The following is a 115,343-nucleotide window of genomic DNA, read 5'->3' on the forward strand; positions in this document are numbered from 1 at the left end:
CACCAGATCGATTCACTGGTGGTCTTGCGCAAGGCGGGAACGCCCTCGCCGATGCCCGCCGACCGCCTCGCCCGCGCGCGGCGACTGCTTGGTGCCGGCCAGGTCGAGGCGGCCCGCGCCGAAGTCGCTCGCCTCCCCGGCGCAGCCCAGGCCGGCAACTGGATCGACGCGGCACGACGCTATGTCGTCGCCCGCCAAGCGCTCGACCTGATCGAGAACACGGCATTGATTGGCCAGGCGGGACAGCCGCAACCGGCGCCGGTCGTCATGCCAACGCCACAAACGGCAACTGAAACGGACACCGCGCCGGACCCGTCGGGTATCTGAGCTGAACGCGTTTTCGCTGGTGAACAGCAATCTACGGCCAATGACTTTGCATTCGCCTTTCCGAAGATTCACCGGCAAGACCGTTCAATATCTTTCCGATTACAGGATAGCTGCGTACGGGCGGATCGTCCCGGGAACACCCACGGGGTCACGCACTGAAGTCGGCGGTGTGTTTCGCTCTACGACTGTCCGGAACGGACTTTGCGTAATCCGGTCTTATCTTCTTCAACGTGCCCAATGGGGCAGCCGTCCTGTAGAGGAGGTCGACGCTCCATAGCGCCGACCCCCTGTCTTTCCTACCACAACACGCCGCGGACCGGCTGCAACGGCTCTGGTGCCTCGTCCCCGATCGCCTGGAGTAGGTCGATCTCGATCGTTCGGCACATTGCGTTCAGCGGGACGTCGTGGATCGTGTCTGCGAACGGATCGACCAGATCGTCACCGATCTGCAGCACGGCGAGAAACATCAACCCGGCGATCGTCGAGCCGATCGGCGTCGCGAACCCAAGCGTCTCTACCAGGCCGATTGGCAATAGGATGCAGAACAGCCGCGTGAAGATGCTGGGGAAAAAGCGATACTGGTTTGGCAGCGGCGTGTTCTTGATACGCTCCATGCCACCCTGCGCGTTGGCAATATCGACGAGGATCGCCTCGAACTGCGTCTGCTGGATGGTGTCGATCCAGCCGTTGCGGCGCGCAATGTCAATCCGGCGGCCGGTGCCGTCGAGCAGGCCATTGGCGATATTGGTGCGATCGAGAGCGAACGACGCCTCTTCCTTCGACAGGAAGCGCAGCACCTCGGGCGGTGCTGGCTGTTTGCGCAACTGGCAGCGCAATGCGTTCACGTAGGCGATCTGGCGGAGGACGATCGTCCGCTTCATATCGTGGCCCTCGGGCTCTGGCAGCATGTTGCGCGCCATTCGCGCCAAATTGCGCGAGGCATTGATCATCAGGCCCCACAGCCCGCGGCTTTCCCACCAGCGCTGATACGCGGAGTTGTCGCGGAAGCCGAGGAACAGCGCCAGCGCGGTACCGAACAGCGTCAGGGGCAGTGCCGGCGCATGAAACGGCAGAACGTAATAGGTGATCGTGACGACGACGTCCCAGACGAAAAGACCCAGCAGCGGGCGCCAGACTTCGCTCAAGATTTGACTGAGGCGCGGTGTTGCAGTGACGATCAAACGAAAGCTCCCTTGTTTACTGGGCGTTTAATGCGCGAAGAGACGTTTCGCTGCAACGCAGCGACGATCAGCCGCCCCGCTTAGCCGCCAACGAGCGACTGATCGCGCAGACCTCGCCAGATCTTTACCGCCTGCACCGTCTCTGCGACGTCGTGGACGCGCAGGATCTGGACGCCGGCCTCGGCGCCCTTGAGTGCCAGCGCGAGCGAACCAGCGAGGCGCTGGTCGACCGGCGCTTCGTTCGATAGCGCGCCGATCAGACGCTTGCGGCTGGCGCCGAGCATGATCGGGCAGCCGAGCCCGTGGAAGATCGCGAGGCCGTTGAGCAGCGCGAGGTTCTCGGCGAGCGTCTTGCCGAAGCCGATGCCGGGATCGACCATAATCCGCGACCGCTCGACGCCACCCGCGACGACAGCAGCGATGCGGGCTTCGAGCCAGTCGAAGACGTCGGTCAGGACGTTGGTGTAGTCGCCGGTGCCGTGACCGCCCTTTTTCGGATCGGGCGAGTGCATCAGGACGACCGGGCAGCCGCTTTTTGCGACCACGTCCAGCGCGCGGTCATCCCATAGGAGTGCGGCGACGTCGTTGACGATGTGCGCGCCGGCAGCGAGCGTCGCCTCCATCACCGCGGCCTTGCGCGTGTCGACCGAGACGATCGCGCCGGCTCGGGCAAGGCGCTCGACGACGGGGACCAGACGCGCGATCTCGTCGCCTTCCCATACCGCGGGGGCGCCGGGGCGGGTCGATTCGCCGCCGACGTCGACCAGCGTCGCGCCGGCGGCGGCCATGTCTATACCGGCTGCTGCGGCGGCGGCGGGGTCGTCGACATGCTTGCCGCCGTCGGAGAAGCTGTCGGGGGTAACGTTGAGGATGCCTGCGACGATCGGCTGGTCGAAACGAAGCGTGCGTTCGCCGAGTTGGAGTGCGGCGCGGGGGCTGGTGATGGCGGCGTGGAGGTGCGCGGAGCGGTCGCCCAGCGTGGCGACATCGGCGACGGGGATCGTCCGGCGGGTGCGGCCTTCGATCACTTCGTAGGCGGCGAACCATTGCAGGCCGCCGGCCAGGCGCGCGACGCTGTTGTCTTCGTGGCCGATCGGGGTGTCGACGAACTGGACGGGGCGGAGGTGGATGATCGTTCTCCTGCTCCCCTCCCTGGAAGGGAGGGGGTCGGGGGTGGGTCGGCCGATTGGTTTACGTATCGCCTGCCAAGCCGCCAACCCACCCCCAGCCCCCTCCCTTCCCGGGAGGGGAGCAAAAGTCAGATCGTGTTCGCCAGCAAATATGTCTGGCGGAGGTCGTCGATCGGTTTCAGCCCCTTGTCGCTTTCGTAGTGCCAGAAGCTCCAGCCGTTGCAGGCCGGCGCGTTCTGGAGGGTCGAGCCGAGCTTGTGGATCGAGCCGATCGTACCGCAGTCGCTGAGCAGCGAACCGTCCGCGCGGATCGTCGCGCGCCAGCGGCGCTTCGAGTCGGTCAGCACCGCGCCGGGGGCGAGATACGCGTTCTCGACCAGCACGCCGAACGCGACCTTGGGCTGCGTGCGCGGACTCATCATCGTCGCGAGTGCCGATTCATCGAGCGGCAGCGCGGCCTCGATCCGTTCCTGCGCGGCTTCGATATAGTCGCCTTCGCGGTCGATGCCGATCCAGCTGCGACCGAGACGCTTAGCGACCGCGCCGGTGGTGCCCGTGCCGAAGAACGGATCGAGCACGACGTCGCCGGGCTTCGTGCACGCGAGCAAGATGCGGTAGAGCAGCGCTTCTGGCTTCTGCGTGGGATGCACCTTGGTGCCGTTCTTCTTGAGCCGCTCGGCGCCGCCGCAGGTTGGGAATTCCCAGTCGCTGCGCATCTGGAGCTCGTCGTTGAGCGTCTTCATCGCGCGGTAGTTGAAGTGGTACTTCGCCTTCTCGCCCTTCGACGCCCAGATCAGCGTCTCGTGCGCGTTGGTGAAGCGGGTGCCGCGGAAGTTCGGCATCGGGTTGGTCTTGCGCCAGACGATGTCGTTGAGGATCCAGTAACCCAGGTCCTGGACGGCGGCGCCGACGCGAAAAATGTTGTGGTAGCTGCCGATGACCCAGAGCGAGCCGTCGTCCTTGAGGATGCGGCGCGCTTCCTTGAGCCAGGCGCGGGTGAAGCGGTCGTAGGCGGCGAAGGTGTCGAACTTGTCCCAGTCGTCGGTGACCGCGTCCACGTGCGACCCGTCGGGACGGTAGAGTTCGCCGCCGAGCTGGAGGTTATACGGGGGTCGGCGAAGATCATGTCGATGGAATTCGACGGGAGCGCCTTCATCCGTTCGATGCAGTCGCCGCGCAGGATTTGGTCGAGCGGAAGGACGGCTTGAACCGCCGGCTCCACTGTCTTCTTCGCACGCGGCCGTGCGATCGTGTCGATCAAACCCATGTTTTCCGCCCCTTATCGACGCCCATAGCGGCGGAATTGTCCGACTCCGTCAAGCAAACATTCGTTAACGGCGTTTCGGTGCGATTCCGTCGCTGCGACCAATCGAGTCGCCGTTGCCCAGATGTTGAGTCGTGGGAGACTCGCGGCTCAAGCCCTTGGGGTGTGGCGCGAAAGACTCAGCTCGTCGTTTCCTGTGCGAAAAGTCCCTCGCGCGCCAGATAGGCGGCGGCGACGGGGGGCGAAACTGCGGCGGTGAATCGGCGTGGGGCCGTGATCGCGGAGTGCCTTCATGTGATGCGCGCAGCCATAGCCCTTGTTCGAATGCCAGTTATATTCGGGATGGACGTCGGCGGCGGCGATCATGATGAGGTCGCGCGTGTGCTTTGCGACGATCGAGGCGGCGGCGATCGACAGCGACTTCGCGTCGCCGCCGACGAGCGGCGTGGCGGGGTAGGTCCAGCGGGGCAAGCGGTTGCCGTCGACCAGGACGTGGCCGGGGGCCTGGCCGAGTTCGACCGCCAGCGCGTCGACTGCGAGCGTCATCGCCTTCATCGTCGCCCAGTAGATGTTGAGCGTGTCGATCTCGTCCGGCTGGACGATGCCGATGCCGACGATCGCACAGCCTTTGAGACGCGCGCAGAGCCGTTCGCGCTCCGAGGCGGAGAGCTTCTTTGAATCGTCGATACCGCGGGGGACGCCTTTTGCGGGGGAGGATCACGGCGGCGGCGACGACTGGTCCCGCGAGTGGGCCGCGGCCGGCTTCGTCGACACCCGCGACCGGGCCGACGCAGAGCTTTTCGTGTTTCATGCCGGGCATTGGTAGTCTTTCAACTGGTCGAACGGGCTGGTGCCGAGGGCGTGCCCCATTGGGCCGTGGCCTGCGCCTAGCCCCGGTGCGTTGGCAAGCGCGGCGCGGACGAACGCGATGGCGCGCTCGATTGCGGCGTCGAGTGGCAGGCCTTGGGCGAGCCCGGTCGCGATGCCGCTGGCGAGCGTGCAGCCGGTGCCGTGCGCGTGGCGGGTTTCGATGCGGGGATTGGTCCAGCGGGTTTCGCCGGAGTCGGTGACGAGGCGGTCGGTGATGTGGGGGCCTTCGGCGTGGCCGCCTTTTATGAGGACTGCTGGGCCTAGTGCGCGGATTGCTTGCTCGCCGCCGAGGGCTGCGAGTTCGGGGAGGTTGGGGGGTTACGAGCGTGGCGATCCGCATGAGGCGGGTGAAGGCGGCGATCGTGGCGGCGTCGGCGAGGACGGAGCCGGAAGTGGCGATCATTACCGGGTCGAAGATGATGGGGATGCGCGCAGGGTGATGGTGCCCTTCCCCTCGTTGTTCTCCCGCGAAGGCGGGAGTCCAGTCTGGGCTCCCGCCTTCGCGGGAGAACAAGCTAGTGAGAATATCCGCGACGGCATTCGCGGTTTCGGCCGAGCCGATCATGCCGATCTTTACGGCGTCGATGCCGATGTCCGAGACGACCGAATCTATCTGCGCGAGGACGATGTCGGTGGGGATCTGGTGAACCGCCTGCACGCCGAGCGTGTTCTGTGCGGTGATCGCGGTAACGGCCGTCATTGCGTGGCCGCCGAGCATGGTTACCGTCTTGATATCCGCCTGAATTCCAGCGCCGCCGCCCGAGTCGGAGCCGGCTATTATGAGAACCCGCGCTGTCATAAAGTGTCCCAGATCAGGGCGAAGTGCACGAAGTGCAGACGCTGGCGCGAGTCTGCACATTGCCGGAGGCGGGGTTGGAATGGGGATACCGGACTGGGTTTGGCGCGGTTGGCGGTCATGGGATCGGCTATGGCATGATCGGTCGGATGTAGGACAGGGGGGTGCCTCTCTTCACCACCCCGGCGGGGGCCGGGGCCCAATTGGGGGGAGGTTGCTGACTGAGGTTTGCGTTCCGTTACTTCGGCCTTCCCAATTGGGCCCCGGCCTTCGCCGGGGTGGTAGAAGTGGTTAGGTGGCGCTTACTCGAACCGTTCCTAGTGCCGCCGCGCGCCTGCCGGCTTTTGCGGCGGTGCCTCGCCCAGCCTCGTCGGGCGGTCGAGCAATTCGCCGCCGCAGTTCGGGCAGCGCTCGTCGAGTGCATCGGCGCATTCCGCGCAGAAGGTGCATTCGAACGAGCAGATGAATGCGCCCGGCGCGTCGGCGGGAAGGTCGGTGGTGCAGCGTTCGCAGGCGGGGCGCATCTCGAGCATCAGGCGGCTGCCTTCTGGACCGCGTCGCAGATGCGGTCGACGACGCGCTCGACCTGTGCCGGGTCGTCGCCTTCCGCCATCACGCGGATCACCGGTTCGGTGCCTGATGGACGGATGACCAGGCGTCCGTTGCCGGCCAGTTCGGCCTCGGCCTGCGCGATCACCGCCTTTACGGCATCATTGTCGAGCGGCTTGCCACCGGCGAAGCGGACGTTCTTCAGCAACTGCGGCAATGGCTCGAACCGGTGCAGCACTTCGCTCGCCAGTGCGCCCGAACGCTTGACCTCCGCCAGGATCTGAAGCGCGGCGACCAATCCGTCGCCGGTCGTCGCGTAGTCGGACAGGATGATGTGGCCCGACTGCTCGCCACCGACATTGTAGCCGCTGGAGCGCATCTTCTCGAGCACATGGCGGTCGCCGACCTTGGTCCGGACGAGGCCGAGACCTTGTGCCGCCAGGTGGCGTTCCAGACCCAGGTTCGACATCACCGTCGCGACGAGGCCACCGCCCGCAAGCCGCCCCCTGCCGCGCCCAGCTTGCCGCGATCGTCGCCATCAGCTGGTCGCCGTCGACGATCGTGCCGGTCTCATCGACGACAATCAGGCGATCCGCGTCGCCGTCGAGCGCGATGCCGATGTCCGCGCCGCTCGCGACGACCGTCTCGGCGAGCGTCTGCGGCGCGGTCGAGCCGACGCCGTCGTTGATATTGGTGCCGTTGGGCGTAACGCCGATCGCGACGACGTCCGCGCCGAGTTCCCAAAGCGCCGACGGTGCGACCTTGTACGCTGCGCCGTTCGCGCAATCGATCACGACCCGCATCCCGTCGAGGCGCAGATTCTCGGGGAAGGTAGACTTGGCGAAATGGATGTAGCGACCCTGCGCATCGTCGATGCGGCGCGCGCGACCGATCTGGCTGGACGGCACGAGCGGGATGTCGCCGTCGATCAGCGCCTCGATCGCTTCCTCCGCTTCGTCCGACAACTTGTAGCCGTCGGGGCCGAACAGCTTGATGCCGTTGTCCGCATAGGCGTTATGGCTAGCAGAGATCATGACACCGATATCGGCGCGCATCGAATGGGTGAGCATCGCGACCGCGGGTGTCGGCATCGGCCCGACCATGACGACGTCCATGCCGACACTGGTGAACCCTGCAACCAGTGCGGATTCGAGCATATAGCCAGACAACCGCGTATCCTTGCCGATCACGACGCGGTGGCGGTGATCGCCGCGCAGGAAGTAGGCGCCGGCGGCCATGCCAACCTTCATCGCCATCTCCGCCGTCATCGGCGAGACATTGGTGGCGCCACGAATGCCATCGGTGCCGAAGTATTTTCTTGCCATCGCGTCCGCTTTCCGTCCCGTATCGGTGTCCGAAGCCGTTGATAGCGCGGTCGAACACGAAGGGCGAGCATGTCGCAGACTACACGGATTCTGGCAGCCCTGATCGGTGGCATCGCGATGGGCATCGCCGCGGCCGCCTGGTCGCCGGCAAACGCGATCGCTGCGACCGCGGTAACGCAGCCAATTGGCTCCGCATGGCTGCACGGATTGCAGATGGTGATCGTGCCGCTGGTCGTCGGGCTGCTCGTGACCGGGATCGGCGCGACCACCGAGGCGGCGCGCGCCGGGCGGATCACCGTGCGGGCGATGGTGATGATCGTCGTCATCCTGTGGAGTACGACGATCATGTCCGCGCTGGTCATGCCGTTGATCTTGGATGCCTTTCCACTGCCGCGCGCGTTAGGCTCCGCGTTGCGCGCCGCATTGACGGGCGCCGCGCCGGTTGGGCCGGTGCCGGGGATCGGCGCGTTCTTCGACACGATCGTGCCGACCAACATCGTCGCGGCCGCCTCCAGCGACTCGTTCCTGCCGCTCACCGTCTTCGCGCTGACGTTCGCCTTTGCCGTGACGAAGCTGCCCGACGATCGTCGCCGTGTGCTGACCGGGTTCTTCCAGGCAGTGGTCGACGCGCTGCTGATCATCATCACATGGGTGCTGAAGCTGGCGCCGATCGGCATCTTCGCGCTCGCCTACGGCGTCGGCGCGCGCACCGGTACGGCGGCGTTCGGCGCGCTCCTGCACTATATCGTCTGCGTCTCGGCGATCGGCTTCATCGTCCTGCTGTCCGCCTATCCGATCGGGATGATCGGCGGGCGCGTCGGCTTCGGTCGGTTCGCGCGCGCGGTCGCGCCGGCGCAGGCGGTGGCGATCAGCACGCAATCGTCGCTCGCGTCGTTGCCGGCGATGTTGAAGGCGTCGACCGATCTCGGCGCGTCGCCTGCCACGGCCGGGATCGTCCTGCCACTGTCGGTCGCGGTGTTCCGCGCGACTAGCCCGGCGATGAACCTCGCGGTCGCGCTGTACGTCGCGCACTGGCTGGGGCTGCCGATCGGGCCGGGGCAGATGGCGGCAGGCGTGGCGACCGCGGCGATCACGACGATGGGGTCGATCTCGCTGCCCGGCACGATCAGCTTCGTCGCCTCGGTCGCGCCGGTGGCGCTGGCGATGGGCATCCCGCTCGAGGTGCTGGGTCTGCTCATCGCAGTCGAGACCATACCCGACCTGTTTCGGACCGTCGGGAACGTGACGATGGACACCGCCGTTACCATCTCCGTCGCGGCGCGGTCCGATCACGGGAACGGCGCTCAGGAGATTCCGCATGAAGTATCGCACGCTCGGCCCTGATTTCGAGGTTTCCGCGCTGGGTCTCGGCTGCATGCCGATGGCCGGCATCGGCAAGGGCATGTACGGCGAGGCGAACGCCGACGAGAGTATCGCCACCATCCACCGCGCGATCGAGCTGGGCGTGACGCTGTTCGACACCGCCGAGATCTATGGCCCGCTGGTCAATGAGGAACTGGTCGGCAAGGCGATCCGGGGCAAGCGCGACGGCGTCGTGATCGCGACGAAGTTCGGGTTTCGGTATGACGAGAACGGGATGACGGGGGTGGACTCGACGCCGGCCAATGTGCGGCGGGCGTGCGAGGGATCGCTGAAGCGGCTTGGGGTCGAGACGATCGATCTGCTCTACCAGCACCGCGTTGATCCGGGCGTGCCGATCGAGGATACGGTCGGCGCGATGGGCGACCTCGTACGCGAGGGCAAGGTGCGGCATCTCGGGCTGTCGGAGGCTGGGCTGGACACCATTCGCCGTGCGGCCGCGACGCATCCGATCGCGGCTTTGCAAAGCGAGTATTCGCTGTGGGAGCGTGACGTCGAGGACGAGATCCTGCCGTTGTGCCGCAAGCTGGGGATCGGGTTCGTGCCGTATTCGCCGCTCGGGCGCGGGTTTTTGACGGGGCAGATTGCTGCTCGGTCGGAGCTGCCGGAGGGCGATTATCGGCGCAACGATCCGCGCTATTCGGAGGAGAACTTCGCCAAGAACATGGAGATGGTCGCGGTGGTGAAGTCGATTGCCGATGCGCATGGCGCCTCGCCGGCGCAGATCGCGCTCGCTTGGCTGTTGGCGCAGGGGGGACGATATCGTGCCGATCCCGGGGTCGAAGCGCCGGGTTACGCTGGAGGACAGCATGAAGGCGGCGGACGTTGCGCTGTCGGCGGACGATCTGGCGAAGCTGGATGCGGCGGCGCCTCGGGGTGGGACGGCTGGGCCGCGCTACGGCGAAAAGGCGCTGTCGATGACGCGGATCTGACTTCTCCCCTCCCGCCTGCGGGAGGGGTCGGGGGAGGGGCTCCTCCAGTAGACCGGACGCCAGTACGTACGTCGCGCCCTCCCCTAACCCCCTCCCGCAAGCGGGAGGGGAATTTGCTGTCTCCCGCTCCCGCCCGCGAGCGGGAGGGAATTTGACGTTACTGAACGCCGTGCATCCACTTCTTGATCAGCGGCGAGATCAGCAGCAGCACGACGCCGATCCCGGCCGAGACCAGGCCGATCGTCCAGAACACGCCGGCATAGGTGTCCAGGCTGACCTTCAGGTTCGTCACCTGGCCACCGACCGTCTCGACGCTGGCGACCTGTGCGACGACGCCAGCGACATATTGCGCGACCGAGATCGACAGGAACCAGACGCCCATCATCAGCCCGACGACGCGCGCGATCGACAGCTTGGTGATCATGCTGAGGCCGACCGGCGAGATGCAGAGCTCGGCGAACGAGTGGATGAAATACAGCCCGGCGAGCCACCAGATCGCGACCTTGAACGAAGGCCCGACCATGCTTGCGCCCCAGACGAGGAACAGGAAGCCGACGCCCACGCCGATCAGCGCGATGCCGAACTTGACGGGGATCGACGGCTCCAGGCCCTTGGCGGCGAGCTTGGTCCACAGGATCGACATCACCGGCGCCAGCGCGACGATGAAGAACGCGTTGAAGAACTGGGTCTGGCCGGCCGAGATGCTGAACAGCCCGAACACGCTGAGATCGGTGTTGCGATCCGCGAACAACGTCAGCGACGAGCCTGCCTGCTCGAACAGCGTCCAGAACACGACGTTGAACACGATCAGGACCATCGCCGCGAGCATCATCTGGAACTCGCGACGCTCGCCGTTGACGAACGACCAGATCAGGATGCCGGGTACCGCGATCAGGAACGTGCCGAACAGCAATTTGCCCATCAGCGACAGCGAGGCGATGTAGCCGACGATCCCGGAGCCCGGCACCGGCGGCACCGCGTTCATGAGGTTGACGAACAGCAGGTAGAAGATCGGAATGCCGAGCAACGCGAGCGCATAGATGCCGAGCGCGCGATCGGGACCGGTGCGGACCGGGGGCTCGCCGTAGCCATCGAGCTTGCCGCCATCGAACTGGATCAGCGTCCACGAGGCGAGCATGCCAATCGCGGCGAGGCCGAAGCCGGCCCACCAGCCGACTGCGACCGCGAGGAACGGGCAGAGCAGCTGCGAGAACAGCGAGCCGAGGTTGATCCCCATGTAGAAGATCGTGAACCCGGCATCGCGGCGCTTGTCGCCTTGTGCGTAGAGTTCGCCGACCATCGTCGAGATGTTGGGCTTGAAGAAGCCGTTGCCGACCGAGATCATGCAGAGCGCGAGCAGCATGATCGTGACGTAGAAGCTGCTGCGTTCGGCGCCCGATTCGAAGCCGCCCTTCTCCACCGTGCGCGCGATCGAGCCGTCGGGGGGCGAGCAGCGAGACGGTACCGTCGTCGTTACCCTTGATCTTCAGCTTGTTCGCGCCGTCGACGAGGTAGCGGACCTCGCTGTCGGCCTGGTCGACGACTTCGATCGCGTAACGCTGGTTGGCGATCGTCGCGTACGGCTTGGCAGTCTCGCCGCCGAAGCAAAGCAGTAGATAGCCCAGCGCCATGATGATCGCGCCGAATTTTACGGCACGTTTGGAGCCTAGATACTGATCCGCGAGATAGCCGCCGACCAGCGGCGTGAGATACACGAGCGCAGTGTAGCCGCCGTACAGGCCGGTCGCCTCGCGGTCGCCGAACACGAAATGCTTGGTGAGGTACAGCGTGAGCAGCGCGCGCATGCCGTAATAGCCGAACCGCTCCCACGCTTCGGTGGTGAACAGCCGCGCGAGCTGGCGGGGATGCCCGAACCAGGTTTCGCCGGACGCCGGGTTGATATGGGTGATATCCGGCTCTCGCGGGGTATCCGCGGTCGGGGTGTCCACCATTCTTACGCTCCCTGATACTCGTCTTGGCCGCCGTCGAACGCGGGGCCGTTATGGCGCGCAACCTAGCGGCAAAGCTCGGCCTGTAAATATCACACATCATGGCTTATCTGCCGGGGCATGCTCAACGACCGCTCCACGCCGCTCTCGCTGCTCGCCACCCGCCGCTCGGGCAAGCCACGCGACCTGATCGCGCCCGGCCCCGATTCTTACCAGCTGGCGACGATCCTCGAGATCGCGGCACGGACGCCCGACCACGGCAAGCTCGCGCCGTGGCGGTTCGTCGTCGTGGGTGACGAACACCGCGCGGCGCTGTCGACGCTGATTACGGATGCGTACCTCGCGGAGCGGCCTTCGGCGTCGCGGACCGAACTCGAGTCGCTCGACCAGTTCGCGCATCAGGCGCCGACCCTGGTGGTCGTGCTGTCGTCGCCGAAGGAGAGCAAGATTCCGCTTTGGGAACAGGAGCTTTCGGCAGGCGCGGCGTGCATGAACCTGCTTCACGCGGTGCATGCGGAGGGGTTTGCGGGGGGTTGGCTGACCGGTTGGCCGGCCTATTCTGACCTGGTGCGCGATGCGTTCGGGTCCGCGGCGGAGCGGATCGCGGGGTTCATGTTCATCGGCACGCCGTCGCGCGCGCTCGACGAACGGCCTCGCCCGGATATGGCACGGCTCGTAAGCCATTGGGAATCCTGAGCCTCGACTTTCCGCCAGATTGCTGTATTAGAACAGCATGACAGCGCTCAGCAGCGACGATAGCCCCGTTTATATCCGCCTTCGCAGCACGATCGCCGCGGGGATTTTACGCGGTGATTACCGTGCGGGCGATCAGTTGCCGTCGGTGCGCGCGTTTGCCGCCGAGCAGGGGGCCAACCCGCTGACGGTTGCCAAGGCGTATCAGAGCTTTCAGGACGACGGCTATGTCGAGGTGCGGCGCGGGGTCGGGATGTTCGTGATGCCGGGCGCTGCGGAGGCTTTGCGGGTGGCGGAGCGCGAGAATTTCGTGACGACGCAGTGGCCGCGGATCCTGGGGCATATCGACCTGTTGGGGTTGGATGCGCATGATCTGCTGGAGCGCGAGCGGGCCTGAGCCGCTGCGAGCGATTTCCCTTCGCCTCCCCTACCCCTTGCGTTTGTCTTCACCCTGTCCCGTTCGTGCTCCCCCCCGTTCGTCCTGAGTAGTCATCGAGTAGGCGCGAAGCGGCGTATCGCGAGGACGTATCGAAGGACAGGTTGGCGCGTGGAACCCGTACTTCGATACGCACCCTCGATACGCTCCTGACGGAGCTACTCGGTCGCTACTCAGCACGAACGGAAGGGGGGTTGAACTTCAAAACAACCCCAGCGCCGCGACGTCCTCGACGCTCAGGTCGATCCCGAACAACAGGCTCATGCGGATACGGTACACGCGCGGGTCTGTGATCTCGCCAACCGTGGTGTCGGCCCCCGAGCGCCGGCGGTAGTTGCGGCCGATCAGCGACGCGAAGCCGTTCGGCAGGACGATGCTGGCGATCGGGGTGTGGGTGAAGCGGCTGGACGGCGCGGTCGAGGTCCAGTGGTTCGACATCGCGAGATCCGCATCGAACACTTGCGCGAGCGTGAAGCTGTATTGCGGCTGGAATCCTCCCGTTTCGCCGCGACCGTCGGTGGTCATCGGATCGCCGTCGCGGAGCAGCATCCAGCCTTGTTCGGTCGCTTCGAGGCGGAAGCGGGCGCCGTCGGGGGGCGGTTGCCTCGGCACCGTCGGCGAGCGGGAGGACGGGCGTGTAGCTGCCGCCGAAGCCGGTGTCGGCGATCCAGTCTTGGCCGTCGATCGTCACCAGCGCGAAGGTGTGGGTGAGCGGCGGCACGTCGCTTGCGGCGATCCAGACGCGGGCGAGCAACGGGCGGGCGGTGAAGCCGAGTTCTTTAAGCGCATCTAGAAAGAGCCGGTTGTGCTCGAAGCAATAGCCGCCGCGCCGTGCGGTGACGAGCTTGGCGAAGACTGAATCGGTGTCGATTGCGATGCCGCGGCCGAGGACGACGTCGAGGTCCTCGAACGGGATCGAGAGACGGTGCGCGTGCTGGAGGCGGCCGAGACCGATCGAGTCGAGCGTCGGGCGCGCGGGCATGGCGACACGGAGGAGATAGGCTTCGAGGTCGAACATCGGTCGGGCTTTCAGAGATTTGCTGTTTCCCCATACCGTCCGTTGGGCGGGGGCGTCGAGTGGTGGGCCGCTAGAGTGAGCTCCCCCTCCCCCGTTCGTGCTGAGCGAAGTCGAAGCACCTGCGCGTTGGGCATGCCCTTCGACTACGCTCAGGGCGAACGGGATATGGGGCGCCAGCCCTGCTTGCTCCGTCACCCCGGGCTTGTTCCGGGGACCACCGTTTCGCATTCTTAATGCTCTCGGGTCTGCCGAACGGTGGATGCCGGAACGAGCCCAGCATGACGCATAGTTTCTGGCTTACCGCGACTAGAGGCCCCCCTCGCGATCCTCCCCCGCAAGGGGGAGGTGGCTGGTGCTTGCCAGACGGAGGGGGCGGTAAGGCATCACCGCCGTTGCGTAGTCCTCCCCCCTCCGTCACCTTCGGTGCCACCTCCCCCTTGCGCGGGGAGGATCGAAAGAGGCGGTGCGTTTGCACGAATGGCGAGGAGAGTGCTCGTCACTCAAACCCGCCCGTCATCCTGGGCTCGACCCAGGATCCAGAGCCAAAGGGGCTAACGTGTTTGGCTCTGGATCCTGACTTTCGTCAGGATGACGGGTGGCGGGGCTCGATCAGGCCGCGAACAGGTCCGCTTCGATCGAGTACAGCACCGCTGCGCTCGCGTTGGCCGCCGCATTCAGGCCCATTGCCTCGGGGACGATCTGGTCGAGGTAGAAGCGCACCGCAGCCGACTTCATCCGGCCGAAGTCGTCGGTGCCGGCAACTTCGCCCTGCCGCTCCATCAGCCAGCCGCAGGTCGCGACCGACAGCATCGTGAGGAACGGGTAGCTAGCGGCCAGCTTGTCGTCGGCGTCCGCGGTGGCGAGCTTACGCCCGATCGCTTCGCAGGCGTCGACCAAGGCCAGCAACTGCTCGTCCTTCGCTTCCGCGCGGATGTCGGCGATCAGCGTGGCGAACGCGCCGCCATTGTCGAGCCCGAGTTTGCGTCCGACCAGATCCGCCGCCTGGATGCCGTTGGTGCCCTCGTAGATCGGCGTGATGCGGGCATCGCGGAAATACTGCGCGGCGCCGGTTTCCTCGACATAGCCCATGCCGCCGTGGACCTGGATGCCGAGCGACGCGACTTCATTGCCGAGATCGGTGCCGTGCGCCTTGGCGAGTGGCGTGACGAGTTCGAGGCGGTTGCGCGCGGCGTGGTCGCCGAGATTGGCGCGGTCGACCTGCCCGGCCGCGTAATAGACGAGCGCGCGTGCCGCCTGCGTCTGCGCCTTCATCCGCATCAGCATGCGGCGAACATCGGGATGCTCGACGATCTTGACCGAGTCCTTGTTCGGCGAGCCGGCGCGCGCCGATTGCACACGGTCGAGCGCATAGGCGACCGCGCCCTGCGTCGCGCCCTCGGCGACCTGGACGCCCTGGAGACCGACGTTCAACCGCGCGTTGTTCATCATCGTGAACATCGCGCGGATGCCGCCGAGTTCCGCGCCGATCAGCTCGCCGATGCAATCGTCATTGTCGCCGAAGCTCAGCACGCAGGTCGGCGACGCGTGGAGGCCCATCTTGTGCTCGATCGAGACGACGCGGACGTCGTTGAACTCGCCCGGCGTGCCGTCTTCCTGGAGGCGGTACTTGGGGACGAGGAACAGCGAGATGCCCTTGGTCCCCGCCGGTGCGCCCGGTGTCCGCGCGAGGACGAGATGGACGATGTTCGGCGCCATGTCGTGATCGCCGAACGAGATGTAGATCTTGGTACCCTTGATCGACCATTTACCGTCGCCGAGGGGGTCGCGGTAGCGCGGAGAGCGCCGACGTCGGAGCCTGCCTGCGGCTCGGTGAGGTTCATCGTGCCGGTCCATTCGCCGGTCGCGAGATGGGGGAGGTAGAGCGCCTGCTGCTCAGGGCTGCCGTGATGCTGGAGCGCCTCGATCGCGCCGACGGTGAGCGTCGGGCACAGCGCGAAGCCCATGTTGGCCGAGCCGAGCGTGTCGAGCACCGCGGTCTGGATCGCGAACGGCAGGCCCTGCCCGCCCCATTCCTCGTCGACGCCGATCGTGCCCCAGCCGCCCTCGACATAATCCTTGTACGCCTGCGCGAAGCCGTCGGGCATGACGACGCCGTCCGGAGTCCATTTTGCGCCGACGGTGTCGCCGGTGCGGTTGAGCGGCGCCCATTCGCCCGACGCCAACTGGCCGACGCCTTCGAGGACCGCGTCGACGACGTCGTCGCTGGCAGCGGCATAGCGTTCGGTCGCGGCGATCTCGCCGATCCGCACGACATGGTCGAGCACGAAACGCTGTTCGGTGGTTGCTGGAGTGAAGGCCATCGCATCCTCTTATCGCTACGGTTTGGACCCGCTATACGCCTGTGGAATGACCCGTCCACACCCCCGGATTTTACCCTACGGCACGGCCGCGATCGCCGAAGCCGCCGCGCTGATTCGCGACGGCGGGATCGTCGCGGTGCCGACCGAGACGGTGTATGGGCTCGCGGCGGACGCGACCAATGCCGAGGCGGTGGCGCGGATTTATGCCGCGAAGGGGCGGCCGAGTTTCAATCCGTTGATCGTGCATGTGGTGGACCTGGCGGCGGCGGAGTTGATCGCGGTGTTCGATGCGGATGCTCGGGCGTTGGCGGCGGCGTTCTGGCCGGGGCCTTTGACGCTCGTGCTGCCGGTAAGGGGGATTCGGGGATCGCTGCGCTGGTGACGGCGGGGTTGGATACGATCGCGGTTCGGGTGCCTCGGCATCGGGCTATGCAAGGGTTGATTGCGGAGTCGGGGCGGCCTTTGGCGGCGCCTTCGGCCAATGCGAGCGGGGGATCAGTCCGACTACCGCTGCGCATGTGGCGGGGAGTCTGGGGGGAACGTGCCGTTGATTCTCGACGACGGGGCTACCGAGGCTGGGCTGGAGTCGACGATCGTGGCGGGGCGGACGATCTTGCGGCCGGGGCCGGTTACGGCGGAGGCTATCGTAACCCATCTCCAGTTCACCTCCGGCGAACAGCACCCCCCGGCGAAGGCCGGGGCCCAGTTGGAACGTCGGATATAACGGAGCGCAACCCGGGTCATAAGCGTCTCCCAATGGGGCCCCGGCCTTCGCCGGGGGTGTGAGGGAGTGCTCACTGCGCCTGGGCAGCTTGAAAGCCACTACGCGCCGAGAAAATCGCTTCGGCTGAACGCGATCGAAGCAGGTTCGGACGAGTGGTTGATTGGTTTCGGCGAAGTGGCGGGCAACATAACCCTTTCCGCCTCTGGAGACCTCGTCGAAGCAGCCGCAAAGCTGTTCGACCTGCTTCACGCCGCCGATGCGAATGATACGGCGAAGATCGCCATCGCACCGATCCCGTCTGAAGGCATCGGCGAAGCGATCAACGACCGCCTTCGCCGGGCTGCTTACCGCTAACACCCGTTCCCCCGCGGAGGCGGGGGTCCAGGTGTCAGGTCGAACGACGGTATTTAGCTGGGCCCCCGCGTCCGCGGGGGAACAGCATTTCCGACCTTACGCGGTAACCGCCGCCTTCGACCGCGCGGCAAAGCTCTTGCGCAGTTTCTGCAGCTTGGGCGGGATCACCGCCATGCAATACGGGTTCGAGCGACCCGACGTTTCCCAGTAATCCTGATGGTAGCCTTCGGCCTCGTACCACGTGTCCATCGGCTCGATCGTCGTGACGATCGGCTTGGGCGAGTCGGCCTGAGCGCGCTCCAGCGCCGCCTCCATCTCCGCCTTCTGCGCATCGTCTGCCGGGAACATCGCCGAGCGATACTGCGTGCCGACGTCGTTGCCCTGCCGGTTCAGCGTCGTCGCGTCGTGCGTCGCGAAGAAGATGTCGAGCAGGTCGCCCAGCTTCAGCTGCTCCGGATCGAAGCCAATGCGGATCGCCTCGGCATGGCCGGTGTCGCCGCCGCAGACCTGCTTGTACGTCGGGTTGGGCACGTGCCCACCGATATAGCCGCTCTCGGCCGACTCGACCCCGATCACATCCTTGAACACAGCCTCGGTGCACCAGAAGCAGCCGCCGGCCAGCGTTACATAATCCGTCATAACGATCTCCTTTCCGCCAATGTAGGAAGTCGCTACCCCGCAACAAAGAGGAGACGCGCGTGATTGACGGTAAGGTTATGGTGACTGGCGGGGCCGGCTATATCGGCAGCCACGCGGTGCTGGCGTTGCTCGACGCAGGGTACGACGTCGTCGTGCTCGACAATCTGGTCACGGGATTCGACTGGGCGGTCGATCCTCGCGCCGCACTCGTCGAAGCGAACGTCGCAGATGATGCGAAGGTCCGCGCGGCGATCCGCGAGCACAACGTCCGCGCTATCATGCATTTCGCCGGCTCCGTCGTGGTCCCCGAGTCGGTCAGCGATCCGCTCAAATATTACCGCAACAACACCGCCGCGAGCCGTGCGCTGATCGAGAGCGCTGTGGTCGAGGGCGTGCCGCACTTCATCTTCTCGTCGACCGCAGCGACCTACGGCACGCCCGAGAAGGTGCCCGTGGCCGAGAGTGATCCGACCGTGCCGATCAACCCCTACGGCATGTCGAAGCTGATGACCGAAGCGATGCTGCGCGACGTCGCCGCGGCGCATCCGATGAACTACGCGGCGCTGCGCTACTTCAACGTCGCCGGCGCCGATCCGCAGGGCCGTAGCGGCCAGTCGACGGTCGGCGCGACGCACCTGATCAAGATCGCGGTCGAGGCCGCGACCGGCAAGCGCGACGCGGTAGGCGTTTACGGCACGGATTTCGCCACGCCCGACGGCACCGGTGTGCGCGATTACATCCACGTCACTGACCTCGCCGCCGCGCATGTCGCCGCGTTGGAAGTCCTGGTCGCGAACCCTGCCAAGAGCCACACGCTCAACGCGGGCTATGGCAAGGGCTTCTCGGTGCTCGAGGTGCTCGATGCGGTCGACAAGGTTACCAACCGGACGATCGAGCGTCGCCTGGAAGGACGTCGTGCGGGCGATCCGGCGATGCTGATCTCGGACAATCGCGCGATCCTAAAGACGCTCGACTGGACGCCGCGCCACGCCGATCTCGACGGGATCGTCCGCGATGCGCTGGCCTGGGAGCGGGCGCTCGCCGAGAAGGGCCGCTAGGACGCGGACTGATCGGCGGGCGGGGTGCCGAACGCGTGGCGCTCGCCGCCGATCGCGCGACGGGCGCGGGCGGTTGCGAGCCACCAGGCGAGCGCCCATAGCGTGCCGAAGCTCCATCCGGCCAGCACGTCGCTCGGCCAGTGGACGCCCAGATACACGCGGCTGCAGCCGATCGCGCCGACCAGCAGGATCGCGACGACCAGCAGATACGCTCGGGTCGCGCGGTCCCGGAGTTACCTGCGAGGCGAGGCCGGCGAGCGTGAGATAGACGATCGCGCTGTTCGCGGAATGCCCGCCTCGGAAAGCTCATATGCGTGACCGTGACGAGGTGCGCGACGATGTCGGGGCGCGGGCGGGCGACCTGCAGCTTGACGAGTTCGACCACGATATTGCCGGTGACGCTGGCCGCGACCATGGCGGCTGCGGTCAGCCAGAGGCGCTGGACGATCAGCAGGCCGGCGGCGACTACCACGACGATCGTCAGGACGATGCCGCCGCCGAGCGCGGTGACGTCGGCCGCGACCTTGGGCAGCCATGACGGCCCGCCCCACGCGCGCAGGCCGAGGATGATCGACCGGTCGAACGCGAACGGCCAGTGATCGACCGCGAGACCGACGAGGAGGATGAGGGCAAGCCCAATCGCCGCGACAGACGCGCCCGCGAGAATCGCCGGGACATGCCGCCGCCTGCTCGGCGCAACGCCCGAAGCATCGATGGTGGGTCCGCCGGGGCTCGAACCCGGGACCTCTCGATTAAAAGTCGCTTGCTCTACCAACTGAGCTACGGACCCCCGCCATCGTGGACCGCGCACCTAATCGCGTGGCCGCTTTCGGTCAACCGATTGCGCCAATTGCCGGATCGTTCGCCCGGTCAGCGGATCGCGCCAGTTCGGGATCAGGCCTGCAAGCGGTGCAAGGACGAAGCTGCGCGTGCGGAATGCGGCGTGCGGAACGGTGAGCCCGGGCGACGACCAGGCGCCGCCCGACCAGAGGATGATGTCGAGGTCGAGGACGCGGCTGCCCCAGCGGCGTCCGGGGCGACGACCGAACGCGCGCTCGATCCGTTTGAGGCGGACCAGCAGCGCGGCGGGGTCCTCGGACGTCTCGACCAGCGCGACGGCGTTGGCGTAACGGCGGTTCGAGGGACCTAATGGTGCGCTGGCGACGGTCGGCGATCGTGCGACGATCGTGCGGATCGTCTCCAGCGCGGCGGCGATCTCGCGCTCGGGGCTCCCGTGACGGCCGCGTCGGTTGGAGCCGAGCGCGATCGCGTAGGTGGTTGCGGCCTGCGCGATCGGCGGGAGCGGGGTTGCAGGCGACATTTGGTCCGCCTAGCGCAATCCCATGGATTCCACACCTTACACCAACGAGCTTCCCGAAACCGTCGAAGAGACCGGCGACGTCGACGTCACGACCGTCTTCGCGCCCGTCTCCGCGCTGCCCGAGACAGAGCCACCCCATGATTGCCCGCTCTGCCCCCCGCCTAGTCGCCGTGCGCGAGCAGTTGCGGACCGAGTTCCCCACCTGGTGGAACGCACCCGTTCCCGCGTTCGGCGATCCCGCCGCGTGGCTCGGCATCATCGGCCTCGCGCCGGGCAAGCACGGTGCGAACCGCACGGGCCGCGCGTTCACCGGCGATTATGCGGGGCAGTTCCTGTACGAGACGCTCGGGCGGTTCGGGCTTGCGACGGGCACCTATGGCGCGAAGGCCGAGGACGGGCTGGCGCTGGACGGCGCGATCATCCTCAACGCGGTGAAGTGCCTGCCGCCCGAGAACAAGCCGACCCCAGAGGAAATCCGCACCTGCCGGCCGTTCCTCGAGACGCAGGCGGATGCGGTGCCGACCGCGCGGGTGTTCGTGGCGCTGGGGCATATCGCGCATCAGTCGGCGGTGAAGATGCTCGGCGGGCGCTTGCCCAAGGCGCGCTTCGCACATGGCGCGGAGCATGTGATGCCCGATGGTCGCGTGCTGATCGATAGCTTCCATTGCTCGCGGTACAACGTGAATACGGGCGTGCTGACCGCGGATATGTTCGACGCGGTGTTCAAGCGGGCGCTGGAGTTGCGCGAGACGGTTTGAGCCGCCGTGGCGCTGCTCCCCTCCCTGGAAGGGAGGGGGTTGGGGTGGGTCGGTGTCCGGATCGCGGATCGGTTGCGGCTCTAGCGGACCTACCCACCCCCTGCCCCTCCCTTTCAGGGAGAGGGAGTTGGACGACTACTCGATCACCCAGGGCTCGCCGGCCTCTGGCGTGCGGAAGCGGTTTGCGGGGATGTGTTCGCGGATCAGCGCCGCGCGGAGGTGCTCGGGCGGTTCGTCGATACCCTCTGACGTCAGTTCGAACGTGCCCCAGTGGACACCGATCGCGTACGCCGCACCGAGTTGTTCGAACGCGGTCACCGCCTGGTCCGGGCCGATGTGGTTGTCGGTTTCGTGTCCTGCGAAATGATACGCGCCGATCGGCAGGATCGCGAGGCGGACCGGGCCGGCTGCGCGCGCTTCGGTTGCCCAGCGCATGTCGCCGGGGCCGGTGTCGCCTGCGAAGTACAGGTTGCCGCCGGGCAGCGTCACGGTGAAGCCCGCCCATAAGGTCTTGTCGCGGTCGCCAGGGTCGTATTCGCTCCAGTGATGCGCGCGGTCGACGATCACGTCGATGCCGGGACGTAGCGTCACGCGGCCGCCCCAGTCGCGCGCGACCGCATGGATGCCGCTGCGCGCGAGGGATCTGGTCGTTGCCGAGGCCGGTCACGATCAGCGGCTTGTCGCGGTGCCAGAGCCGCTTCATCGCCGTCATGTCGAGATGGTCGCGGTGATCGTGGCTCAGCAGGATCAGGTCGATCTTCGGCAGGTCCGCGAGACGCACGCCGGGTTCGCGGACGCGCTTCACGCCGACGAACTGGACCGGGGACGAGCGCTCGAGCCACATCGGATCGGTCAGGATGTTGAGCCCTTGAGTCTGCACCAATACGGTCGAATGGCCGATCCAGGTGACGCGCATTGTCTGGCCCTCGACACGGGCCGGGGGCCGCGTCGGGGTGACGGGGACTTCGGCCCAAGTTCGGTAGGGCGGCTTCACTAGGTTGCGGAGCAGCGCGACCGGGCCCTGCTTCTGCTCGCCGGTGCTGCCCTGCACGCCGTCGGGGTTGAAGAAACGCGTCCCGTTGAAGTGATCGCTCAGTGGAAAGGTCTTTGTCGACGGCGTTGCGCAGCCGGCGAGAAGCGTGAGCGCGAGCAGTATCGAGCGAGTGCGGATCATGGCGCGCTGACGACTATGTCACGCGATCATCAGCGTCCAGTCACGCGCGGAGGGCCATAGCGACCAACATGGATGATGATTTCGAAGTGCGCGGGTTGCATGAGCAACTGTCGGAGGAACGCGCGGCCAAGGGTGAGGCGTTCGATCAGCGGATCGCGTTGTTCACCGCGATCCTGGCGACGCTGGCGGCGGTGACCAGTTTCCTCGGCGGGCATACGCAGAACGAGGCGTTGCTCCACAAGAACGAGGCGGTGCTGATCAAGGCGCAGGCGTCGGATGCGTGGGGCTATTACCAGGCGGAGGACCTGAAGCGTCATATCGCGCAGATGGAGGTCGATCTCGCGCCGCCCGGGTTCGGTGCGACGCAGATGGCGACGCACCGGGCGGATATTGCGCGGTACAAGGCGCGGGGGACGGCGTTGAAGCGGGAGGCGGAGACGCTCGACCGGCGCTCGGCGGCGGCGGATAGCGAGTCGGACGAGGCGTTGCGGCCGCATACGCAGCTGGCGCTGGCGGTGACCGCGATCCAGGTGGCGATCGCGTTGGCGTCGATTACGGCGCTGACCGGGCGGCGGTGGTTGCTGTGGGTTGCGGGGGCGGCTGCGCTGGTGGGGGCGGTGTTGGCTGGGTTGGCTTGGTTCTAATCCTCCCCCGCCAGGGGGAGGATCGGAGCGTCAGATGTCCTGGACCAGGCGGCCGTACAGGTCGGGGCGACGGTCGCGGAAGAAGCCGAACGCCGCGCGGTGGCGCTTAACGATGTCGAGGTCGATCGTCGCGGTGATGACGCCTTCGTCGTCGCGGCCTAGCTCCGCCAGGATGTCGCCGCGCTCGTCGGCGATGAAGCTGGTGCCATAGAAGGTCTGGCCGTGCTCGACGCCGACGCGGTTGGCGGCGACGATCGGGACGACGTTGCTGACCGCGTGGCCGACCATGGCGCGGCGCCACAGTCGCGCGGTGTCGAGCGACGTGTCGTGCGGCTCGCTGCCGATCGCGGTCGGGTAGAACAGGACTTCCGCACCCATCAGCATCATCGCGCGCGCCGTCTCCGGGTACCATTGGTCCCAGCAGACGCCGACGCCGAGCTTGCCCGCGGGATGCGGCCAGACCTTGAAGCCGGTGTTGCCGGGGCGGAAGTAGAACTTCTCCTCGTAGCCGGGGCCGTCGGGGATGTGGCTCTTGCGGTAGACGCCCTGGATGTTGCCGTCGGGGCCGATCATCGCGAGGCTGTTGTAATGATGCGGGCCGTCCGCCTCGAAGAAGCTGGTCGGGATCGTGACCTTGAGCGCTTCGGCGAGCGCCTGCATCGCTAGCACCGCCTTGTGCTCGCCGACCGGGGCGGCGTTGGCGAAGAGCCCTTCGTCCTCGACGCGGCAGAAATACTCGCCTTCGAACAGCTCGGGGGGCAGAATGACCTGCGCACCCTTCGCGGCGGCCTCGTGGACGAGGCGGGACACGTTGGCGATGTTGCGATCGATGTTGGGCGTGAAGCCCAGCTGCAGCGCGGCGACGGTGATCTCGGTCATGGGCGCTCACATAATGGGGCGGGGCGCTTTGTGCGAGCCTTTCGCTTCGCATCCAGCCCCGCAAGGTTGCCGTTCCCCCGCGGAGGCGGGGGTCCAGGGTTACGGATGCTGTCCTGTGTGATCCTGGGCCCCCGCCTTGGCGGGGGAACGAGGAGCGGCGATTGACACTGCCCTGCCCTGTCCGACATGCGGCGGGGATGATCGATCACACGCTCCCCCCAAGCTGGCAGGCACTCACTGCAGAGTTCGAGGCGCCGTACATGCGTGCGCTGGATGCGTTTCTGGAGGCCGAGCGCGCGGCGGGTGCTCGGGTGTTTCCGGAGGATGCCGACCGGTTCCGGGCGTTGGAGCTGACGCCGTTGGATCAGGTCAGGTGTGTAATCCTCGGGCAGGATCCGTACCACGGCGAGGGGCAGGCGCATGGGCTTAGCTTCTCGGTGCGCGAAGGCGTGCGGACGCCGCCTAGCCTGGTGAATATCTACAAGGAGCTGGAGGCGGATCTGGGGATCCCGCGGGCACGCCACGGCATGCTCGATTATTGGGCGGCGCAGGGCGTGCTGCTGCTCAACGCGGTGTTGAGCGTGCGAATGGGGGAGGCGGCGTCGCACCAGAAGCGTGGGTGGGAGCGGTTTACCGATGCGGTCATCGCGGCGGTGAACGCGCAGGACAAACCGGTCGTGTTCCTGCTGTGGGGGGCGTATGCGCAGAAGAAGGCGGCGTTCGTCAATGACGTTACTAAGGGTGGGCGGCATCTGGTGATCCAGTCCGCGCATCCTTCGCCGCTGGCCGCGCGGACCGGGTTCTTCGGATCGCGGCCGTTCAGCCGGGCCAACGACTTTCTTAGAACCCATGGCCGCCCGCCGATCGACTGGGCGCTGCCGGAGACCGACCAATGAGCGACGAATATGTGTACGACGAAGCGACCGGCGAGTGGGTTGCGGGCGGTGCGGCGACGGCTGTTGCGGCGGATGATGGCGCGGTGGTGGTGCGGGATTCGGTCGGCAACGTGCTGGCGGATGGCGACCAGGTGACGCTGATCAAGGACCTGACCGTGAAGGGTGCGGGGCAGACGCTGAAGCGCGGGACGGTGATCAAGTCGATCCGGTTGACCGGCGACGCGCAGGAGATCGACTGCCGGTACGAGGGGATCAAGGGGCTGGTGCTGCGCGCGGAGTTCGTTCGGAAGCGGTAGGGCTACGGAGGCGCGTTCGAGGGCCGGCGCCAAAGGTCACGATAAAGTTACGCTCGGAAACGGCGCCGGCCAGGACCTTCATGGTCATCCTCACCCTCCTGCCCGCGGATCCTCTCGGGATATTTGGGCGAGATCGTCGCCTTCGCGGCGGCGAGCTGCGCCTCGAACGTCTGGACGGACGGTGCGGAACCGGTTGACGCGGGACGACGCTTGGCGACGGGTTCGGCGCGGATATCGGCGACTTCGAGCGCCATCACCAGCGCCTCGGGGGCCATCAGGCGGTGCGGTTCGGCGGGCATCGGCGGCGCGAGCGCGGCGAGCGTGGCCTCGACCGGCGACACCGGGATGGGCGCCGGCGCAGGTGACTGGCCGGGGGTGCGATAGCGATCGGGTTGGTGCGCCCGCAGGAGGAACATCAGCAGGCGATCGTTGAACCGGACGCGCTGGCCGACGCGATTGCCGTCGCGATCGAATACCGGCTCGGGCGATCCGTTGATCGCGCGGTCGAAGGCGAGATCGACCAGCCGCAGCGACGCGGTCTGCACCGCCGCATCCCACGCCGCCGCGAACGCCGCGCCATCGGCCGCGCGGCGCAGGCGGTAGCAGGAGGTCGCCGACATGTTCACCTCGCGCGCGGCCTGCGTGACGGAGCCGGTATCCGCGAGCACGCCGATGAACGCCTGCTGCGTCGCGACCGTCCAGCCATCGTGCCGCACCTTCCGCCGGACCGGCACCCAGTCATACTCGGCGAGGTCGAAGTCCTCGACCGTCGGAAGGTGGTCGGCCTTGATGATGGTCATCGCGGTGGTCCGTGCGGTTGGCTCGGGAGCGGCCGGTTCGAGAGCGGGGGCGATGTCGGGCATGACATCGCGGCGAGCGCGCGTCCGCATGCGCGTGGGTTTTGTTTGCATGCGCGAAACGGATCAGGGCGAAGGCGTGTAGGACAGCGATATTGTTACGTGTTGGACTTTTCGCGCGGCAAGTGTGGCGCTGGGGCATCCACCTTGGAAGGCATCCTTGGACCACTTTGCACGGATGTATAAAGCGACGGCAGCACTTTTTTACGAAACACGGTTTTCGTTGAAAGTGGCCGTTGCACTTTGTAGATCCGTTGCATGGACCGCAACGGCTTCAACGATCGCGCGACCAGGCAGCTTGTGCCTACGGTCGGGGGTCGCAAGGCGTTCGTCGCCGCGCCGCTGCCGCCCGCGATACTCGACATAGGTCGCTTTCTGCCCGAACTCACGCGCGCGACGCAAGCAGTGGGAGAACTCAAGGGAATCGGGCGATCGGTCGCCAATCCGCTGTTGCTGGTCCGGCCGCTTCAACGGCGCGAGGCGGTGTCCTCGTCCAGCATGGAGGGGACCTATACGACGCTGACCGACCTGTTCCTGTTCGAGGCGGGGGGCAGCGGAAGCGGCGACGCGGGGCGATAACCGCGAGGTGCTGAACTATGTTCGCGCGCTGGAGGGGGGCGATCGACGGGCTCGCCACGCTGCCGATCTCGTCCCGATTGATCCGCGACGCGCACCGCACGCTGTTGACCGGAGTTGCACGCAATCGCGGGGCAACGGTCGAGGCGGGCGAGTTGAAGCGCGACCAGAACTGGATCGGGGGATCGGGCCGGATCGACACCGCACGGTTCATTCCCGCGCCGCCGACAGAAACGCCGCGCGTGCTCGATACCTTGATGACGTTCGTCAATCGCGAGGAACGTCCGTCGCCGTTGATCGACGCCGCGCTGGCGCATTACCAGTTCGAGGCGATCCACCCGTTCGCCGATGGCAACGGGCGGGTTGGCCGCATGCTGATCACGCTGATGCTGATCGACAACGGCACGTTACCGCAGCCCCTGCTCTACATGAGTCCGTATCTGGAGCGGCACAAGGATCGCTATATCGACCTGATGTACGCGGTGTCGCGCGACGGCGCGTGGGAAAACTGGATCGCGTTCTTTCTCGAAGCCGTTGCGGAATCGGCGGGGGAGACGATCGCGGTGGTCGAACGCCTGCAGGACCTGCAACGCGCGTATCGCGAACGCTTCCAGACGGCACGGCGATCGGCGCTGATGTTGCGGATCATCGATCTGGCGTTCGAACGCCCGGTGCGATCGATCTCTGATTTCGCGGAAGCGCTGGGGGGTGACGTATCAGGGTGCCGCGAACAACTTGAACGAGTTGATCGCGCAGGGTGTCGCGGAGGAGGTGGAGGGGAGTTACCCGAAGCTCATTCGGTTTCCGGGTGTGTTGGCGGCGTTGCAAGTTGGGTAAGGTGACGATCGTTTCGCTTGTCACGATCCGGTTGCGACAACGCGACTGGTCGAGCGGCTTGCTTGAGTGTGGCGCAGTGAGTGGACTAACCAGAGAGTGGTCCGGCGCGGCCCGAGATGGGGGCCTACGCAAGAAGCGCTACCGTTGGATGCTAGCGCAATTTTCTTCCAATGACGTGAGATATCGTCAGGCCTCGGTACAAGAGTCGGTGTAAAGCCGGGAAACGTCGTGGATCAAAAGACGAACCCTCAACGCGAACCGCGTTCTACTATTGTTCCAGTCAATCAACCTCGCCAATCTACTCACGTCGACCTGATTCGCTTCGGGCCGCCGAGCAAAGGGAGGTGCCTATTCGAGCGCGTTAAATTGGGACTTTTGCCGCATTATTGACAACTGAATGACTAATCGGTCGGGTTTAAGTCGGCACTATGACAGGCGATGCGGAACACCGCGCGCTCCAGTAGCACATCCGCTTCATCGAAGATCGTACTACGCGCAGGTCAGTTGTAGTAAATGCATGGACCCCATCTTGTTTCTTCAATGGAGAAGGCAGATGGAGCAGACAGAATGGTTCCTCCACATGGACAGCCGTTGGATGTGGCGTTGGTTTTTGACCAACCGCCTTGGCCAACCGTTGGCGATGTCGAAGAAGTGCTTCTTCCGTCGTGAAGATGCTCTCCTGAACCTTGATGCTGCTCGCATGGCCGTGATCGGCCTTTAGCGAGTAGTCTACCCGAAGCGATCGGTTGACGGTGGGCAGGGATATTCCCCTGCCCACCAACAATCACTCAGCCGGTAAGTAGATTTCGCTTCCCTTCTCTCGAAATCTTTCACTCATTTCGGCCATGCCTTTCTCCGGGTCGACATGCACAGCGCCCTTTGCGAAGATCGCTCGGTTGGTGTCGGTTTGTTCGACGTCCGCCGCCAGGAACGTATCCGCCGAGGCGTTCTGCTTGGCCGCGAAGTCCCTCACCTCTTGCGTGATCTTCATCGAGCAGAATTTTGGGCCGCACATGCTGCAGAAGTGGGCGGTCTTGGCGCCTTCGGCTGGCAACGTCTGGTCGTGGTAGTGCTCGGCGGTGTCGGGGTCGAGGGAGAGGTTGAACTGGTCTCTCCAGCGGAACTCGAAGCGCGCGCGGCTGAGGGCGTCGTCGCGCATCTGGGCGGCGGGGTGGCCTTTGGCGAGGTCGGCGGCGTGGGCGGCTAGTTTGTAGGTTACTACGCCGACCTTGACGTCGTCGCGGTCGGGGAGGCCCAGGTGCTCCTTTGGCGTGACGTAGCAGAGCATCGCGGTGCCGTACCAGCCGATCATCGCGGCGCCGATGCCGCTGGTGATGTGGTCGTAGCCGGGGGCTATGTCCGTCGTTAGTGGCCCTAGCGTGTAGAAGGGGGCTTCGCCGCAGACTTCGAGTTGCTTGTCCATGTTCTCCTTGATCTTGTGCATCGGTACGTGGCCGGGGCCTTCGATCATGACCTGGACGTCGCTCTTCCACGCGCGGTGGGTGAGTTCGCCGAGCGTGTAGAGTTCGCTGAACTGCGCTTCGTCGTTGGCGTCGGCGATGCTGCCGGGGCGCAGGCCGTCGCCGAGGCTGTAGGCGATGTCGTACGCCTTCATGATCTCGGTGATTTCGTCGAAGCGCTCGTAGAGGAAGCTCTCCTTGTGGTGGCTGAGGCACCATTTCGCCATGATCGAGCCGCCGCGCGAGACGATGCCGGTGACGCGTTTCGCGGTCATCGGGATGTAGGCGAGGCGCACGCCGGCGTGGATCGTGAAGTAATCGACGCCCTGTTCGGCCTGCTCGATGAGCGTGTCGCGGAAGATCTCCCAGGTGAGGTCCTCGGCGACGCCGCCGACCTTTTCGAGCGCCTGGTAGATGGGCACGGTGCCGATCGGGACTGGCGAGTTGCGCAGGATCCATTCGCGGGTGTCGTGGATGTTGCGGCCGGTGCTGAGGTCCATCACCGTGTCCGCGCCCCAGCGGATCGACCAGACGAGCTTGTCGACTTCGGCGGCGACGTTGCTGGCGACCGCGGAGTTGCCGATGTTGGCGTTGATCTTGACGAGGAAGTTGCGGCCGATCGCCATCGGTTCGGATTCGGGGTGGTTGATGTTGTTGGGGATGATCGCGCGGCCTCGGGCGATCTCGTCGCGGACGAATTCGGGGGTTACGAAGTCGGGGATCTGGGCGCCGAAGGATTCACCGTCTCGCTTGTAGTCTTTCAGCATGGCGCGGCCGAGGTTTTCCCGGGTGGCAACGTATTCCATTTCTGGGGTGATGATGCCGCGGCGGGCGTAGTGCATCTGGCTGACGTTGTGGCCTGCCTTCGCACGCAACGGCCGCTTGATGCTGCCGGGGAATTGCGGGACCCCGCCGGAGCGGTCGGGGCCTAGCTGGCCGTTGTCTTCGGGACGGAGTTCTCGGGCTTCGTAGGATTCTACGTCGCCTCTAGCCTCGATCCAGGCGCGGCGGAGTTGGGGGAGGCCGGCGTTGATGTCGATTTTCGCGCGGGGGTCGGTGTAGGGGCCGCTGGTGTCGTAGACGCGTAGGGGGGGCTCGCTGCAGCTGGGGTCGAGGACGATTTCGCGCATGGCGACGCGGACGTCTGGGCTGGTGGGGACCGCTACGTGGATCTTTCGCGAGCCTCGGATCGGGCCGGTGGTTACGCCGATGTCGGTAGTGGGTTGCGTCTCGATGGCCATGCGCTTGCTCCTACGGGTGTCGGAGCAAGGCTTGCGGTTCTGTGGCGACCGCTCCCTCCCTCCGCCGGTATCAACCGGATCAGGTTCAGCGGGTCGAAGGCTCCTGCCTTCCTCTCAAGCGCGGATAAGCGCTCCCCGGGGTGGGGTGAGCATAGGGGGGTTGGGGTGGGGTGCAATGGGGAATTTGGGGGTGCTTGGGGTGCGGGGAAGTGCGCGTGGGTCTCGGTTGGGCATCCTTCCGATCGAAAATTTACCACCCCGGCGGAGGCCGGGGCCCAGTTGGGGGACGGCGGTAACGATCGGCGATCCTCCATTATTTCCACCTTTCCAACTGGGCCCCGGCCTTCGCCGGGGTGGTAGCGGTGTAGGTGGTGGGTGGTTGATCCTAAGCGCACGCTTGCTGAAACGAGAAAAGGCCGCTGCCCGGTTTGGGGCAGCGGCCTTTTCCACGTGCATACACGATCGCGTCCCCCTCCCCGTTCGTGCTGAGCGTAGTCGAAGCACCTGCGTTTGGGGCTTACCCTTCGACTTCGCTCAGGGCGAACGGGAGGTGGAGGGTGCTTCTACTTAAAAGCGGAACGACACGGTGCCGCGCAGCGAGTGCCAGCGGAACTGGTCGTCGCTACGGCGGAAGGCCGTGCCGGCGGTGTTGGGGGCGAGGACGAACGGGTTGTTCGCCAGCAAGACCGGGCTGCCGGCGAGTGCGGTGCCGGCGGTGACGAGGACGCGGGCGTCGTCGTCCTTGTACTGGTGATAGGTGTATTCCATGCCGATCGAGATGTTCTTGGTCAGCTTCTGCTCGATGCCGCCGCCGCCGACATAGCCCCACTTCTTGTCCGAACCGGTGGCTGCGAACGCGTTGGCGGTGTTGGTGGTGAAGAACAGGTTGTCGATCTTGGCATAGCCGGCGCCGCCGGTGGCGTAGAACAGCGTGTTGCGCGCGGCGAGACCGGCGCGGAGGCGGGCCGAGCCTTCCCACTTCAGCTTGCGCGCCATCGTGTAGCTGGCGGGCGTGGTCGAGAAGGCGGCGACGCTGTCGGTGATCTCGGACTTGCCGAATTCGCCGACGATGCCGACCACGAACGGACCGCGCTGCACGTCGAAGCCTGCGCGGCCGTAATACGACCAGCCGTCATCGTCGTTACGGCACCCGTATGCGGGCACTGCAGTGCGGGCCGAGCCGTTGCAGAAGCCGGGGGAGAAGGCGTTGGCGCCGGTGATGGTGTTGACGCTGTCGCTGAAATTGCCGTCGTTGTTGCGGTCGAACAGGATCGACGAGCCGACGTCGTTGCCCTGGACGTCATAGCCGCCGGCCGCGCCGATATAGACGCCCGAGAACGGCTTGGCGTCGGTGGTCATGTCCTGCGCGGCGGCCGGGACAGCGAAAATGCCCGCGGTCGCGAGACCGGCGAGCATGGTGAGCTTCGTGAAGTTGGTCATGGTCGTTCCCCAAACGAGGGCCGCGGCGCTCCCATTGCTCGCCGCGGCCCAAGGTTTCAGTTTCAGGCAGTGATCGCGATCACGCGTTGGCGCCGCTGGTCCGCAGCGAGTCGAGGCGGTTGTTGGTCCCGTTCGGGAAGAAGCCGCCGCCGATCTTCGCAGTGGGCGTCAGGTAGACGATGTTGTGCACCTGCGCGACCGAGCGGCTGTAGGCCAGGCCGTTGGCGTCGGTTGGCACGATGTTCGAGATCGTCGGATCCGATCCGGTGATGCCCTGGTCGTCGTCGCTCGAGCCGTCGAGGCTGTCGCGTGCGTCGCTGATCTGGTTGGCGGCGGTGATGAGCGACGGGATCGGGTTCGGAGTCTGCAGTCCCTTGCGATACAGGATCGTGCGGATCAGCCCTGCGTGATACGCCTCTGCCGCGAGGATGCCGGCGGCCGCCTCGAGATAGGTCTTGTTGGCGATCAGCGGTGCTGCGCCCTTATAGGCCGACACACCAACATCCTCGAAGATGTACGCGCCGAGCAGGAAGCTGTTGTCGTCGGCATAGGGGTTGAACACACCCGTCGCACCGATGACGCCCGCCGCACGTGCGGCCGCGGTGAACGCACCCGGAGCCGCTGCCGTGCCGACCGAGATGTCGATCGCAGGCTGGGCGACGGCGGCGCTGCCGAGCGCCGTGCGCAGGAAAGCGACGTGCGCGACTTCGTCGATCGCGATTTCGCGCGCATACTCACGGACGACGGTGTCCTGGAACGGCACCTGTGCACCGCCGGTGACCGCACCCTGCGTACCGATGCCAGTCAGCATGTTGGCGTTGAGGCCGACACCGAATGCCGCGAACGCGTAGAACTGCGCTTCGAGATATTCGAGGTTGAGTGCGACGTTGAGCACGTCGGCGTCGTTGAGCGCTGCGACCGGCGCCGGTCCCGGAGTCGGGGTCGGTGCGAGATCGGAATCGTCGCTGCCGCATGCCGAGAGCAGGGGTGGCGCCGCCGATGGCGAGTGCGGAACCGCCGGCGAAGCGCAGGAAGTTACGACGTTCGTTGCGACGGCTGGCGATCGCGTCGAATATTTCCAGCTTGGTATTGAGATCGGTCATTGGGTTAATCCCCTGAATATCGAAGAAGAGCGGGTGATCGGACGACCGATCAGCTTGCCGCGATGCTCGTCTTGATGTTGCCGTTCATGCCGTTCGGGTAGAACCCGCCTGCCGACGCCGCACCCTTGTTGAGGTACACGATGTTGAGCACCTGGCTGGCCGAGCGGCTGAAGGCGACGCCGTTCGCATCGAGCGGAACGATGTTCGACGCGGTGACCGCGGCCTGCGTCGTGCTCAGGTTGATCGGCGTCTGCGAGATGGGTGAGATGCCCTGATCGAGATCGGTCGTGCCGTCGAGGCTGTCGCGTGCGTTCGAGATCGCGTCGGCCGACTGGCGCAGCGACGGGGTCGCGATGCCCCTTGCCGTACAGCGTCGTGCGGACGATCGCGGCGTGATACGCCTCGACCGCGAGCAGGCCGGCAGCGGCTTCGAGATAGGCCTTGCTGGTGAGCAGCGGGGCAGCGCCCTTGTATGCGGTCACGCCGACGTCTTCGAAGATGAACGCACCCAGGAGGAACGCTTCGTCCGAAGCGTACGGATCGAACGCGGTGCCGGCGGGGACGAGGCCAGCAGCCTGTGCCGCGAGCGAGAACGCGCTGGTCGGCGAGACGCTGACGTCGATCACCGGCTGCGCGACGGCGGCGGTGCCGAGTGCGGTGCGGAGGAACTTGACGTGGGCGATCTCGTCCTGCGCGATCTCACGCGCGTACTGACGCACGATCGGATCGCTGAAGTTGACCTGACGACCGCCACGAACCGCACCCTGCGTGCTGGTACCGCTGAGCAGGCTGTTGTCGAGGCCGGTGCCGTAGGCGGCGTAGGAATAGAACTGCGCCTCGAGATATTCGAGGTTGAGTGCGAAGTTCAGGACGTCCGCATCGGTGATCGTCTGTGCCGACGCCGACGTGGAGAAGGACAGCGCGGTCGCACCGGCTGCGGTCATCGCAGCGGCGCCCAGCGCGGTCTTGAAGAATTCACGTCGCTCGCTGCGGCGTTCCACTCGCGCATCGAGGGCTTCGATCAGGTGCACGCTCTCGGTCATATCAGGGTCCTCCCCTTGCTGTTGCGGACGTCGAAATGCTCTGCGGCAGTCGCGCAACGGGGCATGCCCCGATCAGGTCGATTGCTCGAATCCCGCTCGTAACGCGCTCAGTTACGGACATAAAAAAAGCCGTCCGTGGCGAGGAACGTACGCGGATGAAGAATGGATGCACGGTTCAAGGGGGTGCGATGAAATAAATTTCACGACCCGGCAGAGAGGCTTACCTGCTTGCGATGATGGGGTTTTGGCGGCGGCTGGATGCCGGCTTCACCTTCATCCCTGGCCCTCCGGGAAAACGCCCGGCGGACCCTCTTTTCTCTCCCTACCGGGGAGAGAGAAAAAGTAACGCATTCGGCGGATCGGGACGAGCCGGATCCGCCGAAATCGATAGCTTAGAACGTGTAGGTCAGGCCGAGGGCGTAGAGCCACTGGTCCGCATCACCGACGTCGGCGACGATCGGCGTGTTCTTGTACTTGCCGAGCATGCGACCGTAGAGGACGCCGGCGCCGACGCCGAAGCCGTGGCGCAGATCACCCGAGAGGCTCTGCACGACGAACAGCGAGGCGTTCGCGCGACGGAAGCCGCTGTCGTTGATGTCATAGGTGCGCAGGCCGCTGTTCAGCGAGCCGATCGGCGTCACGGCAGCATAGGTGCGGCCGAAGCCCTTGCCGGCATAATCCGCCGACACGCCGAGCGAGACGAGCGTACGGACCGACAGCGGCGTGGTGTAGTTCACCTGCGGGGTGATGACGTAGCTGTCATAGGTGCCCGAGACGTCGTGAACGTACGCGACGCGCGCGGTGATCGTGTCGTAGTCGCTGGTGATGACGCCGGTCTTGCCGATGCCGACATAGCCGCCGAGCTCATACGCGGTATCGATCTTGCCGAGCGCGCGGACCTGGCGGTTGTCGATGTCGCCGGTGCGATCGCGGCGGATGCCGCCGATGACGCCGACTTCGTAGTTGATGCCGACCTCGCCCGTGTTCGGGATCAGGTTGAAATAGAGCTGCGTGCCGCGGAGGAAGAAGTCATGCCCGCGCACCGTGCCGACGATGGCGCCGGCGGGGGTGAAGGAATTGCTGTCCGCACCCTCGTAATCGGGCATCGAAACCGCACCGACCGCGATGGTGATACGGTTGTTGTCGCGCGGGTCCGTGATCGTTGGCGACGGGTTCGGATCGGTCTGGGCGAGCGCCGGGGTGGCGGTTGCCAGCACCGCGATTGCGGCAGACATGAGAAGGGTGAATGCGCGCAAGGAAATGCTCCGGAGAAAAAGGTTCCACGTCGCAACGCGGTAAAACCGTTTTCGGTCCGCTGCGATCGGTCAGAAGATGTAACGCATTTTTACCTGTTGCATTTCGGCATCACCGGCAAGCATGAACCGGGCGGCATCGAAACGCGGCGGGCCGAAGCGGACGGCGGCATTGCGCGAGAACCCATAGCCCTCGCGCGGGATGCCCGCGATCGTATCGAGCTTCGCGTTGCTGTTCTCGTCATGGATGATCGCGAGCGCATAGCCGCGCTGCGGCAGGCCCGAAAAGCTGGTGGCGTGGACGCTGGCGGGCAGCGTCCGCGTCAGTGCCTTGGCATCGTCGACGCAGGCGGGAAAATTGTCGGGGTCCGCGGTGAGGCAGATCCGGATCATCCCCTTTGACGAGCGGAGATTGTCGACCTGGACGTCGAGCCGCGTGACGGGCGTCGCCGCCGACAGCATCGCCCACGTCGTTGCTGCTGCCACGACGAGCAGCCGCTTTCGCATGCGCGCCGGCAAGATCGCCGCGTTGCTTGTCGGTGCCGCAGAGCCGATCCCAAAAGCGGAAATATAGGCCATAGTTGCACCCGTGTCGTTCGTGATGTCGCCGATGATGGCTCGCCGTGATCGGCCAGCCGCCCCATGCGCCCCGCCACATGAACCGGGGGAAAACCTCCCCACGTCATGCGATGGTTACCCCATAGCCGTCGTGATCGTCAGTACCAGACCCGGCGCGCCGATGTTGATCGGAATCAACCGCACCCGTAGCGGAATTACCACAGCGCCGGTGATCGGCGCGATCGGATCGCCTCGACCACGGAGGCCGCGAGACGTCGTCGCAGGCGCGTGATAGTCTCGGGCGATTACAGCATGATGGAGTCGTCGATGGTTCTGCTCGCGTTGATCCTGACCGTGACCGGGTATTCCGGTATGCCCCCCGCGACCCGTGCAGGGTTCGAGGCGCTGGGGCGGCGTACCGACAGGCTGTGCCCGGCACGCCATGTACGGACGATCACCCCCGGCGACCTCGATTATCTCCAGGACGGGTTCGAGCGGAACCTGTCGCGGCGGGACCGCGCGCGGTTGGCTGCCGTCAATACCGCGGACCGGCGTTGCGCCCACCGCGACGGACTGGCGTGCCAGACCTCGGCGACGATGGGCGCGATGCAGACGACGCGGCTGGTGCCCCGGTTCGCCGGCTATGTCTGCGCACACCGGGTACCCTGACCCTCGATCCTGCCTCTTTCGCCTGCACGACACGCCTGCTACTCAGACAAATAATGAGAGCATAAGAGGGTGTTGTTATGGTCGAGTTGTGCCGCGGGGACCAATCCCGCCGGAAATTTCTGACGGGTGTCGCGACCGGGGCGCTGACCGTGGGCTCGCTGTCGATCGGTTCGCAGGCGTTTGCGTTCGTGCCGCCAGAGGTGGTGCCCGTGACGGTGCCGACCGCGACATTGCAGGCGTTCGACCTGGCCGACGTCACGCTCGGCGAGGGGCCGTTCCTGCATGCGCAGCGCAAGACCGAGGCGTATCTGCTCGCGCTGCAACCCGACCGGATGCTGCATAATTTCCGAGTGAATGCCGGGCTGGCACCGAAGGCACCAGTCTATGGCGGCTGGGAATCGGATCCGCTGTGGGCGGACATCAACTGCCACGGGCATACGTTGGGGCATTACCTGTCGGCGTGCGCGCTCGCCTATCGATCGACCGGCGACCGGCGGTTCAAGGCGCGTATCGATCATATCGCGCGCGAACTGGCGGCGTGCCAGGCGGGGTCGGGGACCGGGCTGGTCTGCGCGTTCCCGGACGGGCCGGCGCTGGTGGCAGCGCATCTGCGCGGCGATCCGATCACCGGCGTGCCGTGGTACACGCTGCACAAGGTGTATGCGGGCCTGCGCGATGCGACGCTGCTGGCGGACAGCGACACGGCGCGCGCGGTGTTGCTGCGGCTGGCAGACTGGGCGGTGGTCGCGAGCCGGCCGCTGAGCGATGCGCAGTTCGAGACCATGCTGGATACCGAGCATGGCGGCATGAACGAGGTGTTCGCCGACCTCTACACGATGACCGGGACCGCCGAGTATCGGACGATGGCCGAGCGGTTCTCGCAAAAGGCGATCCCTTGCGCCGCTGGCCAAGAGCCGCGACCATCTCGACGGACTGCATGCCAATACGCAGGTGCCGAAGATCATCGGCTTCCAGCGGGTATGGGAGGTGACGGGGAAGCCCGAATACCGCGAGGCGTCCGAATTCTTCTGGAAGACGGTGGCGCTGACGCGGTCGTTCGCGACCGGCGGGCACGGCGACAACGAGCATTTCTTTCCGGTCGCCGATTTCGCCGAGCATGTCCTGTCGGCGAAGGGATCGGAGACGTGTTGCCAGCACAACATGCTGAAGCTGACGCGGGCGCTGTTCCTGCACGATCCGCAGGCGGGCTATGCCGATTACTACGAGCGGACGCTGTATAACGGGATCCTCGCGTCGCAGGATCCGGACAGCGGCATGGCGACGTACTTCCAGGGTGCCCGGCCGGGGTACATGAAGCTGTATCACACGCCCGAGAACTCGTTCTGGTGCTGCACCGGCACGGGGATGGAGAACCACGTCAAATACCGCGACTCGATCTATTTCCACGACGACCGCGCGCTGTACGTGAATTTGTTCGTGCCCTCCGCCGTGCGGTGGAAGGACAAGGACGCGGTGCTGACGCAGGTGACGGCGTTCCCCGACGCCGCGACGACGACGCTGCGCTGGACTCTGAAGCGACCGGCCGAGCTGACGCTGAAGCTGCGCCACCCGGGGTGGAGCCGGACCGCGGTGGTGCTGGTGAACGGGGTCGAGGCGGTGCGGTCGACCAGTCCGGGGCGGTATCTGGAATTGGCGCGGGGGTGGCGCGACGGCGATACGGTGGAACTGCGGCTGGATATACGCGCCGGGGTCGAGCGATCGCCGGCCGCGCCGGATATCGTCGCGTTCACCTATGGGCCGCTGGTGATGGCGGGCAGCTTCGGGCGCGAGGGACTGGCGCCGGGATCGGACATCATCGTCAACGAGCGCAAATATGGCGAGTATAATGCCGCGCCGTTTGTGCCGCCGACGCTGGCGGGCGATCCCGATACGATTGCGGAGAAGATGCGCGCGGGGGACCGGCCGCTGGAGTTCACGATCCTCGCGGCGGACCGGCAGCCGGTGCGGATGGTGCCGTATTTCCGCGTCGCGCATGAACGCTATGCGACCTACTGGCCGATCGCGCCGGGATTGGCTTAGATTGGTCGGTGTATTCCCGGCGTTCGATGCGGTTGCGATAGCCTCTATGCAGTGCGGCGAAACCTGATAGCCTCCCTCTCCAGAGCAGGACGACCTGCCAATTCGGAGAGAGATGCATGGCACATCAAAACGCCGCGCGCGGGGATACCGGCACGAATACCAGCGCCCATTCCGGCAGGGATCACAAGAGCCTGATCTATGTGATCGCGGGGGAGTATATTGGCGTTGGGGCTGGTGTTGATGGCGTTCTACGATCGGGCGGGCGATCCCATGCCGATCGCGTCGGTGCAGACTCCGGTGGTTACTGCGCAAAAATAGCGCCGGGTCTTTACGACGCTGCGGCTCGGTCGAAGATCAGGATCGGGGCGTCTCTGTAGGTCCCCGTGGTGCGCAGGCGGTAGCCTAACCGTTCCGCGAGGCGGATCGAGGGGGCGTTGGCGGGGTCTATGATGCAGGTCGTCGCGGGGATGCGCGCGTCGGTCCAGGCGAGGATCGCGGCGAGCGCTTCGGAGGCGTACCCCTTGCCTTGCGCGTCGCCGGCTAGCGTCCAGCCTGTTTCCGGGGTGGCGTCGATCGAGGGGTCGATGGCGCGGCGGGCTTCGATCAGGCCGAGTTCGCCGATGAGGTTGCCTGTGGCGGTGTCGCGGGCGATCCAGCTGCCGTAGCCGAACAGCGTCCATTGGCCGACCGAGCGGAGGAGGCGGATCCAGACGTCCTCTCGGGTGCGCGGCTGGCCGCCGATCATCGTGTAGACGCGCGGATCGCTCCACATCGCGGCGCAGTCTTCGAGGTCGGTGGCGGCGTGGGCGGTTAGGGTTAGCCGGGCTGTGGTTAGTTTGGGGGCGGATGTGGGTGCGGGCATTCTTACTGTCTAAGGGCGATCTTGGTTTAGGGACATCCGTTGCCAAGCTTTCTCCCCCTCCCTGGAAGGGGGGGGGGGGGGTGGGTCGGCCAGCTTGAGCCGCTGGCGTTCCGGTTTGCGGAAGCCAGTCCACCCTTAGATACGCGAGTTCGAACTTGCGGAAGCCGACCCACCCCCAGCCCCTCCCTTCCAGGGAGGGGAGCAGGTTGGGCATTTCCTTCCTCAGTGAAGAGCGGCGGTTGTGATCCTCCCCCGCCAGGGGGAGGTGTCGCCGGAGGTGACGGAGGGGGAGGATGCGGAACGGAGGTTTCCCTTTCCTCCCCCTCCGTCTGGCTAAGGGCCAGCCACCTCCCCCTGGCGGGGGAGGATACTAAGAGCGCCCCACCCCTACCCCCGGCAACGCAGGTTGTCTTCGAGGGCGATTGCTTTGCAAAGGTTGTTTTCGTGTCCCCCGCTTTGCGCTAGTCGGAGGCATGGCATCGACGATCTCCTGCGACGTTGCGATCGTTGGCGCGGGTTTGGCCGGCGGGATGATCGCGCTGGCGCTGAAAGCAAAGCATCCGGCGTTGGACGTGCGCCTGATCGACGCTGCGCCAGTCGTCGGCGGCAATCACCTCTGGTCGTTCTTTGGGAGCGACGTGGCGCAGGCGGATCGCTGGATCGTCGCGCCGCTCGTGGTGCATGCGTGGCGCGGGTATGACGTGCGTTTTCCGGCGCATGAACGGACGATCGACGCGACTTATTATTCGATCGAGAGCACGCGGCTCGACCGCGAGGTTCGCCGCGTACTTCCTGCGCATGCTTTGATGCTTGGGCGGAAGGTGTCGGGGGCTAGTGCGACCGCGGTGGTGCTGGCCGATGGCGACCGGATCGAGGCGACTGGCGTGATCGACGCGCGGGGGGCGGGCGACCTGTCGCTGCTCGATCTCGCCTGGCAGAAGTTTCTCGGGCGCGAACTGGCGCTATCGGTGCCGCACGAAAGCCCGCGGCCGATGGTGATGGACGCGACGATTCCGCAGATCGACGGGTATCGGTTCGTCTATTGTTTGCCGTTCAGCGCGGATCGGATGTTCGTCGAGGACACCTATTATAGCGACACGCCGGATCTCGATATTCCGGTGCTGGGCGGGCGGATCGATGACTATGTCACGGCGCGTGGCTGGTCGGTCGAGAGCGTCGTTCGCGAGGAGTCGGGCGTGCTGCCGGTCGCGATGGGGGGGATTTCGAGGCGTATTGGCGGTCGGGTGGTGCTCGGGTGGCGAAGGCCGGGATGCGCGCGGGAATGTTTCATCCGACCACGGGGTACTCGCTGCCGGACGCGGTTCGGACCGCTTCCATGCTGGCGGGCCTCGGCGATTTCTCGGGCGCGAAGCTTCACGATGCGACCCACGCGATGGCGCGGGCGACGTGGAAGTCGCGTGGCTTCTACCGGATGCTCGACACGATGTTGTTCCGCGCCGCCGAACCGGAGGAACGCTACCGCATCCTCGAGCGCTTCTACCGCCTCTCCCCATCGCTCATCGGTCGTTTCTACGCCGGACGCTCGACGCTTTCCGACAAGGCGCGCGTTCTGACCGGCAAGCCCCCCGTCCCCATCGTGCGCGCCGTCCGCGCCATCGCAGGCAGTATGTCATCATGAAGACCGCAATAGTCATCGGCGCAGGTTTCGGCGGGCTGGCGCTCGCGATCCGGCTGCAATCCGCGGGCGTGCAGACGACGATCGTCGAAAGCCGCGACAAGCCGGGTGGGCGCGGATATTATTGGGAGCGCGACGGGTTCACGTTCGATGCGGGGCCGACGGTCATCACCGATCCGGACTGCCTGCGCGAGCTGTGGGCGCTGACCGGGCGCGACATGAGCGAGGACGTGACGCTCGATCCGGTGCTGCCGTTCTACCGCCTGAACTGGCCGGACGGGACCAATTTCGATTACACCAACGACGACGTGCAGATGCGCGCCGAGATCGAGAAGCTGCATCCCGGCGACTGGGCGGGGTACGAGAAGTTCCTGCAATATTCGGCGGGGGTGTTCCACGAGGGCTATGAGAAGCTCGGCCATGTCGCGTTCCTCGACTTCGGGTCGATGATCAAGGCGGCGCCGGCGCTGGCGAAATACCAGGCGTGGCGGTCGGTCTATTCGATCGTGTCGAGCTTCGTGAAGTCGGAGAAGCTGCGCGAGGCGTTGAGCTTCCATACGCTGCTGGTCGGCGGCAACCCGATGACGACGAGCGCGATCTATGCGCTGATCCACAAGCTGGAGCGTGACGGCGGGGTGTGGTTCGCGCGCGGCGGGACCAACCGGCTGGTGGCGGCGCTGGTGACGCAGTTCGAGCGGCTGGGCGGCGTGTTGCGGCTCGACGATCCGGTGACGTCGATCGAGACCCTGGGCGACCGCGCGACCGGCGTGACGACCGCGAGCGGCTGGTCGGGTCAGGCTGATGCGATCGCGGCGAACAGCGACATCATGCACACGTATCGCGACCTGCTGGCGACGTCGCGGAGTGCGAAGCGGAAGACGGGGTCGCTCGAGCGAAAGAAGTACTCGCCGTCGCTGTTCGTGGTGCATTTCGGGATCAAGGGCACGTGGCCGGGCATCCCGCACCACATGATCCTGTTCGGGCCGCGCTATAAGGGGGCTGCTCGAGGACATTTACGACCACGGCGTGCTGTCGGAAGATTTCTCGCTGTACCTGCATCATCCGACCGTGACCGATCCGTCGCTGGCGCCGGAGGGGCATTCGACCTTCTATGCGCTGGCGCCGGTGCCGCATCTCGGGAAATTCCCGGTGGATTGGGACGAGATCGCGCCGATTTTGGAGAAGCGCATCCTCGACGAGATCGGGCGGCGGTTGATCCCGGACATCCATGAGCGGATCGTGACGAAGTTCTCGTACGCCCCGAAGGATTTCGCGGAGGATCTGAATGCGCATCTCGGGTCGGCGTTCTCGCTGGAGCCGGTGCTGACGCAGAGCGCGTATTTCCGGGTGCATAATCGCGACGAGCATATTCCGAATATGTACTTCGTGGGGGGCTGGGACTCATCCGGGTGCGGGTATCCCGGGGGTTGTCGGGAGCGCGAAGGCTACGGCGGCACTGATGCTCGGCGGACAATAGTCTCAACAAGCTTTTATCGTCTGATAGAGTTATCCGAAACGGTGTGATTGACCTCTGTTATTTGACGATACTTCCTCGGAAGGTCGTGACTAACTCCGTAATGGTGGTATCGAGTGTAGATGCCGGCCGCCATCATTCTAGCATCCCTTTAGACCGGATTTCGGTCAGCAACAGAGGGGATGCATCATGGCTATTACTGTCAAGAGCGTGGACTGGAACGGAATCAGCAGCAACGAGCAGCAGAAGATCCGCGACATCATCGGCAAGAATTTCGACGGACAGACGGTCGAGGTCGGCGAAACGCCCCTGGAGGCAAACGGCGGCAACGCCTGCACGACGGCCTGCTCTATCGCGCAGCAGGCCGCCCAGGCCGCATGTAGCCTCCTGCCTTGGCCTGCGAGCACGGTCTGCAATTTTGCCGCCGAGAAGGCCGGTGATTTTTGTCGGAGCCAGTGCTGAGATAGTATGCGGGTGCCGCGATCGCGGCGGCACCTAAATACTCGAGCCGGGTACCTGCTTGTGACGGGGTATCACATCCCCTAACGCGGGCACATGAAACGTCTTGCTGTGTATTGCGGGTCGGCGACGCCGGCTGATCCTGTCTATATCGAGGGCGCTCGGGCGCTGGGATTGGCTTTTGCCGAGCGGGGGATTGGCCTCGTTTATGGCGGCGGGCGGACCGGGCTCATGGGTGCGATCGCGGATGGGGCGCTTGAGGGCGGCGGCGAGGTGATCGGCGTCATTCCGCAGGCGCTGGTCGATGCGGAGGTCGCGCACCGGGGGCTTACCGAGTTGCACGTCGTCAGCGGCATGCATCAGCGCAAGCAGATGTTTACCGATCTCTCCGACGGGTTCGTGACGATCCCGGGTGGGACGGGGACTATGGACGAGCTGTGGGAGGCGCTGAGCTGGGCGCAGCTTGGGTATCATGCGGATCCGGTCGGGTTGCTCAATACGGCTGGGTATTATGATCACCTGATCGCGTTCTGGGAGAAGATGGGCGAGGTTGGTTTTTGCGGCCGCAGCACCGGGATCTGCTGATCGTGGCGGATACGCTGGACGTGCTGCTCGACCGGATGGAGCGCCACGTGCCGACGCAGCCGATCGTGCGGATGAACGCGTCGGATTTGTGAGCTTGACGGCCCGCTCCAGCACCAGCCGCCATCCCAACGTTCGCCGCCACCCCGGCGGAGGCCGGGGCCCAGTAGGGAAGGTTGCAGTAACGACGCGCAGCGCCAGCCAATTGATGTCCCCCAACTGGGCCCCGGCCTTCGCCGGGGTGGCGCATATAACGGTGGTATCGTGCGAGATGATGACGTGAATCACCCCCTGCCCTCGCGCGAGGCGATCGTTGCTACCGCGCATGAGTCGATCTCGCGGGGGTCGAAGAGTTTTGCCGCTGCCAGCCTGTTGTTCGACAAACCTACGCGCGAGCGGGCTTGGCTATTGTACGCGTGGTGCCGTCGGTGTGACGATATCGCGGATGGGCAGGGATCATGGGCACGGCATGACCGTGGTCGACGACGCTCCGGCGCGGTTGGTGGCGCTGTCGGCGATGACCGAGCAGGCGCTCGCGGGCGAAGTGGTCGGCGAGCCGGCGTTCGATGCGCTGCGGATCTTTGCGGCCGAAACCCGGCTGCCGAAGCGGTTTGCGCGTGATCTGGTCGAGGGATTCGCGCTGGATGCGCGCGAGTGGCGGCCGCGGTCGGAGAACGACCTGTACAAATATTGCTACCATGTCGCGGGTGTCGTCGGGTGCATGATGGCGATCGCGATGGGCGTCGATCCCGACGACGAGGATACGCTCGATCGCGCATGCGACCTGGGGATGGCGTTCCAGCTCGCCAATATCGCGCGCGATGTCGAGGAGGATGACCGGGTCGGGCGGTGCTATCTGCCCGAGGACTGGCTGGTAGAGATGGACTTTCCGCCTGGGCAGCACATGAAGCCGCCGTTCCGCTCGCGCCTCGCGGTGTTGACGAAGCGGATGGCGGATCGGGCGGCGGCGTTCGAGGCTAGCGCGCGGGAGGGGACGCCGGCGCTGTCGTTCCGTTCGGCCTGGGCGGTCTTGTCGGCGGCGGGGATCTATGGGGCGATCGGGCGGACCGTGGCGGCTCGGGGTGAGCATGCGTGGGATCACCGGGTGACGACGTCGGGGATGCAGAAGCTGGGGTTTATCGTGACGGCGGCGCGGGAAGCGGCTCGGCGGGATACGCTGTATCCAAGGACTGTGCGCGATGCTCGGCTGTGGACGCGGCCTCGCTGATTGCCGGCGTCTAGCTTGGTCTCCCGCGAAGGGGGGAGCAGTCTGGGTCCCCGCCTTCGCGGGGAAACAGTCTAGCCCTGTAGCTTAGCCTTGCCGGCCTTCGCCATCAACTGGCCTTGCGCCCGGCAGTTCGCACTGATCATCGGATACGGAACGTCGGTATTCTGCGCCAACTGATCGGGGAGTGCGGCGCGGCACTGGGCCATCGTCTCGTAGCGCGCTGGGATCACGCGCGCCTCGGTGCAGTTCACGTTGCCGTCACCGCAGCCCATGATGGCCATGACGTAGAACAGCGGTTCCATTTCATTCTCCAGTGGATCGCGGTGGCAGGCGACGTGGCCGACATCGGACACGATAACAAAAGCGACGAAGTGGCAGGATTGTTCCCCCAACTGCTTTCGCCGGGGCTTGACTGCGCCTACATCGCATCGATCCATGCCCCCTGATACGTACACCTCCACCCGCGCGGACCAGCCGTTGCTGCCGACGCTCCGCCGTTTCCTGCCGTTCCTGTGGCCGGCGGGGCAGCCCAAGCTGAAGGCGCGGATCGTCGTCGCGATGCTGCTGGTGATCGCGTCGAAGCTGATCCAGGTTTTCGGCGCCGCGTTCACGCTGAAATACGCGGTCGACCGGATGGCAGGGAACGATCGCGGGGCGCTGACGCTCGTCGTGCTGCTGGTGGTCGGGTACGCGGCGTCGCGGTTCGGGACGACGTTGTTCGACAATCTGCGCAATGCGGTGTTCGAGCGCGTCGGGCAGGACGCGTCGCGGCGGCTGGCGGCGCAGGTGTTTCGCCATCTGCATGCGCTGAGCCTCGATTTCCATCTGTCGCGGCGGACGGGTGCGGTCACCAAGGTGGTCGAGCGCGGGACCAAGAGCATCGACACGATGCTGTATTTCCTGCTGTTCAATATCGCGCCGACCGTGTTCGAACTGGTGCTGGTGCTCGGGCTGTTCTGGACCAAGTTCGGCTGGCCGCTGGTCGTCGCGACGGTCGTGATGGTGGTCGGCTATATCGCGTTCACGCGGATGGTGACCGACTGGCGCAATGCGCTGCGGGCGCGGATGAACGACCTCGATACCGGCGCGGTCGCGCATGCGGTGGATTCGCTGCTGAACTTCGAGACGGTCAAGTATTTCGGCGCGGAGGAGCGCGAGGCGCGCCGCTACGACAGCGCGATCACGGCGTATTCCGAGGCGGCGGTGAAGAGCGAGAATTCGCTCGCGTGGCTGAACCTCGGCCAGGCGCTGATCACCAATGTGATGCTGGCGGGGGGCATGGGGTTCGTCGTGTGGCGGTGGAGCCGCGGCGAGGCGTCGGCGGGTGACGTGGTGTTCGTGTCGACGCTGCTGGCGCAGCTGTTCCGGCCGCTCGACCTGCTGGGTATGGTGTACCGGACGATCCGGCAGGGCGCGCTCGACATGGCGGCGATGTTCGACCTGATCGATACGCCCGCGACCGTGGTCGATACGCCGGGTGCGCCTGCGCTGGCGGTGAGCGCGGGGCATGTGCGGTTCGAGGGGGTGTCGTTCGGGTATGACGTTGGGCGGCCGATCTTGCGCGACCTGGAGCTGGACGTGCCGGCCGGATCGACACTGGCCGTGGTCGGGCCGTCGGGGGCGGGCAAGTCGACGCTCGCGCGGTTGCTGTACCGGTTTTACGACCTGACGGGCGGGCGGATTACCGTCGACGGGCAGGATATCGCGCAGGTGCGGCAGGCTTCGTTGCGCGCTGCGATCGGGATCGTGCCGCAGGATACGGTGCTGTTCAACGACACGATCGGGTATAATATCGCCTATGGTCGCGAGGGGGCCGAGATGCCGGAAGTCGAGGTTGCGGCCAAGGGCGCGGCGATCGCCGGGTTCATCGAGCGACAGCCGCTTTGGTATGAGACGCGCGTGGGCGAGCGTGGGTTGAAGCTGTCGGGCGGCGAGAAGCAACGCGTGGCGATCGCGCGGACGCTGTTGAAGAACCCGCCGATTTTGATTTTAGACGAGGCAACGAGCGCGCTGGATAGCCGGACCGAGGCTGAGATCCTCGACACGCTGGAGGCGATCGAGCGCGGGCGCACGACGATCGTGATCGCGCACCGGCTGTCCACGGTGGTTCATGCGGACCAGATCGTCGTGCTGGAGGCGGGGCGGATCGTCGAGAAGGGCACGCACGCGGAGCTGCTGCGGCAGGGTGGCGTGTATGCAGAGATGTGGAACCGGCAGGCGCAGGAGCGGGCCGGGGATGATGAGGGGGGCGTTGGCGGCGGAGTAGGTTACGCAGCCGTACGTGCCCGTTGGCCATGAGCGCGCCCACGACCCGGCCGCGTCGAAGTTGCTCGGCGTTCACCCCGTAAGCAAGTACGGCGGCCGCATTCGAACGGCAGCTTCCGCTTCGATGCTCTCCCGCGAAGGCGGGAGCCCAGCCTGGGTCCCCGCCTTCGCGGGGAAACAATATTGGCGACAGCGTCTTGGAACTCGGGTGTTCCCCCGTCAAACGCCACCCCGGCGAAGGCCGGGGCCCAATTGGGGGACGTTGCTGACGGACGGCAGCGAGTCGTCATTGTCACCTTTCCAATTGGGCCCCGGCCTCCGCCGGGGTGGGTGGTTGGTTGCCGGGTGGAGCGCTAACGGCGAGTAGCGCGGAGTGCACTAACGCTTCTGTTCCCTTGCGAACGCGGGGGGGCCAGGAATGACGGGCGATGGCATTGCTTGATCCTGGGCCCCCGCTTTCGCGAGGGAACGGAAGAAGGAGGGCGGGGGCGGGGGTCGCCGCTATGCTGGGATCGCCGGATCCAGCTCGCGCAACCTTGCCTCGATCGCTTCCGAATATTGGTAGATGTGCGTCAAATCTGACAGCAGATGACGCGTCTCGTCCTTGCCGGCGAACATGCCGAGATACTTGGTCGTGATGCCGTTGAAGTGCATCCGCGCGATCGTCTTGCGGTTGTTGTCGTCCAACAAAATCGCGCAATACGATTTCGCATCGCGGACGATGACGCGTTTCGGGTCGACGAGCCGCGAGGCGATCGCCTGGATGATGTGGAAGCCGGAAATCTCCTCCTGCGTAGTGACGATGCCGTCGCCGTCGGAGGGGTCGTCGGACACGCCCGGCGGCAGGTCCTCGACCGGGCTCGACGCCTTCAGTGCGGACGACAGGCGTTCGTTGACGAAATCGCGGATCAGCGCGGCGATCGCGGGCGCTAGCAGCTTGGCGAACCCGTCCTTGATCGCCGGCGTCAGGCGCCCGCCATGGACGCGTTGCGCCATCATCCGGACGAACTCGTCGGAGGGCTCGGCGAACTCCTTTTCGAGTTCGAGGCGGATCAGCGACTGCGTCTTGAGGTTGCCGGCCTCCTGGACGATCTTGTCGATGTCGAACGCGGCCTTGGTGAACTTCTCGAGCGTGCGGATGTCGGCGGGCTTGATCGCGTCCATCGTGAAGGTGAAGAACGGCTTGTCGTCCATCTTGTTCGGGCGCTCGATGTCCGAATAGAATTGGTAGACGACGCCGTTGGTCAGTACCGCGAGGCGCGCGTCGGTGACGCTGAAATAGCGAAACAATTGCCCGGCGTGGTTGACGTTGAGCTGGACCGACGAGGGCTTGCACTCGATCAGGATTGACACTTTCCCGCCCGCGCAGATCGCGTAGTCGACCTTCTCGCCCTTCTTGGTGCCGATGTCGGCGGTGAATTCGGGGACGACCTCGGACGGGTTGAACACGTCGTAGCCGAGCGACTGGAGGAACGGCATGACGAGTGCGGTCTTCGCGGCCTCTTCGGTCAGCAGGACTTCGCGGTGTTCGATCGTCCGCTTTTGCAGCTCGGCCAGCCTGATGTTCAGTTCCATGCAATTTCCCCCAGTGAACATGCGACGATGTGCGGGGATTTCGCTCTGGTCCATGCCGCGACCGAACAACTTGGCCGGATTTCGATCGAGTCGCCAAAGCGGCGCGACCGGCCTCTTACGACCGATCACGCATTGCGGGGAAGGTGAACGAACCCTAGGTCCGGGGCAATGGCACTCGACCCCCTTCCCGATCTCCAGCGCATCTTCGGCTTTCCTGATTTTCGTGGCGTGCAGCGCGATGTCGTCGACCGGGTGCTCGCGGGGCTGCGGACATTGGCGGTGATGCCGACCGGTGCGGGCAAGTCGCTGTGTTATCAGTTGCCGGCGACAATGCTGGAGGGGACGTGCGTGGTCGTGTCGCCGCTGATCGCGTTGATGCATGACCAGTTGCGGGCCGCTACTGCCGTTGGGATCAAGGCGGCGACTTTGACGTCGGTCGATACCAATCGTGAAGAGACTATCGCGCGGTTTCGGGCGGGCGATCTGGATCTGCTGTATGTCGCGCCGGAGCGGGCTTCGAATGAGAGTTTTCGGAACCTGCTGAGTCAGGCCAAGCTCAGCTTGTTCGCGATCGACGAGGCGCATTGCGTCAGCGAGTGGGGGCATGATTTCCGGCCGGACTATCGGTTGCTGCGGCCTCTGCTCGACAGTTTTCCCGACGTGCCGCGGCTGGCGCTGACGGCGACTGCGGATGCGCATACCCGCGCGGATATCCTCGAGCAGTTGGGGATCTCGCAGGAGGGTTTGATCGTATCGGGGTTCGACCGGCCGAACATCCGCTATGCGATTTCGGGGCGCGACAACGTCAACCGGCAGATCGCGGACATCCTGGAGAAGATCCCGGGGCCGGGGATCGTCTACGCGCAGACGCGGGCGGCGACCGAGAAGCTGGCGGAGGCGCTGGGGCGGAGTGGGCGGCCGACGCGGGCGTATCATGCGGGCCTCGATCCGCAGGTGCGCGCGAAGAACCAGGCGGATTTCGTCGCGAGCGAGGACATGGTGATCTGCGCCACGGTCGCGTTCGGGATGGGAATCGACAAGCCCGACGTGCGGTTCGTGGCGCATGCCGGGCTGCCGAAATCGATCGAGGCCTATTATCAGGAGACCGGGCGCGCGGGGCGTGACGGCGATCCGGCGATCGCGCATCTGTTCTGGGGCGCGGAGGATTTCGCGCGCGCGCGGCAGCGGATCGGCGAGGTCGAGCCGCGAGCGGCAGGCGGGCGAGCGGCAGCGGCTGACCGCGATGGGCGGACTGGTCGAGACGGCCGGGTGCCGGCGGCGGATCCTGCTCAAGCATTTCGGCGAGGAGCGGCTGGAGGATTGCGGCAACTGCGACAATTGCCTCGGCAATGTCGATGCGGTCGACGCGACCGAGACCGCGCGGAAGTTCCTGTCGGCGGTGTTTCGGACCGGGCAGATGTTCGGGGTCGGGTATATCGAGGGCATCCTGACGGGCGTGTCCAGCGAGCGTAGCCTGATGAACGGGCACGAGGCGCTGTCGGTGTACGGGATCGTCGAGGGCGACGAGGTGGCGTTGCTGAAGCCGGTGTCGCGCGCGCTGATGCTGAAGGATGCGCTGCGGACCAATCCGCATGGCGGCCTCGAATTCGGACCGGCGGCGAAGGCTATCCTCAAGGGCGAGGCGGCGGTCTCGATCGTCGTGCCACCGAAGGCGCGAGCGGCGGCGCAAGGGGGCGGTTGGCGCTGTGCCGAACCCGGTCGACGATCCGTTGTTCGAGGCGTTGCGCGTGCGGCGGCGCGATCTGGCGAAGGAAGCGGGCGTTCCGCCGTATGTGATCTTCCACGATTCGGTGTTGCGTGACATTGCGCGGCAGCGGCCGGCGTCGCGTGCCGAGTTGAGCCTGTTATCAGGCATTGGCGCGCGCAAGCTCGACGCCTATGGGGATGCCTTCCTCCAGGTCATCCGCGAGTCCGCATGATACGGCAAATAAACGAAAGTATTTCGGTCGCGCCACAGATCGCGGTCGAGCAAGTCGCGGAAATCGCCGCGGCGGGGTTCAAGACGATCGTCAACAACCGACCTGACGACGAGGATGCGGGGCAGCCTTCGGGTGATGCGATCCGCGCCGCCGCGGAAGCGGCCGGGCTGAAATACGTCTCGATTCCGGTGACGCATGCGGGGTTCTCGCATCCGCAGATTGACGCGATGACGCAGGCGCTGACGGATTCGGACGGGCCCGTGCTGGCCTATTGCCGGTCGGGGACGCGGAGCTGCAATCTGTGGGCGCTGGCGGCGGCGAAGGCAGGGCGCAACCCGAACCTGTTGCTCGCGCAGGCCGAGGACGCCGGGTACGACCTGCGCGGAATCCGACCGATGCTGGACGCGCTCGCAGGGCCGCGATGACGCCTGCCATCGTCGGCGGCATCGTGGCCGTCGTTGTGCTGCTGCTCGCGGGCCTCGCCTGGGTGGTCGTGCGGATGCGGCGGGTCGTGAAGATCGAGACACCGGAAGAGGCGGCGGACGCGGCGCAGGCGCAGCTTCGCGGGTTTGCGGTGGCTGGTGCTGTCGTCGGAGCGGACGGGCAGGGCGCGCTGGCGATCGCGGACGACGGGCGTGTCGCTGCGGTGAAGCGGATCGGCAAGACCCTGACAGTGCGCGAGGTATCGTGGCGGACGGTGCGCGCGACGCATGAGGGCATATTGGTCGAGACCGGTGACAAGGCGCTGGGCGCGGTGATGCTTGCGCAGGTCGACGTCCTCGATATCCGCCGGTTGGCGCCGAAGAGCGTGCGGGTCTAACGAGCCCTACGCGCCACGGTCATTCTGCGGCAGCGGTCCTGACGCTTGCGGAACGTTTCTCGTTTCGACGCGTCGCCGCAGTAGATGAGAACATGGGTCGCCAAGCGCTGGGTGAAAGTCACCGGCATCGTCGTCGTGGCCGTGATGGCCACGGTCATAATCGGGCTCGCCGTGTTCCCCTGGGGATCGCTGAAAGGCGTGATAGAGCGGCAGTTGACCGCGCGCTTCGGGCGGCCGGTGACGATCGGCGGGATCGAGCGCGTCGACGGGTTCGGTTTCTCGCCGACGATCCGCATCACGCAGGTTCGTATTCCGCAGGCGACTTGGGCCGGGACGGGCGATTTCGTGCGGTTGCGCGAGGCGGAGGCGACCTTCTCCGCGCTGTCGCTGTTGAAGGGCGGGTTCGGGCCGCGCGACGTGAAGGCGTCCGGGCTGTACCTGGCGCTGGTGCGTGACAAGCAGGGGCGGACCAACTGGGATCGGCCGGGCAAGGCCAAGAGCGGCGGCAGTTCGAACGACCTGCAGGGTCTCGTCATTCGCGACAGCGTGATCTCGTACCGCGATGCCAAGCAGGGGCGTCAGATCACCGCGCAATTCTCGTCCGATCCGGTTACGGGCATCCGTGCGAACGGCACCGGCACCGTGCGTGGTGCGGCGGTGCGGATCGCCGTCTCGGGGCCGTCGATCGAGCGATCGCAGGGCAAGTCTTGGCCGTTCACCGCGTCGATCGACGGGGACAAGCTGTCGATCTCGGCGAAGGGCGTGATGGACCGGCCGCTCGATACCGATGCGATGACGCTCGACGTAACGGCGCGCGCGACCGACCTGAAGCTGATCGATGCGGTGATCGAGGCAGGGGCTGTTCCGGACGCAGCCGGTGTCGTTCAGCGCGCACGTCCGCCACGATGCGCCGAAATGGGCGATCACGCAGCTGAAGGGCGTGGTCGGGCGGTCCGATTTCGCTGGGCATGTGACGGTCGACAAGCGGGACGGACGGAGCAAGGTGAACGGCGACATCGTCTCGCGCCAGTTCGACTTCGCGGACCTGTCGTCGGACGAGGCGCAGGCGAAGGGGGGCGGCGCTGGAGCGGGCGATCGGGCCGAGGCTGGTGCCGAATACGCGGATCGACATCGGCAAGATCGACAGCACGGATGCCGAGTTCGGGTTCCGCATCCAGCATATCGTCGCCGCGAAGGGCAAGTCGCCGATCGTGTCGGCCAAGGGGACGATCGCGATCGATCACCAGCTGCTGACGCTGGACCAACTGGTCGCGAGGCTGCCGCAGGGAACCGTTACCGGCAAGGTCACGGTCGACCAGCGGGGCGATCGCAAGACGCCGACCGTCGCGATCGACCTGCGGTTGCGGGGTAGCAGCGTGCAGGCGCTGGCGGGCGGGCGCGGCGACTTCAGCGGGAATGTGAGCGCGCGGGTGCGGCTGAAGGGGCCGGGCGAGACGATCCGGGCGGCAGTGGGGAACGCCGATGGCAGCATCGGGTTCGTCGCGCGGGACGGGCAGTTGCCGCAGGGGATCGCGGCGGCGCTGGGGTTCGATGCGGCGCGCGCGTTGCTGGCGAAGGACGGCGAGCGCGCGGGCTTGCGCTGCGTGGTGGTGAAACTCGACGTGACGCGGGGGCGCGGGCGCGTCGATCCGATGATCGTCGATACGACCGCCAGCCAACTGCACGGGCAGGGGAGCGTCGTGTTTCCATCCGAAGCGATCGACATCCGGCTGAGTGGCGCGCCTAAACAACATGCGCTGCTGCAGTTGCCGGGGTCGGCGTACATGACCGGGACGATCCAGCAGCCGCACGTGACGATCCCGCCGGAGGTGAAATCCGTGGGGAATATCTTCAAGGCGATCGGCCGGGCGATCACCGGCAAGCAGGGTCCGACGGCTAGCGATGCGGATTGCGCGGGGTTGGCGTCGCGGGTGCTGCGATAGCATATGAAAAACCCCGCCCCGCTGGGTGCGGGACGGGGTCGGACTTCAGCGATATCGCGGGGATATCAGCGATAGAAGATGTGGTTGCCGATCGAGGCGACCTTGATCGCGCGAACGCTGGGGCGGCGATCGGGGGTGTTGAAGTAAAGCGCCTTGTCGGCCGGGCTGTTCCACGCGTCGGCGAGGGCGACCTTGGCGACGGCAATCGCGGTGCGGTAGGCGGTGCCGGCGTTGATGTTGGGGATCTGGCCACCGCGCACGAAGCTGAACTGGCCGCGCTGCTTGACGACGGCGCAGACGTTGGCGGGGAAACGACCCGACTTGGCGCGATTGATGATGACTTCGGCGACCGCGAGCTGACCGGTCAGCGGCTCACCCTTGGATTCGAAATAGATCGCGCCGGCAAGGCACTGGAGCGCTTCGTCGGCGGCGGCGCTATCCTGCGCGGCAACGGCCTGGGCGAGCGTGTCGAATTCTTCGGCTTCTGCGACGGCAGGGCTGACTGCGGTGTTCTCGGCGTTCGTCTCGACAGGTGCGACGGTGGTGGCAACTGGAGCGATCTGCGGAACATTCTGCGGCGAGAGCGCGTTTAGATTGGCGAGAGCAGTGAGATTGGTGGTCGAGCGATCGATACCGGTTGCCTGACCGGGAGCGCTGTTGCCGAGCAGGCCGGCGAGAGAGAAGGTCATGACCGCGATCGTCGCAGCCCGCTGAAGAATCGTCATTCAAACTTATTCAGATGCGGTTGGACCGCGGAAGCAATCGTACGAGCCGATCGTCCAGGCATCCCCCCGACTGCGTAACTGATCCGGATCGCACCCGTCCCAGCACAACGCCAATCAATGTTGCAATTCCCCTCTATTGGGGGGGCTTTCGAGTCAATCGTCGAGGATCGTTTCAGCGGCGAACCGTTCCGCCGCTGCGATGTCCACCTCGATTACCCAGAGATCCGGGTCGCTTGCGCGGCGCCGACGCCAATATCCGTCGAGATCTTCGAGCGGGGTGGAGTCGATCAGCGCGGTCCGGCCGTCGGGACCGATGTTGCGTTCCAGCAGGCGGGGAGGGGCGCCCTTGTCGACCGCGATGACGAGGATCGCGCCGCCTTGGGGGTCGCCTTTCGCCATTACCGCACCGAAGCCGCCGGCGTCGTTGACGCGCCGCAGCAAAGCGCTGACCAGGATTCCGCTGGGAAGACGTTCGCTCATGCTGCGCTGCGGTAGCCGGGGAGGCCGGCGAGCGCGATCCGCGAGCGCATGAACGTGCCGGTGCCTCTTGCCGCTTCTTCGCCGTCCGCGTCGATCAGCCGGGCGTCCGCGACGAACACGCGTCGCTTGCCGCTGATCCAGCGTCCCTCGGCGATCACGGGACCGATCTTCAGCGGGCGCGTGAGCAGCAGGTTGAACGCGGTGGTGAGCAGGAAGCGGTCGGTCACCAGGCTGTTGCAGGCGTAGAAAGCGGCGTCGTCGAGCATCTTGAAATAGCTCGTGCCGTGCGCGGCGCCGCCGGCGTGGTAGTGGCGCTCGTCGATCGTGAAATGGATGCGCGCGACGCCGGCTTCGGGGATTTCGAGTGAGGAGTCGAAGAAGCGATTGATCGGGGCTTGGGCGTAGAGAGACTCTAGTGCGCGGAAATGCGCGTCTGCGCCTGCTGAGCTAGCGGCCGACTCAGGCTGCATCGCGGACCTCGTCGGCGGTGAACAGCGCGTAGACCGCGTCGGGCGAACCCCCGCCGCGCAGCTTCTCGAGGAATGCCTTGTCGCGCAGGCGTCGCGAGACGCGGGCAAGCGCCTTCAGATGGACCGCGCCGGCATCGGTGGGGGAGAGCAGCATGAAGACGAGATCGACGGGGAGATCGTCGACCGCCTGGAAATCGACAGGCTCTGCCAGCCGCGCGAACACGCCGGTTACCTGCGCGAGCCCTTCGAGCTTGGCGTGCGGGATCGCGACGCCGCCGCCGAATCCGGTCGAGCCGAGCTTCTCGCGCGCAGCCAACCGGTCGGCGATCATCTTGGGGTCTGCATCGAGTATCTCAGACGCGACCGTGGCGAGATGCTGGAACACTGCCTTCTTGTTTTTGGCGATCACGCCCGTCTGCACTGCGTCGGGACGCAGCATGTCACTGAAATCGGTCATGGTGTTCAATGTCTCAAGCGCCCCCGCGCGCGTCCGCCTTAGCGGGTTGCACGGGGGCGTAAAGGCGCGGCCTTGAGACCCGCGCCTTTATGGACCCTTCTTTATTGGGCCGGGGTGGCCGGCTGCTCGCTGTGGCTCGACCCAACCGATCGTGCCATCGCCGCGACGGTAGACCATGTTGTGCGCGCCGGTGCCCGCATTCATGAAGAGCAACGCGGCGGTGTTGCGCAGATCGAGCATCATCACCGCGTCAGACACGCTGGCCTCGGGGATATCGACGCGCGTCTCGGCGATGATCAGCGGTGCGTCCGCGACATCGTCTTCCTCGATGCTTTCCTGGAACAGCGTGTAGCCGGCATTGTCATAGCCATTGCTCTCGGCAATCGCGACCGCTTCGCCGGCATGGCGATCCTTCAGGCGGCGCATGTAGCGGCGGAGCTGAGTCTCGATCTTGGCGGCGGCGGCATCGAACGCGGCGCGCGCATCATACGCATCGCCATGCCCCTTGATTACGAGGCCCTTCATCACGTGCGAGACGATGTCGCATTTGAAGCCGGCGTCGTGCGGGCCCTTGCCGAACGTGACTTCCGCCGAGATGGCGCGCGAGAAATACTTGTCGGCGATACCCTGGAGTCGGTCTTCCACGTGGCTGTTGAGTGCTTCGCCAGTGTCAACCTGATGACCAGAAATCCGGATATCCATTGTCGTCTCCTTAACGGCGTTACAGTCTTCGGGCGGTCCTATTGGCTCCGCCCTGCCAGCGTCATCCGGACGCCACGGCCCCCCCAGATCGGATCCTTGATCCCCTTCATAAACGCAGCATGGGCCGCAAGGTCTCCCTCGCTCACCGCGAAAACGCGGGCAGGGCGAACGACCCGAGGCGGCTGTGCGACGATCGGAGTCGACGCGGTGCTGCCGGTATCGCCGAGCAGGCCGAGACCGATCTGGCGACCGCCCATCAGCTCGACATAGACCTGCGCGAGCAACTGCGCGTCGAGCAGCGCGCCGTGCAGGACGCGGTGGCTGCGATCGATGCCGAAGCGCGAGCAGAGTGCGTCGAGCGAATGCTTGGCGCCGGGGTGGCGGCTGCGCGCGATCTGCAGCGTGTCGACCATCCGCTTCATGTGGATGATCTGGCGGCCGCACTTGGTCAGCTCGCCGTTGAGGAACGAGAAGTCGAAGCCGGCATTGTGCGCGATCATCGGCGCGTCGCCGACGAATTCGAGCAGGTCCTCGACCGCGTCGGCGAACTTCGGCTTGTCGGAGAGGAACTGCGCGCTCAACCCGTGGACGTTGAACGCCTCGACCGGCATGTCGCGCTCGGGGTGGTAATAGGCGTGGAAGGTGCGACCGGTCTCGACCCGGTTGAGCATCTCGACGCAGCCGATTTCGACCATGCGGTCGCCGCCGGAAAAACTGAGCCCGGTGGTTTCGGTATCGAAGACGATCTCACGCATCCCGATGGTATCGGCTCAGATTTCCAAGGATGCAAGCACCGCCCGGACTTGCGCGCGTGTTGCGTCGAAGCTGGTGTCGGTGTTGATGACGTGATCGGCGCGGGCCCGTTTCTCGGCGTCGGGAGTCTGGCGCGCGAGGATCGCGGCGAACTTCTCCGCGCTCATGCCCGGGCGGGCGAGGACGCGGGCGCGTTGGACGTCGGGGGCGGCGGAGACGACGACGATCACGTCGACATTGCGATCGCCGCCGGTCTCGAACAGCAGGGGGACGTCGAAGACGACTCGCTCGCCGGCGTGCTGGGCGAGGAAGGCGGCGCGTTCTTCGCCGACGGCGGGGTGGACGATTGCTTCAAGGCGCTTGATCGCGGCGTCATCGCCAAAGACCGCCGCGCCGAGTTTCGCGCGATCGACTGCGCCGTTGGTTGTAGTACCGGGGAAGGCGGTTTCGATCGCGGGGACCAGTCGCCCGCCGACACCTTGCAAGCGGTGGACGGTCGCGTCGGCGTCGAACACGGGAACGGCTTCGTCAGCGAACATCGCGGCGACGGCCGACTTGCCCATGCCGATCGAGCCGGTGAGGCCGATGATCATTTCATCAGCAACGCGCGGAGTTCGTCGTCGCGATCGCGCGGTGGTTCCACGTGGAACAATATCTCGAACGCGACGGCGGCTTGCCCGATCAGCATCTCCAAGCCATCGACGGTTTCGAGATCGCGCGCGCGTGCCGTTTTGAGCAGACCGGTTTCGAGCGGGGGAGTAGACGATGTCGTAGACCAGCGAGTCGGGTTCGAGCGCGCCGAGATCGATATCGAGGGGAGGCTGGCCGGCCATGCCGAGTACGCTGGCGTTGACGAGCAGTCGCGAGGGCGGTGCGGCAGGGCCGATCGGGAGCGCCTGACCCTTGAGGCCGAAGGTCGACAGCAAAGCAGCGCCCTTGAGCGGATTGCGGTTGAGGATGGTGACGGGGCCGACGCCCATTCGCGACAGTGCGAACAGGATCGCGCGGGCAGCACCGCCTGCGCCGATCACCGTGACGGGCTGGCCGGCGATGTCGAGATCGTCGATCGGTGCCCAGAAACCGGCAGCGTCGGTGTTGGTGCCGATGCAGTCGCCCGCCTGGTTGCGGAACACGGTGTTGATCGCGCCGATCGTTCCGCGGACGTTGCCGGGATCGGAGACGTGGTCGAGTGCGGCGAGCTTATGCGGCATCGTGATGTTGCAGCCGCGCCAGGCTGGGTCGGCTTTCCGCTCGGCGAAGTAGGCGGGGAGTTCGTCGGCAGTGACGTGTTTGTGGCGATACTCGGCGTCGATCCTGAGCGCTTCGAGCCAGAAACCATGGATCAGCGGCGATTTCGACTGTGCGATCGGATCGCCGATCACTTCTGCATAGGGACGGGTCATTCGAAGCTCCGTGTTCCCCGCGAAGGCGGGGATCCAGTCTGGGCACCCGTCTTTGCGGGTGAACGGGATTTAGTCTAGCTCGGGCGGATTGCCATGTGCGACGGTCCATTCAATCCTCCCCCGCAAGGGGGAGGTGTCGCCGAAGGTGACGGAGGGGGAGGACACGGAACGCGGGTTTCGCATGCCTCCCCCTCCGTCTGGCAAGAGCCAGCCACCTCCCCCTGGCGGGGGAGGATTACGTGCGCCCTCCCGTTTTTAGATTACGCCGGCAGCTCGCCGCGCACGCGGAGGAAGTCGAGGACGTTGAGCAGCGGCATGCCGAGTACCGTGAACTGGCTGCCCTCGATCTTGGCGAACAGCTGCGCGCCGGGACCTTCGATGCGGTAGCAGCCGACGCAGCCCGAGATCGCGGGCCATTCCGGCGTCGAGATAGGTTTCGATGAACGCGTCGGACAGCGGGCGAACGTGCATCTTCGCGCGCTCGACATGGCGCCAGATCGCCTGGCCGTTCTCGGCGACGACCGCGGCGCTCCAGAGGTCGTGGCGCTTACCGGACATCAGCCGCAGGTGTGCCGCCGCGTCGGCGCGGTCGACGGGCTTGTCGAGGATGCTGCCGTCTTCCAGCGCGACCAGCGAGTCACTGCCGAGGACGAGATAGCCGGGCATCCGCGCGGATACCTTGAGTGCCTTCAGTTCGGCCAACGCATCGGCGAGATCGCGCGGGGTCAGGTCGCGTAGCGCTGCCTTGGCCGCATCCTCGTCGACACCGGCGAAGGTCGCCTCGAACGGTACGCCGGCGGCGGTCAGCATCGCGCGACGCGAGACGCTTTGCGAGGCGAGGATCAGGCTCATGATTCGACCTTCGGAGCGGCGTCGGCGCGGCGTTGGTTGCACAAGGCGATGATCGCCGCCGCGGTTTCCTCGATCGAGCGCCTGGTGACGTCGATCACCGGCCAGCCATTGTCGGCGAACATCCGGCGCGCGAAGGCGAGTTCGCGCATCACCGCTTCTTCCTCGACATACGACGTGTCGGGCTGTTGGTTGAGCGACAGCAGGCGGTTGCGGCGGACCTGGATCAGCCGGTCCGCACTGGTCGTGAGGCCGACGATCAGCGGGTTGGCGAGCTTGTAGAGGTTCAGGGGTGGTGGGCTTTCCACGACGATCGGGATGTTCGCGGTCTTGTAGCCGCGGTTGGCGAGATAGATCGAGGTGGGCGTCTTCGATGAACGCGATACGCCCGCCAGGACGATATCGGCCTCTTCCCATTCTTCCGAGGCGATCCCGTCGTCATGCGCGATCGTCCACTGGATAGCATCGACGCGCGCGAAATAGGCCGCATCGAGGACGTGCTGGCGGCCCGGCCGTGCCTTCGCCTGCTGCCCGAGCAACCCGGAAAGTGCGTCGTTCACGGGGTCTAGCGGCGCCACCGCAGGCAGCCCGAGCGCAAGGCACCTTTGCTCCAGGATGCGCCGCGTCGCGGGGTTCACCAGCGTGAACACCACCAGCCCCGGGTTCTGCGCGATCTCCTGGAGGATGCGTTCGAGATGCGCTTCGGTGCGGACCATCGGCCAGAAGTGGCGGACCGTCTCGACGTCGTCATATTGCGCCAACGCCGCCTTCGCGATGTTCTCCAGCGTCTCGCCGGTCGAGTCCGACAGCAGGTGAAGGTGGAGCCGGATCATCGGCATTTTGTCCCCAGCGACGGGGTCCCTGGGCGTGAATCTGTGGATAACATGGGGAGAAGGGCTAGCGTAACTCATCCCCCTCGCCAAGCGACCGGTGTGCCGTGGATAACACCCATTCTATCCACACGCCCGCGCACAGGGGCGGAATTTATCCACAGGCTGTGGGTAACGGGGAGCCTTGAATCGAATCAGCGCGTTTGTGGGCGTGCCAAGGGGTCAAGCTGTTGGCATTTCCGGGATCACCGCATAAGTCCCGGGTTCAACCGCCCAACCACTGCAACAACCTATTTCTAGAATCTTCTTATAGTAGAAGAAGGGTGCTCCGCTGACCGATCCGACCCCCAATACGCCTGCCTTCAAGCCGCTCCTGGCGACCCTTCGCGGGGAGCGTCAGGCCGTGCCGCCGCTGTGGCTCATGCGGCAGGCGGGGCGGTATCTTCCGGAGTATCGCGAACTCCGCGCGGAGAAGGGCGGCTTCCTTGCACTCGCGACCGATCCCGAAGCCGCAGCCGAAGTGACACTGCAGCCGATCCGCCGGTTCCGGTTCGACGGCTCGATCCTGTTCTCGGACATCCTGATGATCCCGTGGGCGCTCGGGCAGGATCTGAGCTTCGGGGTCGGCGAGGGGCCACGGCTCGAGCCGGCGCTGGTCGATCATGCGCTCGATCGATTGCAGCCGGTGATGGGGCGGCTGGAGCCGGTCTACGGCACCGTAGCGAAGGTCGCCGCTGCCTTGCCGCCCGAGACGACGTTCCTGGGCTTTGCGGGGTCTCCCTGGACGGTCGCAACCTATATGGTGGCGGGGAAGGGGAGCAAGGATCAGTCGGAGACCCGGCGTTTCGCGTATCGCGACCCGGAGGCATTTGGTGCGATCATCGACGCGATCGCTGACAACACCGTCGAGTATCTCGCGCGGCAGGTCGGGGCGGGCGTCGACGTGGTGCAGCTATTCGACAGCTGGTCGGGCTCGCTGTCACCCGCACAGTTCGAGCGCTGGGTGGTCGCGCCGACCGCGTCGATCGTCGAGCGCCTGCACGCGCGTTGCCCCGGCGTGCCGATCATCGGCTTTCCGAAGGGGGCAGGGGGGCAAGCTTCCGGCTTACGCGCGCGAGACCGGCGTCGATGCGATCGGGCTGGACGAGACGGTCGATCCGGTTTGGGCGCACGCCTCGCTGCCGGCGGACATGCCGGTGCAGGGCAACCTCGATCCGCTGGCGCTGATCGCGGGCGGGGCGGATCTCGACGCGGCGATCGACCGGATCCTGGCGGCGTTCGTCGAGCGTCCGCACGTCTTCAATCTCGGCCACGGCATCCTGCCCGACACGCCCATCGCGCATGTCGAGCAGCTGATCGCCCGCGTAAGGAGCACGACATGAGCGGATTTCTCGGCGCTGCGTATGACTGGGTGAAGGCGGCGCATCTGATCTTCGTGATCTTCTGGATGGCGGGGCTGTTCATGCTGCCGCGGTACCTCGTGTATCATCAGGAGGCGCTGGCGGCGGGCAACACGAGCGAGGCGGCGAACTGGGTCGAGCGCGAGAGCAAGATCCGCCACATCATCCTGACGCCGGCGATGATCGTCGTCTGGGTGCTGGGGATCGCGCTGGCGTTGAACCTTGGGCTGGCGGACGGCGCGCCGGGGCTGGGGTGGCTGCACCTGAAGCTCGCTCTGGTGTTCCTGCTGACGGGATATCACGGCTGGGCGGTCGGCTATGCGAAGAAGCTCGCCTCGGGGAAGCCGACGTTGGCGGGTAAGCAGTTGCGGATGCTCAACGAGGTGCCTGCGCTGGCGGTGACGCTGATCGTCGTGCTGGTGATCGTTAAGCCGTTCTGACTTCCTGATCCTCCCCGCCAGGGGGAGGTGTCGCCGAAAGTGACGGAGGGGGGAGGCACAAGCAACAACCGTTGTCCTTTCCTCCCCCCTCCGTCTGGCAAGTGCCAGCCACCTCCCCCTGGCGGGGGAGGATTGGAGTTCCCGTCTCCGCTTGACTAACCCGCCCCCCAATTCTAACCCCTTCTCCCAACACGGCCTCCTGGCGTCCTGCCCGGTCGTGTCTTGCCAGACTCGTCTCGCCCAGTTCCGCTTCCCAAGCGCACCGCCGACCGAGCGTTCTCCCGTTGATTGCTATCCGGAAATCCCCATGCATCTCAAAGACCTGAAGAAAAAGAAACCCGCCGAGCTGGTCCAGCTGGCCGAGGAACTGGGGGGTCGAGAGCGCCTCGACGCTGCGCAAGCAGGACCTGCTGTTCGCGATCCTGAAGGTCCAGGCGGACAATGGCGACCAGATCATGGGGCTCGGCACGATCGAAGTGCTGCCCGACGGCTTTGGCTTCCTGCGCTCGCCAGAATCGAACTATCTCGCTGGTCCCGACGACATCTACATCTCACCGAACCAGGTCCGGAAGTTCGGCCTGCGCACCGGTGACACGGTCGAGGGCGAGATCCGCGGGCCGAAGGATGGCGAACGCTATTTCTCGCTGGTGAAGCTCACGGCCGTCAATTTCGACGATCCCGATGTCGTCCGCCACCGCGTCAATTTCGACAACCTCACGCCGCTCTACCCCGAGAGCAAGCTGACGCTCGATCCCGCCGACCCGACCGTCAAGGACAAGTCGGCGCGCGTGATCGACATCGTCTCGCCGCAGGGCAAGGGCCAGCGCACGCTGATCGTCGCACCGCCCCGCGTCGGCAAGACGGTCATGTTGCAGAACATGGCCAAGGCGATCACCGACAACCACCCCGAGGTGTTCCTGATCGTCCTGCTGATCGACGAGCGCCCCGAGGAAGTCACCGACATGCAGCGCAGCGTGAAGGGCGAGGTGGTCAGCTCGACCTTCGACGAACCCGCGCAGCGCCACGTCCAGGTCGCTGAAATGGTGATCGAAAAGGCCAAGCGCCTGGTCGAGCACAAGAAGGACGTCGTGATCCTGCTCGACTCGATCACGCGTCTGGGTCGTGCCTACAACACCGTCGTGCCGTCGTCGGGCAAGGTCCTGACCGGCGGTGTCGACGCGAACGCGCTGCAGCGTCCGAAGCGCTTCTTCGGTGCCGCGCGCAACATCGAGGAGGGGCGGTTCGCTCTCGATCATCGCCACCGCGCTGATCGATACGGGCAGCCGCATGGACGAGGTGATCTTCGAGGAGTTCAAGGGCACCGGCAACTCGGAAATCGTGCTGGATCGCAAGGTTGCGGACAAGCGCATCTTCCCGGCGCTCGACGTCGGCAAGTCGGGTACCCGCAAGGGAAGAGCTGCTGGTCGACAAGGCCAAGCTCAGCAAGATGTGGGTCCTACGCCGCATCCTGATGCAGATGGGCACGATCGACGCGATGGAGTTCCTGCTCGACAAGATGAAGGATTCGAAGACCAACGAGAATTTCTTCGATTCCATGAATCAATAACCGAGTGCGGCCTGCTGCAAGCTGCAGCAGGACTCGCGCCGGTTCGGCCGGCGGGGCGTAAGCTCCGACCGACGACATGGGCTTTGCCCATGTCCGGCCAAGCAGACCAAAGCGGCACGCGAGAGCAATGGCTTTCGCGTGCCGTTTCGCTATTAAACGCCCTATAATCCGTCACCATCGCTCGCCGCTGGTGACTCACGTCACCGGGAGCTGACATCTTGAGTATCATCGCCATGCTGGCCGCCGCCGCATCGAGCACAGCGGGCCCCGGCTCGCCGCTGGAAATCTGGCAGCATATCGTCGCAGATTTCTCCAACCTGGGCGACCCGAAGGCGCTCGCCGCGTTCGGATCGGTCCTGATGATCGATCTCGTCCTCGCCGGCGACAACGCGATCGTCGTCGGCGCACTCGCTGCCGGACTGCCGACCGACCAGCGCAAGAAGGTCATCCTGATCGGCATCGGCGCCGCGCTGGTGCTGCGCATCTTCTTCGCGCTGATCGTGACGTGGCTGATGGGGATCGTCGGCCTGATCTTCGCAGGCGGTCTGCTCCTGCTATGGGTCAGCTGGAAGTTCTGGCGCGAAATCCGCGAGGGCGCGGAAAACGCCGGCTCCGAGGAGATCGAGGGCGACGAGCGCTCGGGTATTCGCTCCTCGAAGGGCTTTGCGAGCGCGGCCTGGGCCGTCGCCGTCGCCGACGTCTCGATGAGCCTCGACAACGTCCTGGCGGTCGCCGGTGCGGCACGCGAGCATCCCGGCATCCTCGTCATCGGCCTGCTGCTGTCGGTCGCGATGATGGGCCTCGCCGCGAACTACATCGCGCGTGTCATCAACAAGTACCGCTGGATCGCGTATATCGGCCTCGCGGTGATCCTCGTGGTCGCGCTGAAGATGATCTACGAAGGCTGGGTCGGCACCGGCGAGACGCTCGGGATCATCTCGCTGCTGCGCTGATCGCGGTGCGAGTGGGATAAGGAAAAGGCCTCGCCGGGATCGTCCGGCGAGGCCTTTTTCATGTCTGTCGTCAGCACCCCGTCACCCGGAACAGGGGTGACGGGTAGGGCGTGGTTAGCCCAAATTCTCCGCGAAGAACTTTGCCGTTCGCTCGTCCGCCAGCTTGGCCGACGCATCCGAGCGGCGCTCGCCGAACTCGGTCGCGAAGCCGTGGTCCTCGCCCGCGTAATCGTAGATCGTCACCTTGGGGTGATCGTCTAGCCCGGCGTGCATTGCCGCCTGCGCATCCTTGTCGACGAAGTGATCTTCCTCCGGCACGTGCAACAGCACCGGGTGTGCGATCGCGTGCTTTTCGCCAAGCAGGCCGTCGATCCCGACGCCGTAATAGCCGACGCTGGCATCGACGTCGGTCCGTGCCGCGGTCATGAACGCCAGGCGCCCGCCGAGGCAGTAGCCGACCACGCCGACCTTGGCGCCGTCACCAAGCTCGCTGCGGGCGGCGCGGATGCTCGCTTCGATATCGGCGATACCCTTGTCCTGGTCGAACTGGCCCATCAGTTCGAGCGCACGGTCGAACTCGGGCTTGATGTCCGGGTCGAGCTCGATGCCGGGCTCGAGGCGCCAGAACAGGTCGGGGGGCGATCGCGAGATAGCCAGCCTCGGCGAGCGTATCGCACTTGCGGCGGATCCCGGCGTTCACGCCGAAGATCTCCTGGATCACGACGATCGCGGCCTTTGGCGTGCCTGCCGGAGTCGCGCGATACGCGGTGAATTCGCCATCGCCCGCGAGCGTGGCGATCTTTGCAGTGTTCGTCATAACAGTCCTCCTTGCGGCCGCTCGTGGTCGAGCAGCCGGGATTTGGTGATCGGGCCTTCCCCCGCGGAGTACGCACCAAGCGCTCCGCCGGCTCCAAGGATTCGGTGGCAGGGGACGATGATCGGAAAGGGATTGCGCGCACATGCCTGGCCGATCGCGCGCGGGCTCGATCCGATTGCCTTGGCAAGCGCGCCGTAGCTGGCCGTGGTGCCGTAGGCGATGTCGACGATCGCTTGGCGAAGGTCGGCACCGCGCGGGGTGGGGGAGAGCGCGAGGGGCAGGTCGAACACGGTCAGCCGTCCGGCGAAATACGCGTCGATCTGGCGGAGTGCTTCCAGGATCGCGGGGGCATCGCTGGTCGAACCATCCTCGACGCCGATATCGATCGCGTCGATCCGGTCCCCGGTGCCGGTCACGCGGACCAGACCGATAGGCGTTGCGATCGAGGCGGCATCGCGCGCATACATTCCCCCGCTATGCAGCGCCGCGATGGACCGCTCAAGCGTCATCGAGGGTGCGTCACATGAAGATGAATATCGAGATCGAATGCACGCCCGAGGAAGCGCGTCGCGCGGTCGGGCTGCCCGACCTGACGCCGATCCACGACCGCTATATCGCAATGATGATGGAGGCTATTCCGGACGGCCAGATGAAGCCGGAGATGCTCGAATCGATGATGCGCGGGTGGCAGCCGATGGGCGAGGCGGGGATGGCGATGTGGAAGCGCCTGTTCGACAGCGCGACGAAAAGCGGCTGAGTTTCCCGTGAAGACGATTTTCGCGGTATCGAGCGGACGGCCGCCAGCGGCGATCGCCGTCGTCCGGGTGAGCGGCCCTCAGGCGTTCGCTGCGGCCGAGATGCTGGCAGGACCATTTCCGGCGCCGCGCCATGCTAGCCTCCGGGGACTGCGGGACACCGATGGCGCGCTTCTCGATCGCGCGTTGGTGATCGTGTTTCCGGGGCCGGTGACGGCGACGGGCGAAGACCTGGTCGAGTTTCATTGCCACGGTGGTCGCGCGGTGATCGCGGCGGTCGAGCGGGCGTTGTCGGTAATGCCCGGCCTTCGTCATGCTGAGCCGGGTGAGTTCACCCGTCGCGCACTGACCAATGGTCGCATCGACCTGACCGAGGCGGAGGGGCTCGCCGACCTTCTCGAAGCGGAGACCGAGGGCCAGCGCGTCGCGGCGATGACGGCGGCCGAGGGGCGGGTGAGCCAGGCCGTCCGCAGTTGGATGGACTCGGTGGCGATGCTGTCCGCGCGGGTCGAGGCGATGCTCGACTTCGCCGACGAGGACGACGTCGCGAGCGATACCGCGGCGTTCGATGCGATCGTCTCGGAGATCGCTGCGCTCGCGGCGCAGATCGAAGCGGTGGTCGACGCCCCGCCGGTCGAGCGGCTGAAGGACGGGCTGCGCGTGGTCATCGGTGGTCCTCCCAACAGCGGCAAGTCGACGCTGCTCAACCTGCTCGGCGAGCGCGATGCGGCGATCGTCTCGCCGATCTCGGGAACGACACGCGACCGGATCGACGTGCCGGTGACGCGGAACGGTGTCGCATATGTGCTCACCGACACTGCCGGTTTGATCGACACGCTGGACCCGATCGAGGCGATCGGTGTCACCCGTGCGGAAGGTGCGCTCGCCGCGGCGGACATCGTGATGTGGCTGGCCGATACCGCGCCGCCCCGCGCCGATGCGATCTGGATTCATGCGCGTGCCGATCTGCCGGGGCGAGGGGATATGCCCGCCGACCGGACATTGGCGGTCTCGCAGACCGACCGGGAATCGCTCGATGCCCTTTGGGGGTGAACTGCATCGGCGAGCGATTGCGATGCTGCCGCGTGGCGATGAGATCGCATTGAAGCAGTACCAGCGCCAGCAGTGCGCCGCGGCGGTCGAGGCTCTGCGGTATCGAAGTTCGGACGCGCTTATCGTCGCGGAACACCTTCGACAGGCCCGCGCGATCCTTACTGGCGTGCTTGGGCTCGATGCCACCGGAGAGATGCTCGACGCGCTGTTCGGACGTTTCTGCATCGGGAAGTGATGTTCCACGTGGAACATCTTTGACGCATCGGTCGCGGCGTTCTACGGCCGTGACATGTTCGATGTAGTGGTGGTTGGCGGTGGCCATGCCGGAACCGAAGCCGCAGCCGCGGCGGCGCGGAGGGGGCGCGCGTACCGCGCTCGTGTCGTTCGACGCGCGGCATATTGGCGCGATGTCGTGTAATCCGGCGATCGGTGGGCTCGGAAAAGGGCACATGGTTCGCGAGGTCGATGCGTTCGATGGGCTGATCGCGCGAGCGGCCGATGCTGCCGCGATCCATTATCGGATGCTCAATCGTAGCAAGGGTTCGGCGGTGCAGGGGCCTCGGATCCAGGCCGATCGGCGTCTCTATTCCGGTGCGATCCAGACAATGCTTGCGGCCACCGAAGGGCTGTCGATCGTCGAGGGCGAGGCGACGGCGTTGCATTTCGACGGTGATCGCGTGGCGGGTGTCGTGCTGGCGGATGGCGCGATCGTGTCGGCACGAGCGGTCGTGCTGGCGACCGGCACGTTCCTAGGCGGACGTATCTTCCGGGGTGACGATCGCGAGGAAGGGGGGCCGGATCGGCGAGCGGGCGGCCAAGCCACTTGCGGACCAGCTGCGCGGGCGCGACCTGCCGATGGCGCGGTTGAAGACGGGGACGCCACCGCGGCTCGATGGGCGCACGATCGACTGGGGTGCGCTTGCCGAGCAGCCGTCGGACCTCGATCCCTGGACGATGTCGCCGATGACTCGCGCGCGTCCGCTGCCCCAGATCGCCTGTGCTATCACGCGGACGACCGATCGGACTCACGCGATCATCCGCGAGGCGTTCCATCGGTCGCCGCTGTTCACCGGTGCGATCGAGGCGGCGGGGCCGCGTTACTGTCCGTCGATCGAGGACAAGGTCCATCGGTTCGGCGACCGCGACGGGCATCAGGTTTTCCTCGAACCCGAGGGGGCTTGATGACGCGACGGTCTATCCGAACGGGTTGTCGACGTCGCTGCCGGTCGAGGTTCAGGCGGCGATGCTGGCGAGCATTCCCGGGCTCGAGCGCGTGGCGATGACCATGCCGGGTTATGCGGTCGAGTATGATTATATCGATCCGCGTGCGCTCGATACGCGGTTGGCGCTGGGTGCGATCGAGGGCGTGTTTTGCGCGGGGCAGATCAATGGCACGACCGGGTATGAGGAAGCAGCGGGGCAGGGGCTTGTCGCGGGGCTCAATGCAGCGTCGTATGCGTGCGACCTCGCGCCGGTGATCCTCGATCGTGCGTCGAGCTATCTCGGGGTGATGATCGACGACCTCACGCTGCAAGGGGGTGACCGAGCCGTATCGGATGCTGACCGCACGTGCCGAGTTCCGCCTGTCGTTGCGTGCGGACAATGCCGAGACGCGGCTGGGCTGGATTGCGGAGGCCGCTGGGTGCCTTGGACCCGAGCGGTTAGCACATCAGCATGCACTGGCCGAAGACCGTGCCCGCTTCCGGTCGGCGCTCGATTGTGAGCGGACTGCTACCGAGGTTGCCGATCAGGGCGTTGCGATCGGTCGAGATGGTGCCCGGCGGACTGCGTTCGACTGGCTCCGGTTCGAGGGCGTGACGCTCTCGCATGTCGCACCGGATGCGGCGGTGGGGATCCCGGCGGCGGTCGTTGACGAAGTGTTAGAGGACGCGCGCTACGCTCCGTATATCGAGCGGCAGGCGCAGGAGGTCGCGCGGTTGCGGGCCGACGAGGCGATCCGTTTGCCGGAGGACCTCGCCTATGACCGCGTGCCTGGTCTTTCGAACGAGATGATCGATCGCCTGAGCGCGGCGCGGCCGACCTCGCTGGCGGCAGCGGCGCGGGTGCGGGGGATCACCCCGGCGGCTCTGTCGGCTGTTCTATTGCATACGAAACGAGTGCCAGCATGACCGAAGACGAAGCGCAGAGCTGGACGACCGAGCGGTTCGGGGCGGAGGCGACCGAGCGCTTGACCGCGTTCGTGGCGATGGTGGTCGAGGAAGCGCCGCACCAGAATCTGATCGCGCCGTCGACGATTCCGACCATTTGGGATCGGCATGTGGTGGACTCGCTCCAGCTCGTCGCGCTCGCAGGGGCGGACAGCTCGTCGAAACGGTGGCTCGATATCGGCACTGGCGGGGGTTTCCCGGTATGGTCGTTGCCCTGGTTCGCGAGGGGCCGGTCGATCTGGTCGAGCCCCGGCGCCGGCGTGCGGACTTTCTCCAGCTTTGTGTCGCTCGGCTCGGCCTTGGTGAACAGGTGCGCGTTCATGCCTCCAAGGTGGAGAATGCCGCAGCCGACGCTTCGATCATTTCCGCCCGAGCGGTCGCGTCGCTGCAAAACCTTTTGCGTGGCGCGGCGCACTGCGCCACAACGGAGACGCGGTGGTTGCTTCCTCGGGGGCGTTTCGACGAGGAGGAGCTGGCCGCGCTCAAGCAGCATTGGCGGTTTATGTTCCACGTGGAACAAAGCGTCACGAACCCGGAGTCGTCGATCGTGGTTCTGGATCGGGTAAGCGCGCGATGATCACCATCGCGGTCGCCAATCAAAAGGGTGGGGTGGGCAAGACCACCAGCGCCATCAACCTCGCGACCGCGCTGGCCGCCACGGGCATGCGTGTGCTGTTGGTCGATCTCGATCCGCAGGGCAATGCGTCGACCGGGCTTGGCATCGGCCATTCGCAGCGCGAGCGGTCGAGCTATGACGTGCTGGTCGGCGAAACGTCGATCGAGGAAGCGGTGGTGCATACGCGCGTGCCGCGGCTCGATATCGTCCCGGCGACGGTCGACCTGTCAGGCGCGGAGATCGAGCTGGTCGATTTCGACGCGCGTACGCACCGTCTCGATCGTGCGGTGAAGGCGGCGCAGGGGCCGTGGGATATCGCGCTGATCGATTGCCCGCCGTCGCTGGGGCTGCTGACGATCAACGCGATGGTCGCGGCGGACTCGCTGCTGGTGCCGCTGCAATGCGAGTTTTTCGCGCTTGAGGGGTTGTCGCAGTTGTTGAGTACGGTCGAGCGCATCCGCCAGCGGTTCAATCCTGGTCTGTCGATCCTGGGGGGTAGCGCTGACGATGTTCGATCGGCGTAACCGGCTCACCGACCAGGTCTCGGCGGACGTTCGCGCTGTGTTGGGCAAGGTTGTGTTCGAGACGGTGATCCCGCGCAACGTACGGCTGTCGGAGGCGCCGAGCCATGGTTTGCCAGCCTTGATCTACGACCACCGGTGTTCGGGGTCGCAGGCTTATATTGCTCTGGCGCGTGAGCTTATCGGGCGGCTTCCGGCAACTGCGCAGGTTGCGGCATGAGCGACGGTAACAAACGCGGTCGGCCGGGCTTGGGCAGGGGGGCTCAATGCGCTGCTCGGCGAGATGGCGCGCGAGACGCCCGTGTCGGCCGATGGTGCGGCGCAGCAATCTTCGGGTGTGCGGATGCTGCCGGTCAGTTCGCTGTCGCCGCATCCCGATCAGCCGCGACGGCATTTCGACGAGGCGATGCTCGACGAGCTGGCCGCGTCGATCGCGTCGCGCGGGCTGATCCAGCCGATCGTCGTGCGGCCGCATGGGCATGACTATCAGATCGTCGCTGGCGAGCGACGCTGGCGGGCGGCGCAGCGCGCGCGGCTGCATGAGGTACCGGTCGTCGTTCGCGACTTCGACGATGCCGAGACGCTCGAGATCGCGCTGATCGAGAATATCCAGCGCGAGGATCTCAACGCGATCGAAGAGGCTCAAGCGTATCAGCGGCTGGCGGGCGAATATGGCCACACGCAGGAGGTGCTCGCCAAGATCGTCCACAAGTCGCGCAGCCATGTCGCGAACCTGCTGCGGTTGCTGGAGTTGCCGGCGCAGGTGCAGTCGCAGGTGGTCGATGGATCGCTGTCGATGGGTCATGCTCGGGCGTTGCTGGGGTCGCCGGACGTGGAGTCGCTGGCGGACCAGGTGGTGGCGCGGGGGTTGTCGGTGCGCGAGACCGAGAAGCTGGCGCGGGATGCGAAGCCTGGGCGAAGCCGTGGCGGTGGTGGGTCGTCCGAGCCTCGGGTGCCGGATGCGGATATCGCGGCGTTGGAGCGGCAGTTGGCGGATCTGCTGGGGTTGCAGGTGCGGGTGGCGCATACCGAGACTGGGGGGACGCTGACGTTGAGTTACTCGACGTTGGACCAGCTTGATATGGTTTGTCAGCGGTTGACGGGTGGGGCGATCTAATCACGCGCTCCGTTCGTGCTGAGCGAAGTCGAGGCACCTGCGTCCCGGACCATCCTTCGACTTCGCTCAGGACGAACGGGGATAGGGAAGCGTGGAGGGGAGAGGGAGGATCACTACTCTCCGTCATCCCGGCGGAAGCCGGGACCCACGGTTGCGGTCCACTTCGTTAGTGATTGCACCCTATCCATGGGTCCCGGCGTGCGCCGGGATGACGGCAGGTGGGGAGGTCGGAAAGAGGGAAGCGGAGGCAGACGCGAATGCGTTTGCAGACGCGGGTGCGCGTTAGTTTCGCCGTGCGATCGCTTGGGATAGCGCCACCACTGCTGCCTCCGCCACAACCCCGCCAGCATTCCCCGATGCCATGATCGCGCGCTCGGCGGTCCGGACGCGCTGGATCGCGGTGGCGAGCATTACCGGTGACCAGCGGCGCAAGGACCGCGCGGTGCTGGCCTCTTCCTTGAAGAACACGCGGTGGCGTTTCATCACGGCGTCGACCGCTTCGCCGCGGTCGATTTCGCCGCGCATGTCGGCGAGCGCGATCAGGCGGCGGACGAGTTGGCGGAGCCACGGGATCGGCGAGGTGCCGGCTTCTTCGAGCACGGCGAGTTCGGCGCCGAGATCGTCGACCCGGCCCCTCGATCACCGCATCGATCGCGCGGCTCATTTCCGCATCGCCGAGGTCCGCACCGACGGCATCGAGTGCGTGGTGATCGAGGTCCGCGGGGCGATCGGGTGCGGCGTCGAGGTATAGCGCGAGCTTCTCGATCTCTCGCGAAATGACGGCGCGATCGCCGCCGGTCGTATCGACGAGGCGGCGGGCGACGCCGGGGGCGGGGCGGAGGCCGTTCTCGTTGGCGATCGTCGTCGCGAGGCGTTCGGCGTCCTGCGCGGTTGGGGCGTAGCAGGCGAACGCCATCGCGCGCGGGGGAGTCGATCGCGAGCTTGACGATCTTGGCGGTCGATTTGACGGTCGGGGCGATCGCGACGACTGGGTTGCCGACGCGCTCGGCCGTCAGCAGGTTGGTGAAGGCTTCGAGGCTTTCCTCGCCGGCCGACGCGACGCGGACGAACCGGGCCCCGGCGAACAACGATAGCGAGGCGGCTTCGTCGGTCAGCCGGCCGGGGTCGCTTTTCAGCGTCGAGCCGTCGAGATCGACGCGTTCGGCATCCGCGCCCATCGCCTTGGCCAGTACGCGAGCGAGGTCGCTCGCGCCGGCCTCGTCGGGGCCGTGGAGCAGGTACAGGCGGATGTCGCCGCCCGGTTTGGCCAGCGCACCGCGGATCTGGCCGGCGCTGGCCTTCACTTGGCGGGCGTAGTGGCCTGCGCCGCGGCGACCGCAGGCGTGTTGCGTGCATATAGCGCGACGCGCGCGACGATCTGGTCGGCGACGATCTGTGACAGGCGTTCGAGCGCAGTGTTCTCGGCGGCGATCGTCGCATATTCTGAGCGGACGACGTCGATGCCGGCGTCGGAGCCGGCAGTCGCGTCGAGCAGCACAGAATTGTCGCCGATCCGCACGAGCTGATAGCGCGCGCGCAACGTGCGGCGTTCGCGCGAGACGCTGTCGTCGGTGCGGACGCCGAGACCGCTGATCGTGTCGTCGAGGCGGATGTCGATCCGGTAGAGCGCGGGCGCGCCGTTCGACGGCAGGCGATCGCGCAGCGCGGTGGCCATCAGCCAGCCGTTCTTGCCCGCGATCGGTGCGATCTCGACCTGGCCGAGCGCGCCGGCGACCGGGCCGCTGCTGCCGCCCGCGTAGAGCGGGTGCAGGCCGCAGCCCGACAGCGCGGGAGCGAGCGCCAACGCGCTGAGGATCGCTAGGCGCTTCATGCGACGATGTTCACGAGACGGTCGGGCACGACGATCACTTTCCGGGGCGGCTTGCCCTCGAGCAGGCGGACGATCTTCTCGGAGGCGAGCGCGGCGGCCTCGACCTCGTCCTTCGGTGCGCCCTTGGGGAAGACGAGCGTGTCGCGGAGCTTGCCGTTGACCTGGACCGCGATCGTGACCTCGTCGTCGACCAGCATCGCCGGATCGACGATCGGCCAGGCGGCGTCGGCGATCAGGCCGTCGTTTCCTGCGGTCGCCCAGGCTTCCTCGGCGACGTGCGGGACCATCGGGCTGACGAGCAGCAGCAGCGTGCGGATCGCCTGTTCGCGGTCTGCGGAAGGTGCCGCCTTCTCGATCGCGCTGCACAAGCTGTAGAGCCGCGCGACCGCCTTGTTGAACTGCAAGGCGTTGATATCGCTCTCGATACCGACAGTCGTGCGGTGGCAGAGCTTGCGCAAGGCGATGTCGTCGCCTTCGGCCTTTGCCGCATCGTCCGACTCGATCAGGCGCCAGAGACGCTGGACGAACCGCCACGCGCCTTCGATGCCGGACTCGCTCCAGGGGAGATCGCGCTCGGGCGGCGAGTCGGAGAGCACGAACCAGCGCACCGCGTCGGCACCATACTGGTCGACGATCGGCTCGGGATCGACGGTGTTCTTCTTCGACTTCGACATCTTCGTCACGCGACCGACCGTCACGGGGCCGCCGGTCGCGATCTCGACATATCCCGCATCGGTCTTGCGGACCTCGTCGGGAGACAGCCACTTCGTCTTCACCGGCGCGTCGCTCGAATCGTCGTCGTCGGTGTCGGCCTCCGGCTGCGCGTCGCCGGCGTCGCCTCGGCTATACGTCTCGTGCGTGACCATGCCTTGCGTGAACAGCCCGGCGAACGGCTCGGCGATGTCGAGCATGCCAATATGCTTCAGCGCGCGCGTCCAGAAGCGGGCGTAGAGCAAGTGCAGGATCGCGTGCTCGACGCCGCCGATATACTGGTTGACCGGCAGCCATTTCTCCGCGCCCGACCGGTCGAACGGCTTGGCGTCCGGCTGGCTGGCGAAGCGGATGAAATACCAGGACGAGTCGACGAACGTGTCGAGCGTATCGGTCTCGCGCCGGGCAGGTCCTGCGCAGGACGGGCAGGGAACGTGCTTCCAGGTCGGATGGCGATCGAGCGGGTTGCCGGGGATGTCGAAGCTGACGTCCTCGGGCAGGACGATCGGCAGCTGGTCCCTGGGCACCGGCACCGCGCCGCACGCGTCGCAGTGGATGATCGGGATCGGCGTGCCCCAGTAACGCTGGCGGCTGACGCCCCAGTCGCGCAGGCGGAACACGGTCGTGCCCTTGCCCCAGCCTTCGCCCTCGGCGCGCGCTCGATCACGACGCGCTTGGCGTCCTCGATGTCCATGCCGTCGAGGAAATGCGAGTTCACTATGGTGCCGGCGCCGGTCCAGGCGGTGTCGCCGACGAACACGGGGGCCTCGTCATCGCCTTCGCTGACGACGCGCTTGACGGGCAAGTCGTATTTGCGCGCGAAATCGAGATCGCGCTGGTCGTGCGCTGGCACGCCGAACACCGCGCCGGTGCCGTATTCCATCAGCACGAAGTTCGCGATGTAGACCGGGAGGTGCCACGTCTTGTCGAGCGGGTGAACCGCGCGGATGCCGGTGTCGAAGCCGAGCTTTTCCTGCGTGTCGAGTTCCGCCGCGGTCGTGCCGCCGCGCTTGCAGAGTTCGATGAAGGCCGCGGCGTCGGGGTTCGTCTCGGCGATGGCGCGCGCGATCGGGTGATCGGCGGCGACCGCGACGAAGCTGGAGCCGAACATCGTGTCGGGGCGGGTGGTGAAGACTTCGACGCTCTCTATTCCCCTTCCGCTTGCGGGAGGGGTCAGGGAAGGGGAGGCATCCTCGGACGCTGCCGCCGCGTTCGTGTCAGGCCCTCCCCCGACCCCCTCCCGCGAGCGGAAGGGGAGCAGTGAGGTTGAACTCGAACTGCAGGCCCTGGCTGCGGCCGATCCAGTTTTCCTGCATCAGCTTGACCTTGTCTGGCCAATGCTCGAGCGCCCCTAAGCCATCGACCAACTCGTCGGCGAAATCGGTGATCTTGAGGAACCACTGCGACAGTTTCCGCCGCTCGACCAGCGCGCCGGAGCGCCAACCGCGACCGTCGATCACCTGCTCGTTGGCGAGCACGGTCATGTCGACCGGATCCCAGTTGACCGCCGATTCCTTGCGGTACACGAGGCCAGCCGCGAACAGATCAAGGAACAGCGCCTGCTCGTGGCCGTAATATGCAGGCTCGCACGTCGCCAGTTCGCGCGTCCAGTCGAGCGCGAAGCCGAGGCGCTTCAGCTGCGCCTTCATCGTCGCGATGTTTGCGCGCGTCCAGTTGCCCGGATGCACGCCCTTTTCCATCGCCGCGTTTTCGGCGGGCATGCCGAACGCGTCCCAGCCCATCGGATGGAGCACTTCCATGCCCTTCATCCGACGGAACCGCGCGAGCACGTCGCCCATCGTGTAGTTTCGGACATGCCCCATGTGGATGCGCCCCGACGGATAGGGGAACATCTCGAGCACGTACGAGCGCGGCTTGGTCGACAGGTCGTCCGCGGCGAACGTCTTGCGCTCGTCCCAGACCTTCTGCCACGCCGCGTCCGCCTTCAACGCATTGAAACGCGACGCCATTATATCAGTCCTCAGCCCGCGATCGAGGCGCGGCGCAGGTCGCGGGCCTTGGTCAGGATGATATCCTCGAGCTTCTGCGTGGTCGCTGCCTGGACCGGCGACGAAACCCACTGGCCGTTGCGATTGACTTCGCGCAGGGCAGCGACGCGCAGCGCATCGGCGCGCAGATCCTGGTCAAGGATCGAGACGGTGACCTTCATGCGCTCGGTCGGCGTCTGCGGATTGATGTACCAGTCGGTGACGATCACGCCGCCATTGGAGTCGGTCTGGAGCAGCGGCATGAAGCCCAGCGTGTCGAGGCTTGCGCGCCACAGATAGCTGTTCACGCCGATCGTCGTGATCTTCGACGCGGCGAGATCCGCCTTGGGACGTGCCGATCCGCCGCCGCAAGCGACGAGAGGCAGGGCAAACAGCACGACTGCGATACGCGAGCGGCGGAACATGGGCATCATCCTGGCAAGAAAATCAGCCCTTGCTCTACAGGCGAGCCCCGCGCGCCCGCAAGCAGACGCCGGCGTGCGCGACGAGCGTATGCGCGGGGGGCTGGCCCGACGGGGAGAACAACCGATTCGGTAGCGCTATCGCAGCGATCTGTGTGCTGATTGCAACACTGTCCGACAATTCGGCGACGAAGGGTGGGAATGGGCGGTTCTGCGGCCTTTGCTGTGGATCAATTCATGTTAGATGCGGTTTAACAGGATCCGATTACGGGATTCGAAGGACAGATTCGTTGTGATGACGCGTGGGGGAATATTCGGGGTGGTTGCCGGGGCGCTTGTCGCCACCGCCGCAATCGTCGCGCCTGCCTTCGGCGCCAGCGAACAGCCCGCCCGGATCGCCAAGCACAACGTCGCCGCGGTTCGCGGTATCGGATCGTTCACGCCAGCCGCTGCCGACCCCCGCCTTGCCGCGATGTTCGCGCGCGGTGGCTTCGACGCCGGCAGCTTCAAGTTCACGCCCGCCGAAACGCGCCAGGACAACCGCGCGGTGACCGTCGCGGTCCGTGCGCAGACCAACCGCGGTGTCGCGAACACGGCTAGCCTTGCTTCGACCACCCCGACCGTCGGTATTGCGCCGATCGCCTACAACCTCGGCATGTCGGTCGGCTGGAAGCGGTTTGCGATCTCGGGTGACGTGAACAAGCTCGATCTGGGCGTGATGCCTGGCGGGCGTGAGGCGGCTGACCTGGCGGTGAGCTATAGCGCCAAGCGCTTCAGCGGGACGGTGAAGGCTGCGGCGGATCGCCCGCTGTCGAGCGCACCGCGCCTCGTCGAGGATGCGCCGAGCTATTCGGTCGATCTTGGCGGGTCTTACGCGTTGACGCGTAGTCTCGCGGTGACGGCTGGCGTGCGGTATCGGTCGGACCGCGAGCGCTTCGTGAAGGTCGATGACGATCGTCGCGACAGCCAGGCCGTGTATCTGGGCACCGCCTTCCGGTTCTAAGCGTCCAGCAAAGTGGTACTTTGCTGGAGTTTCTGAACGGTCGGGTGACCTTACCGCGCCGCTTTTCCTTCAGGCATAGAGTTCCTGCTGCCTTCCCTTTAGCGTCGCCTTAGCGAAAGCTGGGGTATTCCTAGATACGGGTGACGTGGGCCCCCCAGTGTGAGATCCCAGCTTTCGCTGGAATGACGGGGTCGGTGTGTTCGTTCTCGCTTAGCAGCTAACGAATCCAGGCATCGATCGCGGCCCAGCCGTGGAAGCCGAACCGCCGGATTTGCCGCCAGCGCGACTCGGTCATTCCGCCTAGCGCGATCATTGGTATCCCGAGTCCTCGTCCGATCCGCATGGCCCGCGCCGGACCGATCCCGGCTGCACCCTGGTGTGATCGGGTGACGTGGATTGGCGACACGAACAGGGCATCAGCACCGGCGCGCTTGCCGGCCAAGGCCTCGCCTCTCGAATGCGCGGACCAGGTTCTGATCCCGTGCGTCTTTGCCCGACCATGCACGCCGTCGGCCGCGATCGTAGATTTTCCGGCCACCACGACGACTAGCCGGCGCGCCTTGGCCAAGCGCACAATCCGCCGCAGCAGCGCACGGCGTTCCCGCGCAGGCGTAGCGTAATGCCGAAACACCACGCCGGATCCCGGCGGCAACCGCCTCAGCGACGGCCACAAGGCGTCGCCCATTCGCTCGTCCGTCATCAGCCAGCGCGCGGGAATGGGGTTACGACGGGCCACGTCGCTGCCTATAGCGCGCCGCATGATTGCTGACGACACCACCAAATTGCAGGCCATCCGCACCCGGATCGCCAAGGCCGCCGAGATCGCGGATCGCCGCGCGGACGACGTGACGCTGATCGCGGTCTCCAAGACGCATCCGGTCGAGGCGATCGAGCCGCTGCTCGCCGAGGGCCAGCGCGTGTTCGGCGAGAACCGTGTGGCAGAGGCTTCCGAGAAATGGCCGGCGTTGCGCGAGGCCTATCCCGACGTCGAACTGCACCTGATCGGCCAGCTCCAGTCGAACAAGGCGGTCGAAGCGGTCGCGCTGTTCGACTGCATCCATGCGGTCGATCGCCCGTCGCTGGTCACCGCGCTGGGGAAGGCGATGGAGGCGAGCGATCGTCGGCCGGACTGCTTCCTCCAGGTCAACATCGGCGACGAGCCGCAAAAGGGTGGCTGCGCGATCGCCGACCTGCCCGCGCTGGTGGAGCAGGCGCGCGCCGCCGGTTTGCCGATCGCGGGGCTGATGTGCCTGCCGCCCGCGGATATCGAGCCGGCGCCGTATTTCGCGCTGCTCGCTAAGCTGGCGCGCGATCACGGGCTGACCGGGCTGAGCATGGGCATGTCGGACGATTTCGAGACCGCGGTGACGATCGGCGCGACTCACGTCCGGATCGGCAGCGCGTTGTTCGGCACGCGGGGGACGAACGCGTGAGCATACCGGTCCGGTTCGACGCGCTGCTGTTCGACTTCGACGGCGTGCTGATCGACAGCGAAGCCGTTGGTAACCGCCACATCGCCGAATGGCTCACCGCTGCGGGGCACCCGACCAGCGCCGAAGACTCGATGGCGAACTTCATGGGACTCGCTGGGCCGCAGTTCATCGACGCGATCGAGCGCTGGATCGACCGGCCGCTCCCCGAGGAGTTCTACGCCGCGCGGAAGGCCGAAGACGAGCGCGTGATGGCGGCTGGCGTCGATGCGATCGAGGGCGCGGTGGCGTTCGTCCGCTCGCTCCCGGCCGACCTGCCCAAGGCGATCGTTTCGTCGAGCCCCGTCTCGTGGATCGCGCGGCATCTGGAGCATATCGGCTTGCGCGATGCGTTCGGTGATCACCTCTATAGCGGGCGGGAGCATGTGACGAACGGCAAGCCCGCACCCGACCTGTATTTGTTCGGGGCGCGGCAGTTGGGCATGGACATCGCGCAGACGGCGATCCTCGAGGATTCGCCTGTGGGGGCGACTGGGGCGGTGGCTTCGGGGGGGCTATGTCATTGGTTTGTCGGCGGGGTCGCATTGCAATGCCGAGCATGGCGCGCGGCTGAAGGCGATCGGTGTGGATGCGCTGGCGGAGAGTTTTGCCGACGTGACCCGGTTGGTTGGAAGCATTTGATCGGAGCCTGGGAGTCTCCTGCCTCCTTGTTCTCCCGCGAAGGCGGGAGCCCAGTCTGGGTCCCCGCCTTCGCGGGGAAACAAACTAGACGACGGGCAAGGGTGCTCCACTCGACCAGCGTGGAGGCGATGGTCGCTTAGCCCGCCCGCTTGCGCCGCCAGATTGCACCGATCCCCGCGACCAGATCATACGGGATAGCCGCGGCCTCGCGCGTCCGCATCTTGAGCTGGTACCGCCGGCTCCCGCCATGCGGCACGTGGATCGCACTCGCGGGCATGCCCAGCATCGCGAACAGCATGCGAATGCGCGGCTGGTGATAGCCGTCGGTGCAGATCATGCACTGCGCATAGTGGCCCGCGCGCGCGAACGCTGTCGCGGCGACGACGCTTTGCAACGTGTCCACGCTGGCCTCGTCGAGATGGATACGCGACCGGTCGATCGTCTCGGCCAGCACATCCGCCATCACCGATGCTTCCGAAGGTCCGTGCGTTCCCTTCGCGCCTGAGCAGAACAGGTCCGCGTCGACGTAGCGCGCCGCCGCCGCTGCTGCGAACGCGATGCGGCGGGCGAGGGTCGGGCTCGCGCTGCCGTCGGGACGAACGGCAGCACCGAACACTACGATCAGGCGCCGGGAGGGTGGGGGCGAGGGAGGGATCTCGGTCAGAACTGATGGCCCGTGCGGTCGCGCTTGGTGGCGAGATACTGCGCGTTGTGTGGGTTCGACGGCAGGAAATGCGGCACGCGTTCGATCACGGTCACGCCTGCCGCTTCGAGCCCGGCGACCTTGGCGGGGTTGTTGGTCAGCAACCGTATTTCGCGCTGGCCGAGTAACGTGAGCATCCGCGCCGCCACACCGAAATCGCGCGCATCGACCGCAAAGCCGAGCCGCGTGTTCGCGTCGACCGTATCAAAGCCCTGGTCCTGCAACGCATACGCGCGCAGCTTGTTGACCAGGCCGATCCCGCGGCCTTCCTGTCGCAGATAGAGCAGGATCCCCCAGCCGCCATGCTGGATCGCGTGGATCGCGGCGTGCAACTGTGGCCCGCAGTCGCATTTTAGGCTGCCGAGCACGTCGCCCGTCAGGCACTCGCTGTGGAGGCGGACGAGCGGCGGCTGGCCGTTGGGCTGGCCGATCAGCAGCGCGATATGCTCGTCCGCGCTTTCGGGGCTGCGAAAGGCGACGATCTCCGCATCATCGGCGCCCTCGACCGGAAGCCGCGCGCGTGCCGCGAGCGTCAGGCGGTTCGCGTCTTCGTGTGCGTCGATGTCTGCGCGGGCGATGCGGACCTCGGGTTCGCCCGTGCCGAGGAAGAACGCCGGCAGCAATCCCGCGATTCGGGCAAGGCGCAAGGCAGCTGCCGCCGCGTCCGGATCGGCGAGCGGGAGCGTCTGGAAGGGGCCCTTGAGAGGGGTGGCTAGGTCGAACTGTGGATCGGCCAGCGCGGTCGCGGCGGCGAAGTCGATCCAGGGGGGCGCGATCGACAAGCACGGGCTCGGTCGGATCCGCGGCTGCGAGCTGGTTCGCGAGCTTCAACGTTGCCGCACGACCCGACGAGATTAGGACGCCGCCATTCGCTTCGGGATCGAACGCGGCCAACCGCTCTGCATCCGCCGTCTCGACCGCGAGCAACACCAGCCCGTCGATCGCGATCGGCCAGCCGCGCCTGAGCGCGTCGACCGCGCGGGCGGCGGCGCGGGGATTGCTCAAAACGCGAACTCGGTCATGATCGGGACGTGGTCGGACGGCTTGAGCCAGCTTCGGCAGCGTTCGTAGACGTGGTGCGACACCGCGGCTTCGGCGGCGGCACCGGTCGCCCACATATGATCGAGCCGGCGACCGCGATCCGAGGCTGCCCAATCCTTGGCGCGGTAGCTCCACCACGTGAACAGGCGCGCGGGGGCGGGGTGGAAGCGGCGGCCGAGATCGACCCAGTCGCCTGCTGCCTGCAACTTACCGAGTGCCTCGACCTCGATCGGGGTGTGGCTGACCACGTCGAGCAGTTGCTTGTGGCTCCAGACGTCCGATTCGAGCGGGGCGATGTTGAAGTCGCCGACGAGGATGGTTGGGCCGGGTAGCGTCTCGGACCAGGTCGTCATGCGCTCGATGAAGTCGAGCTTCTGACCGAATTTGGGGTTCACGTCGCGATTGGGGACATCGCCGCCGGCGGGGACGTAGACGTTCTCGAGCCGTACGCCGTTCTCCAGCCGGACGCCGATGTGGCGCGCCTCGCTGTTTGCCTGCCAGTCGAAGCGGTCGTCCTCGACGATCGGGACTCGGCTGAGGATGGCGACGCCGTGGTGCATGCGCTGGCCGTGCAGGACGATGTGCTCGTAACCGAGCGCGCGGAACGCCTCGAGCGGGAAGTCGCCGTCGATGACCTTGGTCTCCTGCAGGCACAGGATGTCGGGCTGCTCGTCGCGCAGAAACTGTTCGACGATGGCGATCCGGAAACGGACCGAGTTGATGTTCCAGGAGACGATCTTCACGAGCGCGATGTAGCGTTGCGGGGGGTGGGGACAAGGAACGCCGCTGGGGGGTGCGGAAGAAGGTAGGAAGTCAGAAGGCGCCATCGGCAAAGCCGCTGTCGTCGACCGGGCCCTAGAGAACAGCGGGGCCCGTCGGCCGTGCTTGGGCGAGTCTAGCAAAATGCTTTTGCGCGCCGCCCTTCACATGAAATGACCCCCGCTCCGGGGGGCATGGAGCGAGGGCCGACTCAGCGTTCGTCACGCAGGCGAGAGGTGAGGAAACCATCCGGGCAACAGGGGGAAAAATCCCGAATGCCCCACATCCGCGAGCCACTCTCTGGGAGGCCGAACCTGTCGCTTGCATGAATGACACGAATTTTATGTTATTTTCTTACACCCGTTCGGCGCGGATCGTTCCAGCGGAAGCTGTTGTCGCTGACCGGTTCGCCGAACTTCTGGTTGGTCAGGCGGATCGTCGTGCGGTTGTTCTGGCTGTCGAGCGCGACCCAGCCCTGCAGCATCAGCCCACCCGGCGCGCCGGCGTTGCGGACGAACACCAGCGTGATCCGGCCATATTCGGGGTGCTTCGGATCGTTCGCCTCGACCGACACGATCCGCTGATCGTAGCCGGGGACGAGTTTCGCATAGCGCGTGATGTCGCGAGTCGGATCGAGCAGCACGCCCAGCGGCGAGTTCTTGATCGGCCAGCGCTGCACCTGTTTCACCGAATAATCGATGAAGGTCAGCGCGCCGCCCTCCGCGACGATCAGGATCGGCACGCCCTTCTCATACTGGAAACGCAGCTTGCCGGGCTTCTTCAGCGTCAGCACGCCGGTCAGCACCTTGCCGTTGCGATCCGCCTGCGAAAAATTCGCGGTCATCGTCTCGACCGATTGCAGGTGCTTCTGCACGGCGGCCAGATCACCGGTAGCCTGCGCGGCGATCGGCGCGGGTACGGCGGCAACGGACAAAGCGGCGATCGTCGCGATCACCGCGGGGCGGGTATTGAACATCGAAATCTCCTCAAGGCGCGACCGTTGCCCGCCCGCGCTTGAACCGCCACTGAATTCGGCGGGTTCCGTCAGGGCGCGCGGACTACAGCGTAATCGCGCCCTTCAGGCCGAGCACCGCGACGTCGTTCGCGTCGTGCACGCCGCCGGGGTTGTGGACCCACTGCACGTTCGGGCGCAGTTCCAGCCACTTGGTCGGGTGGACGCTGTAGTAGATCTCCGACGCGTATTCGGCATCCTGCACCGCGGGCCGCGCCGGATCGAGTTCCTGGCCCTTCGCCACGCGTCCGTTCACGTTGGTCCGCGCCACGCCGAAGCCGAGGATGTCGTTCGGCCGCCACGGCACCAGTCCCTTGTAGAACAGCCCGGCGGCAATCTGGTTGTCGGTGGTCGAGGTGGCGCGGTCGGCCTGCGTCGCGTTGAGGAACACGCTGAGCCCGGTGACCGACTTGCCGTCCTTCGAGGTGCCGGTGACCTGTTGTTGGATGTTGAAATACACGCCGTAGCGTGCGCTGCGTCGCAGCGGCTCGAGGCCGGTGATCGCGATCGGCCGGCGGTTCAGGTCGTAGAACACGTCGTCGCCGTTCGAGGTATTGACCCAACCGCCGACCTTGTACGCACCGACTCGGCCGTCGTCGTCGCCGCGCCGCCATTCGGCCTCGACGGGGATCAGCGCGCCGGTCGCGCCGTGGAAATGGCCGATCACGAAGTCGTTATCGAGGTTGCGCGGGTTCACTTCGTAGGCGGCGGTCTTCAATGTCAGGTGATCGTTGACGTCGTATCGCAACCGCGCGCCCCATTGGCTGACCGGCCAGTTCTGCCAGTAATCGCCATTCAGATTCCCCGGCGGCGCACCGCAGAAGCTGAGGTTCTGGAAATAGCACGAGAAGGACGCGAAATCCTCGCCCGGATTGGTGCGGCCGATCTTCAGTTCGAGCTTTTCGCCGAGTTTCTGCTCGTACCAGAATTGCGTGAGGCGGACGGTCTGCCCGCGGCCGTACACTTCCTGCACCTGTTGGAGCACGCCGAGATTGGCGTCCGCACCCAGATCGCGGCCACGGCGGTAGGTGACGGTCGCCTGGAACGCACCGCCCCTGAGGCCGACGACCTTGTCGAGATCGAGGAGCACGCCGACGTCGAACTGACCGGTCTCGCGCAACAGTTTCCGGTCGCCGCCGGAAAAATTATACGCGCTTTCGGAGGCATAGCGCGCGCTGAGCCCAATCCCGCGATCGGCCAATCGTTTGCGGATATCGAACCAGTCGGCGAACAGGCCGGGCGGCGGGGTACGCTGCGTATCGGCGGTCAGCGCGGAGGGCGACAGATCGCTGTCACGGCGCACGCCGGAGCGCGGGCGGTGCTGCGTGTCGGTCGCACTGCTGCCGGGAGTCTGCTTGGCGGTATCCTGCGCGGAGACCTGACCGGGTATTGCGAGCGTCAACGCTGCAGCTGCACAGAACCGCCAAGTTCCCATAACGCCCACCTGTTTTCCGTAACCTGTATCAATCCCGTATACCGGGTATCGGCTGTTCGGAACCCTTGTCCAAAGGTATGTCTTGATGAGACGCGCGCCTTCCGGTTCTGCCGCAAAGGCGGGAGACCTGATTCCAGACAATATCGCGAGTGACTCCTGGACCCCCGCTTTCGCGAGGGAACAGGGGGGGGCGAACGGCCGCGCGGACAGCGCTAGATCGCATGCCCTTCGGTATCGCGGAGCACTTCGCGGCGGCCGACATGATCCGGGCGACCGACGATGCCGTCCTTCTCCATCCGCTCGATCAACCGCGCGGCCGAGTTGTAGCCGATCCGCAACTGGCGCTGGAGCCACGAGGTCGACGCCTTCTGCGACTCGCACACCAGCTGGATCGCCTGGCGATATTGCTGATCCTCCGCCGAATCCTCACCCGTCGGCGAGCCCTCCAACGCGAAGCTCTCCTCCGGGCTCCTCGGTGACGGACGAGATGTAATCCGGCAGCCCCTGCGACCGCCAATGATCCGCCACCAGCCGCACCTCGTCGTCGGTCACGAACGGCCCGTGGACGCGCACGATGCCCTTGCCGCCGGGCATGTAGAGCATGTCGCCCTTGCCGAGCAGCTGCTCTGCGCCCTGCTCGCCGAGGATGGTGCGCGAATCGATCTTCGACGTGACGTGGAAGCTGATCCGCGTCGGCAGATTAGCCTTGATGACGCCGGTGATGACGTCGACCGACGGCCGCTGCGTCGCCATGATCAGATGGATGCCCGCCGCGCGCGCCTTCTGCGCAAGCCGCTGGATCAGGAACTCGACCTCCTTGCCCGCGGTCATCATCAGATCGGCAAGCTCGTCGACGATCACCACGATCTGCGGCAAAACGTCGTATTCGAGCTTCTCCTCCTCGTACATCGGCGCGCCGGTGTCGGGATGATAGCCGGTCTGAACTTTCCGTCCGAGCGGCTGCCCCTTGGCCTTCGCGCCGCGCACCTTGTCGTTGAAGCCGGCGAGGCTGCGGACACCAACGGAGGACATCTGGCGATAGCGATCCTCCATCGTCTCGACCGCCCATTTCAGCGCGCGCACCGCCTTGGCCGGATCGGTCACGACCGGCGACAACAGGTGCGGAATGTCGTCGTACATGCTCAGTTCGAGCATCTTTGGATCGATCATGATCATCCGGCACTGGTTCGGCGTCAGCTTGTACAGCAGCGACAGGATCATGCTGTTCAGCCCGACCGACTTGCCCGAGCCGGTGGTGCCCGCGACCAGCAGATGCGGCATCGGCGCGAGATCGGCGATCACCGAATCGCCCGCGATGTTCTTGCCGAGGATGATCGGCAACTGCGCCGACTGGTCCTCGAACGTCTGGCTGCCTACGAGTTCGTGCAAGCTCACCGCCTCGCGCCGCGCATTCGGCAGCTCGATACCGATGACGTTGCGCCCCGGGATCACAGCCACACGCGCGGAGATCGCGGACATGTTGCGCGCAATATCGTCGGCCAGCGCGATCACGCGGCTCGCCTTGATGCCGGGCGCGGGCTCGAGTTCGTACATCGTCACGACCGGGCCCGGCCGGACCTCGATGATCGATCCCTTGACGTGGAAGTCGTCGAGCACGTTCTCGAGCAGGCGGGCGTTGCGTTCGAGCCCGGCCTTATCGATCACATTGCCCTGGCTCGGCGGCGACGGCGTCAGCAGGTCGAGGCTTGGCAACGTGAAATTATCGCGCAGGTCGAGCGAAGACTGGCGCTCCTTGGGCTTGGCCTGCGACGGCGCGTTCTGGCGGTCCGCGATGACGGGAGCGGGACGCGGGTCGGGCTCGGCGACCGCGCGGGGCTCGACCGGTTTGCGCGTCAACGTCAGCGGCTCGTCGTCGTCCTCGTCGATCTCCGCAAAGCCGTCATAGCCAAGCGCCTCGGTGCGATTGCGGCGGGGAAGGCGCCATTTGCGTTCGCCGAGATCGATCTCGATGCTCTTGCCCCAGACAATCGCGCCGGCGATCGCGGCGACCAGCCCTATCGCGCGTGCGGACCAGAGCTCGGCGACCGGCTGGCCGATAAAGCTCAACGCCCAGTGTACTGCGCTGGAGACCGACAGGCCGATCACGCCGCCCCAGCCGGCGGGGAGCGCCAGCACCGACGTGCCCGACACGAACGCCAGCGCGCTCGCCATCAGCGCGACGCCGATCGCCGCCCCGCGCACCATCCGCAGCCAGTGCCCGAGCGGCGCGTCGCGCCACAGTCGCATCCCGAGAATCGGTCCGATCGGGAGCAACAGCGCGACCGCGGGTCCGAACAGCGTGAGCGCGATATCCGCGAACCATGCACCCGGCGGCCCGACCAGGTTGGCGGGGTCGCCGCCCGACGCGGTGTTCAGCGCGGGGTCGCTCGGGTGATAGCTCGCCAGCGCCAGCGCCATCAGCAGCGTGCCGACGAACAACGCGATCGCTGCGATCAGCGCGCCGCTGCGGACGGCACCCGCCTTCACCGTCTCACGCCACAAGGCTGGCTGCGCGCGGCTGGCCATGACCCGTATTCTCCAGATTCTCTACAATAGAGAAATGCATCGTCCCCGGCAGCGTCAACGTCAAGATAACCGCGCTGCAACACGGGTTAAACCGCGTCGGGAACGTCGTTGGCAGCGACCGGCTGGCGGGATACAGCGGCGCCATGGACACAGATGTAATCATCCTCGGTGGCGGGCTGGTCGGCGCGACGCTCGCCGTGGCGCTCGACGTGCACGGTATCTCGACGATCGTGATCGACCCCGCCGACCCCGCGGTGACGTTGGCGCCTGGTTTCGACGGCCGCGCCTCGGCAGTCGCGAGCGCGAGCCACCGGATGCTCGACGCGATCGGCATCGGCGCGACGCTGGCAGGGCAGGGCTGTGCGATCCGCCAGATCCGGGTGAGCGATGGGCTTGAACCCGGCGCACTCGATTTCGTCCCCGCCGCAGACGATGGCGCGCTCGGCACGATGTACGAGAACAAGCTGCTCCGCCGCACGCTGTTCGACGCCGCGACCGCCGCAGCGCATGTCGATCTTCGCATGCAGACGCGCGCGACGACGGTCGACCGCGCCGAATCGGGCGTCACCGCCACGCTGGACTCAGGTGACGTAATCCGCGCCCCGCTCCTGATCGCCGCGGAGGGCCGCAACTCGCCGACGCGCGAGGCCGCCGGGATCACGATCGCGCGCTGGTCGTACGAGCACACCGCGATCATCGCCGCGTTCCACCACGAGCGGTCTCACGAGGACGTCGCGTACGAGATCTTCTACGCGAGCGGCCCGTTCGCGCTGCTCCCGCTGCCGGATGACGCCGATGGCCATCGCTCGGCGATCGTCTGGACGGTCGACGCGAAGAACGCTCCCGGCATGCTCAAGCTCGGCGACCGCGCGTTCCTCGCCGAAGCGGAAAAGAGCATGGGCGGTTTCCTCGGCAGGCTGTCGATGGCGACGCCGCGGTCGAGCTACCCGCTCGGCTTCCACCACGCCGCGCGCATCACCGACACGCGGCTCGCGCTCGTCGGCGACGCCGGCCACGGCATCCACCCGATCGCTGGCCAAGGCCTCAACCTGGGTTTTCGCGATGTCGCGACGCTCGCCGAAGTCCTGGTCGAGGGGCAAGCGTCTCGGCCTCGACCTCGGCGACGCGGCGCTGCTCGCGCGCTATCAGCGCTGGCGCGGACTCGACACGTTCATGACCGCGGCGGCCACCGACACGCTCACCCGCCTGTTCGGGCTCCCCGGCAAGACCGCCAGCGCCGTCCGCCGTTTCGGCATCAGCGCCGTCAACGCGATCCCACCGCTCAAGGACCGCTTCATGGCCGAAGCACGCGGTGAAAGCGGCGACTTGCCCAAGCTGTTGCAGGGTCTCAAGATCTAAGGCCGGCAATCTGCCTGTCGTGAACGCGCGATAGCAGGAGCAACGCGAGTATGGCGCCGACCAGGCACATCAGCATGTCCCACTGCGTATCCCACGGGTCGCCCTGCGTTCCGAGAAACGCGTCCGCGCCCTGGCCGAGCGCGACGGCGGCGCCGAACTCGATCAGTTCGTACAAGGCGCTGACGGACAGGCAATAGGCGAGGACGGTGATCGTCAGGAGCCGACGCGACGCGATGCTGCCGGTCCGGACGAGGATCTCGCGCAGCACGATCGCGGGCACGAAGCCCTGCATCAGATGGCCGAACCGATCATAGGGATTGCGGGCGAGGTGTAGCCAATCCTGCACCGCGAAACCGATCGGTACGCGCGCATAGGTGTATGCACCGCCCAGCATGAGAACGAGGCCGTGGAGCGCGATCAGCACGAGGGCGAGGGTCGTGAACGCGAAGCTGCGTCGCAGGGCGACCAATATGGGGAAGGCGATGAGGACGGGTGCGATCTCCATCCACCACGTCGCGCGATCGGCTGGCGCCCAGCCGGATGCCAAGAGCCCGATCGACCACAGGATTGCCAATACGCGAAGCCGGTGGTCGGTCGAGGTCATGATGCGCTTTCGCCGAAGGGCAGGGTCCATGCCGACCGTCGAGCGAACGGAACCTGCACGGTCCTGGCAGAGGACCCTCCTAATCGATCAGCCGGTCTTCAGCCACTGACGGAGCAGCGCGGTGACTTCGCCGGGACGCTCCATCGGTGCAAGGTGGCCGCAGGAGCGCAGCATGTGGAACCGCGAGCCCTCGATCCGCGCACTCAGCGCGCGTGGCGTCGCGGGGGTGCAGATCAGGTCGCGGTCGCCGACCGCCACCAGCGTCGGGACGTGGATCGCGGCGATCGCCTCGCTGATGTCCGGACGAGCCAACAGCGCGCGTTGCTGGCGTTCGAAGACGGTCTGGCCGACGCGCTCTGCCATCGCCTGTGCGGGGCCGGCGACGATCGCGGTCAGGCGCGGGTCGGCGTGCGGCGCGGTGGCGAGCAGGCCCTGGCCGACGACGGTGCGCGGGCGCACCTCCATCGACGCGCGCGTGCCGAACAGCGCGATCCGCTCGATACGGTCGGGGGCTTGCCGCACCATCTCCATCGCGACGTAGCCGCCGAGGCTGACGCCCGCGACCGCGAACCGTGGCGGTGCGCTGGCGAGCACGCGTGCGGCCATTTCGGACAGCGTATCGTCCTGCGACAGGTCGCCGAAATCGACTTGTGCGACGGCGGCGAGGTCGACGATCTGGCGCGCCCAGAGCTGCCCGTCGCAGCCCATCGCGGGGAGCAGCATCAACGGTGTACGCGGTCGGACCATGCGAAATCTCCGGTAGCGGCGGGTTGCGGGGATGCTCACCTCAGGCGACGAACGGGAAGGCGAGCGCGATCATGCCGACGATCGTCATCACGACGCAGACGGCGATCGCGGGCACCAGCGTGAAGCGCTGGTGATCGGCGAGGTCGATCCCGACCAGGCTGACCAGCAGGTAGGTCGACGGCACCAGCGGGCTGAGCAGATGGACCGGCTGGCCCATCAGCGACGCGCGCGCGATCGCCTCGGGCGCCACGCCGTAATGCGCGCCGGCCTCCGCGAGGATCGGCAGCATCCCGAAATAGAACGCGTCGTTCGAGATGAAGAAGGTGAATGGCATGCTCAGCACCGCGGTGATCGGCGCCATGTACGGCCCGAGCGCGGGCGGGATCACGCCGACCACCGCCTTGCTCATCGCCTCGACCATGCCGGTGCCACCGAGGATGCCGGTGAAGATGCCCGCCGCGAAGATCAGCGACACCACCGCCAGCACGTTGCCGGCATGCGCGGAAATGCGCTCCTTCTGGTCGGCGACGCCGGGATAATTGACGATCATCGCGATCGCGAACGCCAACATCATCAGCACCGACAAGGGGAGAATGCCCCACACCAGCAACGTCAGCAGCGTGATGACGAGCGCGGCGTTGAACCAGATCAGCTTCGGGCGGCGTGCCTCGGGATATTGCGAGACCGCCATGCCGGTGAACTCGGTGTCCGCGGTGATCCCCGCTTCACCCATCCGCACGCGCTCCTTGCGCCCGAAATACACGGCGAGGCCGATCAGGAAGGCGAGGCCGGCGATCATGCCGGGGATCAGCGGGAGGAACAGTGTCGCGGGATCGAGCTTCAACGCACTCGCCGCACGCGCGGTCGGCCCGCCCCACGGCGTCAGGTTCATGATCCCGCTCGTCGTCATCAACAGGCAGACGAGATACAGCCGGTTCATATTGAAGCGCTTGTAGAGCGGCAGCAGCGCGGCGATCGTGATGATGTAGGTGGTCGAGCCATCGCCATCGAGGCTGACGAGCGCGCACAGCACGACCGTCCCGATCAGGATCCGCATCGGATCGCCGTGGACCATCCGGATCAGCCGTCCGACCAGCGGATCGAACAGGCCGGTGTCGGTCATCGTCGAGAAGAACAGGATCGCGAAGAGCAGCATGACGCCGGTCGGCGCGAGGTTCTTGATGCCGTCGATCATCATCGGGCCGAGACCCGCGGCCTCACCCGCGAACACGCCGAAGATCGACGGAATCACGATGAGCGCGACCAGCGGCGTCATCTTCTTGGTCATGATCAACGTCATGAACGTGGCGACCATCAGGAAGCCGAGCAGGGCAAGGTTCATCGCATCGTCCTAGGAAAGGGCGTGAATAGGGAGATCAGAACGTGACGCCGACGCGCGCGCTGACCGTCTGGCCGCTGTCGTTGCCGACATAGTCGCCGGCGCGGTTGTCGGTGTTCCACTGGATCGCGTTCACCTGGAAGCGGGTGAAGGAGTTGAGGTACCAGTTGACGCCGACGGTCGCCGCCCAGCCGTCGCCGCCGGTCAGCAGATTGTCGAAATCGAGGCTTTCGTAGCGCGCGGTGAGCTCGATCGCGCCGACCCCGCCGTCGAACGTCGGCTTCAGCACCTTGGGCTGGCCGAAGCTGCCGAGCCGCGGGTTGTACGGCGGCAGGTCGCCCGTCAGGAACAGACCGCCCGAGACGCTCCACGCCTTGCTGACGAAATCGGGACGCCCGCCGTCGAGCCGCGCGTTGCGGCGGCCCGCTTCGCCCATCACCCACAACGGCCCGCGATAGCCGCCGAGCTCGACACCGTAGCCGGTCGTGCCGGTGCCGCCGATCAGCGGCCCGGTCGACACGCGCAACGCACCGTTGAAGCGGCCGCCGATTACCGTGTTGCGAGTCAGCGTGCCGGCGACCGACGACAGCGATTCGTCGAAGCCCCACGCGCCGATGTGCAGCACGCCGGTATCGGACTTGATCGGGTTCCAGTGCGCGCGGCCGAGCACCGTGCGGCTGTCGCCGACGGTCTGCGTCCCGTCGATCCGGTCGCCAGTGATCGTCACCGATGCGTGGCCGGTCTTCCAGAAGATGCGCGGCATCACGCCGATGCCGTAGAAGCCGCGCTGCGGGATGATCGCAGTCGCGACCGTGGTGCGTTCGAGGAACGGCGTCGAATCCGAGCCGGTCGAGCCTTCGAAGCCGCGATCGTTGAACAGGTGGCCGGCGCGGACGTCGTAGTCGAGGCCAGGCTTGATCTTGTTGCGCCAGCCGACGAACGCGGTGACGACGTCGACCTCGTTCTCCGAGAAATCGCTCTCGAACTGGTAGAAGAAGTGCGTACCGACGCCGCCTTCGAGGCCGAGGCGGAGTGCTCGCATGCCGGTCGTGGTGATGTTGCGGCCGTCGTACTTCGAGCCGAAGCTCGAGCTGACGTCGGTCAGGATGCGGCCGCGCGGCTTGAACGTGTAGACGCCGTCCGCCGAGTGGAAGACCGGGAGGCCGGCGCCCCATTCGGTGGTCACGCCCGAAGGATTGTCGCGTGCGGCGACCGCCTGCGCGACGCTGCGGTCGGCGGGGCCCGGAGGGGGCGAGTTGCGGCGCGAACGGCACGGTGCGACGCGGCTCGGTGTTCTGTGCGACTGCCTGCGGTGCGATTTGGACGGGCGGCACGGGCGCGGACGCCTGCGCGACGGCGGCGACGTTCTCCAGCCGATCGAGCCGCGACTTCAGCGCGGCGATCTCGGCGGCCTGCGCACGGACCAGCGCGGCGAGTTCGGCGTCGCTCGGAGGCGATGTCGGGACTTGGGCCAGCGCGGGCGTCGCGGCGATCAGCGCGAGTGCGGCGCACCCGGTACGTAAGAGAGTCATTGTTGGGCTCCGGTGGCGAGAATCGCGGTCCAGTCGCGCAGGAAACGCTGGCGCTTGACGCGGTCGAGGTTGACGAGAAGTTGTGGCCCCACGCGGATCGGTCGCGCCTGGCTCGAGGGAAGACGGCGCGCGGCAACATCGGTGCGGACCGGCCACAGGCTGCGCTTGGCGAGCAGCGACTGGCCCTCGCGCGACAGCAGGAAATCGAGGAACAGCTTGGCCGCCGCCGGGTGCGCAGCCTCGCGCGCGATGAACGCGATCCGCGAGGTGACGATCGTATAGTCCTGGAGGAACGCGACGCCGATGCGGGGATCGGTCCGCGCGCGTTCGACCGCGTACGATCCGATGACGTTGTACGCGATCGCCTGCCGCCCCTCGGCGACGCCGCGCAGCATCGGCTCGCTGGTGCGCGACAGCACGGGCTCGGTCGCGGCGATCGCCTCGAGCAACGACCGCGTGTCGCGCGTGATCGCGAGATCCTCCGACAGGTACAGATAGCCGACATTCGAGCGCGCCGGATCGAACGTGGTCACCCGGCCTGTCAGGGCGCGCGCATTCTTCCGCAACCATGTCTCTAGCGCGGCGTGCGTGCGCGGCACCTGAGCGGGCGGCACGAGGTGCTTGTTGTAGACGATCCCGATCGGCTCCGCGGTGACGCCGAAGCCCATGTTCTTCCACACCGACACCGGCGGCAGCGCGGGCTTTTCGGGGCTCGCATAGCCTTGCGCGAAGCCGTCGTTGATCAGCTTCACCTGAAGGTCCATCGCCGACGACCAGACGAGATCGGCGGACATTTTTTCGCGCGCGTCTCGGTGACGAAGCGGCGGTACATCTCGGTCGAGCCGATGTCCGCGTACAGCACGGTAATGCCCGGATAGCGCTTCCGGAATGCTGCAACGACCGGCAGCAGCTCGGCGCGATCGGCATTGCCGTAGATCCGCACCTGCCGCTCGACGCGCGCGTCGGAGATGAGCTGGTCGTAGGAGCGCGGATAGTTGGCAGGGCGCTGCGCCACGACGGCGGTCGCGGTGAAGCTCGTAGCCAGCAGTGCGATCTTCAGAAAAATTCGTGCCATCGTCACTCTCCTCGCCTTCCGTCTCTGTGTTCGGATAGACTGCAACGGTGGAGTACGAACCGAACCTGTCACCAACCTTTCATGGTTTTTCATGCGCATCCTGTTGATCGAGGACGACGCGGCGTTGGCGCGCAGCATCGCGGCGTTGCTGCGCGCGGGCGGTAATGCGGTCGATCACGTCGCGACCGGGGAGGATGCGTTGTCGGTGGTCGCCGGCGAACCCTATGCACTCGTCATCCTCGACGTCGGGCTGCCCGGTATCGACGGGTTCACCGTGCTGGAGACGCTGCGGCGGCGCGGCGAGCGCGTGCCGGTGCTGATGCTGACCGCGCGCGATGCGCTCGACGACCGGGTGCGCGGGCTCGACCTCGGCGCTGACGATTATCTGCGGAAGCCGTTCGACCCCGAAGAACTGGAGGCGCGTGTCCGGGCGCTGGGGCGGCGGCGGGGCGGCGATCCGCTCCCGGTACTCAGCGTTGGTACGCTGACGATCAACCGCTCGACCGGTGACGCGGACATCGCCGGTCGTGCGCTTGATCTGCGTCGGCGGGAGCGGGCGGTTCTGGAGGCGCTCGCCACCCGAGCCGGCCGAGTCGTCCCCCCCGCGCGCTGCTGATCGGCGAGGTGTTCGGGTTCGACGAGCCGGTCGGCGACAACGCGATCGAGGTCCATGTCACGCGGCTGCGGGGAAAACTTGCGCCCGACGGGCCCGGTATCCGCACCGTCCGCGGGGTCGGCTATATGCTCGATGCCGGCTGAGACCGTAGTTATCGATCGGGGCACGCCCGCACTACGCACGCGCCTGCTGGTCGCGGTGCTCGGGCCGTTGCTGGCGGCGGCGATCCTGATCGGCGTGGTTGGTGCGACGCTGATCGCCGACGTCGTCCGTCGCACCAACGACCGTGTGCTCGGTGGCGCGCTCGGCGCGATCGCCGAGACGGTGCAGGTCGAACGCGGTGAGGTGACGCTCGACCTGCCGTCCGCCGCGTTCGGGATGCTGGAGAATACCGAACGCGACAACGTCTATTACCGCGTTGCCGTCGGGCCGGACCTGCTGACCGGCTATGCGGATTTGCCCGCGCCCGATCCCGCGACGCTCGACATAGACGTGCCGCGCTATCGCTTCGCGCGCTACCGCGGGCAGCAGATCCGCATCGCCGAAGTCCGCCGCTCGCTCCCCCGGATCGACAAGGCCCGTGATCGTCCAGATCGCCGAGACGCTCGACAATCGCGGTGCGCTCACACGCCGGCTGATGCTCGCGCTGCTGATCGGCGAATGCGTCCTCGTGGGCGCGGCGGCACTGCTCATCCGGCCTGCGTTAGGCTGGAGCCTCCGCCCGCTCGCCCGCCTCCGCGGTGCCGTCGAAGCACGTGATGGACGCGCTCGCCCCGATTTCTCGCCGCTCGACACAGGTCCGCTTCCCAGCGAACTTCGCCCGCTGGCCGGTGCGTTCGACCGCCTGCTGGCGCAGCTCGACACAGCCACCGTCGGCGTCCGCCGCTTCACCGCAGATGCCTCGCACCAGATGCGCACGCCGTTGTCGGTGCTGAAGGTCCAGGTCGCACTCGCCCGCCGCGGCTCGGGTCCCGAACGCAGCGTCGCGCTCGACGAGATCGCCGACGCGGTGGTGCGCCTCGAACGCCTGGTGACGCAGTTGCTGGCGTTGGCGCGCGCCGAGGAGGCAGGGGTGTCCGCGCCACTCGAGGCGGTCGACCTGCGCGAAGTGGCGGTGGCGGTCATCACGCGACAGATCAACCGCGCGATCGAAGCCGGCATCGACCTGACGATCGAGGGCGACTCGGAGGTCAGCCACGTCGTTCCCGGCCACCGCACGCTGATCTTCGAGATCGTGTCGAACCTGATCGACAACGGCATACGCTACAACCGGCGCGGCGGCACCGTGTCGGTGAGGCTCCAGACGACGCCGTTGGAGACGACGATCGCGGTGGTCGACGATGGGCCGGGGATACCGATCGACCAGCGCGAGATGGCGTTCGACCGGTTCGTCCGGCTCGGCGCACCCGGGAGTCCGGAGGGAAGCGGCCTCGGCCTGGCGATCGTGCGGTCGGCGGCGACTCGCCTCAACGCGACCGTGGCGTTCGGCGAGGTGACCAGCGGCACGAGCGTGATCCTGCGGTTCTTTCACGCGAACGAGTAACCTGCATCAACGCGGCCCCACACGTGGGCAGCGGCGGTGCCTTTTCGTTAAGGTGTTCGTGTCACTCGGGAAAAAACGACCGAGCGACCATGCTACCCACTCTCTTCAATCTCCATTTCCAGCACTCCGGCTATCTGGTCGTCGTCGCGATCGGCATCTGCCTGACCGCAAGCTGGTCGGTGTCGCTGCTGACCACCGACATGGCCAACGCCCCGCAGCGCGAGCCGTTCGGCTGGCGGCATGGTGCGCTCGCGCTGGCCGCCGGGCTTGGGGTGTGGGCGACGCACTTCATCGCCATCCTCGCATACCGGCCCGACCTGCTGCTTCGCTACGACCCGTTGGTGACGACGGTGTCGGCGCTGGTCGGGATCCTGACCGTCGGCGTGCCGATCGTCGCGATTACGCGGTTGCGATCGCACAAGGGGCGGATCGTCGCCGCGGGTGCGGCGGGGGCGGGGATCTGGTGCATGCACGCGGTCGGCATCACCGGCATGACCGACTGCATCCACGTCTTTTCGTGGCCAACGAATGTCGCCGGGCTGGTGATGGGGACGCTGCTGCTGTCGTCGTGGCAGATCAACCGTGGCTGGTCGCGCTCGCGGCCGATCGGGTGCCTAGTGTTCGCGCTGTCGATCTGCGTCACGCATTTCCTGTCGCTGTCGGGCGACCTCGTCCTCGGCAGCATCAACGACGTGCCCGGCAGCGTGTTGTCGCCGGGGCTGGTCGCGGCCTGCATGACCTTCGCAGTGTCGGTCACGTGCCTCGGCAGCCTGCTGACCTTCGCGCGCTTCAAGACGACGCGCGAGGAAGAGGCGCAGACGCTGAAGTCGGTGATGGAGAGCATGTCCGACGGGCTGGTGTTCATCGACCGCGAAGGCCGCCTGCGTCATTTCAACCGGCGCTTCCTCGACCTGTTCAACACGCCGGTCGACGCGATCGGCCCGGGGCTGACGATCGACCAGTTCCTCGACGTCATCGCGACATGCCGCGGCTGGGCGTCAGAGAAGCGTGCGCTGGTCGGGGGCGCGATGAAGCAGTGGGTGCAGCTCGACGACGACTTCGACCGCGAGTGCGAGATGGAGGATGGCCGCACCTATCAGATGCAGTGCCGGTCGATCCCGCGACAGGGCATCGTGCTGACGTTCAACGACGTCAGCGCCGAACGCCGTGCGCTCGATAACCTCACGCATCTCGCCTATCATGACCCGCTGACCGGACTGCGCAACCGCCGCGCGCTGCGCGAGGAGAAAGAGGCGCGGATCGGTCTCGGCAAGCCGTTCTCGCTGCTGTTGATCGATCTCGACGATTTCAAGCGGATCAACGATGCGTATGGCCATGCGGTCGGCGATACGCTGCTGATCCATGTCGCGGCCGAGCTGACGAGCCTGTTGCCCGACGACAGCTTCGTCGCGCGGATGGGCGGCGACGAGATCGCGATCATCGCCACGCAGCTCGGCGATGCGGCGACCGCGCTGGCCGACACGATCGTCGTCCGGCTGAGCGCGCCGGTGATCATCGACGAACGCCGGTTGCTGCCCGGATGCAGCATCGGCATCGCGGGGTTCGCCAACGACCTGACCCCCGACGAACTGATGAAGCGCGCCGACATGGCGCTGTACGAGGCGAAGCGACGCGGGCGCCGGCGTGCGCAACCCTATGTCTCGGGCCTTGCCGAGCGCCTGGTCGAACGGCAGCACATTACCGACGACCTGTACGAGGCGGTGCAGAATGGCGGTTTCTCGCTCGCGTTCCAGCCGGTGGTGGCGCTGTCGTCGGGCATCACGACGGGATACGAGGCGCTGATCCGCTGGAACCACCCGACGCGCGGCTGGATCTCGCCCGATACCTTCATCCCGATAGCCGAGGATTGCGGCCTGATCGAGGAAATCGGGCGGTGGGTGATCATGGAAGCGTGCCGCCAGCTGGCGGGCTGGTCGTCGCACCTCCACGTCGCGATCAACGTGTCGGCGGGGCAGCTGAAGTCGGACGCGCTGCTGCACCACCTGACGCAGGCGATCCTGGTCCACGGTGTCGCGGCGGAGCGAGTCGAGGTCGAGATCACCGAGACTGCGCTGATCGACGATGCCGCGCGCACGGCGGCGATGCTGGCGCGGATCCGCCGGACCGGGATCAAGGTCGCGCTCGACGATTTCGGCACCGGCCAGTCGTCGCTCGCGCATCTTCGCGATTTCCAGTTCGACCGGATCAAGATCGACCGGAGCTTCGTGATCGAGGCGGGCTCCGACGCGCGGTGCATGGCGGTGCTGCGCGCGACCGTCGCGATCGGCCAGGAACTCGGCGTCCTGACGCATGCGGAGGGGGTCGAGACACGCGAACAGCTCGAACTGCTGCGCTCGATCGGGTGCGACGCGGTGCAGGGCTATCTGGTCGGGCGACCGGTCGTGCCGTTCACCGATGCGGTCGACACCCTCGTGCCAGCGGCGGTGGGCATGGGTTCGAGCCCGATCGGTGGAGAGTCGGCCGCCGTCGCACGGATCGCCGCCTGACGGCTTATCGGCAGATGCGCAGCGCGATCGCGTCGTTCGTGCGTTCTCCCGCCACGCACCCCGGCGGTGGAAATGCTTCGGCGCAATGACGGTATGCTATTGTCGACGCGCGAGACTTTAGGTAGCAAATACTTGCTTGGAACAGAGTAAGAACCAGACGTCCTTGCGGGACGAGGATGCCGATCATACGCTGATCCTGGCGGCATTCGGCCGTTCGCTCGACGCGGCGGATCCTTTCGTGGTCGGGTTCAACGAAGCGATCCTGCCTATGGCGATCAGCGATCCGACGCTTCCCGACAACCCGATCATTCACGTGAACGCGGCGTTCGAGCGTCTGACCGGCTATGCCCGCGACGAGGTGGTCGGGCGGAATTGTCGGTTCCTGCAAGGGCCGGAGACGTATCCCGAGGACGTGTCGCGGCTGCGGGATGCGATCGGCCGGTCCGAGCGGCTCGAGATCGACCTGCTCAACCACCGCAAGGACGGGACGCCGTTCTGGAACCGGTTGCTGGTCGCGCCGGTATTCGATCGCAGCCGGCATCTGCGCTATTACGTCGCGTCCCAGCACGACGTGACGCTCGAACGCGAGACGCTCGCGCTGCTGGAGGCCGAGCAGCGCGAGCTCGAGGCGTCTGCAGCGGAGACGCAGGTTCGGCTCGCCGACAGCGCCGCGCGGCTGCAATTCGCGTTGAAGGCGGGGCGGCTGGGCGCGTGGACCTTCGATCCCGCCAGCCAGCATCTCGACGCGTCGGATGGCTGCAAGATCGTCTTCGGCTATGATCCGGGCGCGGCGTTCGGTTATCCCGAGTTCCTCGAAACGATCCATCCGGAGGATCGCGCGCGTGTCGTCGAGGCGATCCAGGAGACGATCGCGACGGGATGCGACTATGACATAGAATACCGCATCGTGACGCCAACGGCCGAAGTCCGCTGGGTTGCGATCCGCGGCGAATTGCTGACGCGCGCGGATGGCACGGCGCTGTCGATGACCGGCTTCTCGACCGACATCACCGAGCGCAAGCGGACCGAGGAACACCGCGCGCCCTGCTGGCGGGGGAATTGACGCACCGGGTCAAGAACACGCTCGCGACGGTCAGCGCGATCGTCAACCAGACGTTGCGCGATGCAGCCTCGATGTCCGAGGCGCGCGACACGATCGGTGCGCGGATCGGATCGTTGGCGGTCGCGCACGACCTGTTGCTGCGCGACGAGGTCGAGGGTGCGACGATCGCGGATATCGTGACCGGGGTGATGGCGCCGTTTGACGATGGCGGCGGTCGCCTGTTCTCGGTCGAGGGGCCGCATGTCCGGCTCGAGCCGCGCGTGACGCTCGCCTTGTCGATGGCGCTTCACGAACTGGCGACCAACGCCGCCAAATATGGCGCGCTCCACGTCGCGGGCGGGCATGTCACGATTTCATGGAGCGTCGGCATCGGCGAGGGCGGACGAAGGCTGGCCTTCATGTGGGAGGAGACCGGTGGCCCGGTGGTCACCACGCCAACGCGCACCGGCTTCGGATCGCGGATGATCGAACGGGTGCTGGCGCAGCACATGCGCGGCACCGCCCGGATCGAGTATCGCGACACCGGCGTCGTCTTCACGATCGACGCGCCGCTTTAGGCTCGCTCGCGTCGATGCCGAAACCGCCCCCCGCTGACGACTCCCGACGGACGCTATATCGTGGTGCGCGGACGGCTGTGGCGTACCGCGAACCCCGGCCTAGACGAAGACGAACGCGTGCGACTGGTTGCGGCGTTGATGGACGGTCGGCGAGGCGTGGCCGCGGCGAAGCGGGAGGGCGATAGCGAAGCGGAGGCGGCTGCGCGGGCCGCGGTCGATGCGGCGAAGCACGGTCTGGGCGAGCGCGGGCCGGTATGGTGGACCGATGGTGCGCCCGATCTCAACCGGCACATGGCGCGCACGACGCCCTATGCGGACTGGTTTGCGACGATGGACAACGGTGAGAGTACACCAAAACAAAGTTAAGTGATTTAACTTAATCTATGTGAAGACTGGGCCCGACTGGCATCCGGCGCGTTGAGGGACCCTGAGTTTACCGGGAAACCCAAATGTGCCACGTACTTGTGATCGAAGACGACTGGCTGATCGCGGACCATATCATCAGCCTGATTCAGCAAGCCGGCGCGACATCCTATGATCAGGCGGATTGCGAGACCGACGCGGTCGTAGCCGCAGGGGCGCACATCCCGGACATGATCGTTTCCGACGTCCGACTTCGCGAGGGAACCGGGCCGCTGGCGGTACAAAGGATCATGGCCGCGCACGGCAACATACCCGTCATGTTCATCACCGGAACGCCCGAAGCCTGCGTGCCGTGCGATGCGCCCGCCGAAGTGCTCAACAAGCCGATCATGGAGGCCGTGGTCCTGGAAACGTTCCGAAGACTCGCCCCGCATTGATGAGTAGGAGGTACGGCGTGGTTAGCGCCGTACCTCGATTGGCTTTCAACCCTGGATATCGCTCGCGTCGAATTCCTTGAACGCGGCCTTCACCTCGGCGGCGCGGGCATCGTCCGCGATGTCGACGGAGACGACGATCTTGCCTTCAAGGGCGGCATCGTCGCGTGATTCCGGCGTCGGGTCCTTGCCTTCGGTATCCGAACCGGCCTTCTCGTCGCCGACGCTGTTGTCTGCGCCGTCGGTGGTGATGAAGATGTCGGTCCGCTCGATGCCCTGCTCCTGGACCAGGCGCTCGACGGTCATCTCGGCTTCGCGGCGGGTATCGAACTTTGCCTTGAGGGTGGTGGACATTGGTCGCTCCTAGTTGCGGGTCAAAAGGTCAGGCGGGACACAGATCGGGCGATGCGGCGTGTGCGCGATCGCTAGCGTCGATGTCCGCGAGGTGATCGAGGAAATTGGTCAGTTCGGTGCGGCGGCGCGCTTCGCCGGCGAACTCGCGGTCGACGCCGAGCGCCCATAGCAGCGAGCAGCGATCGGGATCGTGGTGGAGCGCATCGAGCTGGTCCGCGCGGTGCTCGACGTCGCCGGTCGTCTCCGCCAGGCCGGCTTCGACGATGTCCTCGGCCTGGCGACGCAACGCGACTGCAATCTCGCCGAGCGCGAGTTCGGGATGATATTGCACGCCCCAGAAAATCCCGCCGTCGTGACGGATCTCGGCGGCCTGGATCGTCGTGACGGCGTTGCTCGCGAGCAGGGTCGCGTTGGCGGGAAGCGTCTCGACTTCGTCGCCGTGGATCGCAGGGGCGTCCCAGCTCGCCGCACGGCCGGCGAGCAGCGGATGATCGCGGCCGGCGTCGGTCGGCGTGATGCGGCGGGCGATCCCGGCCTCCATCCGCTGCGGCATCTTGCGCACTTTCCCACCGGCGGCGGCGACCGCGAGCTGCAGCCCGGCGCAGGATCCGAATGACGGCGTGCCCGATGCGAATACCGATCGCATGAAGGTCAGCTGGCGTCGGACCTCCGGGCTGTCGTCATAGACGTGGAGCGGCGATCCGGTGATGAACACCGCGTCGAACAGTCCCAGCGCGTTGGCCTCATAGACCTGCGCATCGTCGTCGGCGGGTGCCACGATCGTGATCTCGGCATCGGGACGGAGCTGACGAAGCGTCGACGCATAGGTTTCGCCCGAGCTTTTGCCGGCGTGGCGACGACGCGCCTCGCGCTCGTCCGCGGTCTCGCTTTCGGCAACCAGAAAATGCGGCAAACCCGGTCCTCTCACGTCTCGGTTCGAGCGACCTCAACGCGCTGGCACGCGTTTCGTCCGCCGCCGCCGCAAATTTTGCGCGCTCACATCTCCAGCGCGCGCTCGTAACCGGTGAGTTCGAGATAGCCGCGACCGCCGCGGGTGCGGACCGCGCCCCTCCCAATAGACCGGCAGACCGCTGCGGCGGGCGTCGAGCTCCTGCGCGGCGAACATCGGTACGAGGCGCCAGCGCTGGATGTCGCCGGCTATGCGCACGCTCAGTTCCTGCGAGACCGGGTAGAGCGCGCCGGTCGCCTTGCTCCGCCATGTCGCGAGCGGGCGGAAGGCGACGTCGCCCGGGCCGAACACCGTCATGCTGCCGTCGGCGCGACGGAGCGAGCCGCCCGTCCAGACCGTGCCGCCGCTCTTGCGCCGAATGCGGAACGCCATCAGCGCGGAGCCGTCGTCGAAATTGAGCCCGGTCCAGTCCCAGCCTTGCGCGGCGGGGGCGAGGTAGTTGGACGACCATTCGCGGTCCAGCCACGCCTCGCCAGTTACTGCGACCGTTCCGCCGCCTTTGCGGACGCGGCCGGTCACGCGGAGATGCGGCACCGAGTAATAATAGCTGGCCTCCTCGGGGCGTGGTCCCTTGCGGCTATAGCCTCCGATCCCCTGCGGCAGGGGAGGCTGGGTTGGCTGAAAATCGAGCGCGAGGCCGAAGCCGTCCGCGTTTACGCGCGTCGTCCAGCGGCCATTCCTCGCGCGGCGCAACCGCCAGTCGCGGATCGCGACGTCGGCATCGCCGGTACGGGCCTGCGCCAGACCGAAGCCTTCGCGTGCCGCCTGCTCGCCGTGGAGCAGCTTGCCGGTGGTCGGATCGGACAGCGCGGCGTGCGCGAACAGGACCTGGCGTGCGGCGAACCGGCTGGGGTTGCGCGGATCGACCGGCGGGCGGGTGCGGAAGAACGTCACCTGGAAACCGAGATCCTTGCCATCCTCGGTCCGCAGCCAGCCGGTGACGTACCACCATTCGGTGCGAAACGCCGGGTGCGCGCCGTGATCCGCGGGGAAACGGAGTGTGATGCCCGGCCGCACGACCGGATAAGGGGGCGGGCGGCGTGGCGGCTGGCGCGGCGACACCGATCGCGGCGATCCAGCCGAGCAGGGCCCAAGGTCGCAGCATCACCAATCCTCCCGCACCGACTGTACCGCGCTCTTCGCCGTCGCGCGCCGCCCCGCGAGCATCGCGGTCGCCGCCGCCGCACCCGTCAACGCGGTCGCGACGCCGATCAGCGTGCCGAGCGGGATGCGGGTGGTCATCGTCCAGTTGAACGACTGCGGGTTGATGACGTGGATCAGCACTTGCGACAGGACCAGGCCGAGCCCGATCCCCGCGAGCGCGCCGGTGAGCCCGACGATCGCGCCTTCGGTGGCGAGCATCCTGGTGAGCTGGCCGCGGGTGAGGCCGAGATGCCGCAACATCCCGAACTCGCGTTCGCGCGCGATCGTCTGCGCCGACATCGTTGCCGCGACGCCCGCCAGCCCGACCAGGATCGCCACCGCCTCCAGCAGATAGGTGACCGCGAAACTGCGATCGAACAGCGTCAGCGCGAGTTTCCGCAACGTCGCCGGCTGGCCGACCTCGACCTGGGGACGCAGGTCGGCGGGCAGGCGATCGGTCATCGCGCGCGCGACCTTGGCCGGATCCGCACCGGGCAGGATCGTCGCGGAAATCTCGTCGCGGCGATCGTCGCCGGTGAGGCGCTGGTAGTCGCCCTCGTCGATCAGCACCGCACCCGCCTGGCGCCCGTAGTCGCGCCATATGCCGGCGACCGTGAACTGCGTGCGGCCGGCGATCGGCAGCGTAATGCGCTCGCCCGCATTCCAGCCGTACAGGCGGTGCGCGGGCTCGGAGACCCAGATCGGCAGCGCATCCTTCGGCACCGCCTCCTTCTGCACCGACGGTCCGCGATCGATCAGCACCAGCAACGGATCGCGGCCACCGCGCTCGGGTCGCGCGATCAGGCTGACGGGTGGGCGATCCGCGGCGATGGTCAGCGGGATCTGGCGGCTAAAGGCGAGGCGGGTGACACCCGGCGTGCCGGCGATACGCGTGCGCGTCTCCGGATCGAACGTCGCGCCGGCGGTGGTGCGCAGATACAGGTCCGCGCCGAGCACCTGGTTGAGCCACTCGTCGACCGCGCCGCGGAAGCTGGTCACCATCGTCGCCATCGCGATCATCAGCGCAGTCGACGCGACGATCCCGCACAATGCGGTCGCCGCTTCGCCCGGCGCGCCGTGAAGGTGACGAACCGCGAGCGTGCCGGGCACGCTGCCTCGCGTCCGCCTTGCCAGCGGGGTCAGCAGCGTGCGCGCGAACCACGGCACGCCCGCGACGCCGCCCGCGAGCATCAGCGCCATCCCCAGGAAACCGAACAGCGGCAGCCCGGCGATCGCGGGCAACAGCGACGCGGCGCCTCCCGCAACGAGCAACGCGGCGGCGGGCCACCATGCGACCGGCCGCCGAGGATCGAGTACGTCGCCGGCGTTCTTGAGTGCGGCGGCCGGTGCAGCCCGCGCCGCGACGCGTGCGGGCAACGCGCTGCCCAGGATCGCCGCGAGCAGGCCGAGCGCGAAGAACCCGATCGCGGCACCGGGCTGGATCACGACGCGCGCGGTGCTGCCGCCGAAATAGCCCGCACCCAGGTCGCCGCCGAACCAGTGGAGTGCCGCCCATGCCAGGCCGTACCCAGCCGCCAATCCTGCCGCGGCGCCGACCAGTCCGATCGCGAGCCCTTCGATCACGACTGCGGCGATGATCCCGGCGCGCGGCATGCCCAATGTCCGAAGCAATGCGAACGCGCGTTGCCGCCGCACCACCGACAGCGACTGCGCCGAATAGACGAGGAAGCCGCCGGTCAGCAGCGCGACCAGCGCCAGCATGTCGAGATTGACGCGGTACGCGCGCGACAATGCATCGCCCTGCGCGTTCTGCGTCTCGGCGGTCGACAGGATCGCGTCCGCGGGCAGGATCGCGCGCAACGCCGGCTCCGCGATTGAGCGATCCGACAGCGCGAGGTCGAGGCGATCGATCCGCCCGAGACGCCCGAACCGCCACTGTGCCGCGGCGATATCCATGACGCCGACCGCAGTCGATTCGTCCGTCGCCGGCAGCGTGCCCGCCACCCGCAGCGGCACCGACCGGCCGTTGGCGACGACGACCAATCGCGTGCCGATCTTCGCACCGACCTGGGTCAGCGCCGCACGCGACAGGAACAGCGCGGACTCGTCGAACGCCGTATCGTTGCCGGTATCGGGACCACGCGGGCGGATGCCGATCAGCGACGGCGTGACCGTAGCCGCCCGGATCACGTCGACGCCCAGCAGCGTCAGCCGCGCCTTGCCGATCCGCGCATCGAGGCGCAGCACCGGGCTGGCATCGCCGACGCCATCGGCCCGCGCGACGCGGGGATAGAGGCGTTCGTCGAAGCCGAGCGGGCTGGTCGCGCGGACCGACAGTTCGGCGGCGCCGCTGACGCCCCGCATCGCGCCATCGAACGACGCCAGCGCCGAACCGTTGACGAGATGCACCGCGAAGCCGAGCGCCACGCCGACCGCGATCGCGACTGCCGTCAACAGGAAGCGGGCAGGGTGGAACCGCCACTCGCCCGCGATCAGCCAGCGCAGGCCCAGCCGTCCCGACCAGAGCCCGGACCCGGACGTCAGGCCTATCTCAGGCGCCACGCCGCTCCACCAGTCCTTCGGCACCCAGCGTCAGTACGCGGTCGGCGATCGCCGCGCTCGCGTCCGAATGCGTTACCATCACGCCCGCCGCGCCATTGCCGCGCACCGCGTCGGCGAACAGCGACAGCACGCGCGCCGCGGTCTCCGGATCGAGGTTGCCGGTCGGCTCGTCCGCGAGGATCAGCGCGGGGCGGTGGACGAGCGCACGGGCGATCGCCACGCGCTGCAGCTCGCCCCCCGACAGGTCGCGCGCATAGCCGTCGCCGCGACCGTCCAGGCCGACCGCATCGAGCATCTCTTCGGCGCGCGTCGATGCCGCGACGTTGTCCGGCGAGACGAGCGCCAGCGGCAGCGCAACGTTCTGGCGCAGCGTCAAATAGGGGGAGGGATGTGGAAGGCCTGGAACACGAAGCCGATCCGCTCGCGCCGCAACCGCGTCCGCGCGGTCTCGTCGAGCGTGCCGAGGTCGATGCCGTCGATCGCCACGCTGCCCTCGTCCGCCTCGTCCAGCCCGGCGAGGATGTTGAGCAAAGTCGATTTCCCGACCCCCGACTCGCCGATGATCGCGACCAGTTCGCCCGCGCCGACCTCCAGATCCAGATGCCGGAACAGCCGCCGCGGCCCCGGCACCGACTTACCGAGCGCACGGACCGCGAGAAGGGGAGGGGCGTCAGGCATGTCCAGTCCGTGCAATAGCTTGGGTGGCGCCGCAAGCACCGACATCGCTGGATATGCGGTAGATCAGTAACCCGGCCGATAGGTTCGTTCGACGTGGCCCGCCAGTTCGTCGGGATGGAAATAGACCGGGCGCAACCGTCCCTCGGCATAGCGCGCTACCTGATCGGCGAAATGCGGCGATCGGACGTCGCCGCTCTGGCCGCCGGCCATGACCGCCGTTGCCTTCACCCGCGCGCCGAACTCGACCACCGCGACGAAGCTGTTGCCGCTGCTGCCGTAATAGCGTTTCGTCCCCGGCCACGGCTTCGCGCCGAACGATGCGAGGCTGCCCCACTGCGCCGAGGTGAACGGCACCGGGGTCGAGGCGCGGGCATCGTCGAAATGCGGTGCAATCGAATCGTCGAGCCGCTGGAAGCGGTTGATGTCCTTCCACGGCGTCCGCCAATCGCCGAAATCCTGCTTGAGCCGAGTGACGGCCGTGCTCAGCGCGGCGAGCTTCGTATCAGGGCCGACTCGCGTGGCGATATAGTCGGGCACGTTCAGGCGCTCGGCCTGCGCGAAGCTGCCGACCTCACGCCACAATTGGTCGCCCCAGAAGACCGCGAGGCTGGTCGCGGTGGAATCATAGGCCCAGCGATGGTCCCAGCCCTTGAGCAGCGCGATCGGTGCGGCAAGCGCAGGGCGACGCGGATCGCTGGCGGGAAGTGCCTCCCACGCGGCGACCAGTCCGGGCAGCAATCGCGCAAAGGCGGGGAGATAGGGATCGAACGCGGCGGCCCGCAGCGTGTCGGGTGTCCAGCCGGTCTTCCCCGTCAGCAACAGGTCGGCATGGACGCCCCGCGCATTGCCGCCGACCTGGTCCATGTAGCGCGGATAGTCCACCGCCTTGGGGCTGTCCGGGCCCGCCGCGCTCCACGGCCAGTCGTTGGTGTTGTGCGCCCACCCTATGCGAGGATTGAGCACGCTCGGCAGGCTGGGGAGCATATGCAGGCCATGCCAGTCGGTCGCGGGGTCGCTGCCGTCGACCGGGCGGGTATAGTCGAAGCGATCGTCGCGGATCGGCATGAACTGCGGCATCAGGAACGCGATCTCGCCCTTGCTGTCCGCGAACAGCGTGTCGTTCGACGAATTCGCCTTCAACGCCGCGACCTTCATGTATCCTGCGAGATCGGTCGCCTTGGTCCGCAGGTAGCTTTGCTCGAGCGCCGGCACCGGGCGCCACATCAGCGCGGTGGCGATCCATTTGCCGGCCTTGGTCGCGACGATCGGGCCGTGATGCGTGCGGTAGGTGGTGAAGCGGCGCTCGGCCATCGTCCCGTCGGGCTGGCGGACGTGCAGCGTAACGGTGCGTGCGACGACTGGCCGGCTGGTCTTGCCGTAGCGATAGGCATAGTCGCCGCCACGCCGCGTGATCCGCTCGGCGAACTCGTCGACGTTGTCGACCGTTGCCGACGTGTGCATCCACCCGGCCTTCGGATTGAAGCCCTGGTAGACGAAGAACTGGCCCCAGGTGCTGGCGCCATACGCGTTCAGCCCCTCGTCGCTGGTCATCTGCGCCTCGGAGCGGAAATAGAAGCTGGTGTGCGGATTGATCAGCAGCAGCGCGTGGCCGTTCGCGGTCAGCCGGGGCGCGATGGCGATTCCGTTGGAGCCCGACGGCTCGCGCGGGATCATCCCGAGTTCTTCGGGCGTCGGGGGGGTAGGCTGGCCGTAGAAGGTCTTCAGGTCGCTGAGCGAGATCCGCTCGATATCGCCGCCGATGCTGCCTTCGGTGAAGCTGAGCGCCATCCACGGCTCGAACCGGGTCAGCACGCGGGGCTTCACCTGCGAGTGCGTCGCGAGATAATAGTTCAGACCGTCCGCCCAGGCCTGCATCAGCGTGCGCAACCATGTCGGGCTCGCGGCATAGTCCGCCTTCAACGCGACGGGATCGACGAACAGCCGCTGGCGGAGGTCTGCCCAGACCGCGTCCTCGCCCACGTCAGCGCCGGCCGCCTCGGCGGTCCGGCCGAGCGCGGTCAGGTAATTCGCCTCGATCCGCGGGAAATCGTCCTCCGCCTGCGCATAGATCATCCCGAACACCGCATCGGCATCCGACCGGCCCTTGATATGCGGGATGCCCCAGTCGTCGCGGGTGATCGTCACGCGCTTGGCCTGCGCCTGCCATCGTTGCATGTCGGTGGGCGCAGTACCGGATGCCGCAGAGGACGGGGCGGCCAGCAGCAAAGCCGACAGGATCAACGGGTGACGCGCGCGCCGAAGGATTGCCATGCGCCGAGCGTAAGGCGAGCGCATGGGAAATGCCATGCGTACTGATGGTAATGAAGATGGTGGATCGGAAGGCTGAGGCTCTGTCGCCTCGCGCTGGACCGCTGTTTTCCTGAGAAAACTGGAGCGGGCGAAGGGATTCGAACCCTCGACCCCAACCTTGGCAAGGTTGTGCTCTACCCCTGAGCTACGCCCGCTCTGGCGCCTATGTCTCCGGTCTGAAGCGACACGGTGACTGGGTGAGGCGCGCTGTTAGCCCGGTGTTTCCGGGACGGCAAGCGCCTTTTCAACTTTCGCGTGAAATTCAACGCAAACGAGATTCTGCTTGGCGACTCCGGCACTAGAACATTACAAGAACAATTGTGAACGAGTCGCTTGCCTTGATAGCCCGCCTGAAGCGGATTGCCACGACGGGGATGCCGACTCAGGGTGATGGCCGTGCCGACGATGCGTGGCTGACGCAGGGGATGGCGAAGGCGCAACTCCACGAGATTTTCGCGACGGTCGACGATTCGGCGAGTGGCGCAGGGTTCGCGATCGCTTCGGTGTTGGCGGCGCGGGCAGCGCCGGTGATGTGGCTGCGGACAGAGGCGAGCGAGCGACAGGGCGGGCGCCTGCATGCGACCGGGCTGGTCGAGATGGGGCTCGACGTGACGTCGCTGGTGCTGGGGCTGGTCGAGGACGAGGCGAGCTTGTTGCGCGCCGCCGCCGATGCTGCGCGGTGCCACGGGCTCGGCACGTTGCTGATCGAATCCTGGGGACGTGCACCAAAGATCGACCTGACCGCGACTCGGCGGCTGATGCTGGCGGCCGAAGCCTCAGGCGTCACCATCCTCAGCCTGCGCATCGGTGCCGAACCGGTGCCGAGTGCGGCCGCGTCGCGCTGGCAGGTTGCCGCATGTCGCTCGCGGCCGCTGGAAGCCGACGCACCGGGCAAACCTGCCTTCGACATCGAATTGCTGCGTCGACGCGGAGGCCAGGCCGGGCTTCGCTGGCGTGTGGAGTGGGACCGTGACGCGCATATCTTCGACCAAACCGCCTTCGCCTCTGACGATTCCGCGGCGTTACCTGGCGCTGGTATTCCCGTGGCTGCCGATCGAGCGGCTACGGACGATGCGGCCGCATTTGTTCGTCGGACGGGCTGAGACGCCGATCGCGTTCGTCGAGACGGTCTCGGGTGGGGTGCGGCTGAAGGCACTCGATCGTGAGGCGGTGCGGGCGGGACTCCAGCCGGGGCTGACGCTGGCTGATGCGCGGGCGCGGGTGCCCGAACTGGAGGTTTACGAGCATGACGCGCATGCCGATCACGAATGGCTCGAGCGGCTGGCCGACGGGTGCCAGCGGTACACGCCCTCGGTTGCGCTCGACGAACCCGATGGGTTGATCCTCGACATCGCCGGGTGCGTGCACGAGTTCGAGGGCGAGCGGCGATTGGCCGCCGATCTGGAAGAGCGCCTTGCACGCCGGGGGCTGCTGGTGCGCCATGCGTTCGGCGATACGCCCGATACGGCTCGCGCACTGGCGCGGTATGCGGGGGGCGCCGGCTCCGGATGAAAAGCGGGCGGTGAAGCGGTTGCCGGTGGCGGCGCTGGGCCTCGACGAGGATGCGACGACCGCGTTGTCACGCGCGGGGCTGAAGACGGTCGGCGACGTGATGGCGCGGCCGCTCGCGACGATCGCGGCGCGGTTCGGCGAGGAGGCGGCGATGATGATCCGCCGGCTCGACGGCTCGGTGAAGGGGCCGATCGTCGCGCGGCGCACGGTGGCCAAGATCGGTGTCGAACGCCGCTTCGCCGAACCGATCGCGCGCACCGAATACGCGCTGGAGATGCTCGCCGAACTTGCCACCGAAGCGGCGGTCCAGCTTGCCGACCGTCATGAAGGCGGCCGACGGTGGGAGGCACGGCTGTTTCGTGCGGACGGACTCGTCCAGCGGCTGCGGATCGAGACCGGCCAGCCTACACGCGACGTGGCGCTGTTGATGCGGCTGTTCCGCGAGCGGATCGACAGTCTCGCCGATCCGCTCGATCCGGGGTTTGGCTATGATCTGGTGAGGCTCGACGTGGCGCTCGCAGAGAAGCTCGATGCGTCGCAGTTGAAGCTGGAGGGTGGCGAGGCGCAGAAGGGTGAGGTCGCGCAACTCGTCGACCAGCTCGGCACGCGACTGGGTCGGACCCGCGTCCGCCGGTTCTCCGCACGCGACAGCCATATCCCCGAACAGGCGGAGCTGATGCTGCCGGCCGCCGAGGCTCCTGCCCCGACGCCGTGGACCGCGCCGGAGACGGGCGAACCGCCGCTGCGCCCGATCTACCTGTTCGACCCGCCGCAGCCGATCGAGATCGATGATGGCCGAGGTCCCCGATGGGCCCCCCGCACCGCTTCCGCTGGCGCCGTACCGTGCACGACGTGGCGCATAGCGAGGGGCCCGAGCGGATCGCCGGCGAATGGTGGCGGCGGCAGGACATTCCGACGCGCGATTACTACCGCATCGAGGACCGCCGCGGCCGCCGCTTCTGGATCTTCCGCCACGGCCTGTATTCCGAGATGGAGGCGCCGCGCTGGTACCTCCACGGCGTCTTCGCGTGAGCGGCGCGGCGCCATGACCGGGTTCGCGGAACTCGTCGCCGCGACCAATTTCTCGTTCCTCGACGGGGCGAGCGATGCGGGCGCTATGGTCGGGCGCGCGGTGGAACTGGGGCTTGGCGGCATCGGCATCGCCGATCGCAACACCGTTGCAGGCGTCGTCCGCGCGCACCAGGCGTTGAAGAAGGCACGCGACGGCCTGCTCGGCATGGCGATGCCGCCGATCGATTTCCGACTGGTGGTCGGTGCGCGGCTGGTGTTCGAGGATGGTACGCCGGACATCGTCGCCTACCCTTCGACCCGACGCGGCTGGGGACGACTGACCCGGTTGCTGACGGTCGGCAACAGACGCGCCGAGAAGGGCGGCTGTATCCTCGGGTTGGGCGACCTGATCGCACATCATGCCGACATGATGCTGGTGGTCATGCCCGAAAGCAGCGCCCGCGGCGCCGTGCCGGTATCGCCTTTGCCCGACGGCGACGCCTTGCCCGAACGAGGCGAGCGCGAGCTGCGGACGATCCTGAAGGCAGTAAAGCGACTGGGGCCGGACTCGATCTGGCTGGGCGTGACGATGCCGCGGGGCGGTCGCGATCGGCGGCGGCTGGCGCGGTTGGGGCGAATCGCCGATGCGGCGGGCGTGCCCGTGCTCGCGACCACCGACGCGCTCTATGCCTATACCGATGACCGCGACCTGCACGATGTCGTCACCTGCATCCGCGAGCGCACGACGATCCATAAGGCCGGGCGCCTGCTGGCCGCGAACGGCGAGCGGCATCTGAAACCCGAGGAGGAGATCGCCCGGCTGTTCCGCGATCGCCCCGATGCGGTGGCACAGAGCGCGCGGTTGTTGTCGCGGATCGGGTTCTCGCTCGACGATCTCAAATACGAATATCCGCACGAACCCATTCCGGCAGGCTGGGAGGCGCAGGATTGGCTCGAGCATCATGTCTGGCAGCTCGCGCTGGAACGCTATGACTACCGCGTGCCCGAAAAGATGCGGGCGCTGCTCCACGAGGAATTCGCGCTGATCCGCGAGCGGAATTACGCCTATTACTTCCTGACCGTGCACGACATCGTCCGGTTCGCGCGGGCGCAGGATCCGCCGATCCTGTGCCAGGGGCGCGGGTCTGCGGCCAACTCGGTCGTATGTTACCTGCTCGGCGTCACGTCGGTCGATCCGATGAAATACGACCTGCTGTTCTCGCGGTTCGTGTCGAGCGAGCGCGACGAGCCGCCGGATATCGACGTCGATTTCGAGCATGAGCGGCGCGAGGAGGTGATGCAGTATATCTATCGCCGCTATGGCCGCGACCGCGCCGCGATCGCCGCGACCGTGATCCATTATCGGCCCAAGAGCACGGTGCGCGAGGTCGGCAAGGCGCTCGGCCTGACCGAGGACGTGACGCAGCGTCTGACGAGCACGGTGTGGGGCAGTTTCTCGAGCCGGTTCCAGGAACAGCGCTTTGCCGAAACCGGCTTCGACGTCGACAATCCGGAGATCGCGCGGTTGCGCGAGATGGTCGACCGGCTGCTCGAATTTCCGCGGCATCTGTCGCAGCATGTCGGCGGGTTCGTGCTCACGCAGGGGCGGCTCGACGAGATGGTGCCGATCCATAACGGCGCGATGGAGGAGCGCACCTTCATCGAATGGGACAAGGACGATATCGACGCGCTCGGGCTGATGAAGGTCGATATCCTAGCGCTCGGGATGCTGACGTGTATTCGGAAGGCATTCGACCTGATGCGTCGGCACGGACTCGGCGATCACCTCCCTCGATACGATCGCGGTGGCCGAGGACGACCGGGTCTATGACATGCTGTGCAAGGGTGACAGCATCGGCGTGTTCCAGGTCGAGAGCCGGGCGCAGATCAACATGCTGCCGCGGTTGCGTCCCCGCGAGCTGTACGACCTGGTGGTGCAGGTGGCGATCGTCCGGCCCGGGCCGATCGAGGGGGACATGGTGCATCCGTATCTGCGGCGACGCAGCGGGAAGGAGGTGGCCGAATATCCCTCGCCCGATCCGAAGTTCGGGCCGGCCGACGAACTGAAGCAACTGCTCCGCTTCACCTACGGCGTACCGCTGTTCCAGGAACAGGCGATGAAGCTGGCGATCGTCGCGGCCGGGTTCACGCCGAACGAGGCGAACCAGTTGCGCAAGTCGATGGCGACGTTCCGCAAGGTCGGCGGCATGGACAATTTCCACGCCAAGCTGATCGGCGGGATGGTCGGGCGGGGGTACAAGGCCGAGTTCGCGGAACGCTGTTTCAAGCAGATCGAGGGGTTTGGATCGTACGGATTTCCGGAGAGCCACGCGTTATCGTTCGCGCGGCTGGTGTATGTTTCGTCGTGGATCAAATGCTTCCATCCGGCGGTGTTCTGTTGCGCGTTGCTCAATTCGCAGCCGATGGGGTTTTACGCGCCGGCGCAATTGGTACGCGATGCGGTCGAGCACGGGGTGACGGTGCTGCCGGTCGATGTGAATGCGAGCGGGTGGGATAACAGCCTATCCTCCCCGGTACGGGGAAGGGGGACCGCGCGAAGCGGGGTGGAGGGGGGCTTCCGCAGACGTATCGCTTGCGGGAGTCACTGTTACCGGCGGCGCGTTTGCGGATGCCACTTTTCCCAGCGGAGCGTCTGCGGCGCCCCCTCCACCATCCTGCGGATGGTCCCCCTCCCTGTGCCGGGGAGGATTTGCGGCCTCGGGTTTCGGCAGGTGGATGGGTTTCGGAAGGATTGGGCCGACGAGATCGTTCGCGTTCGGACTGCGCCGTTCGCTAGCATCGAGGATCTGGCGCGGCGGGCGAACCTGCCGCAGCGGGCGATGAACCTGCTGGCCGATGCGGATGCGTTTCGATCGGTGGCTAAGGAGCGGCGCGAGGCTTTGTGGGATGTGCGCCGGACGCCGCCCAAGCAGCTTGCGCTGTTCGCCGCCGCCGAGGTGCCCCGGAGCTTGGCGTGGAGCCCGACGCGCACCTGCCAGCGATGCCGCTGTCCGAACAGGTGGCGGCGGATTACCAGACGACTCGGTTGTCGTTGAAGGCGCATCCGATGCAGTTCCTCCGCGCTCGCTTTGCCGCCGAGGGGATCCTATCGAGCGCGCAGGCCAATGCGACCAAGGACGGGCGTCGCGCGAAAGTGGCGGGCGTCGTCTTGGTTCGCCAGCGGCCGGGCAAGGGTAATGCGATCTTCGTGACGATCGAGGACGAGACCGGGATCACCAACGGGTTGATGTGGGCGCGTGATTTCGAGGCGAACCGCCGCGCGGTGATGGCGTCGCGGCTGATGGTGCTGGAAGGCGTAATCCAGCGCAGCGAGGAAGGCGTGACGCACCTGATGACGTCGCGCGTGCAGGACCGCACCGAGATGCTGCGGCTGTTGTCGGAGGATCACGCGCTGGAGCCGCCGCTCGCGCGGGTGGACGAGGTTATCCGGCCGGTGCTGACGCGGAGTCCCGATGCTCGCGCGCATCATCCGCGGGCGACTCATCCTCGGGATGTGCGTGTCCTCCCCAAGTCGCGCGACTTTCATTGACGGCGGATCGCCGTTCGCCCCTACGATCCTCCCCCGCCAGGGGGGGTGGCTGGCGCTTGCCAGACGGAGGGGGAGGAAAACGATGGCTGGCGTTCCGTGTCCGCGCCCCTCCGTCGCCTTCGGCGCCACCCCTCCCCTTGCGGGGGGAGGATCATTATGATCGTACGGTCGGGAGTTGCTCGGCGCGGGTGTTGCCGTCGTCGTCCGGCGAACACGGGAATCCAGGGTCACCAGAGGGATCGTTCGCGTCCTTGGATCACGGCTCGCGCGCTGATGGCTAGTGGCGTGTGACGATAGCGCACATTTGTTGTGCCGGGCGTTACACCCTAAAGGTGGCATTCGCCGCGGGCGCGCCCCAGATAGCGCGTCTGGATTACACGGGAGTTGAACTTGGCCACGCTTGGAATGTCCCCCGCGGAGAAGGATGCCGTCGAGGCGTTCCGTCGCGATGTCGTCGAACCGTCGATGACGAGCCTCGTGATCATCGATTTCTGGGCGGAATGGTGCGGGCCGTGCAAGGCGCTGACCCCGACGCTGGAAAAGGTCGCCGCCGATTATGCCGACAAGGGCGTCGTGCTGGCGAAGGTCGATACCGACAAGAACCAGTTCATCGCCGCGCAATTCCAGATCAAGTCGATCCCGACCGTCTATGCGATGTTCCAGGGCCAGCTGGTTGCCGACATGACCAGTGCGCGCACCGAATCGCAGCTGCGCGTGATCCTCGACCAGTTGCTCAAGCAGCTGCCGATCGAAGCCGGCGCAACCGACGCGGCGCCCGACGTCGAGCCGTTGATCGCGATCGGCGAAGAGGCGCTCGCGGCCAATGACGGCGAGCGCGCGCTCGGCATCTTCCGCGAGATCGCCGAGATCGCACCCGAGCATCCGCAAGTCCATGCCGGTTTCGTCCGCGCGCTGGTCGCGACCGGGCAGCTCGACGAGGCGACCGACTGGCTGGCGAACCTCGATTCGGCGATCGCCAAGGACCCGGCGATTACCCGCGCGCAGGCTGCACTCGCACTCGCGCAGTCGGCGCCGCCGGTCGAGGATCTGTCGCCGCTGTTGGCGGCGGTCGAGGCAAACCCCGACGACCTGCAGGCGCGGTTCGCGCTCGCCAACGGCCAGATGGCGGCGAATGATCGCGATGCCGCTGCCGACACGTT

85 protein-coding genes, 2 tRNA genes, 36 pseudogenes and 1 riboswitch (2 of these 124 cut by a window edge) are annotated in these 115,343 nt (G+C 66.4%); of the genes and pseudogenes, 54 read left to right on the forward strand and 69 right to left on the reverse strand.

The window, feature by feature from the left end:
• A protein-coding gene (locus NHF48_RS14185; protein ID WP_253071469.1) for a uroporphyrinogen-III synthase crosses the window boundary here: on the forward strand, positions 1-293 show its 3' portion. 1,333 nt of this gene lie to the left of the window's left edge; 293 of the gene's 1,626 nt are visible here — the last part of the coding sequence; its start codon lies beyond the left edge, outside the window; its stop codon occupies positions 291-293.
• A 330-nt stretch (positions 294-623) separates the two neighbouring features.
• On the opposite strand, the gene NHF48_RS14190 is transcribed toward NHF48_RS14185, so the two are convergent.
• The 7 genes and pseudogenes from NHF48_RS14190 to glmM all read right to left on the reverse strand — a co-directional run bounded on the left by NHF48_RS14190 (position 624) and on the right by glmM (position 7,442).
• On the reverse strand, positions 624-1,508 hold the full coding sequence (locus tag NHF48_RS14190; RefSeq protein ID WP_056064245.1) for a bestrophin family protein: 885 nt from the start codon (positions 1,506-1,508) through the stop codon (positions 624-626).
• Between the two features lie 80 nt (positions 1,509-1,588).
• Positions 1,589-2,638, reverse strand: coding sequence for a dihydropteroate synthase (folP, locus tag NHF48_RS14195; protein WP_253072436.1), 1,050 nt, complete (start codon positions 2,636-2,638; stop codon positions 1,589-1,591).
• A 128-nt stretch (positions 2,639-2,766) separates the two neighbouring features.
• Positions 2,767-3,905 (reverse strand): annotated as a pseudogene (locus NHF48_RS14200) (DNA methyltransferase).
• 147 nt (positions 3,906-4,052) lie between these two features.
• Positions 4,053-4,722, reverse strand: a pseudogene (locus tag NHF48_RS14205) (ribonuclease HII).
• Positions 4,710-5,571, reverse strand: a pseudogene (gene thiD, locus NHF48_RS14210) (bifunctional hydroxymethylpyrimidine kinase/phosphomethylpyrimidine kinase). Before thiD ends, NHF48_RS14205 begins: the two co-directional pseudogenes overlap by 13 nt.
• 314 nt (positions 5,572-5,885) lie before the next feature.
• Positions 5,886-6,101, reverse strand: a complete 216-nt coding sequence (locus tag NHF48_RS14215) for a DUF1272 domain-containing protein (RefSeq protein WP_056064261.1) — start codon at positions 6,099-6,101, stop codon at positions 5,886-5,888.
• Positions 6,101-7,442: pseudogene (gene glmM / locus NHF48_RS14220) on the reverse strand (phosphoglucosamine mutase). Before glmM ends, NHF48_RS14215 begins: the two are co-directional and overlap by 1 nt.
• Positions 7,443-7,511: 69 nt before the next feature.
• On the opposite strand from glmM, the gene NHF48_RS14225 reads away from it, so the two are divergent.
• Both NHF48_RS14225 and NHF48_RS14230 read left to right on the forward strand, forming a co-directional pair.
• Entirely contained in the window at positions 7,512-8,786 is a 1,275-nt protein-coding gene (locus tag NHF48_RS14225; protein ID WP_253071470.1) for a dicarboxylate/amino acid:cation symporter, read from the forward strand.
• Positions 8,761-9,754 (forward strand): annotated as a pseudogene (locus NHF48_RS14230) (aldo/keto reductase). Before NHF48_RS14225 ends, NHF48_RS14230 begins: the two are co-directional and overlap by 26 nt.
• A 157-nt stretch (positions 9,755-9,911) precedes the next feature.
• Here NHF48_RS14230 and NHF48_RS14235 read toward each other — a convergent pair.
• Positions 9,912-11,706, reverse strand: a pseudogene (locus NHF48_RS14235) (peptide MFS transporter).
• A 117-nt stretch (positions 11,707-11,823) separates the two neighbouring features.
• Between NHF48_RS14235 and NHF48_RS14240 the strand changes: the two are divergent.
• Together NHF48_RS14240 and NHF48_RS14245 are read left to right on the forward strand one after the other, a co-directional pair.
• Positions 11,824-12,399 carry a nitroreductase family protein gene (locus tag NHF48_RS14240; protein WP_056064276.1) on the forward strand — a complete coding sequence of 192 codons (576 nt, stop codon included), beginning with the start codon at positions 11,824-11,826 and terminating at the stop codon, positions 12,397-12,399.
• 37 nt (positions 12,400-12,436) lie between these two features.
• Complete coding sequence (locus tag NHF48_RS14245) at positions 12,437-12,793, forward strand: GntR family transcriptional regulator (RefSeq protein WP_056053547.1); 357 nt, start codon at positions 12,437-12,439, stop codon at positions 12,791-12,793.
• A gap of 240 nt (positions 12,794-13,033) precedes the next feature.
• Here NHF48_RS14245 and NHF48_RS25200 read toward each other — a convergent pair whose 3' ends face one another.
• From NHF48_RS25200 to NHF48_RS14255, 3 genes and pseudogenes are all read right to left on the reverse strand, one after another.
• Positions 13,034-13,444 (reverse strand): arylamine N-acetyltransferase, encoded by a 411-nt coding sequence (locus NHF48_RS25200; protein WP_342454657.1) that lies wholly within the window; start codon positions 13,442-13,444, stop codon positions 13,034-13,036.
• A 61-nt stretch (positions 13,445-13,505) separates the two neighbouring features.
• Positions 13,506-14,078: pseudogene (locus tag NHF48_RS25205) on the reverse strand (arylamine N-acetyltransferase family protein); the annotation flags it as partial.
• 381 nt (positions 14,079-14,459) lie between these two features.
• Positions 14,460-16,171: pseudogene (locus tag NHF48_RS14255) on the reverse strand (acyl-CoA dehydrogenase).
• Between the two features lie 46 nt (positions 16,172-16,217).
• Here NHF48_RS14255 and NHF48_RS14260 point away from each other — a divergent pair.
• Positions 16,218-17,249, forward strand: a pseudogene (locus NHF48_RS14260) (L-threonylcarbamoyladenylate synthase).
• A gap of 96 nt (positions 17,250-17,345) precedes the next feature.
• Here the strand turns inward: NHF48_RS14260 and msrA are convergent.
• The gene (gene msrA, locus NHF48_RS14265; protein WP_253071471.1) at positions 17,346-17,888 is read right to left on the reverse strand and encodes a peptide-methionine (S)-S-oxide reductase MsrA; all 543 of its coding nucleotides are present in this window, start codon (positions 17,886-17,888) and stop codon (positions 17,346-17,348) included.
• Between the two features lie 59 nt (positions 17,889-17,947).
• Between msrA and galE the strand changes: the two genes are divergently transcribed.
• Entirely contained in the window at positions 17,948-18,946 is a 999-nt protein-coding gene (gene galE, locus NHF48_RS14270; RefSeq protein WP_253071472.1) for a UDP-glucose 4-epimerase GalE, read from the forward strand.
• Here galE and NHF48_RS14275 read toward each other — a convergent pair.
• Entirely contained in the window at positions 18,943-19,104 is a 162-nt protein-coding gene (locus tag NHF48_RS14275; protein ID WP_253071473.1) for a phosphatase PAP2 family protein, read from the reverse strand. The two genes, galE and NHF48_RS14275, sit on opposite strands and share 4 nt — an antisense overlap.
• A 152-nt stretch (positions 19,105-19,256) precedes the next feature.
• Here NHF48_RS14275 and NHF48_RS14280 point away from each other — a divergent pair, with 152 nt between their 5' ends.
• The gene (locus NHF48_RS14280; RefSeq protein ID WP_253071474.1) at positions 19,257-19,484 is read left to right on the forward strand and encodes a hypothetical protein; all 228 of its coding nucleotides are present in this window, start codon (positions 19,257-19,259) and stop codon (positions 19,482-19,484) included.
• Positions 19,485-19,660: 176 nt separating this feature from the next.
• Here NHF48_RS14280 and NHF48_RS14285 read toward each other — a convergent pair.
• A tRNA-Lys gene (locus NHF48_RS14285) sits at positions 19,661-19,736 on the reverse strand.
• A 21-nt stretch (positions 19,737-19,757) separates the two neighbouring features.
• Positions 19,758-20,267 (reverse strand): 2-amino-4-hydroxy-6-hydroxymethyldihydropteridine diphosphokinase, encoded by a 510-nt coding sequence (gene folK / locus NHF48_RS14290; protein ID WP_253071475.1) that lies wholly within the window; start codon positions 20,265-20,267, stop codon positions 19,758-19,760.
• Positions 20,268-20,382: 115 nt separating this feature from the next.
• Here folK and NHF48_RS14295 point away from each other — a divergent pair.
• Positions 20,383-21,025, forward strand: a pseudogene (locus NHF48_RS14295) (uracil-DNA glycosylase).
• Positions 21,026-21,160: 135 nt separating this feature from the next.
• On the opposite strand, the gene NHF48_RS14300 reads toward NHF48_RS14295, so the two are convergent.
• The gene (locus NHF48_RS14300; protein ID WP_253071476.1) at positions 21,161-21,616 is read right to left on the reverse strand and encodes an MBL fold metallo-hydrolase; all 456 of its coding nucleotides are present in this window, start codon (positions 21,614-21,616) and stop codon (positions 21,161-21,163) included.
• Between the two features lie 130 nt (positions 21,617-21,746).
• Positions 21,747-22,199, reverse strand: a pseudogene (locus tag NHF48_RS25210) (MBL fold metallo-hydrolase); the annotation flags it as partial.
• A 68-nt stretch (positions 22,200-22,267) separates the two neighbouring features.
• Between NHF48_RS25210 and NHF48_RS14310 the strand changes: the two are divergent.
• The gene (locus NHF48_RS14310; protein WP_253071477.1) at positions 22,268-22,843 is read left to right on the forward strand and encodes a DUF4337 domain-containing protein; all 576 of its coding nucleotides are present in this window, start codon (positions 22,268-22,270) and stop codon (positions 22,841-22,843) included.
• Positions 22,844-22,873: 30 nt separating this feature from the next.
• Here NHF48_RS14310 and aguB read toward each other — a convergent pair whose 3' ends face one another.
• Positions 22,874-23,722, reverse strand: a complete 849-nt coding sequence (gene aguB, locus NHF48_RS14315; RefSeq protein WP_060526045.1) for an N-carbamoylputrescine amidase — start codon at positions 23,720-23,722, stop codon at positions 22,874-22,876.
• Positions 23,723-23,919: 197 nt separating this feature from the next.
• Here aguB and ung point away from each other — a divergent pair, with 197 nt between their 5' ends.
• Positions 23,920-24,618: a uracil-DNA glycosylase gene (ung, locus tag NHF48_RS14320; protein WP_253072437.1), complete on the forward strand. Its 699-nt coding sequence runs from the start codon at positions 23,920-23,922 to the stop codon at positions 24,616-24,618.
• Positions 24,615-24,914, forward strand: coding sequence for an alkylphosphonate utilization protein (locus NHF48_RS14325; RefSeq protein WP_136188845.1), 300 nt, complete (start codon positions 24,615-24,617; stop codon positions 24,912-24,914). The genes ung and NHF48_RS14325 overlap by 4 nt, the downstream gene beginning before the upstream one ends.
• Positions 24,915-24,961: 47 nt before the next feature.
• Here NHF48_RS14325 and NHF48_RS14330 read toward each other — a convergent pair whose 3' ends face one another.
• A complete protein-coding gene (locus NHF48_RS14330) occupies positions 24,962-25,714 on the reverse strand; it encodes a hypothetical protein (RefSeq protein ID WP_263816898.1) in 753 nt (250 codons plus the stop codon).
• Positions 25,715-26,029: 315 nt separating this feature from the next.
• On the opposite strand from NHF48_RS14330, the gene NHF48_RS14335 reads away from it, so the two are divergent.
• The 3 genes from NHF48_RS14335 (at position 26,030) to NHF48_RS14345 (ending at position 27,905) form a co-directional block, all read left to right on the forward strand.
• Positions 26,030-26,350, forward strand: a complete 321-nt coding sequence (locus NHF48_RS14335) for a Fic/DOC family N-terminal domain-containing protein (protein ID WP_253071479.1) — start codon at positions 26,030-26,032, stop codon at positions 26,348-26,350.
• 17 nt (positions 26,351-26,367) lie between these two features.
• Entirely contained in the window at positions 26,368-27,189 is an 822-nt protein-coding gene (locus NHF48_RS14340) for a Fic family protein (RefSeq protein ID WP_253071480.1), read from the forward strand.
• Positions 27,190-27,737: 548 nt separating this feature from the next.
• On the forward strand, positions 27,738-27,905 hold the full coding sequence (locus tag NHF48_RS14345) for a hypothetical protein (RefSeq protein WP_253071481.1): 168 nt from the start codon (positions 27,738-27,740) through the stop codon (positions 27,903-27,905).
• Positions 27,906-27,968: 63 nt separating this feature from the next.
• Here the strand turns inward: NHF48_RS14345 and thiC are convergent, their stop codons facing one another.
• The 7 genes and pseudogenes from thiC to NHF48_RS26030 form a co-directional block, all read right to left on the reverse strand.
• Positions 27,969-29,885, reverse strand: coding sequence for a phosphomethylpyrimidine synthase ThiC (gene thiC, locus NHF48_RS14350; RefSeq protein ID WP_253071482.1), 1,917 nt, complete (start codon positions 29,883-29,885; stop codon positions 27,969-27,971).
• A 39-nt stretch (positions 29,886-29,924) separates the two neighbouring features.
• A riboswitch (TPP riboswitch) is annotated at positions 29,925-30,033 on the reverse strand.
• A gap of 419 nt (positions 30,034-30,452) precedes the next feature.
• Positions 30,453-31,325: an outer membrane protein gene (locus tag NHF48_RS14355; RefSeq protein ID WP_253071483.1), complete on the reverse strand. Its 873-nt coding sequence runs from the start codon at positions 31,323-31,325 to the stop codon at positions 30,453-30,455.
• Between the two features lie 79 nt (positions 31,326-31,404).
• Positions 31,405-32,428 (reverse strand): annotated as a pseudogene (locus NHF48_RS14360) (ferritin-like domain-containing protein).
• A 49-nt stretch (positions 32,429-32,477) separates the two neighbouring features.
• Positions 32,478-33,471: pseudogene (locus NHF48_RS14365) on the reverse strand (ferritin-like domain-containing protein).
• Positions 33,472-33,863: 392 nt separating this feature from the next.
• Positions 33,864-34,727 (reverse strand): MipA/OmpV family protein, encoded by an 864-nt coding sequence (locus NHF48_RS14370; RefSeq protein ID WP_253071484.1) that lies wholly within the window; start codon positions 34,725-34,727, stop codon positions 33,864-33,866.
• 69 nt (positions 34,728-34,796) lie between these two features.
• A complete protein-coding gene (locus tag NHF48_RS14375) occupies positions 34,797-35,231 on the reverse strand; it encodes a DUF2141 domain-containing protein (protein WP_446741159.1) in 435 nt (144 codons plus the stop codon).
• A 79-nt stretch (positions 35,232-35,310) separates the two neighbouring features.
• Positions 35,311-35,382 (reverse strand): annotated as a pseudogene (locus tag NHF48_RS26030) (hypothetical protein); the annotation flags it as partial.
• A gap of 188 nt (positions 35,383-35,570) precedes the next feature.
• Between NHF48_RS26030 and NHF48_RS14385 the strand changes: the two are divergent.
• From NHF48_RS14385 to NHF48_RS14395, 3 genes and pseudogenes are all read left to right on the forward strand, one after another.
• On the forward strand, positions 35,571-35,951 hold the full coding sequence (locus tag NHF48_RS14385; protein WP_253072532.1) for a hypothetical protein: 381 nt from the start codon (positions 35,571-35,573) through the stop codon (positions 35,949-35,951).
• A gap of 77 nt (positions 35,952-36,028) precedes the next feature.
• Positions 36,029-36,766, forward strand: a pseudogene (locus NHF48_RS14390) (beta-L-arabinofuranosidase domain-containing protein); the annotation flags it as partial.
• Between the two features lie 118 nt (positions 36,767-36,884).
• Positions 36,885-37,991 (forward strand): beta-L-arabinofuranosidase domain-containing protein, encoded by a 1,107-nt coding sequence (locus tag NHF48_RS14395; protein WP_253072438.1) that lies wholly within the window; start codon positions 36,885-36,887, stop codon positions 37,989-37,991.
• 328 nt (positions 37,992-38,319) lie between these two features.
• On the opposite strand, the gene NHF48_RS14400 is transcribed toward NHF48_RS14395, so the two are convergent.
• A complete protein-coding gene (locus tag NHF48_RS14400; RefSeq protein ID WP_253071486.1) occupies positions 38,320-38,853 on the reverse strand; it encodes a GNAT family N-acetyltransferase in 534 nt (177 codons plus the stop codon).
• 473 nt (positions 38,854-39,326) lie between these two features.
• Here NHF48_RS14400 and crtY point away from each other — a divergent pair.
• The 5 genes and pseudogenes from crtY (at position 39,327) to NHF48_RS14425 (ending at position 44,232) form a co-directional block, all read left to right on the forward strand.
• Positions 39,327-40,492: pseudogene (gene crtY / locus NHF48_RS14405) on the forward strand (lycopene beta-cyclase CrtY).
• Positions 40,489-41,966 (forward strand): annotated as a pseudogene (locus NHF48_RS14410) (phytoene desaturase). The pseudogenes crtY and NHF48_RS14410 overlap by 4 nt, the downstream one beginning before the upstream one ends.
• Positions 41,967-42,152: 186 nt before the next feature.
• Entirely contained in the window at positions 42,153-42,425 is a 273-nt protein-coding gene (locus NHF48_RS14415; RefSeq protein ID WP_253071487.1) for a hypothetical protein, read from the forward strand.
• A gap of 93 nt (positions 42,426-42,518) precedes the next feature.
• Positions 42,519-43,099: pseudogene (locus NHF48_RS14420) on the forward strand (LOG family protein).
• A gap of 184 nt (positions 43,100-43,283) precedes the next feature.
• A pseudogene (locus tag NHF48_RS14425) lies at positions 43,284-44,232 on the forward strand (phytoene/squalene synthase family protein).
• A gap of 71 nt (positions 44,233-44,303) precedes the next feature.
• Here the strand turns inward: NHF48_RS14425 and NHF48_RS14430 are convergent.
• A complete protein-coding gene (locus tag NHF48_RS14430; RefSeq protein WP_253072439.1) occupies positions 44,304-44,534 on the reverse strand; it encodes a hypothetical protein in 231 nt (76 codons plus the stop codon).
• Between the two features lie 133 nt (positions 44,535-44,667).
• Here NHF48_RS14430 and NHF48_RS14435 point away from each other — a divergent pair, with 133 nt between their 5' ends.
• A complete protein-coding gene (locus tag NHF48_RS14435) occupies positions 44,668-46,530 on the forward strand; it encodes an ABCB family ABC transporter ATP-binding protein/permease (protein WP_253071488.1) in 1,863 nt (620 codons plus the stop codon).
• A gap of 468 nt (positions 46,531-46,998) precedes the next feature.
• Here the strand turns inward: NHF48_RS14435 and NHF48_RS14440 are convergent, their stop codons facing one another.
• Entirely contained in the window at positions 46,999-48,201 is a 1,203-nt protein-coding gene (locus NHF48_RS14440; RefSeq protein WP_263816899.1) for a type I restriction endonuclease, read from the reverse strand.
• A gap of 39 nt (positions 48,202-48,240) precedes the next feature.
• On the opposite strand from NHF48_RS14440, the pseudogene recQ reads away from it, so the two are divergent.
• The 4 genes and pseudogenes from recQ to NHF48_RS14460 all read left to right on the forward strand — a co-directional run bounded on the left by recQ (position 48,241) and on the right by NHF48_RS14460 (position 52,086).
• Positions 48,241-50,012: pseudogene (gene recQ, locus NHF48_RS14445) on the forward strand (DNA helicase RecQ).
• Positions 50,009-50,437 (forward strand): TIGR01244 family sulfur transferase, encoded by a 429-nt coding sequence (locus tag NHF48_RS14450; protein WP_056064377.1) that lies wholly within the window; start codon positions 50,009-50,011, stop codon positions 50,435-50,437. Before recQ ends, NHF48_RS14450 begins: the two are co-directional and overlap by 4 nt.
• Positions 50,434-50,832 (forward strand): hypothetical protein, encoded by a 399-nt coding sequence (locus NHF48_RS14455; RefSeq protein WP_056064374.1) that lies wholly within the window; start codon positions 50,434-50,436, stop codon positions 50,830-50,832. The genes NHF48_RS14450 and NHF48_RS14455 overlap by 4 nt, the downstream gene beginning before the upstream one ends.
• Positions 50,833-50,916: 84 nt before the next feature.
• Positions 50,917-52,086, forward strand: coding sequence for an AsmA family protein (locus tag NHF48_RS14460; protein ID WP_253071490.1), 1,170 nt, complete (start codon positions 50,917-50,919; stop codon positions 52,084-52,086).
• Positions 52,087-52,840: 754 nt separating this feature from the next.
• Here the strand turns inward: NHF48_RS14460 and NHF48_RS14470 are convergent.
• The 10 genes and pseudogenes from NHF48_RS14470 to NHF48_RS14515 all read right to left on the reverse strand — a co-directional run bounded on the left by NHF48_RS14470 (position 52,841) and on the right by NHF48_RS14515 (position 59,447).
• Positions 52,841-53,500 carry a cell wall hydrolase gene (locus tag NHF48_RS14470; protein ID WP_107964314.1) on the reverse strand — a complete coding sequence of 220 codons (660 nt, stop codon included), beginning with the start codon at positions 53,498-53,500 and terminating at the stop codon, positions 52,841-52,843.
• Positions 53,501-53,653: 153 nt separating this feature from the next.
• Entirely contained in the window at positions 53,654-53,980 is a 327-nt protein-coding gene (locus tag NHF48_RS14475) for a DUF1491 family protein (RefSeq protein WP_253071491.1), read from the reverse strand.
• Complete coding sequence (locus NHF48_RS14480; RefSeq protein WP_253071492.1) at positions 53,977-54,450, reverse strand: PaaI family thioesterase; 474 nt, start codon at positions 54,448-54,450, stop codon at positions 53,977-53,979. Before NHF48_RS14480 ends, NHF48_RS14475 begins: the two co-directional genes overlap by 4 nt.
• Entirely contained in the window at positions 54,440-54,907 is a 468-nt protein-coding gene (locus NHF48_RS14485; protein ID WP_056064361.1) for a PTS sugar transporter subunit IIA, read from the reverse strand. Before NHF48_RS14485 ends, NHF48_RS14480 begins: the two co-directional genes overlap by 11 nt.
• Positions 54,908-54,994: 87 nt before the next feature.
• Positions 54,995-55,609 carry a ribosome hibernation-promoting factor, HPF/YfiA family gene (gene hpf, locus NHF48_RS14490; RefSeq protein ID WP_253071493.1) on the reverse strand — a complete coding sequence of 205 codons (615 nt, stop codon included), beginning with the start codon at positions 55,607-55,609 and terminating at the stop codon, positions 54,995-54,997.
• 38 nt (positions 55,610-55,647) lie between these two features.
• The gene (dnaQ, locus tag NHF48_RS14495) at positions 55,648-56,364 is read right to left on the reverse strand and encodes a DNA polymerase III subunit epsilon (protein ID WP_253071494.1); all 717 of its coding nucleotides are present in this window, start codon (positions 56,362-56,364) and stop codon (positions 55,648-55,650) included.
• A gap of 15 nt (positions 56,365-56,379) precedes the next feature.
• Positions 56,380-56,955 carry a dephospho-CoA kinase gene (coaE, locus tag NHF48_RS14500; protein WP_253072441.1) on the reverse strand — a complete coding sequence of 192 codons (576 nt, stop codon included), beginning with the start codon at positions 56,953-56,955 and terminating at the stop codon, positions 56,380-56,382.
• Positions 56,952-57,765: pseudogene (locus NHF48_RS14505) on the reverse strand (shikimate dehydrogenase family protein). The gene coaE and the pseudogene NHF48_RS14505 overlap by 4 nt, the downstream one beginning before the upstream one ends.
• Before the next feature lie 260 nt (positions 57,766-58,025).
• A pseudogene (locus tag NHF48_RS14510) lies at positions 58,026-58,617 on the reverse strand (Maf family protein).
• Positions 58,614-59,447 carry a pyruvate, water dikinase regulatory protein gene (locus NHF48_RS14515; protein WP_056488303.1) on the reverse strand — a complete coding sequence of 278 codons (834 nt, stop codon included), beginning with the start codon at positions 59,445-59,447 and terminating at the stop codon, positions 58,614-58,616. Before NHF48_RS14515 ends, NHF48_RS14510 begins: the two are co-directional and overlap by 4 nt.
• Before the next feature lie 418 nt (positions 59,448-59,865).
• Between NHF48_RS14515 and hemE the strand changes: the two are divergent.
• From hemE to NHF48_RS14535, 4 genes and pseudogenes are all read left to right on the forward strand, one after another.
• Positions 59,866-60,826 (forward strand): annotated as a pseudogene (gene hemE, locus NHF48_RS14520) (uroporphyrinogen decarboxylase).
• Positions 60,823-61,284 (forward strand): CopD family protein, encoded by a 462-nt coding sequence (locus tag NHF48_RS14525; RefSeq protein WP_253071495.1) that lies wholly within the window; start codon positions 60,823-60,825, stop codon positions 61,282-61,284. The pseudogene hemE and the gene NHF48_RS14525 overlap by 4 nt, the downstream one beginning before the upstream one ends.
• A gap of 307 nt (positions 61,285-61,591) precedes the next feature.
• Positions 61,592-62,851 (forward strand): annotated as a pseudogene (rho, locus tag NHF48_RS14530) (transcription termination factor Rho).
• A gap of 233 nt (positions 62,852-63,084) precedes the next feature.
• Positions 63,085-63,804, forward strand: a complete 720-nt coding sequence (locus NHF48_RS14535; RefSeq protein ID WP_192976814.1) for a TerC family protein — start codon at positions 63,085-63,087, stop codon at positions 63,802-63,804.
• Positions 63,805-63,918: 114 nt separating this feature from the next.
• Here the strand turns inward: NHF48_RS14535 and NHF48_RS14540 are convergent.
• A pseudogene (locus NHF48_RS14540) lies at positions 63,919-64,621 on the reverse strand (dienelactone hydrolase family protein).
• Positions 64,618-65,130 (reverse strand): methylated-DNA--[protein]-cysteine S-methyltransferase, encoded by a 513-nt coding sequence (locus NHF48_RS14545; RefSeq protein WP_253071496.1) that lies wholly within the window; start codon positions 65,128-65,130, stop codon positions 64,618-64,620. The pseudogene NHF48_RS14540 and the gene NHF48_RS14545 overlap by 4 nt, the downstream one beginning before the upstream one ends.
• Positions 65,131-65,144: 14 nt before the next feature.
• Here NHF48_RS14545 and NHF48_RS14550 point away from each other — a divergent pair, with 14 nt between their 5' ends.
• From NHF48_RS14550 to NHF48_RS14575, 6 genes and pseudogenes are all read left to right on the forward strand, one after another.
• Positions 65,145-65,378: a DUF6489 family protein gene (locus NHF48_RS14550; RefSeq protein WP_056053820.1), complete on the forward strand. Its 234-nt coding sequence runs from the start codon at positions 65,145-65,147 to the stop codon at positions 65,376-65,378.
• 7 nt (positions 65,379-65,385) lie between these two features.
• Positions 65,386-66,664, forward strand: a pseudogene (gene mnmE, locus NHF48_RS14555) (tRNA uridine-5-carboxymethylaminomethyl(34) synthesis GTPase MnmE).
• A 54-nt stretch (positions 66,665-66,718) separates the two neighbouring features.
• Positions 66,719-68,558 (forward strand): annotated as a pseudogene (mnmG, locus tag NHF48_RS14560) (tRNA uridine-5-carboxymethylaminomethyl(34) synthesis enzyme MnmG).
• 77 nt (positions 68,559-68,635) lie between these two features.
• Positions 68,636-69,174 (forward strand): annotated as a pseudogene (gene rsmG, locus NHF48_RS14565) (16S rRNA (guanine(527)-N(7))-methyltransferase RsmG).
• Positions 69,171-69,954, forward strand: a pseudogene (locus NHF48_RS14570) (ParA family protein). Before rsmG ends, NHF48_RS14570 begins: the two co-directional pseudogenes overlap by 4 nt.
• 63 nt (positions 69,955-70,017) lie before the next feature.
• On the forward strand, positions 70,018-70,851 hold the full coding sequence (locus NHF48_RS14575) for a ParB/RepB/Spo0J family partition protein (RefSeq protein ID WP_253071497.1): 834 nt from the start codon (positions 70,018-70,020) through the stop codon (positions 70,849-70,851).
• A gap of 282 nt (positions 70,852-71,133) precedes the next feature.
• Here NHF48_RS14575 and NHF48_RS25220 read toward each other — a convergent pair whose 3' ends face one another.
• From NHF48_RS25220 to NHF48_RS14595, 7 genes and pseudogenes are all read right to left on the reverse strand, one after another.
• Positions 71,134-71,451, reverse strand: coding sequence for a hypothetical protein (locus tag NHF48_RS25220; protein ID WP_342454660.1), 318 nt, complete (start codon positions 71,449-71,451; stop codon positions 71,134-71,136).
• Positions 71,391-72,155, reverse strand: coding sequence for a hypothetical protein (locus tag NHF48_RS14580; RefSeq protein WP_342454661.1), 765 nt, complete (start codon positions 72,153-72,155; stop codon positions 71,391-71,393). Before NHF48_RS14580 ends, NHF48_RS25220 begins: the two co-directional genes overlap by 61 nt.
• Positions 72,152-72,682 carry an LPS assembly lipoprotein LptE gene (gene lptE / locus NHF48_RS14585; protein WP_253071498.1) on the reverse strand — a complete coding sequence of 177 codons (531 nt, stop codon included), beginning with the start codon at positions 72,680-72,682 and terminating at the stop codon, positions 72,152-72,154. The genes NHF48_RS14580 and lptE overlap by 4 nt, the downstream gene beginning before the upstream one ends.
• Positions 72,679-74,013 (reverse strand): class I tRNA ligase family protein, encoded by a 1,335-nt coding sequence (locus tag NHF48_RS26035; RefSeq protein WP_446741160.1) that lies wholly within the window; start codon positions 74,011-74,013, stop codon positions 72,679-72,681. The genes lptE and NHF48_RS26035 overlap by 4 nt, the downstream gene beginning before the upstream one ends.
• Before the next feature lie 95 nt (positions 74,014-74,108).
• Positions 74,109-74,504, reverse strand: a pseudogene (locus NHF48_RS26040) (leucine--tRNA ligase); the annotation flags it as partial.
• A gap of 106 nt (positions 74,505-74,610) precedes the next feature.
• Positions 74,611-75,363: a class I tRNA ligase family protein gene (locus NHF48_RS26045; protein ID WP_446741161.1), complete on the reverse strand. Its 753-nt coding sequence runs from the start codon at positions 75,361-75,363 to the stop codon at positions 74,611-74,613.
• An 11-nt stretch (positions 75,364-75,374) separates the two neighbouring features.
• Positions 75,375-75,806, reverse strand: coding sequence for a DUF3576 domain-containing protein (locus NHF48_RS14595; RefSeq protein WP_056053843.1), 432 nt, complete (start codon positions 75,804-75,806; stop codon positions 75,375-75,377).
• A 292-nt stretch (positions 75,807-76,098) separates the two neighbouring features.
• Between NHF48_RS14595 and NHF48_RS14600 the strand changes: the two genes are divergently transcribed.
• Complete coding sequence (locus NHF48_RS14600) at positions 76,099-76,806, forward strand: hypothetical protein (RefSeq protein ID WP_253072442.1); 708 nt, start codon at positions 76,099-76,101, stop codon at positions 76,804-76,806.
• Between the two features lie 217 nt (positions 76,807-77,023).
• Here the strand turns inward: NHF48_RS14600 and NHF48_RS14605 are convergent, their stop codons facing one another.
• Positions 77,024-77,542 (reverse strand): thiamine phosphate synthase, encoded by a 519-nt coding sequence (locus NHF48_RS14605; protein ID WP_253071499.1) that lies wholly within the window; start codon positions 77,540-77,542, stop codon positions 77,024-77,026.
• 22 nt (positions 77,543-77,564) lie between these two features.
• Here NHF48_RS14605 and NHF48_RS14610 point away from each other — a divergent pair, with 22 nt between their 5' ends.
• Positions 77,565-78,239, forward strand: coding sequence for a YggS family pyridoxal phosphate-dependent enzyme (locus NHF48_RS14610; RefSeq protein WP_253071500.1), 675 nt, complete (start codon positions 77,565-77,567; stop codon positions 78,237-78,239).
• Positions 78,236-79,057: an HAD family hydrolase gene (locus NHF48_RS14615; protein WP_342454662.1), complete on the forward strand. Its 822-nt coding sequence runs from the start codon at positions 78,236-78,238 to the stop codon at positions 79,055-79,057. Before NHF48_RS14610 ends, NHF48_RS14615 begins: the two co-directional genes overlap by 4 nt.
• Here NHF48_RS14615 and NHF48_RS14620 read toward each other — a convergent pair.
• The 6 genes and pseudogenes from NHF48_RS14620 to NHF48_RS14645 all read right to left on the reverse strand — a co-directional run bounded on the left by NHF48_RS14620 (position 79,054) and on the right by NHF48_RS14645 (position 86,393).
• Positions 79,054-79,533, reverse strand: coding sequence for a YdcF family protein (locus tag NHF48_RS14620; RefSeq protein WP_253071501.1), 480 nt, complete (start codon positions 79,531-79,533; stop codon positions 79,054-79,056). The two genes, NHF48_RS14615 and NHF48_RS14620, sit on opposite strands and share 4 nt — an antisense overlap.
• A 44-nt stretch (positions 79,534-79,577) precedes the next feature.
• A pseudogene (gene ribA / locus NHF48_RS24340) lies at positions 79,578-80,625 on the reverse strand (GTP cyclohydrolase II).
• Positions 80,622-81,404 carry an exodeoxyribonuclease III gene (locus NHF48_RS14630; protein ID WP_253071502.1) on the reverse strand — a complete coding sequence of 261 codons (783 nt, stop codon included), beginning with the start codon at positions 81,402-81,404 and terminating at the stop codon, positions 80,622-80,624. The pseudogene ribA and the gene NHF48_RS14630 overlap by 4 nt, the downstream one beginning before the upstream one ends.
• A gap of 362 nt (positions 81,405-81,766) precedes the next feature.
• On the reverse strand, positions 81,767-82,396 hold the full coding sequence (locus NHF48_RS14635) for a LolA family protein (protein WP_253071503.1): 630 nt from the start codon (positions 82,394-82,396) through the stop codon (positions 81,767-81,769).
• 82 nt (positions 82,397-82,478) lie between these two features.
• Positions 82,479-83,834 (reverse strand): carbohydrate porin, encoded by a 1,356-nt coding sequence (locus tag NHF48_RS14640; RefSeq protein WP_253071504.1) that lies wholly within the window; start codon positions 83,832-83,834, stop codon positions 82,479-82,481.
• 245 nt (positions 83,835-84,079) lie between these two features.
• Positions 84,080-86,393: pseudogene (locus NHF48_RS14645) on the reverse strand (DNA translocase FtsK).
• A gap of 143 nt (positions 86,394-86,536) precedes the next feature.
• Between NHF48_RS14645 and NHF48_RS14650 the strand changes: the two are divergent.
• Positions 86,537-87,709, forward strand: coding sequence for an FAD-dependent monooxygenase (locus tag NHF48_RS14650; RefSeq protein WP_253071505.1), 1,173 nt, complete (start codon positions 86,537-86,539; stop codon positions 87,707-87,709).
• Between the two features lie 32 nt (positions 87,710-87,741).
• Here NHF48_RS14650 and NHF48_RS14655 read toward each other — a convergent pair whose 3' ends face one another.
• The 6 genes and pseudogenes from NHF48_RS14655 to NHF48_RS14680 all read right to left on the reverse strand — a co-directional run bounded on the left by NHF48_RS14655 (position 87,742) and on the right by NHF48_RS14680 (position 93,049).
• Positions 87,742-88,356, reverse strand: coding sequence for a DUF2238 domain-containing protein (locus NHF48_RS14655; RefSeq protein WP_253071506.1), 615 nt, complete (start codon positions 88,354-88,356; stop codon positions 87,742-87,744).
• An 87-nt stretch (positions 88,357-88,443) separates the two neighbouring features.
• A complete protein-coding gene (locus tag NHF48_RS14660) occupies positions 88,444-89,103 on the reverse strand; it encodes an alpha/beta fold hydrolase (protein WP_253071507.1) in 660 nt (219 codons plus the stop codon).
• A 40-nt stretch (positions 89,104-89,143) separates the two neighbouring features.
• The gene (locus tag NHF48_RS14665; protein WP_056064457.1) at positions 89,144-90,445 is read right to left on the reverse strand and encodes a CitMHS family transporter; all 1,302 of its coding nucleotides are present in this window, start codon (positions 90,443-90,445) and stop codon (positions 89,144-89,146) included.
• Positions 90,446-90,479: 34 nt separating this feature from the next.
• A pseudogene (locus tag NHF48_RS14670) lies at positions 90,480-91,974 on the reverse strand (porin).
• Entirely contained in the window at positions 91,971-92,768 is a 798-nt protein-coding gene (locus NHF48_RS14675; protein WP_253071508.1) for an ABC transporter substrate-binding protein, read from the reverse strand. The pseudogene NHF48_RS14670 and the gene NHF48_RS14675 overlap by 4 nt, the downstream one beginning before the upstream one ends.
• On the reverse strand, positions 92,723-93,049 hold the full coding sequence (locus NHF48_RS14680) for a hypothetical protein (RefSeq protein ID WP_253071509.1): 327 nt from the start codon (positions 93,047-93,049) through the stop codon (positions 92,723-92,725). Before NHF48_RS14680 ends, NHF48_RS14675 begins: the two co-directional genes overlap by 46 nt.
• A gap of 91 nt (positions 93,050-93,140) precedes the next feature.
• On the opposite strand from NHF48_RS14680, the pseudogene NHF48_RS14685 reads away from it, so the two are divergent.
• From NHF48_RS14685 to NHF48_RS14715, 8 genes and pseudogenes are all read left to right on the forward strand, one after another.
• Positions 93,141-93,808: pseudogene (locus NHF48_RS14685) on the forward strand (response regulator transcription factor).
• Complete coding sequence (locus tag NHF48_RS25225) at positions 93,798-94,424, forward strand: sensor histidine kinase N-terminal domain-containing protein (protein ID WP_342454663.1); 627 nt, start codon at positions 93,798-93,800, stop codon at positions 94,422-94,424. The pseudogene NHF48_RS14685 and the gene NHF48_RS25225 overlap by 11 nt, the downstream one beginning before the upstream one ends.
• Before the next feature lie 151 nt (positions 94,425-94,575).
• Positions 94,576-95,208 (forward strand): sensor histidine kinase, encoded by a 633-nt coding sequence (locus tag NHF48_RS25230; RefSeq protein WP_342454753.1) that lies wholly within the window; start codon positions 94,576-94,578, stop codon positions 95,206-95,208.
• Between the two features lie 89 nt (positions 95,209-95,297).
• On the forward strand, positions 95,298-97,715 hold the full coding sequence (locus tag NHF48_RS14695) for a bifunctional diguanylate cyclase/phosphodiesterase (protein WP_253071510.1): 2,418 nt from the start codon (positions 95,298-95,300) through the stop codon (positions 97,713-97,715).
• Between the two features lie 136 nt (positions 97,716-97,851).
• Positions 97,852-98,778, forward strand: a complete 927-nt coding sequence (locus NHF48_RS14700) for a PAS domain-containing protein (protein ID WP_253071511.1) — start codon at positions 97,852-97,854, stop codon at positions 98,776-98,778.
• A complete protein-coding gene (locus NHF48_RS14705) occupies positions 98,775-99,335 on the forward strand; it encodes a sensor histidine kinase (RefSeq protein ID WP_253071512.1) in 561 nt (186 codons plus the stop codon). Before NHF48_RS14700 ends, NHF48_RS14705 begins: the two co-directional genes overlap by 4 nt.
• Before the next feature lie 60 nt (positions 99,336-99,395).
• Positions 99,396-99,701, forward strand: coding sequence for a hypothetical protein (locus NHF48_RS14710; RefSeq protein ID WP_446741162.1), 306 nt, complete (start codon positions 99,396-99,398; stop codon positions 99,699-99,701).
• 83 nt (positions 99,702-99,784) lie between these two features.
• Positions 99,785-100,135, forward strand: coding sequence for a response regulator (locus NHF48_RS14715; protein ID WP_253071514.1), 351 nt, complete (start codon positions 99,785-99,787; stop codon positions 100,133-100,135).
• Positions 100,136-100,180: 45 nt separating this feature from the next.
• Here the strand turns inward: NHF48_RS14715 and NHF48_RS14720 are convergent, their stop codons facing one another.
• From NHF48_RS14720 to NHF48_RS14755, 8 genes are all read right to left on the reverse strand, one after another.
• Positions 100,181-100,486, reverse strand: a complete 306-nt coding sequence (locus tag NHF48_RS14720) for a hypothetical protein (RefSeq protein ID WP_136188897.1) — start codon at positions 100,484-100,486, stop codon at positions 100,181-100,183.
• 28 nt (positions 100,487-100,514) lie between these two features.
• Positions 100,515-101,399, reverse strand: coding sequence for a type 1 glutamine amidotransferase (locus NHF48_RS14725; RefSeq protein ID WP_253071515.1), 885 nt, complete (start codon positions 101,397-101,399; stop codon positions 100,515-100,517).
• 33 nt (positions 101,400-101,432) lie between these two features.
• Positions 101,433-102,473, reverse strand: a complete 1,041-nt coding sequence (locus NHF48_RS14730; protein WP_263816900.1) for a lipocalin-like domain-containing protein — start codon at positions 102,471-102,473, stop codon at positions 101,433-101,435.
• A gap of 87 nt (positions 102,474-102,560) precedes the next feature.
• On the reverse strand, positions 102,561-105,122 hold the full coding sequence (locus NHF48_RS14735; protein WP_253071517.1) for an FtsX-like permease family protein: 2,562 nt from the start codon (positions 105,120-105,122) through the stop codon (positions 102,561-102,563).
• On the reverse strand, positions 105,112-105,498 hold the full coding sequence (locus NHF48_RS14740) for an ATP-binding cassette domain-containing protein (RefSeq protein ID WP_253071518.1): 387 nt from the start codon (positions 105,496-105,498) through the stop codon (positions 105,112-105,114). Before NHF48_RS14740 ends, NHF48_RS14735 begins: the two co-directional genes overlap by 11 nt.
• A complete protein-coding gene (locus NHF48_RS14745; RefSeq protein ID WP_253071519.1) occupies positions 105,495-105,800 on the reverse strand; it encodes an ATP-binding cassette domain-containing protein in 306 nt (101 codons plus the stop codon). The genes NHF48_RS14740 and NHF48_RS14745 overlap by 4 nt, the downstream gene beginning before the upstream one ends.
• A gap of 63 nt (positions 105,801-105,863) precedes the next feature.
• Positions 105,864-108,071, reverse strand: a complete 2,208-nt coding sequence (locus tag NHF48_RS14750; protein ID WP_253071520.1) for a penicillin acylase family protein — start codon at positions 108,069-108,071, stop codon at positions 105,864-105,866.
• 119 nt (positions 108,072-108,190) lie between these two features.
• A tRNA-Gly gene (locus NHF48_RS14755) sits at positions 108,191-108,265 on the reverse strand.
• 165 nt (positions 108,266-108,430) lie between these two features.
• Between NHF48_RS14755 and NHF48_RS14760 the strand changes: the two genes are divergently transcribed.
• From NHF48_RS14760 to NHF48_RS14780, 4 genes and pseudogenes are all read left to right on the forward strand, one after another.
• Positions 108,431-109,213, forward strand: coding sequence for an ImuA family protein (locus tag NHF48_RS14760; protein WP_253071521.1), 783 nt, complete (start codon positions 108,431-108,433; stop codon positions 109,211-109,213).
• A pseudogene (locus NHF48_RS14765) lies at positions 109,182-110,654 on the forward strand (Y-family DNA polymerase). Before NHF48_RS14760 ends, NHF48_RS14765 begins: the two are co-directional and overlap by 32 nt.
• A 13-nt stretch (positions 110,655-110,667) precedes the next feature.
• A pseudogene (locus NHF48_RS14770) lies at positions 110,668-114,183 on the forward strand (error-prone DNA polymerase).
• A 405-nt stretch (positions 114,184-114,588) separates the two neighbouring features.
• Positions 114,589-115,343, forward strand: the 5' portion of a protein-coding gene (locus NHF48_RS14780) for a tetratricopeptide repeat protein (protein ID WP_253072444.1). The gene runs 142 nt beyond the window's last position; 755 of the gene's 897 nt are visible here — the first part of the coding sequence; it begins with the start codon at positions 114,589-114,591; the stop codon falls past the right edge of the window.

It is taken from the genome of Sphingomonas sp. H160509, from assembly GCF_024124765.2.
GTDB lineage: Bacteria > Pseudomonadota > Alphaproteobacteria > Sphingomonadales > Sphingomonadaceae > Sphingomonas.

Bases quoted from the DNA above. Each gene is read 5' to 3' on its own strand.
- NHF48_RS14215 (WP_056064261.1), bottom strand. From the start codon at position 6,101: ATGCTCGAGATGCGCCCCGCCTGCGAACGCTGCACCACCGACCTTCCC.
- NHF48_RS14225 (WP_253071470.1), top strand. From the start codon at position 7,512: ATGTCGCAGACTACACGGATTCTGGCAGCCCTGATCGGTGGCATCGCG.
- NHF48_RS14240 (WP_056064276.1), top strand. From the start codon at position 11,824: ATGCTCAACGACCGCTCCACGCCGCTCTCGCTGCTCGCCACCCGCCGC.
- NHF48_RS14245 (WP_056053547.1), top strand. From the start codon at position 12,437: ATGACAGCGCTCAGCAGCGACGATAGCCCCGTTTATATCCGCCTTCGC.
- msrA (WP_253071471.1), bottom strand. From the start codon at position 17,888: ATGACGGATTATGTAACGCTGGCCGGCGGCTGCTTCTGGTGCACCGAG.
- NHF48_RS14280 (WP_253071474.1), top strand. From the start codon at position 19,257: ATGCGTGACCGTGACGAGGTGCGCGACGATGTCGGGGCGCGGGCGGGC.
- folK (WP_253071475.1), bottom strand. From the start codon at position 20,267: ATGTCGCCTGCAACCCCGCTCCCGCCGATCGCGCAGGCCGCAACCACC.
- NHF48_RS14310 (WP_253071477.1), top strand. From the start codon at position 22,268: ATGGATGATGATTTCGAAGTGCGCGGGTTGCATGAGCAACTGTCGGAG.
- aguB (WP_060526045.1), bottom strand. From the start codon at position 23,722: ATGACCGAGATCACCGTCGCCGCGCTGCAGCTGGGCTTCACGCCCAAC.
- ung (WP_253072437.1), top strand. From the start codon at position 23,920: ATGATCGATCACACGCTCCCCCCAAGCTGGCAGGCACTCACTGCAGAG.
- NHF48_RS14325 (WP_136188845.1), top strand. From the start codon at position 24,615: ATGAGCGACGAATATGTGTACGACGAAGCGACCGGCGAGTGGGTTGCG.
- NHF48_RS14330 (WP_263816898.1), bottom strand. From the start codon at position 25,714: ATGACCATCATCAAGGCCGACCACCTTCCGACGGTCGAGGACTTCGAC.
- NHF48_RS14335 (WP_253071479.1), top strand. From the start codon at position 26,030: ATGGACCGCAACGGCTTCAACGATCGCGCGACCAGGCAGCTTGTGCCT.
- NHF48_RS14340 (WP_253071480.1), top strand. From the start codon at position 26,368: ATGTTCGCGCGCTGGAGGGGGGCGATCGACGGGCTCGCCACGCTGCCG.
- NHF48_RS14345 (WP_253071481.1), top strand. From the start codon at position 27,738: ATGGAGCAGACAGAATGGTTCCTCCACATGGACAGCCGTTGGATGTGG.
- thiC (WP_253071482.1), bottom strand. From the start codon at position 29,885: ATGGCCATCGAGACGCAACCCACTACCGACATCGGCGTAACCACCGGC.
- NHF48_RS14355 (WP_253071483.1), bottom strand. From the start codon at position 31,325: ATGACCAACTTCACGAAGCTCACCATGCTCGCCGGTCTCGCGACCGCG.
- NHF48_RS14375 (WP_446741159.1), bottom strand. From the start codon at position 35,231: ATGCGAAAGCGGCTGCTCGTCGTGGCAGCAGCAACGACGTGGGCGATG.
- NHF48_RS14400 (WP_253071486.1), bottom strand. From the start codon at position 38,853: ATGCCCGCACCCACATCCGCCCCCAAACTAACCACAGCCCGGCTAACC.
- NHF48_RS14415 (WP_253071487.1), top strand. From the start codon at position 42,153: ATGGCTATTACTGTCAAGAGCGTGGACTGGAACGGAATCAGCAGCAAC.
- NHF48_RS14430 (WP_253072439.1), bottom strand. From the start codon at position 44,534: ATGGAACCGCTGTTCTACGTCATGGCCATCATGGGCTGCGGTGACGGC.
- NHF48_RS14435 (WP_253071488.1), top strand. From the start codon at position 44,668: ATGCCCCCTGATACGTACACCTCCACCCGCGCGGACCAGCCGTTGCTG.
- NHF48_RS14450 (WP_056064377.1), top strand. From the start codon at position 50,009: ATGATACGGCAAATAAACGAAAGTATTTCGGTCGCGCCACAGATCGCG.
- NHF48_RS14455 (WP_056064374.1), top strand. From the start codon at position 50,434: ATGACGCCTGCCATCGTCGGCGGCATCGTGGCCGTCGTTGTGCTGCTG.
- NHF48_RS14460 (WP_253071490.1), top strand. From the start codon at position 50,917: ATGAGAACATGGGTCGCCAAGCGCTGGGTGAAAGTCACCGGCATCGTC.
- NHF48_RS14470 (WP_107964314.1), bottom strand. From the start codon at position 53,500: ATGACGATTCTTCAGCGGGCTGCGACGATCGCGGTCATGACCTTCTCT.
- NHF48_RS14475 (WP_253071491.1), bottom strand. From the start codon at position 53,980: ATGAGCGAACGTCTTCCCAGCGGAATCCTGGTCAGCGCTTTGCTGCGG.
- NHF48_RS14480 (WP_253071492.1), bottom strand. From the start codon at position 54,450: ATGCAGCCTGAGTCGGCCGCTAGCTCAGCAGGCGCAGACGCGCATTTC.
- NHF48_RS14485 (WP_056064361.1), bottom strand. From the start codon at position 54,907: ATGACCGATTTCAGTGACATGCTGCGTCCCGACGCAGTGCAGACGGGC.
- hpf (WP_253071493.1), bottom strand. From the start codon at position 55,609: ATGGATATCCGGATTTCTGGTCATCAGGTTGACACTGGCGAAGCACTC.
- dnaQ (WP_253071494.1), bottom strand. From the start codon at position 56,364: ATGCGTGAGATCGTCTTCGATACCGAAACCACCGGGCTCAGTTTTTCC.
- coaE (WP_253072441.1), bottom strand. From the start codon at position 56,955: ATGATCATCGGCCTCACCGGCTCGATCGGCATGGGCAAGTCGGCCGTC.
- NHF48_RS14515 (WP_056488303.1), bottom strand. From the start codon at position 59,447: ATGATCCGGCTCCACCTTCACCTGCTGTCGGACTCGACCGGCGAGACG.
- NHF48_RS14525 (WP_253071495.1), top strand. From the start codon at position 60,823: ATGAGCGGATTTCTCGGCGCTGCGTATGACTGGGTGAAGGCGGCGCAT.
- NHF48_RS14535 (WP_192976814.1), top strand. From the start codon at position 63,085: ATGCTGGCCGCCGCCGCATCGAGCACAGCGGGCCCCGGCTCGCCGCTG.
- NHF48_RS14545 (WP_253071496.1), bottom strand. From the start codon at position 65,130: ATGACGCTTGAGCGGTCCATCGCGGCGCTGCATAGCGGGGGAATGTAT.
- NHF48_RS14550 (WP_056053820.1), top strand. From the start codon at position 65,145: ATGAAGATGAATATCGAGATCGAATGCACGCCCGAGGAAGCGCGTCGC.
- NHF48_RS14575 (WP_253071497.1), top strand. From the start codon at position 70,018: ATGGCGCGCGAGACGCCCGTGTCGGCCGATGGTGCGGCGCAGCAATCT.
- lptE (WP_253071498.1), bottom strand. From the start codon at position 72,682: ATGAAGCGCCTAGCGATCCTCAGCGCGTTGGCGCTCGCTCCCGCGCTG.
- NHF48_RS26045 (WP_446741161.1), bottom strand. From the start codon at position 75,363: ATGGCGTCGCGTTTCAATGCGTTGAAGGCGGACGCGGCGTGGCAGAAG.
- NHF48_RS14595 (WP_056053843.1), bottom strand. From the start codon at position 75,806: ATGTTCCGCCGCTCGCGTATCGCAGTCGTGCTGTTTGCCCTGCCTCTC.
- NHF48_RS14600 (WP_253072442.1), top strand. From the start codon at position 76,099: ATGACGCGTGGGGGAATATTCGGGGTGGTTGCCGGGGCGCTTGTCGCC.
- NHF48_RS14610 (WP_253071500.1), top strand. From the start codon at position 77,565: ATGATTGCTGACGACACCACCAAATTGCAGGCCATCCGCACCCGGATC.
- NHF48_RS14635 (WP_253071503.1), bottom strand. From the start codon at position 82,396: ATGTTCAATACCCGCCCCGCGGTGATCGCGACGATCGCCGCTTTGTCC.
- NHF48_RS14650 (WP_253071505.1), top strand. From the start codon at position 86,537: ATGGACACAGATGTAATCATCCTCGGTGGCGGGCTGGTCGGCGCGACG.
- NHF48_RS14655 (WP_253071506.1), bottom strand. From the start codon at position 88,356: ATGACCTCGACCGACCACCGGCTTCGCGTATTGGCAATCCTGTGGTCG.
- NHF48_RS14660 (WP_253071507.1), bottom strand. From the start codon at position 89,103: ATGGTCCGACCGCGTACACCGTTGATGCTGCTCCCCGCGATGGGCTGC.
- NHF48_RS14665 (WP_056064457.1), bottom strand. From the start codon at position 90,445: ATGAACCTTGCCCTGCTCGGCTTCCTGATGGTCGCCACGTTCATGACG.
- NHF48_RS14675 (WP_253071508.1), bottom strand. From the start codon at position 92,768: ATGTCCGCCGATCTCGTCTGGTCGTCGGCGATGGACCTTCAGGTGAAG.
- NHF48_RS14680 (WP_253071509.1), bottom strand. From the start codon at position 93,049: ATGGCACGAATTTTTCTGAAGATCGCACTGCTGGCTACGAGCTTCACC.
- NHF48_RS25225 (WP_342454663.1), top strand. From the start codon at position 93,798: ATGCCGGCTGAGACCGTAGTTATCGATCGGGGCACGCCCGCACTACGC.
- NHF48_RS25230 (WP_342454753.1), top strand. From the start codon at position 94,576: ATGCGCACGCCGTTGTCGGTGCTGAAGGTCCAGGTCGCACTCGCCCGC.
- NHF48_RS14695 (WP_253071510.1), top strand. From the start codon at position 95,298: ATGCTACCCACTCTCTTCAATCTCCATTTCCAGCACTCCGGCTATCTG.
- NHF48_RS14715 (WP_253071514.1), top strand. From the start codon at position 99,785: ATGTGCCACGTACTTGTGATCGAAGACGACTGGCTGATCGCGGACCAT.
- NHF48_RS14720 (WP_136188897.1), bottom strand. From the start codon at position 100,486: ATGTCCACCACCCTCAAGGCAAAGTTCGATACCCGCCGCGAAGCCGAG.
- NHF48_RS14745 (WP_253071519.1), bottom strand. From the start codon at position 105,800: ATGCCTGACGCCCCTCCCCTTCTCGCGGTCCGTGCGCTCGGTAAGTCG.
- NHF48_RS14750 (WP_253071520.1), bottom strand. From the start codon at position 108,071: ATGGCAATCCTTCGGCGCGCGCGTCACCCGTTGATCCTGTCGGCTTTG.